Annotated in this window: 109 protein-coding genes and 2 pseudogenes (1 of these 111 cut by a window edge); 52 read left to right on the top strand and 59 right to left on the bottom strand. The window is 69.2% G+C overall.

What is annotated here, in order from left to right:
• On the bottom strand, positions 1-17 hold the beginning of the coding sequence (locus QSK18_RS18510; RefSeq protein ID WP_285621026.1) for a hypothetical protein. It extends 355 nt beyond the left edge of the window; the window shows 17 of its 372 coding nt (coding positions 1-17); the start codon lies at positions 15-17; the stop codon falls past the left edge of the window.
• 1 nt (position 18) lies between these two features.
• Positions 19-360 carry a hypothetical protein gene (locus tag QSK18_RS18505; protein WP_232809763.1) on the bottom strand — a complete coding sequence of 114 codons (342 nt, stop codon included), beginning with the start codon at positions 358-360 and terminating at the stop codon, positions 19-21.
• 110 nt (positions 361-470) lie between these two features.
• Here QSK18_RS18505 and QSK18_RS18500 point away from each other — a divergent pair, with 110 nt between their 5' ends.
• Genes QSK18_RS18500 through QSK18_RS18490 form a run of 3 tightly spaced genes read left to right on the top strand, consistent with a single transcriptional unit; the run spans position 471 to position 2,713 of the window.
• Positions 471-929, top strand: a complete 459-nt coding sequence (locus tag QSK18_RS18500) for a hypothetical protein (RefSeq protein ID WP_285621025.1) — start codon at positions 471-473, stop codon at positions 927-929.
• A 60-nt stretch (positions 930-989) separates the two neighbouring features.
• A complete protein-coding gene (locus QSK18_RS18495) occupies positions 990-2,165 on the top strand; it encodes a GDSL-type esterase/lipase family protein (protein ID WP_352396587.1) in 1,176 nt (391 codons plus the stop codon).
• Positions 2,147-2,713 (top strand): TetR/AcrR family transcriptional regulator, encoded by a 567-nt coding sequence (locus QSK18_RS18490; protein ID WP_285621023.1) that lies wholly within the window; start codon positions 2,147-2,149, stop codon positions 2,711-2,713. Before QSK18_RS18495 ends, QSK18_RS18490 begins: the two co-directional genes overlap by 19 nt.
• Positions 2,714-2,871: 158 nt before the next feature.
• Here the strand turns inward: QSK18_RS18490 and QSK18_RS18485 are convergent, their stop codons facing one another.
• From QSK18_RS18485 to arsM, 3 genes are all read right to left on the bottom strand, one after another.
• Positions 2,872-3,291, bottom strand: coding sequence for a nuclear transport factor 2-like protein (locus tag QSK18_RS18485; protein WP_285621022.1), 420 nt, complete (start codon positions 3,289-3,291; stop codon positions 2,872-2,874).
• Positions 3,292-3,573: 282 nt separating this feature from the next.
• Complete coding sequence (locus tag QSK18_RS18480; RefSeq protein ID WP_285621021.1) at positions 3,574-4,032, bottom strand: arsenate-mycothiol transferase ArsC; 459 nt, start codon at positions 4,030-4,032, stop codon at positions 3,574-3,576.
• Between the two features lie 76 nt (positions 4,033-4,108).
• On the bottom strand, positions 4,109-4,990 hold the full coding sequence (arsM, locus tag QSK18_RS18475; protein WP_285621020.1) for an arsenite methyltransferase: 882 nt from the start codon (positions 4,988-4,990) through the stop codon (positions 4,109-4,111).
• Positions 4,991-5,086: 96 nt separating this feature from the next.
• Between arsM and QSK18_RS18470 the strand changes: the two genes are divergently transcribed.
• Both QSK18_RS18470 and QSK18_RS18465 read left to right on the top strand, forming a co-directional pair.
• Positions 5,087-5,518, top strand: a complete 432-nt coding sequence (locus QSK18_RS18470) for an ArsR/SmtB family transcription factor (RefSeq protein WP_232809770.1) — start codon at positions 5,087-5,089, stop codon at positions 5,516-5,518.
• A gap of 8 nt (positions 5,519-5,526) precedes the next feature.
• Positions 5,527-5,997, top strand: a complete 471-nt coding sequence (locus QSK18_RS18465; protein ID WP_232809771.1) for a GNAT family N-acetyltransferase — start codon at positions 5,527-5,529, stop codon at positions 5,995-5,997.
• A gap of 259 nt (positions 5,998-6,256) precedes the next feature.
• Here QSK18_RS18465 and QSK18_RS18460 read toward each other — a convergent pair whose 3' ends face one another.
• A complete protein-coding gene (locus QSK18_RS18460; protein ID WP_232809772.1) occupies positions 6,257-7,147 on the bottom strand; it encodes an alpha/beta fold hydrolase in 891 nt (296 codons plus the stop codon).
• An 86-nt stretch (positions 7,148-7,233) separates the two neighbouring features.
• Here QSK18_RS18460 and QSK18_RS18455 point away from each other — a divergent pair, with 86 nt between their 5' ends.
• Positions 7,234-7,710 carry a MarR family winged helix-turn-helix transcriptional regulator gene (locus QSK18_RS18455; RefSeq protein WP_232809773.1) on the top strand — a complete coding sequence of 159 codons (477 nt, stop codon included), beginning with the start codon at positions 7,234-7,236 and terminating at the stop codon, positions 7,708-7,710.
• Between the two features lie 205 nt (positions 7,711-7,915).
• Here the strand turns inward: QSK18_RS18455 and ligA are convergent, their stop codons facing one another.
• Positions 7,916-10,054 (bottom strand): NAD-dependent DNA ligase LigA, encoded by a 2,139-nt coding sequence (ligA, locus tag QSK18_RS18450; protein WP_285621019.1) that lies wholly within the window; start codon positions 10,052-10,054, stop codon positions 7,916-7,918.
• 198 nt (positions 10,055-10,252) lie between these two features.
• Between ligA and QSK18_RS18445 the strand changes: the two genes are divergently transcribed.
• Both QSK18_RS18445 and QSK18_RS36280 read left to right on the top strand, forming a co-directional pair.
• Positions 10,253-10,849 (top strand): dihydrofolate reductase family protein, encoded by a 597-nt coding sequence (locus QSK18_RS18445; RefSeq protein WP_285621018.1) that lies wholly within the window; start codon positions 10,253-10,255, stop codon positions 10,847-10,849.
• Between the two features lie 351 nt (positions 10,850-11,200).
• A pseudogene (locus QSK18_RS36280) lies at positions 11,201-11,365 on the top strand (IS1380 family transposase); the annotation flags it as partial.
• Positions 11,366-11,514: 149 nt separating this feature from the next.
• Here QSK18_RS36280 and QSK18_RS18440 read toward each other — a convergent pair.
• From QSK18_RS18440 to QSK18_RS18420, 5 genes and pseudogenes are all read right to left on the bottom strand, one after another.
• Positions 11,515-12,078 carry a 2'-5' RNA ligase family protein gene (locus QSK18_RS18440; protein ID WP_232809776.1) on the bottom strand — a complete coding sequence of 188 codons (564 nt, stop codon included), beginning with the start codon at positions 12,076-12,078 and terminating at the stop codon, positions 11,515-11,517.
• 22 nt (positions 12,079-12,100) lie between these two features.
• Entirely contained in the window at positions 12,101-12,340 is a 240-nt protein-coding gene (locus QSK18_RS18435; RefSeq protein ID WP_232809777.1) for a hypothetical protein, read from the bottom strand.
• Positions 12,341-12,471: 131 nt separating this feature from the next.
• Positions 12,472-12,807: pseudogene (locus QSK18_RS18430) on the bottom strand (lipoyl domain-containing protein); the annotation flags it as partial.
• Between the two features lie 63 nt (positions 12,808-12,870).
• Positions 12,871-13,683, bottom strand: coding sequence for a mycofactocin-coupled SDR family oxidoreductase (locus QSK18_RS18425; RefSeq protein ID WP_232809779.1), 813 nt, complete (start codon positions 13,681-13,683; stop codon positions 12,871-12,873).
• A complete protein-coding gene (locus tag QSK18_RS18420) occupies positions 13,680-14,516 on the bottom strand; it encodes an SDR family NAD(P)-dependent oxidoreductase (protein WP_285621016.1) in 837 nt (278 codons plus the stop codon). The genes QSK18_RS18425 and QSK18_RS18420 overlap by 4 nt, the downstream gene beginning before the upstream one ends.
• 123 nt (positions 14,517-14,639) lie before the next feature.
• Here QSK18_RS18420 and QSK18_RS18415 point away from each other — a divergent pair, with 123 nt between their 5' ends.
• A complete protein-coding gene (locus QSK18_RS18415; RefSeq protein ID WP_285621015.1) occupies positions 14,640-15,239 on the top strand; it encodes a TetR family transcriptional regulator in 600 nt (199 codons plus the stop codon).
• Positions 15,240-15,262: 23 nt separating this feature from the next.
• A complete protein-coding gene (locus QSK18_RS18410) occupies positions 15,263-16,669 on the top strand; it encodes an amidase (RefSeq protein ID WP_285621014.1) in 1,407 nt (468 codons plus the stop codon).
• A gap of 36 nt (positions 16,670-16,705) precedes the next feature.
• On the opposite strand, the gene QSK18_RS18405 is transcribed toward QSK18_RS18410, so the two are convergent.
• The 3 genes from QSK18_RS18405 to QSK18_RS18395 all read right to left on the bottom strand — a co-directional run bounded on the left by QSK18_RS18405 (position 16,706) and on the right by QSK18_RS18395 (position 19,539).
• Positions 16,706-17,584: a calcium-binding protein gene (locus QSK18_RS18405; RefSeq protein ID WP_232809783.1), complete on the bottom strand. Its 879-nt coding sequence runs from the start codon at positions 17,582-17,584 to the stop codon at positions 16,706-16,708.
• A gap of 120 nt (positions 17,585-17,704) precedes the next feature.
• Positions 17,705-18,964 (bottom strand): MFS transporter, encoded by a 1,260-nt coding sequence (locus QSK18_RS18400; RefSeq protein WP_285621013.1) that lies wholly within the window; start codon positions 18,962-18,964, stop codon positions 17,705-17,707.
• On the bottom strand, positions 18,961-19,539 hold the full coding sequence (locus QSK18_RS18395) for a TetR/AcrR family transcriptional regulator (RefSeq protein WP_285621011.1): 579 nt from the start codon (positions 19,537-19,539) through the stop codon (positions 18,961-18,963). The genes QSK18_RS18400 and QSK18_RS18395 overlap by 4 nt, the downstream gene beginning before the upstream one ends.
• 102 nt (positions 19,540-19,641) lie before the next feature.
• Here QSK18_RS18395 and QSK18_RS18390 point away from each other — a divergent pair, with 102 nt between their 5' ends.
• The 5 genes from QSK18_RS18390 (at position 19,642) to QSK18_RS18370 (ending at position 22,326) form a co-directional block, all read left to right on the top strand.
• Positions 19,642-20,028: a nuclear transport factor 2 family protein gene (locus QSK18_RS18390; protein ID WP_285621009.1), complete on the top strand. Its 387-nt coding sequence runs from the start codon at positions 19,642-19,644 to the stop codon at positions 20,026-20,028.
• 38 nt (positions 20,029-20,066) lie between these two features.
• Complete coding sequence (locus QSK18_RS18385) at positions 20,067-20,852, top strand: helix-turn-helix domain-containing protein (RefSeq protein ID WP_232809787.1); 786 nt, start codon at positions 20,067-20,069, stop codon at positions 20,850-20,852.
• 59 nt (positions 20,853-20,911) lie between these two features.
• On the top strand, positions 20,912-21,424 hold the full coding sequence (locus QSK18_RS18380) for an NUDIX domain-containing protein (RefSeq protein ID WP_285621005.1): 513 nt from the start codon (positions 20,912-20,914) through the stop codon (positions 21,422-21,424).
• A gap of 112 nt (positions 21,425-21,536) precedes the next feature.
• Positions 21,537-21,998, top strand: a complete 462-nt coding sequence (locus QSK18_RS18375) for an NUDIX domain-containing protein (RefSeq protein ID WP_232809789.1) — start codon at positions 21,537-21,539, stop codon at positions 21,996-21,998.
• Between the two features lie 49 nt (positions 21,999-22,047).
• Positions 22,048-22,326 (top strand): hypothetical protein, encoded by a 279-nt coding sequence (locus QSK18_RS18370; protein ID WP_285621001.1) that lies wholly within the window; start codon positions 22,048-22,050, stop codon positions 22,324-22,326.
• Positions 22,327-22,337: 11 nt separating this feature from the next.
• Here QSK18_RS18370 and QSK18_RS18365 read toward each other — a convergent pair whose 3' ends face one another.
• Positions 22,338-22,571 carry a hypothetical protein gene (locus QSK18_RS18365; protein ID WP_285620998.1) on the bottom strand — a complete coding sequence of 78 codons (234 nt, stop codon included), beginning with the start codon at positions 22,569-22,571 and terminating at the stop codon, positions 22,338-22,340.
• Positions 22,572-23,076: 505 nt separating this feature from the next.
• Here QSK18_RS18365 and QSK18_RS18360 point away from each other — a divergent pair.
• Both QSK18_RS18360 and QSK18_RS18355 read left to right on the top strand, forming a co-directional pair.
• Positions 23,077-23,256, top strand: coding sequence for a hypothetical protein (locus QSK18_RS18360; RefSeq protein WP_285620995.1), 180 nt, complete (start codon positions 23,077-23,079; stop codon positions 23,254-23,256).
• A 52-nt stretch (positions 23,257-23,308) separates the two neighbouring features.
• Positions 23,309-23,602, top strand: coding sequence for a hypothetical protein (locus QSK18_RS18355; protein WP_232809793.1), 294 nt, complete (start codon positions 23,309-23,311; stop codon positions 23,600-23,602).
• 43 nt (positions 23,603-23,645) lie between these two features.
• On the opposite strand, the gene QSK18_RS18350 is transcribed toward QSK18_RS18355, so the two are convergent.
• Positions 23,646-24,041, bottom strand: a complete 396-nt coding sequence (locus QSK18_RS18350; protein ID WP_232809794.1) for a (R)-mandelonitrile lyase — start codon at positions 24,039-24,041, stop codon at positions 23,646-23,648.
• 107 nt (positions 24,042-24,148) lie between these two features.
• Between QSK18_RS18350 and QSK18_RS18345 the strand changes: the two genes are divergently transcribed.
• Entirely contained in the window at positions 24,149-24,808 is a 660-nt protein-coding gene (locus QSK18_RS18345; protein ID WP_232809795.1) for a TetR/AcrR family transcriptional regulator, read from the top strand.
• A 31-nt stretch (positions 24,809-24,839) separates the two neighbouring features.
• Here QSK18_RS18345 and QSK18_RS18340 read toward each other — a convergent pair whose 3' ends face one another.
• Positions 24,840-26,588 carry an RNA polymerase sigma factor gene (locus QSK18_RS18340; RefSeq protein ID WP_285620988.1) on the bottom strand — a complete coding sequence of 583 codons (1,749 nt, stop codon included), beginning with the start codon at positions 26,586-26,588 and terminating at the stop codon, positions 24,840-24,842.
• Positions 26,589-26,840: 252 nt separating this feature from the next.
• Here QSK18_RS18340 and QSK18_RS18335 point away from each other — a divergent pair, with 252 nt between their 5' ends.
• Complete coding sequence (locus QSK18_RS18335) at positions 26,841-28,184, top strand: alginate lyase family protein (RefSeq protein ID WP_285620982.1); 1,344 nt, start codon at positions 26,841-26,843, stop codon at positions 28,182-28,184.
• An 89-nt stretch (positions 28,185-28,273) separates the two neighbouring features.
• On the opposite strand, the gene QSK18_RS18330 is transcribed toward QSK18_RS18335, so the two are convergent.
• From QSK18_RS18330 to QSK18_RS18305, 6 genes are all read right to left on the bottom strand, one after another.
• Positions 28,274-28,942, bottom strand: coding sequence for a LacI family DNA-binding transcriptional regulator (locus tag QSK18_RS18330; protein ID WP_232809798.1), 669 nt, complete (start codon positions 28,940-28,942; stop codon positions 28,274-28,276).
• The gene (locus tag QSK18_RS18325; protein WP_232809799.1) at positions 28,939-31,002 is read right to left on the bottom strand and encodes a hypothetical protein; all 2,064 of its coding nucleotides are present in this window, start codon (positions 31,000-31,002) and stop codon (positions 28,939-28,941) included. The genes QSK18_RS18330 and QSK18_RS18325 overlap by 4 nt, the downstream gene beginning before the upstream one ends.
• Positions 30,995-32,026, bottom strand: coding sequence for a hydroxyacid dehydrogenase (locus QSK18_RS18320; RefSeq protein WP_232809800.1), 1,032 nt, complete (start codon positions 32,024-32,026; stop codon positions 30,995-30,997). The genes QSK18_RS18325 and QSK18_RS18320 overlap by 8 nt, the downstream gene beginning before the upstream one ends.
• The gene (locus tag QSK18_RS18315) at positions 32,023-32,880 is read right to left on the bottom strand and encodes a carbohydrate ABC transporter permease (RefSeq protein ID WP_232809801.1); all 858 of its coding nucleotides are present in this window, start codon (positions 32,878-32,880) and stop codon (positions 32,023-32,025) included. The genes QSK18_RS18320 and QSK18_RS18315 overlap by 4 nt, the downstream gene beginning before the upstream one ends.
• A complete protein-coding gene (locus QSK18_RS18310; protein ID WP_408622842.1) occupies positions 32,877-33,734 on the bottom strand; it encodes a carbohydrate ABC transporter permease in 858 nt (285 codons plus the stop codon). The genes QSK18_RS18315 and QSK18_RS18310 overlap by 4 nt, the downstream gene beginning before the upstream one ends.
• 136 nt (positions 33,735-33,870) lie before the next feature.
• Positions 33,871-35,208 (bottom strand): ABC transporter substrate-binding protein, encoded by a 1,338-nt coding sequence (locus QSK18_RS18305; protein ID WP_232809803.1) that lies wholly within the window; start codon positions 35,206-35,208, stop codon positions 33,871-33,873.
• Positions 35,209-35,432: 224 nt separating this feature from the next.
• Between QSK18_RS18305 and QSK18_RS18300 the strand changes: the two genes are divergently transcribed.
• Positions 35,433-36,509, top strand: coding sequence for a LacI family DNA-binding transcriptional regulator (locus QSK18_RS18300; RefSeq protein WP_232809804.1), 1,077 nt, complete (start codon positions 35,433-35,435; stop codon positions 36,507-36,509).
• A gap of 3 nt (positions 36,510-36,512) precedes the next feature.
• On the opposite strand, the gene QSK18_RS18295 is transcribed toward QSK18_RS18300, so the two are convergent.
• Both QSK18_RS18295 and QSK18_RS18290 read right to left on the bottom strand, forming a co-directional pair.
• Positions 36,513-38,129 (bottom strand): glycoside hydrolase family 43 protein, encoded by a 1,617-nt coding sequence (locus QSK18_RS18295; RefSeq protein ID WP_232809805.1) that lies wholly within the window; start codon positions 38,127-38,129, stop codon positions 36,513-36,515.
• A complete protein-coding gene (locus QSK18_RS18290) occupies positions 38,126-39,013 on the bottom strand; it encodes a sugar phosphate isomerase/epimerase family protein (protein ID WP_232809806.1) in 888 nt (295 codons plus the stop codon). Before QSK18_RS18290 ends, QSK18_RS18295 begins: the two co-directional genes overlap by 4 nt.
• A 137-nt stretch (positions 39,014-39,150) precedes the next feature.
• Between QSK18_RS18290 and QSK18_RS18285 the strand changes: the two genes are divergently transcribed.
• The gene (locus tag QSK18_RS18285) at positions 39,151-41,886 is read left to right on the top strand and encodes a putative Ig domain-containing protein (protein WP_232809807.1); all 2,736 of its coding nucleotides are present in this window, start codon (positions 39,151-39,153) and stop codon (positions 41,884-41,886) included.
• A gap of 73 nt (positions 41,887-41,959) precedes the next feature.
• Here the strand turns inward: QSK18_RS18285 and QSK18_RS18280 are convergent, their stop codons facing one another.
• From QSK18_RS18280 to QSK18_RS18255, 6 genes are all read right to left on the bottom strand, one after another.
• Complete coding sequence (locus tag QSK18_RS18280) at positions 41,960-42,352, bottom strand: PPOX class F420-dependent oxidoreductase (RefSeq protein WP_232809808.1); 393 nt, start codon at positions 42,350-42,352, stop codon at positions 41,960-41,962.
• Positions 42,352-42,993: a TetR/AcrR family transcriptional regulator gene (locus tag QSK18_RS18275; RefSeq protein WP_232809809.1), complete on the bottom strand. Its 642-nt coding sequence runs from the start codon at positions 42,991-42,993 to the stop codon at positions 42,352-42,354. Before QSK18_RS18275 ends, QSK18_RS18280 begins: the two co-directional genes overlap by 1 nt.
• A 5-nt stretch (positions 42,994-42,998) precedes the next feature.
• Positions 42,999-44,183: an epoxide hydrolase family protein gene (locus QSK18_RS18270; RefSeq protein ID WP_232809810.1), complete on the bottom strand. Its 1,185-nt coding sequence runs from the start codon at positions 44,181-44,183 to the stop codon at positions 42,999-43,001.
• Between the two features lie 154 nt (positions 44,184-44,337).
• Positions 44,338-45,777, bottom strand: a complete 1,440-nt coding sequence (locus QSK18_RS18265) for a PepSY-associated TM helix domain-containing protein (protein ID WP_285620965.1) — start codon at positions 45,775-45,777, stop codon at positions 44,338-44,340.
• A 156-nt stretch (positions 45,778-45,933) separates the two neighbouring features.
• Entirely contained in the window at positions 45,934-46,617 is a 684-nt protein-coding gene (locus QSK18_RS18260) for a hypothetical protein (protein WP_285620962.1), read from the bottom strand.
• A gap of 46 nt (positions 46,618-46,663) precedes the next feature.
• Positions 46,664-47,467 (bottom strand): alpha/beta fold hydrolase, encoded by an 804-nt coding sequence (locus QSK18_RS18255; RefSeq protein ID WP_285620960.1) that lies wholly within the window; start codon positions 47,465-47,467, stop codon positions 46,664-46,666.
• 162 nt (positions 47,468-47,629) lie between these two features.
• On the opposite strand from QSK18_RS18255, the gene QSK18_RS18250 reads away from it, so the two are divergent.
• Positions 47,630-48,379, top strand: coding sequence for a GAF and ANTAR domain-containing protein (locus QSK18_RS18250; protein ID WP_232809814.1), 750 nt, complete (start codon positions 47,630-47,632; stop codon positions 48,377-48,379).
• Between the two features lie 118 nt (positions 48,380-48,497).
• Entirely contained in the window at positions 48,498-49,433 is a 936-nt protein-coding gene (locus tag QSK18_RS18245; protein ID WP_285620956.1) for a GAF and ANTAR domain-containing protein, read from the top strand.
• 129 nt (positions 49,434-49,562) lie between these two features.
• Here QSK18_RS18245 and QSK18_RS18240 read toward each other — a convergent pair whose 3' ends face one another.
• Together QSK18_RS18240 and QSK18_RS18235 are read right to left on the bottom strand one after the other, a co-directional pair.
• Entirely contained in the window at positions 49,563-49,937 is a 375-nt protein-coding gene (locus QSK18_RS18240; protein WP_232809816.1) for a hypothetical protein, read from the bottom strand.
• A gap of 133 nt (positions 49,938-50,070) precedes the next feature.
• Positions 50,071-50,955, bottom strand: a complete 885-nt coding sequence (locus tag QSK18_RS18235) for a helix-turn-helix transcriptional regulator (protein ID WP_352396591.1) — start codon at positions 50,953-50,955, stop codon at positions 50,071-50,073.
• Positions 50,956-51,060: 105 nt separating this feature from the next.
• On the opposite strand from QSK18_RS18235, the gene QSK18_RS18230 reads away from it, so the two are divergent.
• Positions 51,061-51,810: an SDR family oxidoreductase gene (locus QSK18_RS18230; RefSeq protein ID WP_285620949.1), complete on the top strand. Its 750-nt coding sequence runs from the start codon at positions 51,061-51,063 to the stop codon at positions 51,808-51,810.
• Positions 51,811-51,967: 157 nt separating this feature from the next.
• Here QSK18_RS18230 and QSK18_RS18225 read toward each other — a convergent pair whose 3' ends face one another.
• Positions 51,968-52,381 (bottom strand): pentapeptide repeat-containing protein, encoded by a 414-nt coding sequence (locus QSK18_RS18225; RefSeq protein ID WP_285620946.1) that lies wholly within the window; start codon positions 52,379-52,381, stop codon positions 51,968-51,970.
• An 87-nt stretch (positions 52,382-52,468) separates the two neighbouring features.
• Between QSK18_RS18225 and QSK18_RS18220 the strand changes: the two genes are divergently transcribed.
• From QSK18_RS18220 to QSK18_RS18210, 3 genes are all read left to right on the top strand, one after another.
• On the top strand, positions 52,469-53,155 hold the full coding sequence (locus QSK18_RS18220; protein ID WP_285620943.1) for a TetR/AcrR family transcriptional regulator: 687 nt from the start codon (positions 52,469-52,471) through the stop codon (positions 53,153-53,155).
• A gap of 41 nt (positions 53,156-53,196) precedes the next feature.
• Entirely contained in the window at positions 53,197-55,668 is a 2,472-nt protein-coding gene (locus QSK18_RS18215; protein ID WP_285620941.1) for an MMPL family transporter, read from the top strand.
• Positions 55,669-55,774: 106 nt separating this feature from the next.
• Positions 55,775-56,566, top strand: coding sequence for a hypothetical protein (locus QSK18_RS18210; RefSeq protein ID WP_232809819.1), 792 nt, complete (start codon positions 55,775-55,777; stop codon positions 56,564-56,566).
• A gap of 171 nt (positions 56,567-56,737) precedes the next feature.
• On the opposite strand, the gene QSK18_RS18205 is transcribed toward QSK18_RS18210, so the two are convergent.
• Complete coding sequence (locus QSK18_RS18205; protein WP_285620936.1) at positions 56,738-57,088, bottom strand: hypothetical protein; 351 nt, start codon at positions 57,086-57,088, stop codon at positions 56,738-56,740.
• Between the two features lie 296 nt (positions 57,089-57,384).
• Between QSK18_RS18205 and QSK18_RS18200 the strand changes: the two genes are divergently transcribed.
• Positions 57,385-58,053, top strand: a complete 669-nt coding sequence (locus QSK18_RS18200; RefSeq protein WP_285620933.1) for an immunity protein CdiI family protein — start codon at positions 57,385-57,387, stop codon at positions 58,051-58,053.
• 66 nt (positions 58,054-58,119) lie between these two features.
• On the opposite strand, the gene QSK18_RS18195 is transcribed toward QSK18_RS18200, so the two are convergent.
• From QSK18_RS18195 to QSK18_RS18145, 11 genes are all read right to left on the bottom strand, one after another.
• Entirely contained in the window at positions 58,120-59,883 is a 1,764-nt protein-coding gene (locus QSK18_RS18195; protein WP_285620931.1) for a sensor histidine kinase, read from the bottom strand.
• Positions 59,880-60,563, bottom strand: a complete 684-nt coding sequence (locus tag QSK18_RS18190) for a response regulator transcription factor (RefSeq protein WP_232809823.1) — start codon at positions 60,561-60,563, stop codon at positions 59,880-59,882. Before QSK18_RS18190 ends, QSK18_RS18195 begins: the two co-directional genes overlap by 4 nt.
• Positions 60,556-61,755, bottom strand: coding sequence for an ABC transporter permease (locus QSK18_RS18185; RefSeq protein ID WP_232809824.1), 1,200 nt, complete (start codon positions 61,753-61,755; stop codon positions 60,556-60,558). Before QSK18_RS18185 ends, QSK18_RS18190 begins: the two co-directional genes overlap by 8 nt.
• Entirely contained in the window at positions 61,742-62,413 is a 672-nt protein-coding gene (locus QSK18_RS18180) for an ABC transporter ATP-binding protein (protein ID WP_232809825.1), read from the bottom strand. Before QSK18_RS18180 ends, QSK18_RS18185 begins: the two co-directional genes overlap by 14 nt.
• Positions 62,410-63,612 (bottom strand): efflux RND transporter periplasmic adaptor subunit, encoded by a 1,203-nt coding sequence (locus tag QSK18_RS18175; protein WP_232809826.1) that lies wholly within the window; start codon positions 63,610-63,612, stop codon positions 62,410-62,412. The genes QSK18_RS18180 and QSK18_RS18175 overlap by 4 nt, the downstream gene beginning before the upstream one ends.
• A gap of 6 nt (positions 63,613-63,618) precedes the next feature.
• Positions 63,619-64,188, bottom strand: coding sequence for a hypothetical protein (locus QSK18_RS18170; protein ID WP_285620925.1), 570 nt, complete (start codon positions 64,186-64,188; stop codon positions 63,619-63,621).
• Between the two features lie 71 nt (positions 64,189-64,259).
• Positions 64,260-64,826: a hypothetical protein gene (locus QSK18_RS18165; protein WP_285620922.1), complete on the bottom strand. Its 567-nt coding sequence runs from the start codon at positions 64,824-64,826 to the stop codon at positions 64,260-64,262.
• Positions 64,827-64,860: 34 nt separating this feature from the next.
• Positions 64,861-66,069 (bottom strand): ABC transporter permease, encoded by a 1,209-nt coding sequence (locus tag QSK18_RS18160; RefSeq protein ID WP_232809829.1) that lies wholly within the window; start codon positions 66,067-66,069, stop codon positions 64,861-64,863.
• Positions 66,066-66,836 (bottom strand): ABC transporter ATP-binding protein, encoded by a 771-nt coding sequence (locus QSK18_RS18155; RefSeq protein WP_285620919.1) that lies wholly within the window; start codon positions 66,834-66,836, stop codon positions 66,066-66,068. The genes QSK18_RS18160 and QSK18_RS18155 overlap by 4 nt, the downstream gene beginning before the upstream one ends.
• Positions 66,833-68,050, bottom strand: coding sequence for an efflux RND transporter periplasmic adaptor subunit (locus QSK18_RS18150; protein WP_232809831.1), 1,218 nt, complete (start codon positions 68,048-68,050; stop codon positions 66,833-66,835). Before QSK18_RS18150 ends, QSK18_RS18155 begins: the two co-directional genes overlap by 4 nt.
• Positions 68,037-68,690, bottom strand: a complete 654-nt coding sequence (locus QSK18_RS18145) for a hypothetical protein (protein WP_285620915.1) — start codon at positions 68,688-68,690, stop codon at positions 68,037-68,039. The genes QSK18_RS18150 and QSK18_RS18145 overlap by 14 nt, the downstream gene beginning before the upstream one ends.
• Before the next feature lie 100 nt (positions 68,691-68,790).
• Between QSK18_RS18145 and QSK18_RS18140 the strand changes: the two genes are divergently transcribed.
• Positions 68,791-69,489 carry a response regulator transcription factor gene (locus QSK18_RS18140; protein WP_285620912.1) on the top strand — a complete coding sequence of 233 codons (699 nt, stop codon included), beginning with the start codon at positions 68,791-68,793 and terminating at the stop codon, positions 69,487-69,489.
• Positions 69,479-71,254: a sensor histidine kinase gene (locus tag QSK18_RS18135; protein WP_232809834.1), complete on the top strand. Its 1,776-nt coding sequence runs from the start codon at positions 69,479-69,481 to the stop codon at positions 71,252-71,254. The genes QSK18_RS18140 and QSK18_RS18135 overlap by 11 nt, the downstream gene beginning before the upstream one ends.
• 226 nt (positions 71,255-71,480) lie before the next feature.
• On the opposite strand, the gene QSK18_RS18130 is transcribed toward QSK18_RS18135, so the two are convergent.
• On the bottom strand, positions 71,481-72,422 hold the full coding sequence (locus tag QSK18_RS18130) for an NAD(P)H-binding protein (RefSeq protein WP_285620908.1): 942 nt from the start codon (positions 72,420-72,422) through the stop codon (positions 71,481-71,483).
• Positions 72,423-72,492: 70 nt separating this feature from the next.
• On the opposite strand from QSK18_RS18130, the gene QSK18_RS18125 reads away from it, so the two are divergent.
• Complete coding sequence (locus QSK18_RS18125; RefSeq protein WP_232809836.1) at positions 72,493-72,927, top strand: MarR family winged helix-turn-helix transcriptional regulator; 435 nt, start codon at positions 72,493-72,495, stop codon at positions 72,925-72,927.
• Positions 72,928-72,996: 69 nt separating this feature from the next.
• Positions 72,997-73,860, top strand: coding sequence for an AraC family transcriptional regulator (locus QSK18_RS18120; protein ID WP_285620903.1), 864 nt, complete (start codon positions 72,997-72,999; stop codon positions 73,858-73,860).
• Here the strand turns inward: QSK18_RS18120 and QSK18_RS18115 are convergent.
• The 4 genes from QSK18_RS18115 to QSK18_RS18100 all read right to left on the bottom strand — a co-directional run bounded on the left by QSK18_RS18115 (position 73,838) and on the right by QSK18_RS18100 (position 77,401).
• Entirely contained in the window at positions 73,838-74,596 is a 759-nt protein-coding gene (locus QSK18_RS18115) for a class I SAM-dependent methyltransferase (protein WP_285620900.1), read from the bottom strand. The two genes, QSK18_RS18120 and QSK18_RS18115, sit on opposite strands and share 23 nt — an antisense overlap.
• A 205-nt stretch (positions 74,597-74,801) precedes the next feature.
• Positions 74,802-75,299, bottom strand: coding sequence for a WapI family immunity protein (locus QSK18_RS18110; RefSeq protein ID WP_285620894.1), 498 nt, complete (start codon positions 75,297-75,299; stop codon positions 74,802-74,804).
• Between the two features lie 66 nt (positions 75,300-75,365).
• Positions 75,366-76,349: an MsnO8 family LLM class oxidoreductase gene (locus QSK18_RS18105; RefSeq protein WP_232809840.1), complete on the bottom strand. Its 984-nt coding sequence runs from the start codon at positions 76,347-76,349 to the stop codon at positions 75,366-75,368.
• 110 nt (positions 76,350-76,459) lie between these two features.
• Complete coding sequence (locus QSK18_RS18100) at positions 76,460-77,401, bottom strand: AraC family transcriptional regulator (protein WP_285620888.1); 942 nt, start codon at positions 77,399-77,401, stop codon at positions 76,460-76,462.
• 127 nt (positions 77,402-77,528) lie between these two features.
• Between QSK18_RS18100 and QSK18_RS18095 the strand changes: the two genes are divergently transcribed.
• From QSK18_RS18095 to manD, 6 genes are all read left to right on the top strand, one after another.
• The gene (locus tag QSK18_RS18095) at positions 77,529-78,290 is read left to right on the top strand and encodes an SDR family NAD(P)-dependent oxidoreductase (RefSeq protein ID WP_285620886.1); all 762 of its coding nucleotides are present in this window, start codon (positions 77,529-77,531) and stop codon (positions 78,288-78,290) included.
• A gap of 202 nt (positions 78,291-78,492) precedes the next feature.
• Positions 78,493-79,230, top strand: coding sequence for a FadR/GntR family transcriptional regulator (locus QSK18_RS18090; protein ID WP_232809841.1), 738 nt, complete (start codon positions 78,493-78,495; stop codon positions 79,228-79,230).
• A 114-nt stretch (positions 79,231-79,344) separates the two neighbouring features.
• On the top strand, positions 79,345-80,631 hold the full coding sequence (locus tag QSK18_RS18085; protein ID WP_285620881.1) for an extracellular solute-binding protein: 1,287 nt from the start codon (positions 79,345-79,347) through the stop codon (positions 80,629-80,631).
• A complete protein-coding gene (locus tag QSK18_RS18080; RefSeq protein ID WP_232809843.1) occupies positions 80,631-81,518 on the top strand; it encodes a carbohydrate ABC transporter permease in 888 nt (295 codons plus the stop codon). Before QSK18_RS18085 ends, QSK18_RS18080 begins: the two co-directional genes overlap by 1 nt.
• Positions 81,515-82,327, top strand: coding sequence for a carbohydrate ABC transporter permease (locus QSK18_RS18075; RefSeq protein WP_232809844.1), 813 nt, complete (start codon positions 81,515-81,517; stop codon positions 82,325-82,327). Before QSK18_RS18080 ends, QSK18_RS18075 begins: the two co-directional genes overlap by 4 nt.
• A gap of 15 nt (positions 82,328-82,342) precedes the next feature.
• Complete coding sequence (gene manD, locus QSK18_RS18070) at positions 82,343-83,569, top strand: D-mannonate dehydratase ManD (protein WP_285620876.1); 1,227 nt, start codon at positions 82,343-82,345, stop codon at positions 83,567-83,569.
• 181 nt (positions 83,570-83,750) lie between these two features.
• Here manD and QSK18_RS18065 read toward each other — a convergent pair whose 3' ends face one another.
• Complete coding sequence (locus tag QSK18_RS18065; RefSeq protein WP_285620873.1) at positions 83,751-84,431, bottom strand: nitroreductase family protein; 681 nt, start codon at positions 84,429-84,431, stop codon at positions 83,751-83,753.
• Positions 84,432-84,478: 47 nt separating this feature from the next.
• Between QSK18_RS18065 and QSK18_RS18060 the strand changes: the two genes are divergently transcribed.
• From QSK18_RS18060 to QSK18_RS18050, 3 genes are read left to right on the top strand one after another with little or no spacing between them, the layout of a single operon-like run.
• Complete coding sequence (locus QSK18_RS18060; protein WP_232809847.1) at positions 84,479-85,321, top strand: LLM class flavin-dependent oxidoreductase; 843 nt, start codon at positions 84,479-84,481, stop codon at positions 85,319-85,321.
• Positions 85,322-85,325: 4 nt separating this feature from the next.
• Positions 85,326-86,618, top strand: a complete 1,293-nt coding sequence (locus tag QSK18_RS18055; protein ID WP_285620863.1) for an NtaA/DmoA family FMN-dependent monooxygenase — start codon at positions 85,326-85,328, stop codon at positions 86,616-86,618.
• 12 nt (positions 86,619-86,630) lie between these two features.
• Entirely contained in the window at positions 86,631-87,182 is a 552-nt protein-coding gene (locus tag QSK18_RS18050; RefSeq protein WP_285620860.1) for a hypothetical protein, read from the top strand.
• A gap of 25 nt (positions 87,183-87,207) precedes the next feature.
• Here the strand turns inward: QSK18_RS18050 and QSK18_RS18045 are convergent, their stop codons facing one another.
• On the bottom strand, positions 87,208-87,609 hold the full coding sequence (locus QSK18_RS18045; RefSeq protein WP_285620857.1) for a winged helix-turn-helix transcriptional regulator: 402 nt from the start codon (positions 87,607-87,609) through the stop codon (positions 87,208-87,210).
• A gap of 126 nt (positions 87,610-87,735) precedes the next feature.
• Between QSK18_RS18045 and QSK18_RS18040 the strand changes: the two genes are divergently transcribed.
• On the top strand, positions 87,736-88,590 hold the full coding sequence (locus QSK18_RS18040) for an SDR family oxidoreductase (protein WP_285620854.1): 855 nt from the start codon (positions 87,736-87,738) through the stop codon (positions 88,588-88,590).
• A 53-nt stretch (positions 88,591-88,643) separates the two neighbouring features.
• On the opposite strand, the gene QSK18_RS18035 is transcribed toward QSK18_RS18040, so the two are convergent.
• Positions 88,644-92,792: a bifunctional nitrate reductase/sulfite reductase flavoprotein subunit alpha gene (locus QSK18_RS18035; protein WP_285620851.1), complete on the bottom strand. Its 4,149-nt coding sequence runs from the start codon at positions 92,790-92,792 to the stop codon at positions 88,644-88,646.
• Between the two features lie 846 nt (positions 92,793-93,638).
• On the opposite strand from QSK18_RS18035, the gene QSK18_RS18030 reads away from it, so the two are divergent.
• Positions 93,639-93,950: a hypothetical protein gene (locus QSK18_RS18030; protein WP_285620848.1), complete on the top strand. Its 312-nt coding sequence runs from the start codon at positions 93,639-93,641 to the stop codon at positions 93,948-93,950.
• 33 nt (positions 93,951-93,983) lie between these two features.
• Here the strand turns inward: QSK18_RS18030 and QSK18_RS18025 are convergent, their stop codons facing one another.
• Complete coding sequence (locus tag QSK18_RS18025; protein ID WP_285620845.1) at positions 93,984-95,312, bottom strand: MFS transporter; 1,329 nt, start codon at positions 95,310-95,312, stop codon at positions 93,984-93,986.
• 668 nt (positions 95,313-95,980) lie between these two features.
• On the opposite strand from QSK18_RS18025, the gene QSK18_RS18020 reads away from it, so the two are divergent.
• From QSK18_RS18020 to QSK18_RS18005, 4 genes are all read left to right on the top strand, one after another.
• The gene (locus tag QSK18_RS18020; RefSeq protein WP_232809855.1) at positions 95,981-97,633 is read left to right on the top strand and encodes a family 43 glycosylhydrolase; all 1,653 of its coding nucleotides are present in this window, start codon (positions 95,981-95,983) and stop codon (positions 97,631-97,633) included.
• 288 nt (positions 97,634-97,921) lie between these two features.
• Positions 97,922-99,238 carry an ABC transporter substrate-binding protein gene (locus QSK18_RS18015; protein ID WP_232809856.1) on the top strand — a complete coding sequence of 439 codons (1,317 nt, stop codon included), beginning with the start codon at positions 97,922-97,924 and terminating at the stop codon, positions 99,236-99,238.
• Between the two features lie 3 nt (positions 99,239-99,241).
• The gene (locus QSK18_RS18010; protein ID WP_285620837.1) at positions 99,242-100,192 is read left to right on the top strand and encodes a carbohydrate ABC transporter permease; all 951 of its coding nucleotides are present in this window, start codon (positions 99,242-99,244) and stop codon (positions 100,190-100,192) included.
• Positions 100,189-101,055, top strand: coding sequence for a carbohydrate ABC transporter permease (locus QSK18_RS18005; protein WP_232809858.1), 867 nt, complete (start codon positions 100,189-100,191; stop codon positions 101,053-101,055). The genes QSK18_RS18010 and QSK18_RS18005 overlap by 4 nt, the downstream gene beginning before the upstream one ends.
• Here the strand turns inward: QSK18_RS18005 and QSK18_RS18000 are convergent.
• Positions 101,052-101,918, bottom strand: a complete 867-nt coding sequence (locus QSK18_RS18000) for an AraC family transcriptional regulator (protein WP_285620834.1) — start codon at positions 101,916-101,918, stop codon at positions 101,052-101,054. The genes QSK18_RS18005 and QSK18_RS18000 overlap by 4 nt on opposite strands.
• An 84-nt stretch (positions 101,919-102,002) precedes the next feature.
• Here QSK18_RS18000 and QSK18_RS17995 point away from each other — a divergent pair, with 84 nt between their 5' ends.
• The 5 genes from QSK18_RS17995 to QSK18_RS17975 are packed head-to-tail and all read left to right on the top strand — an operon-like array spanning position 102,003 to position 109,773.
• On the top strand, positions 102,003-105,245 hold the full coding sequence (locus QSK18_RS17995) for a DUF5107 domain-containing protein (protein WP_285620831.1): 3,243 nt from the start codon (positions 102,003-102,005) through the stop codon (positions 105,243-105,245).
• Complete coding sequence (locus QSK18_RS17990; RefSeq protein ID WP_232809861.1) at positions 105,242-106,471, top strand: cellulase-like family protein; 1,230 nt, start codon at positions 105,242-105,244, stop codon at positions 106,469-106,471. The genes QSK18_RS17995 and QSK18_RS17990 overlap by 4 nt, the downstream gene beginning before the upstream one ends.
• A complete protein-coding gene (locus QSK18_RS17985) occupies positions 106,464-108,707 on the top strand; it encodes a beta-galactosidase (protein WP_285620827.1) in 2,244 nt (747 codons plus the stop codon). The genes QSK18_RS17990 and QSK18_RS17985 overlap by 8 nt, the downstream gene beginning before the upstream one ends.
• A complete protein-coding gene (locus QSK18_RS17980; RefSeq protein ID WP_232809863.1) occupies positions 108,704-109,612 on the top strand; it encodes an aldose epimerase family protein in 909 nt (302 codons plus the stop codon). The genes QSK18_RS17985 and QSK18_RS17980 overlap by 4 nt, the downstream gene beginning before the upstream one ends.
• 5 nt (positions 109,613-109,617) lie before the next feature.
• Positions 109,618-109,773 (top strand): hypothetical protein, encoded by a 156-nt coding sequence (locus tag QSK18_RS17975; RefSeq protein ID WP_232809864.1) that lies wholly within the window; start codon positions 109,618-109,620, stop codon positions 109,771-109,773.
• A 43-nt stretch (positions 109,774-109,816) separates the two neighbouring features.
• Here QSK18_RS17975 and QSK18_RS17970 read toward each other — a convergent pair whose 3' ends face one another.
• Together QSK18_RS17970 and QSK18_RS17965 are read right to left on the bottom strand one after the other, a co-directional pair.
• On the bottom strand, positions 109,817-110,998 hold the full coding sequence (locus QSK18_RS17970; RefSeq protein ID WP_285620815.1) for a DUF4832 domain-containing protein: 1,182 nt from the start codon (positions 110,996-110,998) through the stop codon (positions 109,817-109,819).
• Positions 110,999-111,299: 301 nt separating this feature from the next.
• Complete coding sequence (locus QSK18_RS17965) at positions 111,300-111,878, bottom strand: pyridoxamine 5'-phosphate oxidase family protein (RefSeq protein WP_285620812.1); 579 nt, start codon at positions 111,876-111,878, stop codon at positions 111,300-111,302.
• Between the last annotated feature and the right edge of the window lie 152 nt (positions 111,879-112,030).

Genomic DNA, 112,030 nt, shown 5'->3' with positions numbered 1-112,030 from the left:
GTCTGGGTGGGCGGCATGTCAGAACCGTCCCGACAGGATGAGCCAGACGAACATGATCCCGACGGCCATGATGCCCACACCCAGCAGTCGGACGGCGATCAGGGGGAACACCACCGCCCCTTCCTGCTTCGACAGCTCGATCATCCGGGAGGCGTTACCCCGGAAGTCCAGGGCGTAGACCAGCCCGGCCAGGAACATCACGACGGTGAAAGGCAGCATGGACCACTGGATTCCGCCGTCAGTGGGCGTCGCAAAGCCGATGACGGAGATCACCCAGGTGGCCATGGCCAGCCAGAACAACGTCCTGATGGGTTGCGGCAGGCGAAGAACCATCCGGAAAGGGGCGAAAAACGTCTGCATGCCCGCAGACGCTAATCGGGCAATCCCCCCTCGCAACTCAAGATCGTCAACGTCCAGGTCGGTGAACTTCGGGTCGAGCTCATCACTTCAGTTGGGCGGAAGGTGATCCGATGTCACGAGGTGACCGTGACCTCGTCGATGCAGTGGTCGAGGAGTACTCCTTGGACGATCTTCCTGCAGGCGGCACGGTTCATAGTGACGAGGCAGTCCCCGCCCCCACGCGTCGTCGCTGGCTGATCCTGACGGGTGCCGGGGTGGTAGCGCTCGGAGCGCTGATGGCCGGCCCGGCCACTGCTGCCGAACTGGTCTCCTTCATCGACCGGGCCCCGCAGAACGCCCAGGAGGTCGAGCGGATGGAGGTCTTCTACCAAGGTCGCTCCTACACCTGGGCTCAGATCTACAAGCTGCAGAAACAGGGCAAGGCCGGATACACGGTGCACGAGCCGGTCACCTACAACAAGGGTCAGGCCCATGCCTTCGACTCCGCCGCAGGGGCCGATGCCTGGGCCTGCGCCAACATCGCCGGCCTGGCGGCGCGACCGGTGTGCCGGTCACAGCCACCGGGCTGAGCAGTCCTAAGACCGTCCGGCCCTGCCTCGGTCACTTCCTACGAGGTGTAGGATAGATCCATGAGTTCGATGGATACGTGGTCGCAGCTGGTCATCGGAGCTGCCGAAGTGGAGCGCACCGAGCGCGGTCTGCGGCTGCACCGCCTGCCCGCGTGGGTCCGGCGGCAGTTCGCAGACGGCCAGCTCATGGCCATGCAGGCTCAGCCCTCCGGCGTGCGTCTGGCCTTCACCACCACCGCCACCCGCATCGACCTGGTCACCCATCCGGTGCGCCTGGCCTACCGGGGGCTGGATCGCCCCCGCGGCAACATCGACGTCTGCATCGACGGCGAGCTCGTCCTGCGCGACCCTCTGACCGGCGGGGACATCAACGAGGTCGACCTGCAGAGCGGCCAGACCACCCATCAGCCCGGCCAGCCGCACCACACGCACCTGCACGGCCTGTCCGCCGGCGACAAGCGGGTGGAGATCTGGCTGCCGCACAACGAGAGCGTGGATCTCGTCGACCTGAGCGCCGATGCGCAGCTGCAACCGCTGACCACGCCGGCGCTGCGATGGGTGCACCACGGCAGCTCGATCAGTCAGGGCTCCAACGCCGCCGCCCCCACCCAGATCTGGCCCGTGGTCGCCGCCCAGCAGCTCGGCCTGAACCTGCGCAACCTGGGCTTCGGCGGCAGCGCGCTCGTGGACCCCTTCATGGCCCGCGTGATCCGCGACAGTCCCGCCGACCTGATCAGCGTCAAGCTCGGCATTAACGTCGTTAATCTCGACGGGATGCGCAGCCGCACCTTCGTCCCCGCCGTCCACGGCTTCCTCGACACGATCCGCGAAGGCCACCCTGACGTCCCCCTGCTCGTGATGTCACCGATCTACTGCGGCATCCACGAGAACACGCCCGGGCCGGGCGCTATCGATCCGGCGAGCCTGGGCACCGGCCAGGTGCGTTTCCTGGCGACCGGCCGGGAAGGCGACACTGAACTCGGGCGCCTGACACTGTCGGTGATCCGAAAACTGCTCGAGGACGTCGTCAAGTCTCGTTCGGATCGCAATCTGCACTACCTCGACGGGACGCAGTTGTACGGCGAGAAAGACGCAGTGCAGCTGCCTTTGCCCGACGCCCTGCACCCAGACGTCGCCACGCATCGCCTGATCGGCGAGCGTTTCGCCAAGCACGTGCGCTCTGAGCGTCCGGACGGTTCGCAGGAGGGGCAGCGGTCATGGCTCGCGCAGGCCTGAACCAGGAGATCGTCGAGGCGACCGCCGCCCAACTGGCCGACCAGGAAGGACTGGCCGGGCTGTCCCTGAGCGCGGTGGCCCGCCAGCTGAAGGTTCAGTCGGCGAGCCTCTACGTGCACGTGGCCAACCGGCCCGCTCTGCTGGCCGCTCTGCACCGCCGAGCCCTGGGCGACCTCGCCACCCGGATCAGCCACGAGATCGCCGGAAGGTCTGGGCTGGAAGCGCTTCAGGGACTGGCCGAGGCCCACCGCAGCCTGGCCCAGGAACACCCGGGGGCGTGGGCCGCACTGCAGCAGATCGCCGACGCCGACACCGCCACCTCGAAAGAGGCGGCCGAGGTGGTCCAGCTCAACATGGCCGTCCTTCGCCAGTACGACATCGCAGCAGACGAAACCGTTCACGCTACCCGGGTGATCGGTTCAGCCATCAACGGTTTCGTCTCCCTCGAACTGCAGCACGCTTTCGGCCACCGTGACGTCGATGCCGAAGCATCGTTCCAGCGGATGGTCAGTGCCCTGGACCGTGCGCTGCGCAGCTGGCCGTCGTGATGGCTTGCGGTACCACTTGAGGACGCTTGTGGGCCTGATCGTTTCGTTCTCACCAGTCCGTGGGAGGACTTCCGCAGCAGCTCGCGCACCGATTGCCCGTGATCGAGGGGGAGTGGCCCTCGCATGCGTGTCGGCTCACTCGCATCCGGACGTGTGAGTCACAAGGCGCGGACCGCCTCGACCAACGGCCGCATGCGCTCGGCGTCGAAAGCGCTGACCATGGCTACGATCCGCCCCTCCCGCACAGTGAGGCGATCGCGGCCGGGAATCTCGATCCGGTTGCCGTCCGCCAAGGTTCCGCGGATTACGAGGTCGACCACGATCTGCGCGCCCTCGAACGTCACCACGGCGGATTCGGAGTAGTCCGGCATCAGCCTGGTGAAGAGGGCAAGACGCTGAGACAACGCCTGCAGCAACACGTCTGCGGGATAGACCCCGTCCGCCGGTTCGGCCGGCTCGTGCCGCAGCTCCACCTCCTGCCCCAGCCACTGACGCATAGCCTCCTGAGTCGCCGCCGGCCCCTGCGCAAAGGCCTGCTCCAGCTCGCCCGCGACCTCGGCCGCCGTGGCTTCCTGCATTGCTGCTCCTCCGCCTCCCTAGAGGTCCAGCCTCGGGCCGGCGCCTGGGCCCGGGCAAGCTCCGGCGATCTGCTGAGCGCAGATGCAAGGTCGAACACTGAGACGGCCGCCCGAGCGCCGGCTTGAACGCTCGCAGCCCCGACTGCTCGGCATCAGCAAGGCTGCTACTGGGACGCCGATGGCGATCGGGTGGGTCGCGACGCTGTGGCGGGTCATGGGCGGGGCGAACCAGCTCCTGGTGCGCAGGCGCTGTACGAGGTGGTCCTGAGCGCGGCCGCAGACTCAGACCCGAGGGTCGGCGCTGACGCTCGCGGGCCCGGCTACCGGGCTGCTTCCAGCCCCGGAGTCCAACTGTGCTGCCAGGGTTTTCACGCGGGTGGTGATGTCGTCGCGGATCAGGCGCATGCGTTCCATGCCTTCGATGCCGCGCTGCGAGGGCTCGTCGGTCTCCCAGGTGATCACCGGCGTGCCGCCCACGGGTTCGACGCGGGCCTCGCTGCCCAGGACCACCACCAGGTCGGCGGCGGCGACCAGGTCCGAGGTCAGGGCCTTGGGTGCCTGGCCGCTCATGTCGACGCCGACCTCGGCCAGCGACTGCACGGACTGGGCATTGAGTTTGGTGCCGGCATCGGTTCCGGCGGAGTCCACCTCGATGCCGGCACCGGCGTGCTGGCGCATCAGGGCGGCGGCCATCTGGGACTTGCCGCCGTTGCGGACGCAGACGAACAGGACTTTGCTCACGGCTGGAACTGCCTTCCGAGGAGGTGAGGGGCCGACGTCGCCTGGACGGGGGTGATGGCCATGGGTGGGGTGAGGCTCAGCAGCAACCGGCTGGTCCGCAGGCGGCCGACTCGTCTTGGCCGCTGCGATCGTTCTGGCTGATAAGCGTCAGCAGCTGGAGCGCGTCGCTGGGCTTGGTCGCGCGGATGATGGCGCCGTGCATGCCCGGGACCGCCTCGTGCGTGAATTCCACCGCGGCGTCGGTGAAACCGGCCGCAGCCAGTCCGTCGAGGTATTCGCTGCGGGACAGGGCGCCGGCGATGCAGCCGACGTAGCTGCCGCGTTCGGCCCGCTCGGCCGGGCTGAGGTGGTCCTCGGCCACGACGTCGCTGATCCCGATCCGCCCGCCCGGGACCAGGACCCGGAACATCTCGGCCAGCACCGCGCTCTTGTCGGTGGACAGGTTCACCACGCAGTTGCTGATCACCACGTCGATCGAGGCGGCCGGCAGCGGGATGGCCTCGATCTGGCCCTTGAGAAACTCCACGTTCGTGGCGTCGGCCTTCGCGGCGTTGGCGCGGGCCAGGGCCAGCATCTCCTCGGTCATGTCCAGCCCGAACGCCCGGCCGGTCGGGCCGACCCGCTTCGCCGACAGCAGCACGTCGATCCCACCGCCCGAGCCTAGGTCGAGCACCCGGTCGCCCGGCTGCAGGGAAGCCACCGCCATTGGGTTCCCGCAGCCCAGCGACGCGGCCAGTGCCTCAGCCGGCAGACCCTCCACGTCCTCACCCGCGTACAGGCCCGCCCCGAAGGAGCCGTCCAGGGCCATGGAGCCGGCCGCAACGTCCGGGCCACAACACGAGGCAGACGCCCCCTGCGCACCCGTGCTGGACACGGCGATCGCGGCTGCGGCGTACCCGGCCCGGACCTGCTCGCGCAGGTCCCCGGCACCATCGGCCTGGTTGATCGGTGTCGTCATGATCCCCACTCCTCGAAACGAGAGATAGACGCTTGTCGATGTCTGATCGTGGCTCAGGGATCGACAATCGTCAATGTCTTGACGCAGACTGGCTGCATGACGTCCGCGCAGACCGCCCGACCGCGCATCAACCTCCAGCCCTCGGCGGCCGCGGCCACGACCAAGGTCCAGGACGCGTCGTGCTGCACCCCCACCGGAACCGGGCCGATCCCCGGCGTCGAGGAAGCACAGAAGCTCGCGACCCTGCTCAAGGCCCTGGCCGAGCCCACCCGCCTGCAACTGCTGTCCTTGGTCGCGGCCCATGAAGGCGGCGAGGCGTGCGTGTGCGACCTGACCGCACCGGTCGGGCTGTCCCAGCCCACGGTCTCCCACCACCTGAAGATCCTGGTCGACGCAGGCCTGCTCACCCGCGAAAAGCGCGGCGTCTGGGCGTACTACACCCTCGTGCCCGAACGCCTGACTCAGATCACCGCGGCCCTGGGTGACTTCACCACGCCCCAGGCGCCGACGCCGCAGGCCGCCCAGTGATCGCTCCCATGACGTCCCAGCACGCCGGGCCGGTGCTGGCGATCTACCAAGCCGGGATCGACGAGGGCAACGCCACCTTCGAGACCACCGCGCCGGACTGGCCCGCCTTCGACGAGGCCAGACTGCCCGAGCACCGATTCGTCGCCCTCGAAGACGACACCGTCCTGGGCTGGGTCGCCGCCAGCAAGGTCTCCGACCGCTGCGTCTACGGCGGCGTGGTCGAGCACTCCGTCTACGTGGCCCCCGACGCCCGCGGCCGCGGCGTAGCCACCAGCCTCCTGGCAGCCCTGATCGACTCCACCGAAGCCGCCGGCATCTGGACCATCCAATCCGGCATCTTCCCCGAGAACACCGCCAGCCTGACCCTGCACCGGCGCCTCGGCTTCCGCACCATCGGCACCAGAGAACGCATCGGACGCCACCACGGCACCTGGCGCGACGTCATCCTCCTGGAACGCCGCAGCCCGCACATCACCTGAACCCGAAGTCGGCAAGGCGCTCGGCGAACTGTTCCGGCGTCTCGATCGTGATGCCCAATGCCTCGGCCCTTCGCGAAGGACTGTGCCGGTTCGGTCGCGACCTGTGCCGGCGTAGCCGTCGTCATGCTTGTCCTTCGCATCGCCAAAGGTCCAGCCCCAGGCTGCTGGCCGGGGCCGGGCAAGCTCGGCGCACGACACGGAGCCCCACCTACCCGCCCGAGGACCAGCGCGCCGGAGGTGGCGGTGCAAAGACGATCGTTCAGCGGCCGCCGTCGACGCGGTCGATGAAGTCGCCGACAGTGCTGGCAAAGGCAGCGGGCGCCTCCTGCGCGACGAAGTGCCCGACGTCGGGGATCGTGACCGCGGTGACGTCCTCGGCGACCTGGCGCATCGTCTGCTCGGTGAAGGGGGCGTTGATGCCGTCGACCGCGAGCACCGGAACGGTCAGTGGACGTGACCCGGCCAGGGTCCGCATCTGGTCCCCGCCGGTCAGGGAGGAGCGGTACAGCTCCTGGGTGCCGAGCCATCCGCCCGGCCGGGCATAGGTACGGGCGAACTCGTCGAGGTCGGCCTCGGTGACTGCGCCCGGCACCGTCGTCATCGCCGAGACGGCCCAGTCGAGCATCGTTCGCTCGTGGCCGGACAGGAACAGCTCCGCAACTCCCGGGGCGGCCAGGAAGCCCACGTGCCAGGAGCCGCCGTTCCTCACGTCTGCCAGCATCTCCCAGCCGTAGCCGGGCAGTGTGGTCTCGACGCCGGTGAGACTAAGAACGTCGTCGGGGTGCGTGGCCGCGAATGCGAAGACCGGCCCGCCGCTGATGTCCTGGCAGGTCACGTGCACGGGCCCGACGCCGAGGTGGGCGATCAGCTGGTGCAGGTCCTCCGCCATGGTGGTCAGGTCGTGCGCGCCGTCGGCGACGGCGGAGTCGCCGAAGCCGCGCAGGTCGACGGCGAAGACCCGGTGGGTGGTGGCGAGCAGCGGGATGACGTCGTGAAAGGCCCACCAGGACTCCGGCCAGCCGTGCACCAGCAGGATCGGGGAGCCGGTGTCGCCGGCCGAGACGTAGTGCAGCGTGGTGCCGTTGACGTCGGCGCTGTGGTGCGTGACGCCCGCCACCGAGGGGGAGGCGGTCGTGAAAGAGCTGGACATGCGGTGACTCCCATAATGGACAACCAGGTTGACTTCAGTGTTGGTCAACCAGGTTGTCCATGTCAAGGGAGATCTAGACTGCGGTCATGTCCTCAGGATCCGGCGCCGATCTCGCCCTGCTGCTCCTGGGCAGCTATCGCAATCTGGTGGACGAAGTGGTCCGGGAACTGGCGACCCGGGGATACCCCGACGCCCGGCCCTCGCACGAGTACGCGATCCGGGCCATCCGGGCCGGCGCCAACAGTGCCTCGGACCTGGCTCGCAGGCTGGCCGTCACCAAGCAGGCCGCGGCGAAGACGATCGCCGCGCTGGTCGAACGCGGATACGTCACCACCGAGACCGACCCCGCCGACGTCCGCCGCAAGAACATCCGGATCACCGATCACGGGATGGGGCTGATCGCCGAGGGCACCGCGATCTTCGACGAGGTGCGGGCCCGCTGGGAAGCGCGTCTGGGCGCCGACGAACTGGCCCGGCTGGAGTCGCAACTCGCACAGTTCGTCGGTGACTCGCCGATCAACCTCGACGCCCCGGGCTGGGCGGCGGGACAGGAACTGCGCTAAAAAGCGTTCTGCCAGCCGCTGGCGTCGCGAGGCGATGTCGGACGGCCATAACGAGCGCTCAGGTGTGCCCCCGGCATAGGCGATTAAACCGGCGGTCGCCTCGGATGCTGAGCTGACATCGCTGCCTGCGCGTCCTTTGCCGTGCACGGCCGGACCGATCCTGCGGTCGATCCGGCCGGTCCACAACGTTGCTCCGAGCTGCTCGCTATTCGTCCAGTGCCAGGAAGTCGGCCACGCGCTCGGCGAACTCGTCCGGGGTCTCGATCGTGATACCCAGTGCCTCGGCCTTGGTGTACTTGCTGGAGCCGCTCTCGGAGGCGACCAGCAGGCCGGTGGTCTTGGACACCGAGCCGCTGGACTTGCCCCCGGCCCGCTCGATCAGCTCGTTCATCTCGTTGCGGGACAACTCGGCCAGCGGGCCGGTCATCTTGCCGGTGACCACCACCGTCATCGGTTTGCCGTTCTCACCGGTCAGCGGCAGCAGGGCGGCTGCCTCAGCGCTGCTCTCGGCCGCCCGGGCCGCCGCCTCACGGCCGGACAGGCCCGGCTCGGTCATGTTCACCCCGGCCTCGCGCAGCTTCTGCACGACCGGCGCCAGCTCGGCCAGTTCCTCGACGATGACCGGGGCCTTCTCCGGCCCGATCCCGTCGACCTCCTCGAACTCGGCGGCGGTGGCGGCCTGGATGGCTTCCATGGTGCCGAACCAGCGGGCGATGCGGCGGCTCATCGAGCGGCCGGTGCCGCGCACGCCGAGGGCGGTCAGCGTGCGGGCCAGCGGCTTGGCCTTGGCCCCCTCGATCTCGCTCAGGACCTTGGTGGCCGAGGCCTCACCGATCCGGTCGAGTTCGAGCAGCTGCTCCTGGGTGAGGGTGAACAGGTCGGCGACGTCGGTGACCAGGCCGGTGTCGACGAGCTGGCGCACGAGCTTCTCGCCGACGGACTCGATGTCCCAGCAGTCGCGGGCCACGGCGTAGCGCACGGCCTGGGGCAGGGCGCAGATGCGGCCCTGCTTGCAGCGCCAGCGTTCCTGGGAGCGGTCGATCTCGCCGCCGCAGTTCGGGCAGACCTGCGGCACCTCGATCTCGGTCTCGTTGCCGGTGCGGGCGGCCGCGACGAAGCCCTCGATGCGGGGAATGACCTCGCCCGCGCGCAGGACCATCACGGTGTCGCCGATCATCAGGCCCTGGCGGGCCAGATCGTTGGGGTTGTGCAGGGTGGCGTAGCTGACCGTGACCCCGCCGACGAACACCGGTGCGACCCGCCCGCGGGGTGTGATGACCCCGGTGCGGCCGACCTGCCAGATGACCTCTTCGAGGGTGGTCAGGCGCGAGTCGGACGGGTACTTGTAGGCCGTGCCCCAGCGCGGCGCCCGCGAGGACGAGCCCGCGGCCTCACGGTCGGCGTACGCGTCGGCCTTGATTACCGCACCGTCGATACCGAAGCCCAGATCCGCCCGGGCCGCCAGCAGAGCGTCGATGTACTCCTGAGCCTGCGGCAGGGTGTCGACCACCGCGATGCCCGCCCTCGTGGTGGCGGCGGTGTGCACACCCAGCTCGCCCAGCAGCTCGATCGCCGCCGAATAAGCAATGTCTGCATCGGGTTTGGGGCCGGAGTAGGTGTCGGGCAGGGGAAGCACCTGGTAGGCGAAGAACGTCATGGGGATGATGTAGGTGCGGTCGCGTGAGCCGCGCAGAGCACCGGCGACCCCGTTACGCGGGTTGACGAAAGCCTTGTCACCGTTGGCCAGCCGCAGCTCGTTCGCCGCCTCGAACTGGGTGTCGGTGAGCATGACCTCCCCACGCACCTCCAGCGTCAGAGGCCGGGCCAGCGTGGCCGGCAGCCCGACGATGGCCGCGACAGCGAAGGTCACGTCTTCACCGTGCAGACCATCACCGCGGGTGATGATCTGCACCAGGGAACCGTTCTCGTACCGCGCCGCCAGCGCCAGACCGTCCAGCTTGGGCTCGACCACGTACCGCGGCTCGTGCCCCAGCCGCTTGGCCAGACCTGCGTGCCACTCCAGCAGATCGGCAGCCGAGAACACGTTGTCCAGCGACAGCATGGGCACGGTGTGCTCGACGTCGCCCGCCGCCCCGGCCACCACCTGTGTGGGGGAGTTCTCGACCTGCCACTGCGGGTGCGCGGCCTCGGTCGCGGCGATGTCGCGCACCAGCTGGTCGTAGGTGGCATCGTCCAGCACGGTGACGCCCGCGCCGCTCGGTGCGTCTGCTGCGACCTCGGTGGTGGCGTAGTACACGCCCGCCGCCGCACGAACCGTCTCAACCGCCTGCAGGTACTCGTCCCGCCCGAGCACCGTGCCCGCACCGATCGCCGTATCGCTCATCGCGACTCACCGCCCAGCAGCACAGCCGGGTGGTGAGGTGCCCGGGCGTCAGCACGAGCACAAGGACCAGCGGGGAGAGGCACGCGGAAGTTCATGACCCAGAACATAGAGGCACCCACCGACAAGATCGGCCAGGCCGCCCGCCGAGGTGCGTAGCCCCACCGATGAGATCCGTGGGGCCGGCCGGTCCAACCCACCATGACCCGGATCATCGCTGACATCTCCGTCTCCCTCGACGGCTTCGTCACCGGACCCGACGCCGGCCCGGACAACGGCCTCGGCACCGGAGGCCGACCCATCCACGCCTGGGCGTTCTCCGACGACCCGGACGACGCCCGCATCATGCGCGAGAGCACCGAACGCTCCGGCGCCGTCATCCTCGGCCGCAACCTGTTCGACGTCGTCGACGGCCCACAGGGCTGGAACGACGAGGTCGGCTACGGCGCCCGCGAAGCCGGCCGACCAGCCTTCTTCGTCGTCACCAGCACCCCACCCGCGTCCGTCCGGCTCACCGATCTGGACTGGACCTTCGTCACCACCGGCCTCCCCGACGCCATCGCCGCCGCCCGCCCCCACGCCGAGAAGGCGGGCGGCGACGTCGTCCTCATGGGCGGCGGCCGGCTCATCGGCTCCGCGCTCGCCGCCGGGCTGCTCGACACACTGGTCCTGCACCTCTCGCCGGTCGTCCTCGGATCAGGCACCTCGCTGTTCCTCAGCGGGCCGACCCGTCAGCTCACCCAGCGCAGTACCGTCGTCACCTCGACAGCCACCCACCTCACCTACGACGTCGGCTGAGGTGCCCACGAACGTCCAAAAACACCTACGCTCTAACACCTGAGAGAAGGATGAACTCTGGCCAGATCGGCATGGCTGGGCCGCATTCCGCGAACCTTCATGACCCTCAGCTCGGTCAGATTGGGCAGGTCGAGCAGTGGCGTGTAGTCGCGGTCCTGGGCCGCCAGCGTGTGTATCCACAGGTACTGCAGTCGCGGCAGGTCGCGCAAGAAGGCGAGGGAGTCGATCTGCGCTCTCCAGTCGCAAACCCTCCACCGCCCAGCGTCAAGTCTCCGGAGACCCTTCATCCGCCCGAGCGCTCCGGCTCCTTCGCCGCCAACGCCGCCTGGATGCTCCCCCACCACCACTGCAGCCCGAGCCCGCGACACGACCCTACGCCGTCAGATCGTCCACATCCCCGCCCGACTAACCCGCCCCCAACGACGCCCTGTCCTGCACCTACCCACCCACTGGCCCACCGCCACACCCTGGAACCGACTCTGGAGAACGTCTTCCAGACCTGACCCACACTCCACGGCCCGCCAGCACCCGACCCTGCCCCGGGAACCCCAAGACCGTCACGAGCAGACCACCGGAAAAGCTGGACAGACCAGCGACTCAGCTGTGCCCAGCCAACTACTCCTATCCCAAGATCAGCCCTCAGGGCCGATCCCGCGGATCGAGGCTTAGGGGCCAGACCCCTGAGGTTGCCAGGAGGCCCGGGGGCGGCCGGTGAGCGGAAACCGTGCCAGCACCCGTCGGGTACTGGCATCGGTCTCCGTCCACAGCAGTTCCCGCACCGTGAAAGACATGTCCAGAGCGGCGCCGCGTAGTCGTGCCCAACAGGCAGCCCCGGCGGCTGATGTCCGGGGGTGCACAACGGTGGAGTGAAACGGATACCCACTGCACCGCTGGGGCGGCAGAAGCAACTGGGCCCGAAGCGTCTCCAATTGGCCTTCTGTGTCGTCGATCATGACGATGACGCCTGCGCGACCTTCGTCCAAGCCGGAGAAGGCGCCGAGTCGGATCGGGAAAGGTGCTGTTAATGAGGTTGTCTGGGCGGCTCGATCGAGCAGAAGATCTGTGTCGAACGTCTCCTCGGGATAGGTGACGCTCACGTGGGCGGGCGCGATCCGGTACATCACCGGATCCCAGATCGAACGATGCTCGTCGACGGCACGCTGGGCCGGGCCGTCGAGGTGTACCGAAAGATGTCGCCGGGGAACGTCAGCCCCACGCTTGGCACCCATCGGGCAATTCTACGTGTTGTGGTCAGTCCCTGAGCCGAAGGGGCCCGCCAAATCCCATCCGCCTGACGAAGGCTTCCCGGGTGAGGTCCGAGAAGGCCATGACGTGCTCGACACCCGCGCCGGTGAAGTCGACCCCGGTGCGGAAGGGCTTCTGCCCACGGGGCTTGGCGATCACTGCGGCAAGCTCATCGGCCACCACTTGGGGATTCTGCTCCACCCCGGGTTGCGTGAGGCTGGGGTTGGCCTCCTCGTTGCTGGCCACGAGCGGGTCCAGGAACAAGTAGACCGCAGCAACCTCGGTGTCGGAGGCGTGAGAGGCTCGAGGGAAATGCTGTGCAGCTCTCGCAGAGTCGTCACGCGAAGTCCTTCGGGTCTGGGCGCTCACCGTGATCGGACGACCGCCAGAGCGGCACCGACCTTCACCGTCTCGTTCTCGCGCACCAGGATTTCCCGGACGATCCCGGTGACCGGCGACGGGATCTCAGTGTCGACCTTGTCGGTCGAGACTTCCAGCAGCGGCTCGCCCGCCCGCACCGAATCACCCGTCTGCTTCAGCCAGCGAGCCACCGTGCACTCGGTGATGCTCTCGCCCAGAGTCGGCATCCGGACGGTGGTGCCCTCGCCGCCGCCGGTCAGGGGCTGCTCGGCGGCGGCAGGGGGCACATCGGTCCGGCGGGTGGCCGGGGCCGGATCAGCGGAGCGACGCCGGAAGAATCCGAACAGAGCCATGGCAGCAGTCTGTCGTGCTGGCGACGCAATTGTCCCTACTCGAGGGGAGTCATGATGTGTGCGCTAGATCTTCGTGGCTCCGTGATCCAGGGTGAGCTGCGCACCCGTCATGGTCCGGGAGTCGTCGCTGGCCAGGAACAGCACACCGGCCGCGATGTCCTCGGGCTCGGAGATCGGCGGGTCGAAGAGGACCTGGCCCATGGCGTTCGCGTAGGAGGGGTTGTCGGCGAACACCTTCTGGGCCTCGGCGCCCATCTCGCCCATGGGAGTGCGCACACCCCAGGGGTGCACGGAGTTCACCCTGATGCGGTAGGGCGCTAGCTCGAGAGCAGCGGACTTCACCAGTCCTACGACACCGGCCTTGGCCGCGCTGTAGTGCGACTGGCCGGGCAGGGACTTGATGCCGGCGACGGAGCTGGTCGCGATGATGGAGCCGCCGTTGTTGGCCTCGATCATCGCCGGTACCGCGGCGCGCATGGTGTTGAAGACGCCGGTGAGGTTGATGTCGATCATGTCTTGCCAGCGCTGCGGGGACATTTCCCAGAACCGGCCCCAGGTGACGATGCCCGCGTTGGCGACCACGACGTCCAGGCGGCCCAGTTGGCTGACGCCGTCGCTCACCAGGGCTTCGAGAGCGGACAGATCCCGGACATCCGCGATGGCGTGGACGACTCGCCGGTCAAGCTTCTCCACCAGGGCGACGGTCTCGGCCAGGTCGTCCGGCGTGGGGGCGGGGTAGTCGGTGGCGGTGGGGGAGGCGCACAGGTCGGTGAGGATCAGGTCGGCTCCTTCCCGGGCGAAAGCCAGCGCCTCAGCGCGGCCCTGGCCTCGTGCGGCGCCGGTGACGAAGGCGACCTTGCCCTGCAGCTTGCTCATGACGTGACTCCAGTCCCCAGGCCGCTACCGCCCAGGTCTTCGGGGAAAATGATCGCGACGCGGGAGAGGGTGGCGCCGTCGGTGGCCGGCAGGCAGACGCCGGACATGTAGCCCGACTCGTCGCTGGCCAGGAAGAGAGCGACGTTGGCGTTGTCGCGCAGAACGGGTGGGCGCATGGCGGCGTTGGCCTTGTCCCAGGGCTGCAATTCTTCGTAGGACTTGCCCAGCACCGGCGCGTCGGGGGCCATGGCCAGGTTGGCGGACATGCCGTGGGTGGGACAGAGCGCGTTGACCCGGATCCCGAACCGGCCGAGCTCGAACGCGAGCACCTTCACCAGCCCGTTCACGCCGTGCTTGGAGGCGGTGTAGCTGATGAAGTGCGGGTAGGCCGCGTAGGACGAGGCCGAGCTGGTGACCACGATGTTCCCGCTGCCCTGGGCCTTCATCACCGGGGCGGCGGCCTTCGCGGCCAGGAACACTCCGGTCAGGTTGGTGGCCTGTACGGCGTTCCAATTCTCCAGCGTCAGATCCTCGAAGGCCACGGTGCCGAAACCGATCTCGGCGATCCCGGCGTTCGCGAACATGACGTCCAGCCGTCCCCAGGTGTCGGTGGCCAGCGCGACCGCCGCCTGCATGTCGGCCTCGACGCGTACGTCTGCCTGTCGCCAGACAGCCTGGCCGCCGGCCTCGCTCACCTCGCCGGCCACCTTCTCCGCGCGGTCGGCGATCAGGTCGGTGACGACCACCCGCGCGCCTTCGGCGGCGAACAGCAGCGCCGACTCCCGGCCCAGGCCCGAGCCCGCGCCGGTGATCACCACCACCTTGTCCTGCATGCGCCTGCCGACCTCCTTGTCGTTGCGTGCGGGGCCTTCGGCCTCGCTTGACCAGGGACCATACACCTCAATGTCAGATACGGACAGCGTGGCAGAATCTGACATGTAGATACGATCGGTGCTGTGAATGTGAGTCGCGAGAAGCTGTCCCTGGCCGAGCGCCGGCGCCAGGCCACCCTGCTGGAGCTCTCCGACATCGCTGCGGACCTGTTCGTGAACAGGGGAGTGGCGGCCACGACGGTGCAGGACATCGCCGACACCGCCGGCGTCTCCGCCCGCACCTTCCACCGGTACTTCCCGTCCAAGGCCGATGCTCTGGGCCCGTTCATCGAGCAAGGGCTGCTGCAGTACGTGTCCCGGGTCGAGGCGCTGCCGGTGGGCACTGCCCTGGTGGAGGGCCTGTGCGATGCCCTGGCGGGCTCACTGGCCAGCCCGAGAAGCCCTCTGGATCTCGAAGTGACCCGCCTCGTGGTCTCCACGCCGGAACTGAAACCTGCCTGGCTGCGCGCTCATGAGGAATGCGCGCTGGCCCTGGGGCCGATCCTGGCCCCGCACCTCGACCCGGGCACCGATGCCATCGCCCTGCGGTATGCCAGTGCGAGCGTGGTCACCGCGAACCGGCTGGCCGTGGAAAGCTGGATCGATCAGGGCGGCGAGCCCCGGGCCTTCCTGGAGCGGTGCCTGCGCCTGCTGACCCAAGGGGTACTTCTGCCCACGCGCTGAACGCGATGAGGTCTGATAGTGCCATGGACGACACCGACATCATCTGGGCCGATGCCGCCGAGTTGACCGCCGGCGCCCGCGACGGGCGGCTCACGGTCGCCCAGATCGCCGAGGCCATGATCGGGCGGATCCGGGCCGTGAACCCCGCGATCAACGCTCTGGTCCATTTCGACGAGGACCGCATCCACCGCGATGCCGCAGCCCTTGATGCCAAACGTGCGTCCGGACGTCCTCTGGGTGCCTTTTTCGGTGTTCCCTACACCCACAAAGAACTGACGCCCGTGGCCGGAGTGCCCCACACGCTCGGCTTCGCATTCCTGAAAGACTGCTTAGCGCAACACGACGCAATCGTGGTCGAACGTATGCGCGCCGCCGACGGACTGTACCTGGGGCAGACCAACAGCAGCGAAGGTGGCTACAGCGCCATCAGTCACAACCGGTTGTTCGGCGCGACTCGCAACCCCTGGAACCTTGAGCTGAGCCCCGGTGGTTCAAGCGGCGGCGCCGCCGCGGCGGTTGCGGCGGGCATCGGGCCTATTGCTGAAGGTACGGACGCCGGTGGGTCTGTTCGCGTGCCAGCGGCTTTCAGCGGGGTGGTCGGCTTCAAACCCACCACGGGCACGATCCCGCACACGCTGCTGCCGCAGCGATTCGTCAGCAATCTCAGTCACGGGGTGCTGGCGCGATCGGTGGCCGACGTGGTCACAACAATGGACGTCTGTGCTGGCTACGACGCTCGCGATCCTTTGTCTCGCAACGGTTTGGGTGAACCTGCCGGAGCGGGCCCAGAGGGGTGGAAGATTGCCTATTCGCCGGATCTGGGGTTTGCGGAGGTGGACGAGGAGGTCGCGGCGATCTGTCGTTCGGCTGTTGATGCTTTCACCGAACTGGGCGCGGAAGTCGTCGAGGCGACGCCGGACTGGGAGCGTCTGCAGGAGGCAATCTGGATGGGCGTGTGTGTGCCGGGTTTCGCGGGGATGCGGGGTGCGCTCGAATGGCCGTCGATGCGGGGTCAGCTGGCCGACGAGCTGATCGACCTGGTGCTGTACGGCGACGACGTGACTCTGGCCGAGGTCGCCCGGGGCGAAGCTCTACGCGGCAAGGTCTGGGACGCATTCGCCTCGTTCATGACCGGGCACCGGCTGCTGATCAGCCCGACCACCACCGTAGCCGCCTTCGGCGCCGAGGCCTTCGCCCCAGACCGCTACAGCGGCAGTTCGTTACGCGACCGGCTGTTCGGCTGGACCCTGACCCACCCGTTCAACATGACCACCAGCCCGGCCATCTCGGTGCCGTGCGGCTTCACCCGCGACGGCCGTCCGGTGGGTCTGCAGATCGCCGGGCGGATGAACGCCGACCACGACGTGCTGGCCGCGGCGGCCGCGTTCGAGCGGGTGCGGCCCTGGCGCGACAGGCGTCCGCCGATCTGAGTGGGCCTGGCCGGGGTGCCGGCCAGGCCCATCGGGTCAGTTGACGACGGTGTTGGTCCCGGCTCCGCCGGAGAGGGTGTCCTCGCCCGGCCCACCGGAGATGTAGTCGTCTCCGCTGTTGCCGAAGATCGTGTCGTCGCCGCTGTTGCCGTACAGCGTGTCGTTCTCGCGGCCGCCGTACAGCGAGTCGTTGCCCTGGTCGCCGGTGATGTAGTCGTCTCCGTCGTTGCCGTAGATGACGTCCGCGCCCTCACCTCCGCGCAGGTTGTCCGGACCGGCGCTGCCCTGGATCTCGTCGTTGCCGGCGTCGCCCCACACGTCGCCCTTCCAGCCCATGAGGGTGATGATGTCGTCGCCGAAGCCGCCCTTCACCATGGCCCCGGAACCGGCAGTGATCGTGTCCTGCCCGAAGTCGCCGCGGATGTCCGCGTCGATCTGATCGGCCCGCCCGGCGGTGTAGGTGTCGTCGCCGTCACCGAGGCGGATGTCGGTGATGTCGGCGCTGGTGTTGTTGGTGAAGGTCACCTTGTCGTCGCCGTCGTAGAGGTAGAAATCGGCGAGCGAGGCGTTCTCGACACGGGCCACCTCGCACCGGACCTTGGTCAGATCGGCGGCGTCCGGATAGGTGCAGCCCTCCTGGATCTCAATCTCCCGGGTGTCGTCGACGGTGTAGATCAGCTGGGTGCCGTCGGCCGACTCGTTCACCAGGATGTTCAGGGGGGTGTTCCAGGAGCCGATGCTGGCGTAGGTCAGGTAGTCGCGGACACCTTCCTCGTGGGTCTCCATGACGGCGATGACGGTGTTGCCGTCCGGTGCGGCCTGTGCGGCGGTGGCCGGCAGAACAGCGAAGCCGAGGCCCAGTAGGGGAGTGCTGAGGGCCAGGGCGGTCAGGCGACGGTTGTGGTGCGGGGACATGTGGGGGCCTCCAGGGAGTGGGGCGGTGTGCCCAGGTGGCAGAAAGATGCCAGAAAGACCCGATTTGGGCCGGGTAAACACAGGGAGACCAGGGTCACTTCCGGTTGATGGCGTTGCCCCTCACGAATCTGTCTGAGGTCCTGCCTCGTACGTCCAGAAAGACCGCACGGTCGCTCCGATCCCGGCCACCACCACGACGCAGGCAATGCCACCGGCCACCCATGAGACGGTCGGGGAGGTCAACGACGCCATGCCGCCCGCCCGCGCATCACCCAACCGCGGGCCGCCGGCCACCACCGTGACGAAAACTCCCTGCATGCGTCCCCTCATGTCGTCGGGTGCGAACGTCTGCAGGATGGTCTGCCGCAGTACGGCACTGACCAGGTCCGCCGCCCCCGCCAGGGCCAGCAGTGCGAACACCAGCCAGAGGTTCTGCCCCAGCCCGGCCAGCGCCACGCAGGCTCCCCAGCCGATCACCGCCAGGACCAGCGCCCGTCCCTGCCTGCGTACCCGGCCGATCCATCCGCCCAGCAGTCCGGCCACGACCGATCCCACCGCGATCGCCGCGTACAGCGGGCCCACGTTGCCGTCGAAGCGCTCTTCGGCGATCGCCGGGAACAGGGCCGTGGGCATGGCCAGCACCATGGCGCAGATGTCGACCAGGAACGACATCCACAGCATCGGACTACGGGCGATGAAAGCCAGCCCGTCGATGACCGACTGCAGCCCGAGCGTATTGCCCACTCCCGTGGGCGGAATCGACGGAAGCTCGAGCCCGGCCCACAGCGCGGCCGTGAACAGCACGGCGTCGGTGCCGTAGGCGAACAGGTAGCCGTGGGGCATCACCACCAGGGCGCCGGCCACCAGCGGGCCGATCACCTGGCCGATGTTGCCCATCGTGTAGTTCAGTGCGTTCGCGGCCGGCACCAGGTGCGGTTCGACCAAACGGGGGACGATTGCCCCTCTCGTTGAGGAGGAGACGGCGAACCCCGCGGCCTGGACGAAGATCAGCGCCAGGATCAGCCAGGGACTGCGGACGTCGAACAGCGTCTGCAGCAACAGGGCCAGCGTGATGGTCCAGGTGACGGTGGCCGAAAGCAGATACAGCGAGCGGCGATCCACGGCGTCGGCCACGGCGCCGCCGTACAGGCCGAACATGACGACGGGTACGAGACCGGCCAGGCCGACCATGCCGACGTAGAACGAGGAGTGCGTGATGTCCCACATCTGCACCGAGACGGCGACGGCGGTGAGCATGGAGCCGACGAAGGCCGCGCTCTGACCGATCAGCAGACGGCGGAACGCGGGGACGGCCAGAGGGCGGGTGTCGATCCCGATCCGGCGCAGTAGTGAGGTTTTCGGGTTCGTGGTGGTGGTCATTGCCATCCTGTGAGAAGAATTTCGGCGTGCCGCTGCAGCGCGTGGTCCGAAGCCGGCGTGCCGGTCGTCATCACGTGGGCCAGCAGCGGCCCGGTCAGTTGCGCGCGGGCCAGCCCGGTCTCGGGCATCCCCGCAGCGTGTCCGCGCACCCGCTCCAGCACGGCGATCGACGGCGGTGCGAGCAGGTCGGCCTCGCGGACCAGTTCGGCCACGCGCGGATCGTGCTGCGCCTCGCCGATCAGGGCCCGGTAGGCCAGGCCCGGTGGCTCGGTGGCCAGGAACCGGTTCAGCAGTTTCAGATAGCTGAGCAGTTCGGCCAGGGGGTCGTGGCAGGGCCCGTCGTTCTCGACGACCAGGTCCTCGACCGCGTCCTCGGCGCAGGCCTCGATCAGGATCTCGGCCTTGCTGGACCACCAGCGGTACACCGTCGGGCGCCCGACCCCGGCCCGCTCGGCGATGTTCTTCATCGTCATCGCCGCGTAGCCGATCTCGACGAGCAGGTCGTCGGCGGCCTCGAGCACCGCCTGCCGGGCCTGCTGGCTGCGCGGGCGGCCGGGGGAGGGGGTGGCGTTCACGAGACCATAATAACGTGTCAGCATGTAACGAAATCCGCCGGCGGCAAAGTGGTACATCCTGGCCCCGCCGGAGCCTGGGGGCCCGCGCCTAGCGTGGTCGGCATGAGCAATCCACTGGTACAGCGCCTGATCAGCGCTCTGAACAGCCACGACCTCGACAGCGTCACCGCCTGCTTCGCCCCCGACTTCCACGCCGAGTGGCCGGCCCACCCCAGCCGGGACATCCAGGGGCCCGAGCAGGTGCGCCGCAACTGGGAAATGATCTTCAAGATGTCACCCGACATCACGATCGAGATGACGAACTCGGTCGAGGTCGGCGAGGAGACCTGGGGCGAGTGGCACTACACGAAGGCGGCCGGGCAGGAGCTGCGCGGCGTCATCGTCGTGACCGTCCGGGACGGCCTGATCCGGCGCTCGCGGTTCTACATGGAGCCGGTCGACGGCCCGGACGCCGCGACCCCGGGCGGACCGCGCCTGGCCCGCGACTGACAGCAGGACCGATTTTGCACGCCTGACACAATGGAGCCGTGCGGCGGGACGACGACTTCGGGACCGCGCTGCGGACCCTGCGGCAACGGATCACTCCCAGTGAGGCCGGAGCGCCGCCGTCGCTACCCGCCGCCCGGCGCGTGCCGGGCCTGCGCCGCGACGAACTGGCCGCCGTCGTCGGCATCTCCGAGGAACACGTCAAGCGCCTGGAACAAGGCCGCCGCCGCCCCTCGCCCAGCGTGGTCGACGCCCTGGCCCGGGCCCTGCGGCTGACCTCGCTAGAGCACGACCGCCTGCGTGCCCTGGCCGGCTTCGCTGCCGCGCCGGAACCCGACGGCCTCGTGCCGCGTGAGGTCACCGAGCCGGCCCGCCGCATGCTCGACCGCCTCACCGAGGTCGCCGTCTGCATCTGCGACGCCACCTGGACGGTCCTCGACGCCAACAAGCTCTGGCACACCGACGTGTGCACGGTGCCGGACACCCCCGGCCGCGCCCGCAACGTGGTCTGGCGGGCCTTCACCGAGACCGGCCCCTCACCCTTCCTCGAGCCCGAGCAGCTCAGCGGCTTCCGCGCCACCGTTGTGGCCGAACTGCGCCAGGCCGCCCGCCGCTACCCCGCCGACACCGAGCTGACCTCGATGATCAGCGACCTGCTCACCCGCAGCCCCCAGTTCGCCCAGCTCTGGGACGCCCCACCGACCCAGGACGGCCCCGCCGACCGACTGCGGGTGCCGAGCCCCGTGCACGGCCACCTGTACCTGGACCTGGACGTGATGGTGATCAACCCCGGGGATCTGCGCGTAGTGGTCTACACCGCTGCCTGAGGCCTACCCCCAGCCAAAGGCGCTCGCTCCCGGCGTGGGCTCGGCTAGCGTCCTCGCCCATGAGCCCTGCGCAGCTTCCGCCGGCGGAGTACTACGCAAGCTTGCCCAAGCACATCGCCGCGGCAGGGGCTGTCATCCACGACGGCGCCGGACGGATCCTGCTCGTCCAGCCGGCCTACCGCGACGACACCTGGGAGATCCCCGGCGGCGGCCTCGACGCGGGGGAGGACCCATTGCAGGCCGTCGAACGCGAAGTCAGGGAGGAACTCGGCCGCGACCACACCCCCGGCAGGCTCCTCGTTGTCGACTGGGTCCCTGAACAGAGCGACGGGTGTCCACCCTTGGTGAACTACGTCTTCGACGGCGGTCTGATCACTGCCGAGCAGACCGGCACACAACTGACGCTGAACGCCGACGAGCTCATCGCATGGCACCTGGCCGCTCCCGACGAATGGGACACCCTCCTCGCCCCGCACATGGCCCGCCGTCTGCGGGCTTGTTCGCGGGCCCTCGCCGAAGGCACCACGCTCTACCTCCAGCACGGTTTCGCACCCGCTGCGCACCACATCTGAGGTCCCACTGCGTGTGGCCCAGGTACGGCACCGACCAGCCAGTGGCCACGGCCCTGATCCCTGTCGATTGCCGCTCCTGGCGGTCGCCTGATCCGAAAGGAATTCGCTGGCAATGCCTTTCCAGTCCACCGTCGACGTCCACATGATTCTGCGCCGCCCCGACGGGTGGGTCCTGCTGGCCGAACGAGCAGGCGGGTACGCCTCCGGCCTGCTGAACGTGCCCGGCGGGAAACTCGAAGCAGGCGAGGACGTCGTCACCGCGGCGGTCCGGGAAGCACGCGAAGAGCTCGCCGTCGACATCGACCCCGCCGACGTGCAGATGGTCTCGGTCATCCACCAGCGCAACCCCGACGGCGAGACCCGCGTCGGCTTCTTCTTCGCCACGGACACCTGGTCCGGTCAGCCGGTCAACGCCGAACCGGACAAGTGTGGCGGCCTGGTCTGGGCCGACCCCACCGACCTACCCGCCCACACCATCGCCTACAGCGCTGAAGGGCTGCTCGCCGCAGCGGCGGGGGAGTCCTTCCGCGTGTACGGCTGGGCCGACGGCCAAGACCACATCACGTTCGGCTGACCAAGGAGTCGGAGCCCAAGATCAGGCCTGGGCAGTGGTTTCATGACGCATGGAGATTCACGCCATCGATCCGCGTGACATCGAATGGGAAATCGCGGACCCCGTCTTCCGTGTGCACGTGCTGTCCCGCCAGCAGCAGTACGCGGGCCGTGGGGAGGGCGCAATCTGGTCCCAGGAGTGGGAATTCACCGACGCAGATGTGGAGGCGGTCATGCACTGGGTCGCCGAGAACTGCGCCGCAAACGACGGATACGTCGTCTACCTGGTGGTCCGCGACTCCTTGAACAGGCTGGGCCAGCACGAGCTCACCTACCGCGCGCCCGCCTGATGCCTGCCGCATCAGAGATATCCGTCCACCTGAGCCGTGCCGCCCGGGTTCTGCCGGACGACTGGTGCGTTGTTGGTGGCATCGGTGCGGTTTCGTCCCGATCCGGAGTCGCCCGTGTCCTTGCCGGACAGGTAGTCGGAAGCCTTCTGCTGGAATTCCGAGTTGATGACGCCCTGGGCGTGGAGGGCCCGAAGGTCTTTGGTGGTCAGGCCTCCCAGGGAGCGTTCTCCAACATGGCTCTCCACCGGGCCGAGGCCAGGTCAGTAGCAACGCCGGGAAACAATTCTCCGTGGGCGGGCGGCCACTTGAACTCCATCCCGGTGGCGGCAGTGATCATGTCGATGTCCGACTGCCTCAGCGGAGGGTAGGGCAGAGGGACCCTTGTGGGTTCGTTCCGCGACGGCGGTGCTGCCGAGATCGACACGTTGATGTTCATCTCGCCGTGCCTTTCCAGGTGGGGAGACCTTCGGGGCCGAATCGCGCACCGCCCGCGGCCTCCTCGACCAGGCGCTGTCAGCTGTGCTGGGGGAAGTGGATGGTCGGCGCAACCAGCGCCTGGAGCACCTGTCGTCAGGGGGAGTGTGTCCTTGAGTTCTCAGCCCTACGTCCTACCCAAAGAGATGCCCGCCTGGGGTCACCGGAGGGTGGGTGCCGCAGCGCCCTGGCCAGGCTCCGGCCGGGGAGGTGTAAGGCAGAGGTGTACCTGTGCCGTCTACGGTTGCGGGCTACCGGCTGACTCGAGGGGACCTGGTGAACGGTGCAACGGATGGGCTGTCGTGGCAGACGCGCTGGCCCGGCATGCTGAAAGACGTCGAGATCATCCAGGGCACCGTGCTCTGCCGGGCCGGAGCGTACGCCGGAGGGCATCGCTGGGGGCAGGAGGATCTCGCGGCAGCGCACACCGCCTACCCCGACCAACAGGTCGCTTAGTTCTGACCGGCACGCGCTGTGCATTGGGGGCCGCCGAAACGGTGGCGGCCGAGTGTCAGCCCCGGCGCCGAAGGGCCCCGAACCGAGGTGGCGCGAGCCGGACGGGCATCTGTTCACCGGTTGGCTGCTGCAGTGGCCCGGCATCGTCGACCGCGTCGAGATCTGGGACGGGACCCTCGTGTACGAGCTACGAGGGTTCAGCGAGAAGACGGAGTGGACCGACGCTGACGTGGAGCACGCCCGGCGGGTCTACCCGGGACAGCCCGTTGCGGTGTCCGACGGGCAGGGCCTCTTGTTCATCGGACCAGCCGCCGAGCAACTGGCTGCGGGCAGGCCGATTTCGTGACGGCGTCCTGTTCTGACGGAATGCCCCCGAGCTCGAGAAACCGTTAGCGCACGCCGTACTCGGCGTCGGTCACGTGCTGGAGCCAGGTCACGACCTGCCCGCTGTCGTCGGCCTCCTGGATGGCGATGTGCGCCATGAACCGCTCCGGGGTGGCGCCGTGCCAGTGCTCCTCGCCGGGTTCGATGTAGACGACGTCGCCCGGGCGGATCTCCTGCACGCCGTCGCGGGTGGCCACCAGGCCCACGCCGTCGGTGACGTAGAGGGTCTGGCCCTTGGGGTGGTGGTGCCAGGCGGTGCGGGCGCCCGGGGTGAAGCGGACGTGCGCGCATGCCACCGAAGACTGCTCGTCGGGGTTGCGGACGCCGTCGATGTAGACGGTGCCGGTGAACCAGTCTGCCGGTCCCGTCGCCGTCTGACCGCTGCTCTTCGTGAACTTCATGGTGTCTCCAGGGGGATCTTGAAATAGCGGATATGGCGTATCCGCTTGAGGGCAAGCGTAACACCTAAGCGGATGGATCGAATCCGCTTAGGTGTTAGCCTGGCGGCATGCCCAGCCCTGGCCAGCGGTCTCTTCGCAAGGACGCCGCCGAGAACCGCGAGCGTCTGCTGGCCTCCGCGGCGCAGCTGTTCGCCGAGCGCGGCCTGACGGTCACGCTGAACGACATCGCGCACCACGCTGGGGTCGGTGTGGGCACGGCCTACCGGCGCTTCGCCAACAAGGAAGAGGTCATCGACGCCCTCTTCGAGCAGCAGCTGACGGCGATGGCCGAGGTGGCCCATGAGGCCCTGAGCGACCCCGACGCGTGGAACGGCCTGCTGATGTATCTGGAGCGGGCCCTGCACATGCAGCACGGTGACCGGGGTCTGGCCGAGATCATGAACAACCCGGTGCTCGGCGATGCGCGGGTGCAGGATGCCCGCGACCGGATCGCCCCGATCATCGCCGAGCTGGTGGCGAAGGCCAAGGTGCAGGGGGTCGTACGCCCCGACTTCGAGCAGTCCGACCTGGTTTTCATGCAGGTCGCGCTGTCGGCCGTCATGGACAGCGCCCGGGACATCGAGCCCGAGCTGTACCGCCGCTACCTGACCATCTTCCTCGACGGAATCCGCACCGAGCGCGGGCAGTTCACGCCGTTCCCGGTGGACGCGCTGACGGCGGAGCAGACCCATCGCGCGATGACGAGGAAACGACGCCCGACTGCCTGACCGCACCCTTGAGCAGGGGCGCGGCCACGGCTTAGCCGGCCAGTCGGCTCAGTTGCGGCACGGTCGTCGGGTCGGCCGGGTTCTTGCGGGTGGCGTACTGCGGTACGGGCGTGGTGTCCTCGCCGTTGTCCCGGGTCAGCCCGTACCGAAGAGGGCCGTCGGCGGCGGGCGGGGTGAAGAGGTCGTCGCGGATCTGCTTCCTGGACACCAGGTGGATGTACAGGTTGTAGTCCGCGCCTCGCTCGTTCTGGTTCAGGGTCACCGTGCCGTCGAGGTAGTAGTACTCGAAGTGCCACATCTGTTGCGCCTTGGGCGGGAGCACGTCGAAGCCGTCCGCGTCGTTCCCCATGTGCGTAGCGCCGGCCTCTGCGCCGGGAACGGCGTCGTCCATGCGCATTCCACCGCCGGAGGCCACGTGAAAGAGCTTCCCCCGCAGTCCGGTCCAGCTGGGCGGGGCGACGGGCCCGGAACGCTCGTGGTAGGGCAGCTGGTACTCGACCCGAATGTAGCCCTGCCCCTGGTACGTGACGTTCTGGCCGCGGTAGATCAGGCTGACCACCTCGGCGCGCGGGTCGTTGTCCTGGCTGGCGGTGATGTTCACGCCGGTCTGAGGCCGGTCCGGAAGCGGCGCCGGCCGGCGGGCCTTCTTCGGGGCCTTGTCAGCGGCGTCGACGACGCTGCCGTACAAGCCGCGTGGCTGCGCAGCGGCGGTCTTACTCGGGGTGGCGCGTCGGGTCGGGGTGATGCGGGGCCGGGGGCTGGCAGTGGGCGTCCGGGGTGAGGTGGGTGTAGGGGAGGCTACGACGGCCGGGGGAGCCGGGGCAGGCTCACGCTGTTGTAGGAAGAGGGTGCTGCCCACCCCGGCCGTCAGCACGGTCAGGCCGGCGGTGGCCAGCGCCAGGGGCTTGGTCAAGAAGCCGTGGCTCACCAGGGCGCCGGTACCGATGGTGTGCGCGCTGACGGTGGCCGCGGAGCCTGCGCTCGTGGCCTTCAGCAGCCAGATCGCCCCCAGGCCCACCGGCACCGGCGTGAGGAACAGCGAACGCATCAGCTTCTCGACCGGTATTAGTCCGCCCGGCTGAGTGCCGCAGATCGGGCAGTCGCGGCCGAGATGACGAGCGACCCGCTTGCGCCACAACGGACTCGGTGAGCCGTCCCAATCGTCCACAATTTGACCCAAACTGGCGCAGTGCGAACGGTGACGCACCGCGGCCACCACGGCCCGGGACGTCTCCAGTTGGGCTCGTAGGCGGTGCAGGCGCACGGCGACGTGCGACGGCGAAAGCTGCAACGCGGTGAGCAGGTCGTCGCGCGTCAGTTCGCCCATCAGTTCAAGACACCACAGCGACAACAGGTCCCGGTCGTCCGGATCCAGCCAGCGGACGGCCTCGGCCAGGTCCTGCCGCTGACCGTCCAGCCCCAGCCGCAGAATGGTGACGTCGGCGAAGTCCGGCTCGGGAACGGCCTCGGCCGGGGCCAGGGGCCGGGTGCGTGCGCGTAGCGTCTGCCGCTCCTGGATGCGGTTGCGGATCTGCCGCACGGCGATCGCGGCCAGCCAGGACCGGAAACGCTCGGGCTCGCGCAGAGCCGGCAGGTTCCCGACCGCCCTCAGCAGGGTCTCCTGCACCACGTCGTCCACGTCCGCGGGCTGGTCCAGCGCCCGTCCGACGATGTTGTACAGCAGCGGCAGGTACGCCGCGACCAGCTCCTCCAGCGCACCGGTGTCCCCGGCCTGCGCGGCCTCGACGACGGCGGCCGGGACCACCGGGACGGTTCGCATCGACATACACCTGCATCTGTACCGGTCGGAGAGGGCACGGGCGGAACATCCTGCCTCAGGTCAGGCGGCGAAAAAACCTCACGGTTTTGTGTTGTGACCGTCGTCCTGACCGGTCTCCAAACGGGAACTCTCGTTCCCGAGCCCTCTCGGGCGTCCTCAAATTTTGTGTAATCCCGAGTCGGCGGTGCGGTCCCCGAGTCACGGGTGTCGTTCGAGCGCACCCCATCCCTGCAACCGCGAAAGGCACGTCCAATGCGACCATCAGCCACCGTCAGCCGCCGTCACCTGCTCCTGGGAGCAGGATCGGTCGGGGCCCTCGGCGTCGTCGGCGCCGTCGTGGGAACGGCATCGGCGGCCCAGCCCACCGTCACCACGGCGGCTGCGGTTCCGAAGCCGTTCGCACACCCGGGTCTGCTGCACACCACCGCGGACTTCGACCGCATCAAGGACAAGATCAAGGCCAGCGATCCGCTGGTCACGTCGGGATGGCAGCGATTGACCGCCAACGGCCGGGCCCGCGCATCCTGGTCCCCGCGCCCACTGAAGACAGTGGTCCGAGGAGGCGTGGGGCAGAACTACGCGCAGCTGTACCCCGACGTGCATGCCGCGTACCAGAACGCGCTGCGCTGGCGGATCAGTGGTGACACCGCCCATGCCGATACGGCCGCGAACATCCTGAACGCCTGGTCCTCCACGCTCACCCAGGTCACCGGCAACGCCGATCGCTTCCTCGCGGCCGGCCTGTACGGCTATCAGCTGGCCAATGCGGCGGAACTCCTTCGCGGCTACAGCGGTTTCGACCTGGCCGGGCTGCAAGACCTGCTGAAGAACGTGTTCTACCCGCTGAACGACCAGTTCCTGACCCATCACAACGGTGCCAGCATCACCAACTACTGGGCCAACTGGGACCTCTGCTCGGTCGCTTCCACCATGGCCATCGGCATCCTGTGCGACGACCGCAGTCTCTTCGACCGGGCCGTGACCTACATGCACAGCGGGCCCGGCAACGGCTCGATCCCGCACGCCATCCCGTTCATTCACGGAAACCTCGGGCAGTGGCAGGAAAGCGGCCGCGACCAGGGGCACACCGTGATGGGCGTGGGCCTGATGGGCACCATCTGCGAAATGGCCTGGAACCAGAAGGTCGACCTGTACGGCCACGATGACAACCGCTTCCTCAAAGGCGCGGAGTACGTGGCGAAATACAACCTCGGACAGGACGTCCCGTTCACCACCTACCAGTGGGGCACCGGGGTCAGCGGCGCGCTGCGCACACAGCCGGTCATCTCCTCGGCCTCGCGGGGCCAGATCCGGCCGGTCTGGGAACTGGTCCTCAACCACTACACGCAGCGGCGCGGGCTCAAGGCCCCGCACGTGGCGGCGATGGCCCAGAAGGTCAGGGCCGAGGGTGGCGGTGGCGACTACGGCCCGGCCAGTGGAGGTTTCGACCAGCTCGGGTTCGGCACGCTGATGTTCACCCGGGACAAGAGCACGGACATCCCGGGAGCCGCTGCGCCGATTCCGACGGCCACGCCCGGCAAACCGCGTCGTCGGCGCCCGAGGTGGCGGGCTCGCCCCACTGCCAGCCCGTCCTGACGTCGGTTCGAAAGCGGGCCTCGCGGCGTTTCCGGTTCGCGAGGCCCGTTTTTGGACGTCTGTGGGCACCAATCTGCTTGCGGCACCTATTATCTGTGGTCAGGTCCCGAAACAGATATGTCAAGGCGGATCCGGCGAGGTGCCTCGGCGCGGGGCATGAGGGCCAGGCTCAGAGCCTGACAGCCGCTTTCGCGGTGAAGCCCGTGTGGGCGGGACGGGGCGTCTTCGAGCAGAACCGTGTCGATGGGGAGCGGTTCGCCGTGCACGGCGACGGCCCGGCCGCCGGTCTCCTCGAAAGCTGCGAGCTCCTGGCCGTACCGTTCGCTCGTTCTGCCCACGGCCACGATGGCTAGGACGCGCTGACGGCGCAGCTTCGGCATCACGTCTGCCGGGGCGTGGGAATCGGTTGCGGTGCCGACCATGGTGACGAGCAGGCCATAGTCGCTCGCGGCGTCCAGAACTCCCGCGGCGACTGCAGAAGTGAAGGGGGCAGCGAGATCCGCGACGAGCAGCGCCACGCAGTCGCTGCGCCCGCGGGCCAGGGTCTGAGCGTGAAGGTTGGGGATGTAGCCCAGTTCCCGGGCGGCGGCGAAGACGCGTTCGCGAAGCAGGGGGCTCGGGGCCCGGCGGGTTCCTGGGTGCAGGGCGCGAGAGGCGGTGGCGGGGGAGACGCCGGCCCGGGCGGCCACATCGTGCAGGGTGGGGGCCCGGCCTGGCCCCGCCGGCATGGCGGCGGGGTGGCCGGGCGGCACGGTCATGGCTGGAAGAGGCAGGTCGCCGATCGCGCGGCCAGGCGTCCGGGCTCGGCCGGGACCTGCGCGATCTGCTCGGTGAAGACGACGGCGCCGAGGTCGACCGGGGCGGAACGGTGGTTGACCACGACGACGGCGTTGCCGAAGCGCGCCACCTCCACCCCGCGCGTCGGTGGCACAGGTGAGGGGCCGGTACCGATCAGCGACTGGACGGGTGTGACGTCCAGCAGGACCAGTGGGTGCATCTCGCGCCGGCCGTATCTCGGCGGAACGATCGGCATGGTGCTGGTGCTGTAGGCGTATCCGTACTCGAAGCCGAACGAGATCACCTGCCCGTGGCCGACGCGGCTGCGGGCCAGGGCGGTGCGCCCGGATCCGATGTAGGTGGCCAGCGGTTCGTTCTGGTGTGTGAAGGCCACGGTGGACCAGCCGTGCGGGATGACGTCCTCGTCCCAGGCGATCGCGTCGAACTCCACCGCCTCCTCCTGCACGCCGAAGACCCGCTGGGCCACCGGGCAGTCGGGGCCGTGCAGCAGCGTGCCTCCGGCCTCGACCCAGGCGGCGAGGGCCTCGTCGAATCCGGGGTGGGGCAGAAGCGGCTCCAGGGGATCGGCGGGGACGGCGAGCACCCGGTAGGGCGTCAGCGCCCCTTCGGCGATCTGGTCGGGGTGGACGACGTCGGCGTGCCAGCCCAGGTCGACCAGTTGCCGGTGCCAGCCGAGCAGGTCGGTGCGGGTCCGCCCGTCCGGGTCCAGGCTCACCGGTTCGAGCAGGCTGGTGGCGGCGGGGAAGAGGACGGCCGTCTCCTGGGCCCGGAAGCCCTGCAGGCGGGGGATGACCTGGCGGGCCCAGTGGTTGGCGGTGCGCAGCGAGTCCTTGAACACCGTGTCGGTGCGGTAGAGCACGCCGCCGTCGTCCAGGCCGCTGTAACCGTAGACGTGCAGGGCGTCGGCGCCGTTGGCCACGTGCGTGGCCACGGCCTCGGCCGGGGAGACCACCTCGTAGACATCGGCGTTCACATGACGTCCGAGGTAGAGCCCACCGGTGAAGGGACGGTGGCCGTTGGCGCCGCGGGCGATCGAGGCCTCTACGGCCAGAGCGGCTGCGTTGGGCCGGTTCTCCGCGTCCAGCGGTGCGGCCAGGAAGAGCACCGAGTCCAACTGCTGGGCGCAGCGGAAGACGTCGAGGGCTCGGCCGCCGGTCTGCCATTCCGGGTGCCCGGGTGGGTTGAAGAAGTATCCCCACTGGTGCAGGACAGGTTCGACGAAAAGTGGTGTTTTCAGTTGGTTCCAGTGCTGGCGCATGGTGGCCAGGTACTCCTGGAGCACGTCGGCCAGGTACAGCTGGTTGTCCACCCACAGGCGCCAGCCGGGGGTGTTCTCCTGCCGGTCCTGCAGGGTGGGCAGGGCGCGCCCTACCCAGCTGAGTTCTTCCGGGCGCAGCCAGCGTTCGTGCGGTCGGAGATTGTCGAAGGAGTCGGCCTGCAGACCGTAGGCGAGCCCGAGGGCGGCCGGGTCGTTGTCGTAGCGGCGGGCCAGCCAGGACAGGTGGTGCCGGGTGCCGCGTTCGTCGAAGCTGGGCCGGGGCAGCGGCTCGAACATGGTCTGCATGACCACCCGGCCGTCGTCGCGGCGATGCATCCGCTTCCCGTACAGCTGAAGCAGCCCCTCTACGTGTTCCACCATCGTCTGCTGGGCCTGTGGAGCCAGGTAGTCGTAGGTGCCCATGAGTGAGCCGTCGGGCAGCACCGCCTCGCGGCCGCGCACGGGCGGAGTGTCGCGGATGGCGGGGTAGAGGTTGTCGCCGCACAGGTACAGGGCCAGGTGCGTGTGGTCGAGGCCGTGGCGCTCGGCCTCGTCCATGATCAGTTCCTGTCCGGCCACATACGGGCTGGCGGGTTCCCCGCGGTAGCGGGCGAAGAAGTCCTCCCAGGGCTTGGAGTCCAGATTGACACTGGTGAAACCCAGATCGGCGATCTCGGCGACGCCGCGGCGCAGAGCCTGCTGATCGCTCAGGAACGGCTCGAAGAAGTTGCCGAACCAGAGACCGAGGAACGGCTCAGACATCGTTGCCTCCGAGGACGGCCGCGATCCCGTGGGTCCGGGGCGCGGGACGAGTCAGGTTGTAGCGGGCCAGTTCTTCCAGGACGCTGCGGCCCAGGCGGGTCAGTTCGCTGCCGGTGGATCCGGCGACGTGCGGGGTGAGGGTCACGTTGGGCAGGTTCCACAGCGGGTGGTCGGCGGGCAGCGGTTCCGGTTCGGTGACGTCGAGGACGGCGCTGATCCGCCCGCTGCGCAGTTCCTCCAGCAGGGCGTCCTGGTCGACGACGGCGCCCCGGGCCGTGTTGATCAGGGTGGCTCCTGTGCGCAGGGCGGCCAGGCAGTGCCGGTCGATCATGCCGATGGTCTCGCCGGTGACCGGCACGTGCAGGGACACGACGTCGCTGTGGCGCATCAGCTCGAGCAGCCCGCACGAACGCATCCCGAGGGCGGCGGCTTCCTCGGCGCTCAGGTAGGGGTCGTGCACGAGCACCCTCAGTTCGGTGCCGCGCAGCAGTTCGGCGACCCGCCGGCCGGTGCGCGAGGCACCGATTAGGCCGACGGTGCGCCGGTAGTTGCCGGTGTCGAGCAGGTCCACCTCGCGGTCGATGAGGTCGCGCCGGGTGCGATAGATCCGCTCGGCGGCCCGCACCCGCTTGTTCGCCAGGATGATCTCGGCGAACGCGTACTCGGCGACGGGAACGGCGTTGGCCTCGGCCGCGCTGGTGACCAGAAGCCCGTTGCTCAGGGCGGACTCGTGGCTGATGATGCCCTCGGTTGCCCCACCGGTGTGCAGTACGGCCCGCAGGCGGGGCGTTCTGTCCAGCACGTCCTGGCTCAGTGGGGGGCAACCCCAGCCGGTGATCAGCACCTCCACCTCAGCCAGGCCGGCGGACGCCTCGGGTGTGTCGAAGTCCTCCAGCACGGGCAGTTTCAGCTCGGCCAGGTCGGTCAGGTCGTCCCAGACGCCGTCGAAGAGGTTGCCGGCCAGCCGGGCCGGTCGCATGGCCAGCGCGGCCACGGGGCGCCGGTGCGACGGGAGATGGTTCATTTGAGGGCTCCAAGGGTTACGCCGGTGCGCCAGAACCGCTGCAGGGAAATCATCACGGCCGCCAGCGGAATCACCGACAGCAGCGAACCGGTGATGACGATGCTGGTGAAGTCGACCGTGCCGGCGTTGCTGACCTGGCTCTGGCGCAGCCAGTTGTACAGGCCCAGTGAGAGGGTCCAGGTGTCGGAGTCCTGGAGCATGGTCACGGGCAGGAAGAAGCCGTTCCAGGAGGCGACGAAGGCCAGCAGGAAGACGGTGGCCCCGGCGGTGGTGAGCATGCGCAGCACGATGCTGAAGAAGATGCGCACTTCGCCGGCGCCGTCGATCCGGGCCGCCTCGATCAGCTCGGTGGGTACGGCGGCCTCGATGTAGACCTTCGACAGGTAGACGCTGAAGGGGTTGATGAAGGTGGGGATCAGGACGGCCCACATCGAGCCGACCAGGCCGATCTTGGAGAACAGGAGGTACAGGGGCAGGGTGAGCATCGAGTAGGGGATGAGGAACGAGCCGACCACCAGGGCCATCGACAGGGAGCGGCCCCGGTAGGAGAACCGGGCCAGGCCGTACCCGGCGGCCAGGGCGAGCAGGGTGCCCACGGCCGAGCCGAGCCCGGCGTACAGCAGCGAGTTCCCGGCCCAGCGCAGGAAGATGCCGCCGTCGTAGTCGAGGATCTGGCGTAGGTTGCCCCACAGTTCGAAGTCCCCGAACCACAGGCCGTTGGTCAGCAGCAGGTCGTTGGAGTTCTTGGTGGCGTTGACCAGCAGCCACCAGACCGGGGCGATCGAGTACAGCAGGTACAGGGTCAGGCCGATGCCGACCAGGCGCCGGGTGGCCGGCGAGACTTCGTTGATCACAGGGACTCCCGGGCCGAGAAGCGGTAGAAGAGCGCGGAGACCGTTCCGACGACCAGGGCCAGCAGCACCGAAAGGGCTGCGGCGTAGTGGTAGTTGCCCTGGGTGAAGGCCAGGTTGTAGATCATCATGATCGGGGTGAAGTCGGCGGTGACGGTCTCGGGCGAGGTGACCCGGAAGACCAGGGGCTCGGCGAAGATCTGCAGCATGTGGATGATCGCCAGCATCCCGGTCAGGACCAGGGCGCTGCGTACGTAGGGGATCTTGATGGACCAGGCGATGCGCAGCTCGCCGGCGCCGTCCAGGCGGGCGGCCTCGAACAGTTCCCGCGGCACCGAGCGCAGCGAGCCGTAGATGATCAGCATGTTGTAGCCGATCCCGACCCAGGTGAGCAGGTTGCCGATGCTGATCCACAACAGGCTGCCGGAGAACATGTTCACGTCGGCGCCGAACCACTCACCGGCCTGCGTGATCGGCCCCAGGCGGGGTGAGTACAGGTAGAGCCAGACCAGCGTGGCCACGATCGCGGGGATCATGTAGGGGATGAGCAGGCCCAGCCGGAAGAGCCGGGCGCTGCGGGCGCCGGCCAGGTCCAGGAGCAGGGCGGCCAGGAGGCTGAGCCCGAGCATGAGCGGGATCTGCACCAGGGCGAAGACGAACACGCGCAGGATGCTGAACCAGTAGTCGCCGTCCGACAGGGCCCGGGTGAAGTTGTCCAGACCGACGAAAACCGTTCGGGAGCCGCCGAGACCGTCGGTGGCCAGCTGCTCGGCGAACAGGCTCTGGTACAGGGCGTAGACGAACGGGGCGAGGAAGACGAGGGTGAACCCGGCGAAGAACGGCGCGGTGAAGGCCATTCCCTTGAGCCCGGTGATGCGGTTGCCGCCCGGGCGGGAGCGGGTGGGCCGTCGGGCCGGGGGAGGCGGCGGTACCGCATCCCCCGGCCGCGATCCGGCCGGCGCCCGGGTCGACTGGGTGCCGAAAGTCATGCGCTCAGCCCTCCGCCACCGAGACGCCCTGCTGCTTCAGGTCTTCCACGATCCAGGCCTGCAGGGACGGGGCGATCTCGGTGGCCTTGATCTGCCCGGCCACCGCCTTGCCCCACAGGTCCTGCAGCTGGGAGAAGGCGCCGGCCCAGTTCGGCCCGTAGGTCCAGTCGCCCAGCTGCTGTTCGGCGGCGGTGTCGACCACTGTGCTCCACCGGCCGGCGTGCTCGCCCAGCAGCTTGGTCGGCTCGGTGAGTGAGGTGTAGGCGGTGCCGTCCTTCACTGCGGGGTAATAGGCCAGGCCGGTGTCCGGGTCGGCCAGGGCCTTGAGCGACTCCGGGCCGGTGGACAGCCAGTGGGCGGCGAAGACGGCCGCGTCGGTGTTCTTGGTCTTGGCGTTGACGGCCAGGGCGCGGGTGAAGGAGGCGTTGCTGTCGGGGCCGCCCTGCCACTTCAGGTTGGGGGCCGGTTCCCAGGCGCCCAGGGACTGTTTGAGGTTGCTCTGCATGCCCTTGACCTGCCAGGTCGACAGCTGCCGGGAGGCGATGTCGCCCTTGTCGTAGCTCTGCATCATGGCGGCGTACTCGGCGTAGGAGATCTTGCTGAAAATGCCCTCTTCGAGGCCGCTCTGGAGGATCTCGGCGGCTTTGCGGGTCTGTGGGCCGTCCACGTTCACGTGCCAGGTGCCGTCCTTGAGGCTGTACCACTGGGCCCCGGCCTGCCAGGCCATGTAGATCAGGGTGGTGGGGTCCTCGCCGGCCAGGTTGTAGATGGAGACGCCCTGCTTCTTGAGTTTCGTTCCGGCGTCGAGGAATTCCTCGAAGGTGGTGGGGTAGTCCAGGCCGTTGCGCTCGAAGACCTCGGAGTTGTAGAGCATAAAGGTGGGGATGCTGGACAGCGGCACCGCCCACTGCCGGTCGCCGGTGGTCACGGCCGCGTTGGCGGTGTCGCTGTAGTCGCCCGCGATGCTGTCGTAGTAGCCGCTCAGGTCCGCGGCGATGCCCTCGGAGACGAACGAGGCCAGGTCGGCGGTCTGGGTGACGAACAGGTCGGGCCCGGATCCGGCCTGGAAAGCGTTGCGGATGTTGGTGTTCAGGTCCGTCTTCTCGACGAACTCGATCTGGATTCCCTGGTCGGCGAACTTCTGGTTGAACTGGTTCACCGCGGGTTCGACGGCGGCGTTGTCGTGCCACAACTGCACGGTCGTGGTGCCCCCGGACCAGGACTGCGGCACGTCCTTGGCCGTCGAGGGGGATCCGGACCCGGGCGACTCGCCGCCGCAACCGGTCAGCAGGAGCAGGGCTGTGGCGGTGGCTGCGGCCCACCGCGCTGTGGATGTCTGCACCGTTGATCTCCTCATCGAGACAGTAAGCGTTTACTGCCCCGTACAGTAAGGCTTTACCATGGGAGTGGTCCAGAGGGCTGGAGAGCCCGGACGGACAGGACGGCGAACGGGCCGTCGGCCCGGACCGGCGACCAGGACGACCGAGGCGACACAGCAGGCAGAGCGGACGGCCCAGGCAGCCCAGGCCGCGCAGACAGGCACAGCGACAGAGCAGGAGATCGGGCGTGGAGGGCACCACCAGGCGACGACGCCGGGCCACCGAGAGCGTGACCATCCGCGACGTGGCCCGGGAGGCGGGCGTCTCGACCGCGACCGTGTCCCGGGTGCTGGCCGAGAACTACCCGGTCGCCGCCGCCACCCGGACCCGGGTGCTGGAGGCGGTCGAGCGGCTCGACTACACCGCCAACCCCCACGCGCGAGCCCTGTCCGGCGCCGCCCCCGGCCCGATCGCCGTGCTGCTGGGCGACATCACCGGCCCGTCGTTCGCGGCGATCGCCCAGGGCGCCGAGCGGGAGGGCCGCGACGCCGGGCGGTTGTGCCTGGTGGGCACCACCGACGGTGACCCGGAACGGGAACTGGCCCTGGTCGAGATGATGCGCGAGCAGAAGGCCGCCGCCGTGATCCTGCCCGGCGGGGTGTGGGGCACCGAGGAGTTCCACCAGCAGATGGCCCGCTACTCCAGTTCTCTGCGGGCCTCGGGCGGGCGGCTGGTGCTGTGCGGGCGCCCGGCCCTGGCCGACGACACCGACGCGATCAGCATCCAGTACGACAACGAGGCCGGGGCTGCGGCCGTGGCCCGCTACACCGCCCAGGCCGGGCACCGGCGCTTCCTGCTGCTGCCCGGCGCCGAGGGCTTCTCCACGGCCGAGGAACGGCTGATCGGCTACCGGTCGGCCCTGGCCAAGGCGGGGGTCGGGCCGGACGGGATCGTGGTCAGGCACGTCCCGTACAACCGTGACCAGGCCCGTCGCGCCGTCCTGGACGTGCTCGACGCCACGCCCGCGTCCGATCGCCCCACGGCGGTGCTGTGCGGGGCCGACGTGATGGCCGCCGGTGTCCTGGAGGGGCTGCGCAGCCGTGGCCTGCGCTGCCCGCAGGACGTGTCGGTGACCGGGTTCGACGACGTGCCCGGGGCGCGGGACATGAACCCGGCGCTGACCACGGTCCGGGTGCCGTACGAGGAGATGGGGGCCCGGGCGGTGCGGATGGCCCTGTACGAGGAGTCGCCGGCCCGGCCGGTGCACCTGAAGACCGAACTGATCGTGCGCGACTCGGTCGGCCCGGTGCCCGGCCGGGCCTGAGGGTCAGCCGGGCACCGGGTAACTCACGTCCACCCGGTCGAAGGCGGCGCTGAAGGTGGTGCCGTTGTGGTCGTCCGCGCGCAGCGCGGCCATCGCCCCGGTGAAGCGCAGCAGCCCGGCGCAGTCGTCGGAGACCGGGCGCGAGGGCAGCCGGGCCACCTCGGCCCAGGTCAGTGCGTCGTCACTGAACTGCAGGCTCACCCACCGCCGGTTCAGCTCGGAGCGCAGATGCACCGGGCCGGAGGGCGCGGGGTGCTGGATCCCGGCTGTCACCAGCCCGCTGGGCGAGCTGCTCTCGGCCGTCACCACGCGCCGTCCCTCGTCGTCCAGGCTCAGATGGATGTAGTGGTAGCCCAGCGCGTCGTACCAGATCGCCAGCCCGGCCCGCTGGCCGACGTCCGTGGGCTCGGCCTCGACGACCGTGGTGACCACGGCCCGGGACTCCTGCAGGCGGGTGGCCACCACCGACTGGTCGAACCGGGAGGCGGGGAACTGCCCGCCCACCAGGTGCAGCCGGCTCGAGCGCAGGTCGAGCCAGTCCGCACCGGCCGGCCGGCGCAGCGTGGACCACACGGTGGTGTCGAGCTCCGGCTGGTCGAACTCCTCCACCAGCCCGGCCGCGACCGACGGACCCGAGGGCTGGGATGGCTGGGAGGGCTGGGCCAGCGTCGAGGTCACGTACTCGCGGGGCAGGACCGAGCCGGTCGGCTCGCCCCGGTCATCGGCCAGGCGCAGCCACCCGTCCTCGGTCCAGGTGACACGCTGCAGGCAGGTCTCACGGCCGGTGACGCACAGCCGTCCCTGCTCGTCGGTCACCGGACGGGAGGCGAGATGCACGAGGTACCAGGCGCCGTCGTCCGTGCCGATCAGTTCGCCGTGCCCGGCCTTCTGCAGGCTCGCCCCCGGATCGTCGCGGCTGGTCAGCAGGCTCGGCCACGGGTCCCACTCGTAGGGGCCCAGGACGTGACGGGACCGGGCCATCGTGATGCCGTGGTTCCAGCCGGTACCGCCCTGGGCCAGCATCAGGTAGACCCATCCGCCGCGCCGGTAGAGGTTCGGGCCCTCGATCAACTCCGACGAACGCAGCACCACCCGCGCCGGACCGATCAGCTGCTGCTGCTCACAGTCGTACTCCTGCACGCTGATCCCGCCGAAGCGGGCCCGCCCGGGCCGGGGATCCCACTGCACGCAGGCCAGCCAGTGCCGTCCGTCCTCGTCGTGGAAGATCGAGGCGTCGAAACCGCGCGAGCCCAGGGAAATCGGCTCCGACCACGGACCTTCCGGTGACTCGGCGGTGACCAGGTAGTTGTCGAGGTCCTTGGCGGCTGCGCCGCTGGTGCGCACCACCGTGTACACCACCCACAGACGGCCGTGGGCGACGCTGATCGACGGAGCCCAGATGCCGCCGGAGTCCGGCACACCCCGCAGGTCGAGCTGCTCGGGCCGGGTCAGGACGTGCCCGGCCACCTGCCAGTGCACCAGGTCGGGGCTGGAGTGCAGACGCACGCCCGGGAACCATTCGAAGGTACTGGTGGCCAGCAGGAACTGGTTGTCCCAGCGGACGATGCTGGGGTCGGGCTCGAAACCCCTGAGGACGGGGTTGTGGACGTTGTGGTTCATCGCACCTCTTCGGGGAAGGGGAGTTCGCGGACAGCAGCAACGGCAGCGGCCAGGGCCTGCGACAGCGGCGCGACGTGCGGGTACCAGGTGCGTTCCCACTCCAGGGACAGCGGGCCGCGGTAGCCGCCGGCGCCCAGCAGGTGGGCGGCCTCGGTGAGCGGCACGGCGCCGGTGCCCTGGAGGACGGGTGTCAGGTCACGCGGCGAGGCCACGTCCTTGATCTGCACGTATCCGTGCCCCGCGCGCAGCACGGGCCCCAGAGCCTGCCAGGTCTCGGGCGGGGTCTCGCCGACGCGCCATGGGTGCAGCAGGTCCCAGATCACCCCGCCGCCCTGGGCGAACAGGGCCGGATCGACCAGGTCGATGATGCGGCGCAGGTCAGTGCCGCGGGGATGGGAGTCGTGGGTCTCCAGGACGACCCGCACACCGAGGTCGCCGGCCACGCGGGCGGCCCGGGCCAGGCACTCGGCCGCCGTCGCCTCGTCGCGACGGCGATCGCCCGCCGGCGCCGGCACGCGGTCGAAGGGGGCCGGGGCCGCGGGCAGGCCGGGAAAGATCCGCACGTGGTGCGCGCCCAGGTCGCCGGCCAGTTCCAGATGGCCGATCAGTTCGTCCATCACCGGCCCGGTGCTGTGTGCCTCGCCCAGGCGCACCCCGGTCGCCAGGGACAGCAGGCTGATGCCCCGATCGCGCAGGTCCTGACGCAGTCGGTCGCGATCGGTACGGGGCATCGCCGGCGTGTAGGGGCCCTCGGGCGGGCACCGCAGTTCCAGCCAGGACACCTTCAGCCCGGCCAGCAGGCCGAGCACGTCGTCCAGGGGTTCCTGCGGTGCCCCGAGGGTCGATGCACCTATGGCCCAACGGGTTTCAGTAGCACTCGTCACTGACTGCTCCTCGTTCTGTCCGGCGGGCCGACCGCTCGGCTCGCAGCCCGGCCGCCCGATCCGAATAGTAAACGATTACTGCTACGGTGACCGCGTCGGATCACGTTCCCCGCAAATCACGGACGAAGAGGTTCTTGATGCCACGACGTCACTCCACATTCCCCACGCTCCCGCGCCCCGCACGCCGGCTGCTCCTGTCCGCGTTCGTCGCCCTGGGCCTGCTCGCCGGCCTGGTCACGCCCGCGCTTCCCGCATCCGCCGCCGAGCCGACGCTGCCGGCCATCCGGAGCACCACCAGCCAGGCCGGTTTCCTGCACCCGGGCATCGGCCTGAGCGCCGCCGACGTGAACAACGCCCGCACCCAGGCAGCAGCCGGGGTCGAGCCGTGGGCCGGCTACTACCGGGCCATGTCCCAGTCTCGCTACGCAGCAACGAACTACGTCGCCGACAACGCCGGGCCCACCGATCGTCAGCCCAAGTCGGACGCCTACAACGCGGTGTCCATGCGACAGCGTTCCAACCGCGACTCCATCGGCGCCATGACCCAGACCTTCATGTACCTCTTCACCGGGCATGAGGTGTACCGCCGGAACGCCCTGTACACCCTGCGCACCTGGAGCAGCCTGGACCCGGCGAAGTACGCGAAGTTCCCCGACTCGCACATTCACACCCCGGTTCCCATGTACCAGTTCGCGGTCGCGGCCGAGTTCCTGCGGGCCACCGACCCGGAAAACGCTGACTACGAGGGCTATCCCCTGGCCTGGACGGCCGAGGACAACCAGCGCTTCACCGGCAACTTCCTCACGCCGAACCTGAACACCTTCCTGACCTCACCCGACCACTACCTCAACCAGCACAACTACGGGGTGATCGGGGCCCTGGCGGCCGCCCTGTTCATGGACGACGCCGACCTGTACCAGCAGCGCGTGGAGTGGTTCACGGTCAACTCCGGCTTCGACGGCGTGGGTGACTCCAACGGGTCACTGAAGGCGCTCTTCCGCAAGATCCCGGCCAAGGATCCGCTCAACCCCTACGGCAAGGCGTTCGTCCAGCACCAAGAGATGGGCCGCGACCAGGCCCACGCCTGGGGTGACGTGATCAACTTCGCCCAGCTGGCGCGGATCCTGCACACCCAGGGCACCCGGGTCGACCCCCAGCGCGGAACGGTCAGCCGGGCCAAGAACGCGGTCACCCCCTACGCCTTCATCGACCGGCGCATCCTCGAAGGCAGCGAAGTCTTCTACCGTTTCATGAGCGGCCAGGACGTGCCCTGGATCGACACCACCGGTGGGGCAGGCTCCCTCTCGCCCGCCTACCGGGGCCGGCTCTTCGACGCCATGCAGGAGATCTATCTGCAGTACCGCTACGTGGCCAAGGTCGACGTGGCAGCCCAGGCCCCTGCTGTGGCCCAGGCCTGGGAGCAGCGCGACGGACCACTGCACTGGCGCGGAACCGTGCAGGAGAACTTCAACAACGGCAGCTACTACCAGGGACAGGAGTACTGGCTGGCCTTCCCGCCCCAGCTGGCCAAGCAGGACCTCACCGTGCCCGGGCCGGGGGAGTCCAACCGGGTGACCGCGGCCGACCGGGCCCACCTCCTGGGCAAGGGGGCCAGAACCCGAAAGGACTCCGGTGGCAGCTACCTTGAGCTGAACGCCCGATCCGGACGGGCAGGGGCGGCCATCCGTAACATCTTCTGGTACAACACCAAAGCCTCCTCTCTCGTCGGCCTGCTCGTACGTTCGGACGGGCCGGTGAACCTTCGGGCTGCGGCCACCATGGACGGGAAACCCTATGCCAGCGTGCCGGTTCCCGACACCAAGGGAGCGTGGCGGTACGTGTGGTGGGACATCGGGACCAACGAACTGGCGCAGTCCGCAGTAGGAGAGAACATCCTCTTCCTCGACGCGACCGGCACCGGCACGCTCGACGTGCGCACCCTCGTCCCCTCCGCCAACGGCGTCATCACGCCGCCCACCTTCCAGACGGGGCGTTCGCTGTCTCTGACCTACGTCGCCGGTGAACAGCTGACATTCGAAACCGGTTTGGAGGACGACGGTTCCGTCAGCGCCACGCTCGAAGGCTCCCCGGCCGGGGTCGAGGTCTCCGCCGACGGCAAGCTCACCTGGACGCCCCCGGTCAAGGCCGCGGGCAAACACACCTTCCGGGTGGTCGCCGACGACGGCACCACGGTCACCGCCCTTCCGGTCACCGTGACCGTGGCCAAGGACCGGGCCGCCGCCGTGACCCAGATCGCCGCCGGTGCTGACTCGGACACCGTGTGGACCGCCGGATCACAGCAGGCCTTCGATGCAGCCCTGGCCGGCGCCCAGGGAGCCGTCAACGGTAGTGCCGGCGAATTCTCGGTCGCCTTGGAAGCGCTACGCCGGTCGGTGCTGGCTCTCGAACCGCTGAACCCCCGCCTGAGTGACGGAACTGTCGACTTCACCAAGGTGACCACCTCTGCGCAACTGGCCCCGCACGTCCTCAAATCACTGGTGGACGGCAGCAACCATTCCCACTGGGGCGACCTGCGCATCCCCGCCGTGACGTTCGACGCCGGAGCCGGGTACCGCCTGCGCCTGGACCGGGTCGGCCTGCAGGCCCGCAACACGTTCCCCAACCGCAGTCAGGGGACGAACGCCTACGGATCCGACGACGGGCTCACCTGGACCCGGCTCACCACGTCGGAGAACACCGGGAACGACGCATCGGTCGAGTATCTGGACGTGGATCCGCAGTTGCGTCAGAAAGGTTTCCGGTACGTGCGACTGCAGGTGGACCACCCCGGAGTGCCCACCGACCCGGCCTATCCGGGCATCTGGTCGATGGCCGAGGTCCGGTTCGACGGCGAACGTCTCCAGACGCGATGAGATGAAAGACGTCCTGACTCGGAACCTTGCCGCTTCGAGTCAGGACGGCCGCGCCCAGGCATCACGGCGCACGTCAGCGGCTGGGGCGGTGCAGGTGGTCCACCGTGATGGTCAGGACGACACGCTGCTGGGCCCCGCCCCCGAATCCCGGATAGTCGCGGCCCAGGTACTTGTTCGACAGGGCGTTGATGTGTTCGCCCGTGGCGTCGGGCTCGACCGAGATCACCTGGCCCCGCACCGCCCAGGAACGCAGCGGCTGGTCCGGGTGGGCGAGCCCGACGGCCACCCGGGCATCGGCCTGGATGTTACGAGTCTTCTGGTGTGTGGCAACAGTGTTGATGACGATGTGCTCGCCGTCGGTGCCGACCCAGGTCTGGGTGACCTGGGGAGAACCGTCAGGCATCAGGGTGGTCAGGAAGCAGATCGCTCGGGAGTCGAGAACGGTGCGCAGGTCGTCGGGCAGCATCAGGGTGTCCTGTCAGGCTTGTCAGTCTTGTAGAGCAGGTCGATGATGTCCTCTTCCGGGCCGGGAGAGGACAGGTCGGCGTGGCGCAGGCCGGCCAGGGCGATGGTCAGGGCCCGGCGCCACAGGTCCGGCGCCGTGTCGTGCGTGGTGTCCAGGAGGCTGCCGACCATCAGGTAGACGGCGGCGAAGTCGGCGGCCGTCACCTCGGGGCGAAGCTGCCCGGCGGCGACGGCCCGGGCGATCATCCCGGACACCAGGTGGGTCATCTGCTCGCGGCCGCGGCGCACCAGGTCGTACGGCTGCCGGCGTCCGCGCAGCAGTTCGGCCAGGCCGCGATGCCCGGCCTCCATCTGCAGTTGCCGCTCCAGGAAGTCGCTGAGCCCCTTCCAGGCGTCGGGGTCGGCCGCACATTCCTGCGCCAGAGCCGTCACCGCGTCGATGTGCTCGGCGAACAGGGCATCGATGAGGTCGTCCCGCTCGGGAAAACGGCGGTAGATCGTGCCCATGCCCATCCCGGCGGCCCGGGAGATCTCCTTGTACGAGACGTCCAGCCCGCCGGTGGCCATCAGGTCGTAGGCGGTGTGGAGCAGATGACGCCGGTTGCGTTCAGCGTCTCCGCGCAGAGGCGGCGCATCGGTCATGGGGTTCAGGGTAGGGATGCCGCCACCTGGGTCTGCGCTCGCAGCGGGGCGAACGTGGCACGGATCTCCTGGATCAGGTCGTGCGGCCTCTCCAAGGCTGCGAAGTGCCCGCCGTGCGGCAACTGGGCGTAGTGCACGACATTCTCGTAGCGCCGTTCGATCCAGCGCCGCGAAGCCTGAACCGCCTCCCCGGGAAAGATACTGAAGCCGGCCGGTACCGGGTTGGGCTCGGGGGCAGCGAAACTCGCCGTGGCACCGCGCTGGGCCTCCCAGTACAGGCGCGCCGAGGACGGGCCGGTGTTGGTCAGCCAGTACATCATCACGTCGTCGAGGATCTCGTCGCGGGAGATGACGTCCTCCGGGTTGCCCCGGCTGTCGGACACGTCCTGGAACAGTGTGTAGATCCAGGCGGCCAGCCCCACCGGGGAGTCGGCCAGCGAGTAGCCGATGGTCTGCGGCCGGGTGGCCTGTTCCTTGCTGTAGCCGTCCAGTTCGCTGCGGTACCGCTCGCCCATGGCCACCATGCGCTGCTCCTCGGCCGTGGCCTCGGCGATCTCCTCGGGGGTGGGAAACACCATGGGCAGGTTGAAGTGCAGCCCTCGCACGCGTTCGGGGGCCTGACGGCTGATCTGCTCGATCACCGCGGCGCCCCAGTCGCCGCCCTGGGCGAACCAGGACGGGTACCCCAGGCGCAGCATCAGGGTGATCCAGGCGTCGGCGATGCGGGCCACGTCCCATCCGGTGGTGCGGGGCCGTTCGGAGAAGCCGAAGCCGGGCATGGAGGGGATGACCAGGTGGAAGGCCTGGCGGGAGTCGCCGCCGTGCGCGGCCGGATCGCTGAGAGGGCCCAGGAGGTGCCGGAACTCGAGGATCGAGCCGGGCCAGCCGTGGCACAGCAGCAGCGGCACGGCATCGGGTTCGGGGGACAGGACGTGCAGGAAGTGCACGTCCAGGCCGTCGATCTGGGTCTTGAACGAGCCTGCCGCATTGATGTCCTGCTCGGCGCGCCGCCAGTCGTAGCCGGTGGCCCAGTGCTGGCAGAGGTCACGGATGCGGCTCAGCTGGGGACCCTGGCTGCCGTCGGGCACGGTCTCCTGGTCCGGCCAGCGGGTGGTCAGCAGCCGCTGGTGCAGCGCCTGCAGGTCTGCCTCGGCAACGCTGATGGGGAACGGCTCGACGAGCGGATCCATGGGTTTCTCCAAGGGCGGGGCGGGTGGTGGACCCATCATGACATGAAGTTGAACCACCGTTCCAGTTGGAATAATGGTTCAACTTCACTGCCGGGTTCGCAGCTTCCTAACGGGAGAAGGAGCCGGCGCTCATCTGGGCCATCGATGTGCCCTCTCAGTTGGTGACGGCGAAAGTGCTGCGCAGCCGAGGAATCCGCCGCAGCAGAAGCTGATCCACCAGTAGCACCAGGACCAGCGAGGCGCCGAACACGGGCAGGAAGACACCCAGAGCAGCCAGCAGCAGCGCCACCCACCAGGTGCTGCGGATGGGCAGCTTGCCGCGCGGTGCGCCCAGGCCGGAACCTGCAGGGCGGCGGCGCCACCACATGGTCGGGCCGGTGACGCACAGAACCAGCACGCCCACGCAGAAGGCGAAGCTGACCCAGAAGTTCAGCAGGCCGAAGCGGCGTCCCTCGTGCAGGGCGATTCCCTGGGAGACGGCCTGGGCCAGCTTCGGGTAGTCCTGGTACCCGTACGTGGACACTACCTGTCCGCCGAACTGGTCGACGTGCACGGTTTTTTCGTGACCCGGGTCGTGAAAGGCGTAACCGATGACCGAGAAGACGTCACCATCGTCCTCTGGTATTGCCACTGTCATCGGATGCCGGAGCCCCTCGCGGGCTCCCACCAGCAGAGCGGTGTCGATGTTGGCGACGCTCTGACCGTCGGCCACGCTCGTCGGATCCGAGGTAGGAACCTCGTCCTTGCCCAGACCCCAGGGCACGTCGACTTTGTGGCTGTGCGGCAGGGATTCGTCCAGGGTGGACGTCGGGCTGGACTGTGCTCCCGGGTCGTTGCTCCACAAGCCGCTGCCGTGCTCAGCCGTCCAGTTCTGCACCTGGGTTCCCCAGATGCCGGTCCAGGGAAGGCCGGTCACGACCAGCAGGAGCAGGCCCACACCGGTAACAGCGCCGATCCAGCCGTGCCGGTTGCGCAAGGCCGATCCCTTGGCGCGGGCTGCGAGCCGCCGGAGCCGGGCCTTGCGGCCCTTGAGGAAGATCAGGTAGCCGGTGACGGCCATGACGATGGCCCAGCAGGAACCCAGCTCCATCACGAATTCGCCCACTGAGCCGGCCATCAGGTCGCCGTGCAGGCGGATTGCACCGCCGCTGAGGGTGGTGTCGGGGTTCAGGTCGCCGAGTACCTGCCCGGTCCAGGGGTTGACGAACACGTCGCGGCTGGAGCCGTCGGGCATGACCCCGGAGAAACGGGACGCCAGATCCGGGGACGTGGGTTCGGTCGCCGAGGCGATGCTCAGGTCGGGGTAGGCCTTCTGCACCGCGGTGAGCTGGGCGGCGTAGGGGGTCTGTTCCTGGCCCGCCTGTGGTTGCACAGTCATGACGTCGGCGTGCAGGGCCGGCTCGATCTGGAAGCGCAGCAGGTAGATGAGACCGGTGACGGCCAGGACGGCCAGCACGGGGATGACCAGAAAGCTGGCGTAGAAGTGCCAGCGCCAGAACGCCCGGAACCAGCCCTGCTGGCCCTTCGCGCGGGTGCGCGCCGGATCGGATGGACGGGGCTGGTGTGGGTTGTGTTGTGCGGTTGCGGAAGACACGGGTGGCTCCAAAGAGCATGCGTAAGGACGCGACCGGTCGGGTCGCGAAGGCAAGGAGACGCGGCGTCGGGGCGGGCTGGGCGAGAAAAGAACAGAGGACGGCCCGGGGCGGCGCGCGAGGGAAGCCGCTGGGGGATCCAGCGGTACAGGAAAGGGTTAGACGGTGCAGGCGGGCGGGCCGCGGCGGCCGAGCGTCGCGACGAGCACGCGCTCACGCAGGCGTTGCTGGGGGAGCTCCACCCAGGACCGGGGGACCTCGTCCGCCTCAGGGCGTACGCCGGTGGCCAGCAGGGCCAGAAGCCGGTGGATGCGCCGTCCCAGGTGCAGCGCGGGCGGGCACACGTGGGCCAGCAGGCCCAGCAGGACGAACAGCGCCCGTTCGCCGTCGGACAGGATCGCGCCGACAACCAGGGCGGCCGCGATGTGGGCCAGCAGCATCAGGGGGCTGGGCAGCAGCGGCATGACGTGGCCGGTGCCGGCCTCCGCCATGTCGGCCATATTGGCCATGCCTGGCGCGGATGTGTGCTGGTGGCCTTGGGGCGAGGGGACGCCAGCCGGGCCGGATGTGTACCAGGAGGTCATGACCAGCGCTGTGTGCATCATGGCTTGGCCCGCAGTCATCAAGGTGACCAACTGCAGTCCACCGGCACGACGGCCCAGGGTCAGCGACAGCGGCCACGCCGTGACCGCGATCAGCGCGGCGACCAGCGGCCAGGAGGGCAGGTCGCCGCCGGCCAGAACGTGACCGGCGCTGGCTGCGCCCCAGGCCAGCGATGCCACCAGCACGCCACGCCCCCAGCGAAGACCAGCCGTCATCGGCGGTCGCGGGGGTGCGGGCATGCGCTGATCGTAGCGAGATCAGTGCCCGTCCCGGTGCCGGCCGGCTTCAGTTGGTGAAGAACGTTCTGAGAACCGGGCCGAGCACGCCCGGATCGGCCACGTGGCCCTCGACCGGAAGAGTCAGCCGCCGGGCGTCAGGCAGAGCGCCCGCAGCGGCGTCCGCTGCCGCACCGAAGAAGTCGACCGGCAGCCCGGCCATCTGCGGGTCGACCGTGACACCGGTGGTCAGGAGCACGGGCTGCCGCACCAGGGCAAGGCGCTTCGCCGGGAGCCGGCCATCGCCCAGGCAGGCCGCGTCGTGGCGGAGCGTCGGTGCCAGCGCACGTAGCGCGGCCCACACCGGGGCGGACTGGGCGCCGGCGATGTCCTGCTCGGAGGAACCGGCCAGCCGCATGAACAGCCTGAGCGCCTGATCGAGGTCACCGGCCTCGAGCGCGGCGTCGAGGTCGAGCCGGTACGCCTGCCAGGCCGAGACCATCGCCTCGTCCACCTGGTACGGCACGTCGTGGACGGCGATCCGCTCGACCGGAAGCCCGGCCGCGGCCGCCTCTAGCGCGAGGGCCCCTCCGCTCGAGGCCCCGAACAGGTGCGCTCGCTCTCCGGTGGCGTCGATCACCGCAGCCAGGTCGTCGATTTCGCGCTCGAGGGCGTAGGGCCGGCGGTCGTCGCTGTCACCGCGACCGCGACGCCGGTAGTTCACCACGGCGAAGCTGTCGGCCAGGTGTTCGCCCAGCGGCTGGTTCTCTGAGCTGTCGTCCAGGCCGCCCCCGACGAGCACCAGGGCAGGTCCCTCGTCGCTGAGCCGGTCGTAGCCGATCGACGTGCCGTCGGCCGAGTGGACGTGCGGCATATGAACTCCCTGGGGGTCGGGACTCCCAAGCTAGACGAAACCGGCGCTCGGCAGGGCCTGCTGTCCGGCCGGGAGTCGGGCATGCGTTCTGTCCGGTAACGTCGGCCGGAAGGACTTTGCGGATTGACCAGATGCCACGCCTTCGTACCAAGGAGCCCCCTTGTGGACGCACACTCCGGACACGGAACGGACGTCGAGGCCCCGCGCGAGCATCACGGTGAACAGGCCGGGGGATTCCTGCGGGAGCTGTCCACCCTGGTCCTCGGCAGTCAGCCACTGAACCTGATCCTGACCCGGATCGCGGTCCTGGCCGCCGAGCACGTGCCCGGCACGCGGGAGGTGTCGGTGACCTTGATCGAAGGCGAGAAGCCGCGCACCATGGCCTTTTCCGGCCAGCTCGCGGCCGGGCTCGATGAGCGGCAGTACCAGGACTTCCGGGGCCCGTGCCTGCATGCTGCTGCCAGTGGGACGGTTGTGGCGATCGAGGACACCGGCACTGACACGACCTATCCGGAGTTCTGCCGGCAGGCGGTCCGGGCGGGGGTCGGGCACGTGTACTGCGTGCCCCTGTGGTCCGCGGTGGCCGGCCACCTGGGGGCCCTGAACTTCTACGGCAGCGGTGAGCCGATGGATGCCCCGGCCCGGGTGCTGGCCGACCAGGTCGGGGCCTACGCAGCGGTGGCGCTGACCAACGCCAGCCTCTACACCGGAGCCGTCGCCGAGGCCGAGCACCTGCGCGCGGCCATGGCTGCCCGGGCAGTGATCGAGCAGGCCAAGGGCATCATCATGGCCGGGCGCGGCTGCACCGCGGAGGAGGCGTTCGAGGTGCTGCGCACCGAGTCCACCCACACCAACCGCAAGCTGCGCGACATCGCCCAGGACCTGGTCACCTCGGTGCTCAGACCGCGCTGACCTTTCGACCGCGGGTGCCGGCCATGCCGGGGATCACATCCTGGGCCGGTTGGCCGCCCCCGGTGATCATTGACTAATATTGTTCGGCACCTCATGCAGCGGGGCGTATCAACGCTGAATGGGAGGTTTCGTGCAGGAGCAGTCGGTACCGGAAGCGGCCCGGCATGAGACGCCACCGGGTCCACGTCCGGGAGGCCTGGAGGTCAGTTCGGTCGACGGCGCAGCAGGCCCGATCGTCCTGAAAGATTTTTCAGAAGATGGTGTCTCGAGCCCCGAGCACCAGGCTGAGATCGCGATCGCGGAGCTGGATGCGTTCGGGGCCGACGGGCTGCGGCCGGCGCTGACCCGGCTGAGCGAACTGGCGTGCCAGCTTCTTCATCAGGTGGACGCGGTCTCGATCGTCCTGGGTTCTCCCGACGAGCCGTACCTGACGGCCACCTCCTCGCCCCTGGCCCAGAAGGCCGACGGTGCCCAGCTCATGACGGCCTCGGGGCCCAGCCTGGAGGCCATGAAACAGCTGTCGGCCGTCACCGTGGATGATCTGAGCGCCGACCCGCGCTGGCCGCGTCTGCATCATCGGTTCTTCTCCGCCGACATGCCGGTGCGCAGTTGCCTGGCCCTGCCCATCCGGTCCCGAAAAAGCCCTGTGGGCCATGCTTCAGCTGAACCCGCCGGAGTCCTGACTCTGTACGCGTGCTCCGCTGCAGCTTTCAGCTCGAGCGAGGTCGGCCTGCACGCGGAACGGCTGGCTGTGCGTGCTCTCGGCCTGGTCCGGACGCACGAGGAGGTCCACCGGCTGCGGCACGACGCAGAAAAGCTGCGCGAGGCGCTCACCTCGCGATCGGTGATCGATCAGGCCAAGGGCCTGATCATGGGGGAGCGGCGCTGCTCGGCAGAGGGGGCCTTCGCCGAACTGGTCCGCATCAGTAACGACACCAACCAGAAGGTCCGGCACATCGCCCAGGCGATCGTCGACGAGGCGCTCACGCCGCGGCACGAGAAGCCGCAGCTTCTGCATGGATTCGGCATCCTGCCCCGGCCGGAATCGCTCTAACTGGGGCTGGTTCGCGAATCGGGCGCTGTGTGGGCTCGTAGATTGCAGGGCCGAGGGCTGGCCCCGTGGCCCGGCCCTCGCCCCTGCAATCGTCACTGCATACTCTGGCTGCGATCTACGGAACAGGCCTCAGCAGAGGTAGTTCGAGCCCCCGCCCGGTAGCAGGCTGTCGCTCACCCAGCCGTAGGTGCCGTCGGTGCGGTTGTAAAGGTACGTCCAGGTGGAGAAGTCGGCGTTGCGGGTGTAGCAGTAGTAGTCCAGCGTGTCACGGTTGTCGGCCCAGCCCCGCACGCCGCAACCGCTGTTGGAGCCGCTGCGCATGTTCGCGCTGACCCCAGCGGTCTGCCGGTAGACGGTGCTGTCGCGGTTCGGCCCGCTGGAACCACAGGCCGCGGTGGCCGAGGCGGGTGTGGCGGTCAGGACCAGACCCACCGGCACCGCCAGCGAGGCCACGGCCACCGGCACCATGCCCAGCTGCAGCAGCTTGCTCTTGAGCTTCGACATCATTGTCTTTCCCCCTTGCAGACGGTCATCCATGACGAGGGTCGGGGGTGAGCAATACGAACAGCGCGACAGAGCGATCTGCCGTCGTGCCCCCACGAGTCGGACGCCTGACCCCCCAGGCCCGAGAACGTCATTAACGTAACAGAACGGACACGGGTTCGCTATGCCCCCGCCCACCGACCTCACTGCCGATGTCTGCGAACGCTCCCAGTAGCTCCAGCTTCGCCGCATCCGCACTGCGCGGTGCGACGGTGAGCACCACGAGAGTCTGGGACTGGTCCTCGGTGAACAGCGCCTGACAGTCGAAAGTGATGGCGCCCAGTTCCGGGTGGATGAGCGTCTCGTGGTCCTCGAAACGCCGGGCTACCTCCTGCAGGGCCCAGATCCGGGCGAACTCCGGGCTGCTGCGCTGGAGCGAGCGAATCAGCCCAGCGGCTTCCGACCGGGGCCCACGACGTCCCCGGGCGATGCGTAACTGGGCGACCAGGGCGCGACTCTGCCGGGCGCGGTCGCCCTCGGGGTAGACGACCTGTTCGGTCTCGGGGTGGGTGAACCAGCGGTGGGCGGCGTAGCGGTCGCGACCGGTGCGGGTGGTTGGGTCGCCGAAGAGTGACTCGGCGCAGGTGTTCTGCGACAGGGTCTCGCCGAGGTCGGACAGGATGAAAGCGGGGGTGTCGTTGATCCGGTCCAGCACCCGCTGCAGTCCGGGGACCACGTGCGTCGTGCCGCTGAGGCGGTCGGGCGGGGCATGGCCGGCCAGGCGGTAGAGGTGATCGCGCTCATCCAGAGTCAGGCGCAGCACCCGGGCGATGACGGTGAGCATCGAAGGGCTGGGCTGTGGCCCACGCCCCTGCTCCAGACGGGCGTAGTAGTCCACCGACATGGCCGCGAGCTGGGCGACCTCCTCGCGCCGAAGCCCCAGGGCGCGCCGTCGTGGGCCTGGGGTCAGGCCCACGTCCTCGGGGCGCAGCGCCTCCCGGCGCGCGCGAAGGAAACTGCCGAACTCGGTCCTGTCCACCACCGCACCATCCTCACCCCCGGCGGCGCGGCTGAACCAGGACCTGGCAGGTCCTGGTTCAGCCGGTCTCTGGTCGGGCCGGTCGGCCAACCCGAGGGTGATGCCATGAACATCACCGGCAACACCGTCTTCATCCCTGGCGCGACCAGCGGCATCGGCCTGGCCCTGGCGCTGGCTCTGCGGGACCGGGGCAACACCGTCATCGTCGGCGGCCGCCGCAAGCAGCTCCTGGACCAGATCGCGGCCGAGCACCCGGGCATCGGCACCGTGTACATCGACACGGCGGACCCGCAGAGCGTGGTCACCGCAGCGCAGCAGGTCATCAACGCCTACCCGGAGGTCAACGTCCTGGTGACGATGGCCGGGTCCATGCGGGCCGAGGACTGGACCGCGAGCACCCTGCTGGCCGACGCCGAGGCGCTGGTCACGACCAACCTGCTGGGGCCGATCCGCCTCATCGCCGCCTTCGTGGAGCACCTGCAGACCCGCCCCCACGCGACGATCATGACCGTCTCCTCGGGGCTGGCGTTCGCCCCGCTGGCCATGACCCCGACCTACAACGCCACGAAGGCGGGGATCCACCTGCTGTCCGAGTCGATCCGGATGCAGCTGGCCGGGACCAGCGTCGAGGTGCTCGAGCTGGTGCCGCCCGGTGTTCAGACCGAGCTCATGCCCGGCAACTCGCACAACCCGCTGGCCCAGCCGCTGGAGGAATTCATCGCCGAGGTCATGAGCCTGATCGAGGCCCAGCCGGACGCCACCGAGATCCTGGTCGAGCGCGCGAAGTTCCTGCGGTACGGCGAGGCCCGGGGCGACTACGCGCAGGTCGTCGCCGCTCTCAACAGCACCGACTGACCTGCGCCGGTGCCGTTCGGGCGGCCGGCCGCAGTGACGCGCTGAGCGACCCTCCGGTCGCACAGTGCCTGATCTTGCGGCCGGCCGCCGGGCTGCTCTGGAGTCTCGCCAAAGTTCGCCTGTGCGAACGGTTCAGGCCGGTGGTCCCTGATTCTGTCTAACCTTGATGGTCTTCGAAGTATGTGGTCAGGTCGACGCCGCGGTCGCTGCGCACACCGGTCACGAGTGTGCGGCCGTCTGCGTTGCCGGTGTTCACGCTGCCGAAGCGCAGATGCCTGAGGTCGGCGCCGCGCAGATCGGCCCCCCGTAGGTCGCACCCCGAGAAGGCGGTGCCGCGCAAGGACGCACCTCTCAGGTCGGCGTCCCGAAGGTCGCACAGGATGAGCCGGGCGCCCTCCAGGGTGGCGTGGCGCAGGTCGGCGCCCACGAAGGAGCACCGCTTCAGCCAGAGAAGATCGGGCAGTCGTAACGACAGCAACTGCAGGCCGTCGAAGGTGAGCCGCTCCAGGGAATGGCCGTAGGTGGCGCTCGCCAGCATCTCGCGCGTTCCGGCCGATGACGAACGACTCATGCGCGCATTCTCCCTGCCGGACGATCAGGGAACGGCCGGCGGACCCGTCTAATTGCATCCCGTGCAAGTTCTGTTACGTTCGTCGCCGTGACCCAGGAGCGGACCGACGGGCGGAGCGTCCTGCGCGAGCAGCGCCACGTCGCGATCCTGGCCGCAGCCCGACGGCTGGCCGCCGGATCCGGCGCCGAGGGTTTCACCGTCGACCAGGTCGCCGCCGAGGCCGGAGTGTCCCGGCGCACCGTGTTCAACCACTTCGCCACGTTCGAGGCCCTGCTGGTGGCCGTGTGCGAGGAGATCCTCGAGGACGTGGCGGGCCAGGTGGTCGACCATCTCGAGGAGCACCTGCAGAAGCTGCCGCAGGAGGCCGAACCGGCCCGGGTGCTCGACTGCCTGTGCGTCGCGGTCCAGGAGGCCGACCTGCCCCGCGCCATCGCCGAGATCCACGGCAGCCTCGGGGGTGTGGAGGAGGAGAGGCGACGGACTCAGAGCATCTTCCAGGCCGCCCTGGACCGCGTGGGGGAGCGGCTGACCGCGAAGATCGCCGGGCACGCCCCCGAGCTGGACCCGGTCGGGCTGCGCCTGAGCGTCGCATTCCTGATGAACGGCGTCGGCGTCATCGCCGTTCTGTGGCTGAAGGAGAACGCCGTCCCGGTCACCGCCGGGTCCCGGCGCGCGTGGAACACCTACATGACTCGTCTGCTCGACCAGCTCGCCCACGGGTACGGGCATCTCGGTCGGGTCTCGGGGGCAGGTCAGGGCCGACCTGCCCGCTGAACGGGGCACTCGTCCGCTAGGAAGGACTCTGGACTCGCACCATGGCTGAAATTCTTTATCGCGTAGGACGGTTCGCGGCGCACCGGCGCTGGGCCGTCATGGGGGGCTGGCTGGTGGCCCTCGTGATCGGGCTGATCACGTTCGTCCTGTTCTCGGGGGCGATCTCGTCGGCCATCTCGATCCCGGACACGCCCACCAGCAAGGTCACCGATCAGCTGGCCTCCGAGTTCGAGTCCACCAGCGGTGGCTCCGGCAGCGTCGTGTTCGAGACCACCAACGGCTCGGCGTTCACCGACCCGCAGAAGGCCGCTGTCGCCGACCTGCTCAAGAGCATCGGCCAGGTCGAGGGCGTCACCGGCGTCACCGACCCGTTCGCCACGCAGGCCCAGCTGGAGAAGAGCGCCGCCGAGCTGAGCGAGGGCCGCAAGCAGCTCGAGCAGGGCCAGAGCGCCCTGGAGGACGGCGAGAAGCAGCTGGACCAGGCGCAGCAACAGCTGGACCAGCAGCGCGAGCAGGCCGGCGACGCGGGCGCGGAGCAGCTGGAGGCGGCTCAGGAGGAGATCGACCGCGGCCGGGCCGAGCTCCAGGCCCAGCGCACCCAGGTCGAACAGCAGACGGCGGCCCTCGAAGCCGGCACCCAGGTGGGCCAACTGTCATCGGGCTTCCGGTTCGTCTCCGACGACGCCTCCGCGGCCGTCGGCACCGTCTCCTTCAGCCTGCCCAACGCCGAGGTCCCGGACGAGACCAAGACCGAGATCGCCGACGTCATCGACGACAACGCGATCGACGGCGTCAACTCGCTGCTGTCGCAGGAGATCTCGCAGACCGCCCCGTCAATCCTCGGCCCGGGCGAGATCGTCGGTGTCGTGATCGCCGCGATCGTCCTGGTGGTCATGCTCGGCACGCTCGTGGGTGCCGCGCTGCCGCTGGTCAGCGCCCTGCTGGGGGTCGGTGTCGCCACCCTGGCGGCAATGTCGTTCTCGGGTCTGGTGGACTTCCAGTCGGTGACCCCGGTCCTGGGGGTCATGCTCGGCCTGGCGGTCGGCATCGACTACTCCCTGTTCATCCTCAACCGCCACCGCAACCAGCTCAAGCAGGGCATGGACCTGCACGAGTCGATCGGCCTGGCCAACGGGACCTCGGGCAACGCGGTCGTGTTCGCGGGGGCGACGGTCATCGTGGCGCTGCTGGCCCTGAACGTCACCGGCATCCCGTTCCTGGGGCTGATGGGAACCGTCGCCGCCGGGGCCGTCCTGGTCGCGATTCTGGTTGCCACGACCTTCACCCCGGCGCTGCTGTCGCTGGTCGGAGTGCGCATCCTGCGTAAGAAGGAACGCGCCGACGCGAACGCTTCCACCCCGGTGATGGGGACCGACAGCACCATGTCGACACGCACGTCCGTACTCACCCTGATCGCCGGCATCGCCGTGCTGGCCGTGATCGCCCTGCCCGCGCTGAACATGCGGCTGGGGCTTCCGGACGGCGCCAGCCAGCCCGAGGACTCCCCGGGCTACCAGGCCTACCAGGTCCAGGAAGAGAAGTTCGGCGAGGGCTTCAACGGCCCGCTGCTGGTGGTGGCCAATCTGCCCAAGCCGGTCGAGGAGGCCGCACTGACGGCCGAGCAGGCCGCCATCGGTCAGGCCGTCTTCGACGAGGGCGACGTCAGCGCGGTCGTTCCGATCAGCGCCTCGAAAGACCGTTCTGCCATCGCTTTCCAGGTGCTCCCCGAAGGGGGACCCAACAGCGAGTCGACCGCCGACCTCGTCCATAATTTGCGTGAACTGACACCCCGGACCTCGGACGGCGGCACCGCCACCCTCGGCGTCGCCGGTAACGCCAGCGCGAACATCGACGTCTCGCAGAAGCTCTCGGACGCCCTGCCGATCTACCTCGTGCTGGTGGTGGGTCTGTCGCTGCTGATCCTGATCCTGGTGTTCCGTTCCATCCTGGTGCCGCTGACCGCGACCCTCGGGTTCGTGCTCTCGCTGCTGGCGGCCTTCGGCGGGATCACCGCGATCTTCCAGGAGGGCTGGCTGTCGGGCCTGTTCGGCGTGCACGACCCGGCGCCGATCCTGAGCTTCCTGCCGATCATCCAGACCGGCATCCTGTTCGGCCTGGCGATGGACTACCAGCTGTTCCTGGTCTCGGGCATGCGCGAGGCCTACGCTCACGGCGCCCCCGCCCGGGTGGCCGTGCTCCGCGGTTTCCGGGCCGGCCGCAGCGTGGTGACCGCGGCCGCGATCATCATGATCTCGGTCTTCGCGGGCTTCATCTTCTCCCACGACACCACCATCAAGCCGATCGGTTTCGGCCTGGCCTTCGGCGTCCTGCTGGACGCGTTCGTGGTGCGCATGCTGCTGATCCCGGCGGCCATGCACCTGCTGGGCGACAAGGCCTGGTGGCTGCCGAAGTGGATGGACCGCATCATCCCCGACATCGACGTCGAGGGAGCCAAGCTGGAACGGGCGCACTCCGCGCCCCCGCAGGAGACCGAAACCCAGGTCACGCACTAACACCTCAGCGAGCCCGCCCGGACGTTCCGGGCGGGCTCGCTGACGTTTGGGCTGGGCTCGTGGCCCCGCCGTCAGGGCCATCGCATTGCCCCGTATGTTCGTGTTCATGACAACCCGCGAGGGACGCGACTGGTCCGGCCGTCCGGCGCTGCTGAAGCTGGCCGTACCGCTGGTCCTGCTGCTGTCGGCCTGCGCAGGCACGCCCGAGGCCGCTGACCCGGTCGTCGTCCAAGGAACGGCCGGTCCCGCGGGCCTTGCCTCGTCCGCAGGCGGGCCGGGGTGCCCGGCCGGTGGAGGGGCGGTGCCCAGCGAGTCCAACCGGGTCGCCACGGACGACCTGGACGGTGACGGATCTGCGGACGAGTTGTGGCTGGCTCACGATGAGGGGCTGCGGCTGCTCGGGGTCACCACGGCCAGTGGGGCCCGCTTCTCCGTCGTGCTGAATCAGTGGGACGAGGGTGCCCAGGAACAGCGCGTCGGGGACCGGGTCAGCGCTGTGGCCGGGCGACTGGGAGACGGATCGGCCGTGATCCTGGTGAACCTGGGTCGCTCGGCGGCTCTGTACAGCGTGGTCAACTGCTACATCGTGGCCACCACGAACGCCGAGAACCGACCCTACCTCTTCGATCTGGGCTACGACGGGACCGGGGACGGGGTCGGTTGCGTCTCGGAGGGGTCGTCGCGTGAACTGGTCGGCTACCGGGCCGAGTACGACGCGACGAAGCAGACGTACAAGGTCTCCCGCAGGACGGTCAGCATCGACGAGACCGGCAGGCAGGCGAGCAACGGCCCGAGCGAGGTGCTGGGGACCGATCTCGCCGAAGGCTCGGCCGAGGTCACTCGCGCTCAGTCCGTGACCTGTGGTGACAACGGCGAGATCGCCGAACCGGTCTACTGACACCGGCTGGGCTCCACATGGCGGTGTCCGCGGCGCCCGTTCCTCGAAAGATCTGGGCGCCGCGAACGTTACGTCAGTGCTGGTGTCAGCAGCTGCGCGAGACGATCGTCGCGGTCTGGTCGTCGGCCACCTTGACCCACAGCGACCTGCTGCTGCCGCGGCTGTCGACGGTCACGTAGTTCCAGTTCTGGATGGGCAGGTAGTCGTAAGCTTCATGGTGACCTGGCACCCCACCTCGACCCGGAAGGTGTCCCAGTCCTGGGCGAACGGTGTGTCCTGGCCGGATGACAGGAACTTGACCTGGTCCTCCGAGCCGCAGGGCGGGGTGTTGATCAGCCGCCGGGTGCCGCTGCCGCACCAGTTCCGGGCGACCATGACGTAGTTGCCGGAAGAGAGCCGGTTCTCGGTCTCGGAGCGGAACGGATAGGCACACGTGGTGCCGGCCTGCGCGCCGGTCGCCGGTGCGGCGACCCCTACCAGGAGCAGTCCCAGCACCAATAGAAGGCGCAGTTCCTTGCGCATGTTGTCCTCCCCATGCCGTCCCGGTGGCTCCCCAGGCGGGAGCTGCAACGCCCAGAGCGGCCAGCGCAGACAACTGTGGAACGCCGCGAAAGGGCAGAGCCGAGAATTGAGGACAAATCCGGACAACGGACTGGCGAGACTCGTTCTGACCTGCGGTGATGGTGCATGGGTTCCGATGTCCGGTGCGGGCCGGGCGCCGAACACCGGACATCTTTGCGGACAGCAGGCGTGCGACCTCCCAGATCGGGCGTGCACCAGACGCTTCTGGTCACGAGATCTGCTGGCAGGATCGCGGGGTGGACGAGGACATGCTGCGGCAGGCAGCAGAAGAAGGAAAACACCGGGCCGAGGCCCTGGATGCTCTGCGAGCGTGGCTGCTTCTGGAGGACTCCTACGAAAGAGGTGGTGTCCCGGACGAGGTCATGCACTTCATCCAGGACCACATCAGCGGCCTGCTTGGACCTCGCGCGCAGGCGGTGGCCGGCGAGCACCTGCGTGGGCAGCTCGAGGCTGGCAGGACTCTTTCTGACCTGGCGCGTGACCGCTCGTTCCTGATCGACCTGCTGGCTCTGGTCGAGGGCAAGCGGCGGCCAGGCTTTGAGCTGCAGTGGAGAGCAGATCGCCTCGTGCTCCAGCAGGAGGGACAGGCGTACCGGCCGCAGGCGCTGCTGGTGATGGCCGAGTACAGCGTGGAGGACCCGGTGTGGGACCGGCCGGTGGGAACGGGCGAACCGGTGTCGTTGGCCGAGCTGGGCGTCTCTGACGCTCTCGTGCAGCGGCTGCGGGCCTGGAACGAGCAGTTCGAGCAGCTCGCACTGACCGACTTCGAGTGGGAGAGTCCCGAGATCGAGGCTGCGTGGGTCCGGCAGGGTCTGGACCTGGCGTACGAGCTGCAGCGAGAACTGCCGGACCTGGACGTGCGTTACTTCCACGCCGACGACGACCGTCCTCTGCACAGCGTCTGATCGGGTGGTGCAGGCTGCCGCGTGCCTGCGGGGAAACGATCGGTCGTCGTTGGCCCGCGCATCGGTTCAGGCTGCCGGGACGGTGACGGTGAACGTCGTCCCTTTCCCGAGGCTGCTGGCCACTGTGATCGTTCCGGCCTGGGCCTCGAGGAGCTGACGGGCGATGGCCAGGCCGAGGCCGCTGCCGCCCGTGGCCCGGGCCCGGGAGTGGTCGGCGCGCCAGAACCGGTCGAACACGTGCGGCAGATGCTCGGGTGCGATCCCGACCCCGGTGTCCTCGACCGTGATGACGGCCCGGTCCCCGGCGCGCGAACCGCTGACGCGCACCGTCCCGCCGGCCGGGGTGTAGCGGATGCCGTTGGAGACCAGGTTCCCCAGCGCCTGGCGTAACCGCACGGGGTCGGCGAGCACCGGGACGCCGTCGTCCACCGCGTCCGTCAACCGCACTCCGGCTCCCTCCGCCCCGCCCCGATGCGCGTCCACCACGAACTCCACGACCTCGTGCAGGTCCAGGCGCACCGGCCGGACCCGCAGACGTCCTGCGTCCGCTGCTGCGAGGTCGGACATGTCCCGCAGGATGTGCTCGAGGACGACGGTCTCCTCGTGCAGCAGTTCGATCAGGTTCGTGTCGGGCTCGGCCAGGCCGTCCTGGGTCGCCTCCAGCCAGCTGCGGATGTTCGTCAGGGGACTGCGCAGCTCGTGCGCCACGTCGCTGACCAGTGCGCGGCGCTGTTCCTCGGCGGTGTCCCGGCGCTGCATCGCCTCGTTCAGGGCGAGGGCCACCGCACCGATCTCGTCCTTCGACAGGACCGGTACCGGCTGCTGGCGGGCCGCGCCCTCGGCCAGCACCCGCAGCGGGCGCACGAGCCGGCGGCCCACCAGCACGGTCAGCGCGGCGGCGGCCAGCACCACCGCGCCGGCCACCAGGACGATGCGCACCACGTTGTCCCGGGACAGCTCGAACGTGGTCGCGGCCCGGCCGGTGTCGGGGTCGGTCAGGTACAGCTGGGCCGCCGGTGCTGTCCACGGGCGCAGCTGCTCGCGACGGGAGCGGTCCAGGCAGGACTGCAGCCGGTCGTTGCTGCTGGGGCGGGCCGTCCTGTCGACCACCGCGAAGGTGGGGGGCATCCGGGTCGGGTTCATCGCCACGACGATCTCGACGGCGTCGCGGGCCTTGCCCAGGCACTGCGCCACGTCCTGCCTGAGCGCCTTCAGGGCGCGTCGCTCGGTGGGCAGGTACTGGCTGGAGAACACCGAGGTGCACGCGGGTGCCTCGCCGCTGGGGTCAGCAATGATCTCGACGATCCAGCGGCCGCTGGGGGACTGCTCCAGCTGTCCGCGCGCGCTGATCTTGCGAAGACAGCTCATGACGTCTGTGGTCAGTTTCCGGCTCATCGTCACCTCGTCGGCGGTGAGCCGGAAGGGGCCGACCGCGCGGGCGTCGAACGTGCCCGGCTCGCCCGGCGGGCCCGTGTCGGTGCGCAGTGGATCGATCGTCGCCACCGGCTGGGCGCCCGGCAGCGCGAGACCGGGGGCGGAGTCGGCCAGCACCTGCTGCTCGGGGGTGGTCAGGGTGACGCGCCGCTCCAGGACGGCCGCCTGCTCGGTCACCAGGTCGTCCACTCCCGACCAGTTCGGGTGGGTGGCGGCGTACTTCGTCAACGTGTCGTACAGAGCCCTTTCGTCGGACAGGGTGCGCCCCTGGGCCTGCTGCAGGGCCTGGGTGGCGGTGCGGGTGGCCAGCCAGGCGGTGGCGGTGACGGCCATCACCACGATGAGCAGCGAGGTGGCCAGCAGCCGGGTGAGCAGCCGGTGCCGTAGGCGGATCATGCGCCCAGCCGGTAGCCGACGCCGTAGACGGTGGTGAGGTACTGCGGACGACGGGGGTCGGGCTCGATCTTGCGGCGCAGGTTCAGCACGTGCATGTCGATGCCGCGTTCGGTCGCGCCGCGCTCCAGCCCGGCGGTGTGCTGCAGCAGCTGGCCCCGGCTGAGGACCGAGCCGGGCCGGGACGCGAGCGCCGCGAGGACCGCGAACTCGCCCGGGGTGCAGTCGATCTCGGTGCCGTCGAGGAAGGCCTGGTGTCGTTGCGGCAGGACGACGAGGGGGCCCACGCGCAGTACCGGTTCGGCGTCGCGGTGGCGTGCGGCCCGGCGCAGCAGCGTACGGACGCGTGCGGTCAGTTCGCGGGGGCTGAAGGGCTTGGTCATGTAGTCGTCGGCCCCGACGTCCAGCCCGGTGAGCAGGTCGTCCTCCTGGGACAGGGCCGTGAGCATGAGGATGGGCACGTCGGAGATCTCGCGCAGTCTCCGGCAGACGCTCAGCCCGTCCAGGCCGGGCATCAGGACGTCGAGGACGACCAGGTCGGGTCGCCGGGTGCGGGCCAGGTTCAGGGCGGTGGCCCCGTCGTGCGTCACCTGGACGTCGTACCCGGCGTCGGTGAGGTAGCGGCGCACCACCTCGGCCTGGCGGGGGTCGTCCTCGGCGAGGAGGACGCTCGCTTCAGACACTGGACAACGACTCCGTGGGATCCGTGCGGGCAGCCCGGACCGCCGGGTACAGGCCCGCGAGGGCGCCGATCACCACGGCTCCCCCGAGTCCGCCGAGTGTCGCGCCCGGCGGGATCGTCACCGGCCAGCCCTGGAAGGCACAGTAGCCCAGCACCGCGAGTACCCCGGCGGACACCCCGGCGGCCGCGCCCAGCAGGGAGAGCACGACCGACTCGGTCACGAACTGTGTGCGGATCTGGCCGCGGTGGGCGCCCAGGGCCCGGCGCAGGCCGATCTCACGCCGGCGTTCCAGCACCGAGATGTACATGGTGTTGGCCACCCCGATGCCGCCGACGAGCAGGGCGACGCCGGCCAGGGCGAGAAAGAGCGCGCCAAAGGTCTGGGCCACCGCGCGTTTGGCGCTCAGGGCGTCGGCCGGGCGGGTCACCAGCACGTCGCTGGGGTGCTGCGGGAAAACCGTGGCCGCCAGGACCTGTTCCACGGCCTCGACCTGCTCGTCGCTCGTGCGCACGTAGATCCGGGTGGGCCGGCCGTCGAAGCGCAGCAGGTCCGCCGCGACCGGCCAGCCCACCATGACCGCGCGGTCGAGCTCGGCCGAGAGCGGCACCGGGTCGAGGATGCCGATCACGGTGAACCATCGGCCACCGACGAACACCCGTGCGGGCTCGTCCACTCCGACCTGGCTGAAACCGAGTCTGTCGGCGGCGACCTTTCCCAGGACCGCGGTGGGGTAGGCGGCCGTGGCCGGGTCCAGGAACTTCCCCTCGCGTACGGTGCCCTCGACGGCCTGCAGCAGGTCGGTCCGGGCTGCGAGCACGGCCAGGGCGTTGAAGTCTCCCGGCCCGGTGCGGTCGGTGCGGGTGACGCGCAGCCCCCAGTCGCCGACTGCGCTGGCGTGGGTCACCGGCCCTATGCGGGCCACCATGTCGGCGGCCTCGGCGGGCAGCTGCACCGGTGGGTCCTGGTCGGGGGCCGGGGCGGCCTGCAGCCGGTCGGTGCCCAGGGCCGAGAGCTCCTCGTCCAGGGCCTGGCGGCTGGAGGCGGGCACGGCCGTGACCAGGACCAGGGTGGCGACGCCGATGGCGATGCCCAGAGCCGACAGCGCGGCGCGGGCCTTGCGGGTCCGGATGCCCAGCAGTCCCAGCCCGAGCAGGTCCAGCGGGTCCAGCCGGGGGGACTCAGAGCCGCGCATCGCAGACCACCCGCCCGTCGAGAAGCCGCACCTGGCGCGGTAGCTGGGCGGCGATGTCCTGGTCGTGGGTGATGAGCACGATGGTGGTTCCCTGCCTGTTGAGGTCCTGCAGCAACTGCAGTACGGACGCGCCGTTGGTCCTGTCGAGGGCACCGGTCGGCTCGTCGGCCAGCACCAGGGCCGGGTCGTTGACCAGGGCCCGGGCGATCGCCACGCGCTGGCGTTCACCGCCCGAGAGCTGTTGCGGGGTGTGGGCCGTGCGGTGGGCCAGGCCGACGCGCTCCAGGGCCGCGTGGGCCCGGCCCGTGCGCAGGCGGCGGGGGACGCCGGCGTACAGCAGCCCGGTCGCCACGTTCGCGGCGGCGCTCAGCCCGTCGGTGAGGTGAAAGTGCTGGAAGACGAAGCCCAGCCGGCGGGCCCGCAGTCCCGACAGGCGGCGGTCGGACATCCCGGCGACGTCGATGCCGTCGATCAGCACCGTGCCCTCGCTCGGGCGGGTCAGGGTGCCCATGATGTTGAGCAGCGTGGACTTTCCCGATCCGGAGGGCCCCAGGACCGCCACGAACTCACCCGCCCCCACGCTCAGCGAAACCTCGTGCAGGGCCGTGACCGCGCCCGGGAAGCGGACGCTCGCGTTGCGTACCTCCAGAACGCTCATGACGTCGTCTCCACCACAGTGCCCTCGGCGATGCCGTCACCGGTGATCTCGACCTTGCCGTCGGCGTACAGCCCGGTCTCGACGGCGACCACGGCGCCTGCGGAGATCTGCACGCCGTACCCGCCCCCGCTGAGGGCCAGGAGTGCGCCGACCGGCACCGCGAGCACGGCCCGGTGCGTGGTCCCGGTGAACTGCACGTCGACCGGGGTCGAACTGATGCGGGCGAGCAGGGACGGCTTGTCCAGCCCGAGCGTGACGGTGACCTTCGGGCCCGAGGCCGGGTCCTCCTCCTGGCCCGCGACGATGTTCGTGCTGACCGTGTGGACCTTCGCACGGGCCGCCCTTCCGTCGGGGAGCACCACGCGCACCCTCTGCCCGGCCCTGACCTGGTCGGCGCGCTCCATGGGCAGCTCGACCGTGACGGCCTTGGCCTGAGCACTGACCGCCATCAGGTCGCCGCCGGCGTCGTCACCCAGCCGGGCCGAGAGCGCCCCGACCCGCACGGCGCCCGGCAGGACCAGCACATCGCCCCGTCTCACCGTGCCGTCCACGGGCTGGCTGCCGATGTTCTGCTGCCACCTTCGCACCGCAGCGCGCAGGGCCGCGGTGAACACAGCGTCGTGCTCGGTCAGCCTGACCTGGTACCCCGAAGCCTTCCCCTGCGCGCCGGGACCGGGCTCCTCGCGTTCGCTGTCGTCCTTCGCCGGTCTGGCAGTCTCGGAAGAATCGTCGGGCGCAACGTCCGGCACCCTCACCACCGTGCCCACGGCGGGCTGGGAGCCGATCTCGTATCCCATGGCCTGGAGGTTCACGGCGATCACCCGCACGTCCCGGCCGACCTGCCCGACGGTGTCCAGATCCCGGAAAGCCGGTGTGCGGCCGTAGAACAGCGTGACCGGGCGATCGTCCACCCGCAGCAGCGCGTCACCGCGCCGCTTGAGCGCCCCGGACTTCGGCAGCCAGGTCACCACCCCCGGGGAAGCGCCTCGGATGGTGCGCTGTTTCTGGTAGCCCACCGTCCCCGCCTCGGTCCAGCTGTCCGACAGGTCGGTCCTCTCCACCGCCACGGTCGCCACCTGAACGTCCGAGAGTGGCATCGCCACGTCCTGCCGGTCTAGGCCGTGATGCACGAGATACCCGCCCCCGAGCACCAGAGCCACCGACAGCCCGGCCAGCCCGATCATCCGCTGAGCACGCACCTGATCTCAGCCCTTGTCGCCGAAAGCCTGCGCCTCACAGGCATTCAGGTCGGCCGTGCCCTGCGGGCTCTCAGCCTTGGCCAGGTTGGCCTTGGTGGCCGGGGCGACCCACAGTCCCTGCGATCCCTCGCGGATCTCCATGGCGTAGCCCTTGCCGGTCATGCAGGCCAGTTGTGTGCGCAGCTGGTCCCAGTAGCCGGGGTTGGTCTGCGGGTCGGTCTCCGGAGGATAGAGCGGCTCGCTGTCCGAGCACGCATCCACCGCCTTCTGCCAGCGCTCGGGATCCATCTTGTAGGTCAGAAGCCGCCCGCCGCTCTCGCCGTTCGGCATCTTCGTGTCGGGTACGCCCTCCTGGGCCCAGCAGGCGTAGTACGCGTCGAGCAGGCGCTGCTCCTCCTGCGGGGTGAAGCCGAGTTTCAACTGCCGGTCCAGTTTCGCAGTGACCGCCTTGGACGTGCTGCTGGAGGTCGTGCCCTCGGCCCCCGCCGGGGCGGCCACCGAGGCGACCGGCGTCCCAGCCGGTTCGTCACCGCCTGCGCAGGCGCTGGTCAGGAGCGCGGTGGCCAGGAGACTCATGCCTGCGAGGGTCTGTGCTGTCTTCGTGAGGACCATGCGGCTGAGCCTGGCGGCTCATTGTCATGAACCGGTCAGGCTGTGCCGGAGGGGTACCGCAACCATGGAGCGGCCCTGGGCGGATCCTCCTGGAATCGCTCTCGCAACCTGGCAATTGCGTCGAGCTCTCTCACCTCGTTCGCCTCCGGCACGTACTGGCCGAGCCAGGTGTAGAAGGTCTGCGTGGCATCCAGGACACCGGGAACGAAGTCTGCCGGATCGACGGCCCGCCGCTCCTGCCCGACCGAGAACATCGCCACCGCCCCCTCTTGGTACATCCTGAGGGGCAGCGGCTGGTCGGGAAACAGCGCTTCTCCCGCGCCGGACGTCACGAAGCCGCCGACGGTGTGCAGCACCAAGTCCATGAGATCCCCCACATCGTCCCAGTGCTCCGGCCGGATCAGGTCATGGCCGTGGTAGCTGAGCCGCAACCATCCATCGCGATTCCCCTTGCGCCACAACTGCGCTGCTGCCTGCGGTTCGGCGTAGACGTTGAGTAGGGAGGTGGCCGGTTCAGCGGCTACGCCATCGAAACTTCGCAGCATCCTGTCCGGCCGGAAGAAGTATGGGGTGATCTGCACCGCCCGGGGGGCTTCACTCACGGAACGAACCTATCGGGGACGAACTTCGTCATGGTCACGCCGCCACGGAGAGGGCCTCAGTCGGGGTGAGACGAGAGGCCCGGATCGACGGGTAGACGCCGGCGGCCACTCCCACCACCACGGCACCCGCGCATCCGCCCAGCACGGAACCGGCCGGGATCACCGGGGGCCAGTTCTGCCAGGTGGCGTAGCCGAGGGTGGCAACGACACCGAGCAGAGTGCCGGCCAGACCACCGAGCCCGGAGAGGATGACCGACTCCGTCAGGAACTGGGCCCGGATCTGGGCCCGACTGGCTCCCAGTGCGCGTCGCAGGCCGATCTCCCGGCGTCGCTCCAGCACCGAGATGATCATGGTGTTCGCCACCCCGATGCCACCCACCAGCAAGGAGACCCCGGCCAGTCCGAGGAACAGCGAGGAGAAGGACTTTTCGGTGGCCCGTTTGGCGGCCAGGGCGTCCGAGGGACGACTGACGGAGACCTGCCCCGGCCGTTCGGGGAAGACCGTGGCGGGCAGTACCGCTGCGACATCCTCCAGGACCTGCTCGCGGGCCCGCACGTAGAGCACGGTGGGGTGGCCGTCGAAGTGCAGCAGTGTCTCGGCCGAGGACCAGCCGATCAGTACCGACTGGTCGAGATCGCCGGCCAGGGGGACCGGCTCCAGCACACCGATCACGCTGAACCAGCGTCGGTCGATGTAGATCTGGGCCGGCCGGTCGCTCTCGGAGATCGCCCCCAGCCCGAGCCGGGTGGCCGCCGCGAATCCCAGCACGGCGGTGGGGAAGTGCTCGTCCACGGGGGTGAAGAAGCGCCCGGAGGAGAGGGAGGCACCCATCACGCCCATCAGGTCCGAACGCGCGGCCAGGACGCTCAGGCCGGAGAAGTCGCCGGCGGCGATCCGGTCGGAGCGTCGCACCGTGGCATGGGTGTTGGCCACGGCGCTGACCGCGGTGACCGGACCGATCCGCTTCACCATGGCGATCGACTCCTGGGGTAGTAGCACCGGTGGGTCCTGGTCCGGGATCGGCTGCGCGGTGAGCAGATTGGGCCCCAGTTCGGACAGTTCCCGCAGCAGCGCCTGGTGGCTGGAGGCAGGGATGGCGGTGACCACGATCATGGTGGCGATGCCGATGGAGATCCCGAGAGCGGACAGGGCGGCCCGCAGCTTGCGGGTGCGCAGGCCCAGCATGCCGAGTGCGAGCAGATCGCGTGGTGGCAGCCGGGCCGCGCGATAGGTCGCGGTCACTGCCCGCCTTCCGGGGGAGCGTCGAGCCTTGCTCGGCCATGGAGGTGACGGCGCCCAGAAATGTCTGCGCCGGAGCGGATCTGAGCCATGGATGGGTCGGCGCTGTCGGAGATCATGCGTCCGTCGCGGATCTCCACCCGGCGGGGCAGGTGCGCGGCGATGTCCCGGTCGTGGGTGATGACGGCGATGGTGGTGCCTTCCTCGTTCAGTCGCTGCAGCAGGGCCAGGACAGCCACGCCGTTGGCTGTGTCCAGGGCGCCGGTGGGTTCGTCGGCCAGCACCAGGGCAGGATCGTTGACCAGGGCCCGGGCGATGGCCACCCGCTGGCGTTCGCCGCCCGAGAGCTGCTGGGGCCGGTGCTCGATCCGGTGGCCCAGGCCGACGCGGCCCAGCACCTCGACAGCCCGGGCTCGACGGTGACGGCGGGCCACCCCGGCGTACAGAAGGCCGGTCGTGACGTTCTCGACGGCGCTCAGGCCCTCGCTGAGATGGAACTGCTGGAAGACGAAGCCCAGCGACTGCGCTCGCAGGGCGGACAGCTGACAGTCGGTGAGTGCGGCGACGTCCTGCCCCCGGATCAGCACGCTGCCACTGGTCGGGCGATCAAGGGTGCCCATGATGTTCAGCAGGGTGGACTTGCCGGATCCGGAAGGCCCGACGATGGCCAGCATCTCGCCCTCGGCGATACTGAGGCTGACGTCGTCCAGCGCTCGCACCCCACCCGGATAGGCCATGGTCGCGTTGCGGACCGTCAGGACCTCGCTCACGCGGTGGTCTCCACGAGCGTGCCCTCGGCAATGCCAGGGCCGCTGATCTCCACCAGCCCCATGGCGAACAGCCCGGTCTCGACCGGGACCAGTTCACCGCCGGAGACCTGCACCCCGTAGCCACCTTCGCGCAGGGCCAGCAGAGCGCCGACCGGAACGGCCAGGACCTTCGGACGGGCCTTGGCGATGAACTTGACCTGTACCTTCACCGTGTCCACGCCACGGGGCAGGCGTTTCTGCCCGATCTTCACGGTCACTCTGAGCTGGGACGGGGCCCCGTTGCCCTCGGGATCGTCCTGGTCGTCCGGGACGATGCTGCTGATCGCGGTGACGGTTCCGGGGACCGAGGACTGGTCGGGCATGATCACCGTGACCCGTTGCTTCTGCCTGATCGAGCTGAGGTCCTGGGAGTCCACGACCACGGTCACCCTCCTGGTCGTGCCGGTGACCTTCAGCAGGTCCTCCGAAGCCGGACCTGCGACACGGCCCGCCAGACTCTGGACCCGGACCGGTCCCGAGGTGACCACCACGTCCCTCGCCTCCAGGACGCCGGTGGGGTCGAAACCGGCCGTGGGCTGCCAGCGTTTGATGGCCGCCACCAGTTCGGCGGTCAGGAGGCCGTCGCCGCTCTGGACCTTCAGCGGGGGAGGAGCTGACGGGTGCGGCTGCTGGCTCGGTTGCTTCGCGCTGGCTTTCGTCCCGCTGACGTCCTGCGCCGGGTCCGCGCGGACGGCCGCGTTCTCGGCCGGTGGGACCTGCTGTGTGATCGAAGTGCCGGGCCCGGGTTGCACGCCGATGTCGTAGCCCAGGGCCGTCAGGTTCTCGGCGACGACCCGTACGTCACGCCCGACCAGGCCCACGGTGTCCAGCGGCCGGTACAGCGGGGTGTCGCCGTAGAAGACCACCGAGGGCCGGTCGTCGACCCGGAACAGGGAACCCGACCGTTTGATCGTCCGTCCTGCCGCCGGGAGCCAGGTGACGATGCCCTCACCGCCACCCTGGATCGTCCGGACTGCTCCGAACCCGAGGGTGCCGTCCAGTTCACGGGTGTCCGACAGGCTGGTGCGCGTCACCTCCACGCTGTGCACGGACGGTTTGGCCGGCGCCGGTTCTCCGTCGGAGGAACGCTTTCGGGCCCAGAGCAGTCCGGCTCCCACGCCGAGCGTCAGCAGCAGGACGAGCGCCGCGCTCAGAGCCTTCCTACTCCTTGCCACCGAAAGCCTTCATCTGGCAGTCTTCCTCGATCTTGTGGGCCTCCTCGTCGGGCTGGTATCCGTCGCGGTAGGTGAAGCCGCTGCCGTCCGGCAGCCCGGTCACCTTGACCCCGTTGGCCTCCAGGCACTCGATCTGGGCCCGGAAGTCCTTCATGAAGTCGGGATTGGTCTTCGGGTCCAGTTCGCGCGGCATCAACGGCCTGATGGGGTCGCACTCCTTCTCCGCAGCGGGGTAGTCGGCCGTGTCCACACTGGGGTAGTAGAGCCATGAAGGATCCGACATAGGAACCTTCCCGCCGGTGCCGACGCGCTGGATAGGAACCTCGTTGTCCTTCAGGCACTGCAGGTAGGGCTGGAACATCCCCAGCGTCTCTTCCTCGGTGCTGTCGAGCCGCCGCTGGGGAGCCTTGCCGGCGGATTTGCTCGGGTCAGCGTTCTTGCCGGCGTCCTCGCGGCCGGAGGGCTGGGCGACGGACGCCACCTGGCCGGAGTCGGCCGCCCCCTCGCTGTCAGAGGCGGACGAGCAGGCGGTGAGCAGGTTGGTGAGCAGGGTGGTGATGAACACCGCGCCCAGTCCGGCCCGCAACAGCGGGTGCAGGGAACGACCAGAAACCGACGCGTGGAGAGCAGATCTCGTCATGCAGGACACTGTGCCGTGTGGATGTTAGGAGGTTGTGAGCGAGTCTTCGAGCATCACCGTCGGGCCCTGAGCCAAGTGCCTGTGGCTCTATGGTTGCCGCATGGGCGCTCATGTTCTGGTGGCCGAGGACGACGAGAAACAGGCCGCCCTGGTTCGTCGCTATCTGGAGCACGACGGTCACACCGTGGCCGTCGTCCACGACGGACGCTCGGCCATCGAGCGCGTACTGCAGCGACCGCCGGACCTTCTCGTGCTGGACTGGATGCTGCCGGTGGTGCAGGGACCCGAGGTCTGCCGCCGTGTCCGGGACGCCGGAGACCTGCCGGTGCTGATGCTGACCTCGCGTTCCGCCGAGGAGGACCTGCTGCGGGGACTGGATCTCGGTGCGGACGACTACATAACCAAGCCCTACAGTCCTCGCGAGCTGGTCGCCCGGGTCCGCAGCCTGCTGCGGCGGGCTGGGGCCCAGGCCGGGTCGGGCCTGCCGATCTGGCGTGTGGGGCCACTGACCGTCGATGTTCAGCAACACCAGGTGATCTGCCGGGGTGAGCCGGTGTCCTGCACCCCGGGGGAGTTCCGCATCCTGGAGACGATGGCGGCCGAACCGGGGCGGGCCTTCAGCCGTCGTCAGTTGCTCGACTGCACCGAGGGTTACGACCGGGCGGCCACCGAGCGCGCCATCGACGTGCACATCGTCAACCTGCGCAAGAAGATCGAGGTGGTTCCGCGGTCCCCGCAGCTCCTGCAGACGGTTTTCGGTGTGGGGTACCGGCTGGCCGGCGGACCCCGTGAGACCTAGGAACCGCCTGCGGCACAGCCTGCTGGCCCGGATGCTGACCGCCTCCCTGGCGATCACCCTGGTGTCCGTGCTGGCCACGGCCTGGCTGGTCACGCGCAGCACCACCTTGTCGATCGCGCAGGAACGCGGCCAGGTACTGGCTGACGACACCCGCATCCAGGACGTCCTGACCGGGTACGCGGCCCGTAACCCGGACTGGTCCACGGTGGGCCCGGTCGTGCACGACCTGGCCGAGGACACGGGCCGGGTCATCACCCTGACCACCCCGGACCGTGAGCTCATCACCAGCTCTGGGCAGGGCCGGCCCCGGCTGGCCACCCGGGCGGCCGCCGTGATCGATCCCCTGCACCCGGACCAGGAGGCAGCGGGCCCGGGGCGGAGCGCCGTGGTGATCGACCCCCGGGTCGTGGGTCCGTTCGCGCTCCCGGTCGCGGAACAGGACCGGCTGCGGGTGATGGCGACCAGGCGCGTCACCTGTCTGGAACGTCTGGGCTACGACGCCCAGAGCCTGGTCAGGTCCAGCGGGCGCTCGGACGTGCAGATCTTCTGGCCGGCGAGTCCGGTGGCCAGCAACTTGTGCCACGGGGATGACCTTCGGCAGCCGACGAGGACCGAAGCCGTGGCCCTGGCGGACCTCCGCCGGCTGGTGGTCGACTGCGCCGAGCGCCGGGCCGTGCCCCGGGCCAGGAAACTTCAGCTCACCCTCGAACGCCAGATCCGGTACACCGGGACGCCTGGGCAGATCGAGACCGTCAACGACTGCTCGGCCCAGGCCCAGCGGACCCAGATGGCCCGTTACGTGGCCCCACCGGCACTGCTGTTCATCAACGCCAGGTCCGCGGTCATCATCGCCGGGCCCGACCTGTCCCAGGCCGGCGCCACCCGGATCGCCGCCGTCACCGGTCTGGTCCTGGCCCTGACCTTCCTGATCACCGCCCTGGTCGCCTTCCGGCTGGCCCGCCCGCTGCGGGCCCTGGTCAGTGCTGCACAGGACACCGGCAACCTCAACGTGCGGTTCGCGGTGGACACGACGTACGAGATCGGGTCTCTGGCGCAGGCTCTGAACGATCTCTCGCGCCGCCGGGAACAGGCCGAAGAACAGCGCAAGGAGATGGTCAGCGACATCGCGCACGAACTGCGGACCCCGCTGACCAATATCCGGGGCTGGCTGGAGGCGGCGCAGGACGGGATCGCCTCGCCCGATGCGGCCCTGTTGTCCTCCCTGCAGGAGGAGGCCATGCTGCTGCAGCACATCATCGACGACCTGCAGACCCTCTCCAGCGCCGAAGCCGGCACGCTGTCGCTGAGCCGGCAGCAGGTCCGGGCGAGCGAGGTTCTCGGCCAGGTCGCCGCCGCCCACCGCGCGACTGCCGAGGCGGCCGGGGTCACCGTGCTCACGCAGGTCGTCGGCGAGCCGATCGTGGACGCCGACCCGCTGCGACTGCGGCAGGTGCTGGGCAACCTGATGTCGAACGCGATCCGGCACACCCCGCCCGGTGGCACCGTCACCCTGAGCGCGTCCCCGGACGCATCACACACGACGATCAGCGTGACGGACACAGGCCAGGGCATCCAGCCAGACGACCTGGCGCACGTCTTCGATCGTTTCTGGCGCGCGGACAAGTCCCGTAGCCGCCGCAGCGGGGGCAGCGGGCTCGGACTGTGCATCGTCAAGCAACTCGTGGAAGCCCACCAGGGGGAGGTGGAAGCCTTCAGCCGGCCGGGTGTCGAGACGGTCTTCACTCTCCGGCTGCCCACCGGTTGATCCTCGCGAGCAGCGCGACCGTGACCCAGACGGGTTGCCCCACCCGCGTCCGAGGGGACAGCTGCAGCCGGAGCCAGTCGTAGCTGTCCCCTCGAGAGGGCGGGACCCGATCCTGAGCCAGAACATTCAGCCGGCCCGGGGGAGGTGGTGAAGCGGCCCAGGGGCAGCACCTTCCGGTCGCCAGCGATGCTCATGAAGAAGACAGGTCGCATCCCGGCCCTGCCGGTCAGGCGCGGCCGAGCTCGGAGCGATTCTTCAGCGCAAAGTCAGCCACGGTGATGGCCGGGCGCCCCAGCAGGTCCGGGATGTCGCTGCTGCACAGCCGTCCGCCGTCCTGCCCGCGGCGCACCACATCGACGAACTGGTGAACCAGGCCGCGTGCCTGCCACGCAGGAACCCCGGAGGCTCGCAGCCCGGCGTAGAAGGCGGGGGCGGGCAGGTGGACGTAGCGCACCCGGTGTCCGAGGGTGGCGGTCAGGATGCCGGCGATCTCGGGGTAGGAGAGCGGGCGATCGCCGGTCAGGAGGTACGCCCGGCCGTTCTCGCCGGTCTGTCCCTGGACGTCCGCGTCGGTCAGGACGCGCGCGGCCACCGCTGCGACGTCGCTCGTGTCGACCCAGGCGGTGGCGCCGTTGCCGCTGGTCTGGGGCAGCCACCCCCGGCGGATGGCGGCGGCCTCGGTCAGCAGGTTGCTGATGAAGGCACTGGCTTTCAGGACGGTCCAGGCCAGGCCGCTGCGCTCCAGGTACTGATCGGCCAGGGCGTGGTCGCGGGCCCACGGGATGGCCGAGTGCGGGTTGGCGTCGGAGGCCGACACCTTCACCACATGCCGCACTCCGACCTCGACGGCGGCGTCGATGGCCAGACGGTTCTGCTCGTACTGCTCAGGGCCCACCGGAGTGTTCAGGAACAGTTGCGGGCAGTCCTGCAGCGCCTCCCGCAGAGCTTCGCCGTTCTCGAAGCTGGCCTGGACGGCGTCGACACCGCGTTCGGTGAAGGCACGCACCTGCTCAGGGCGCCGGCACATCACCCGCACCGCGGCACCGCTCGCGAGCAGCTCCTGGACCAGGGCACTACCGATGGCACCGGTGGCGCCGATGACCAGGGCGCGCTCCTGCACGCCGGCCCGGGCGAAGGATGAGGGTCGAGGGGTCAACGTCGTGGACACATCCACCTCACTAGTAGCAGGAACCTGTTACTGGGATAGTGGGGTCTCGACGAGGAGGTGGCAAGTCGGCATGGAACTGGCTCCGCAGGACATCGACGGCCTGGTCAAGTGGTCCCTGATCCGGGCCGCCCGGCAGGCCGAGCGCGAGTTCACCGAGGTGTTCGCCGCGCACGGGCTCTCACCGGTGCAGTTCGGCGTGCTGTGCCACCTGTCCACCGGGGCCACGTTCACCCAGGCCCAGCTGGCGCGGGAGGTGCTGGTGCGCCCGCAGTCGATCAGCGGCGTCCTGGACGGACTGGTCGAGCGCGGCCTGGTCCGCCGGGAGGGCGGGCGGGCCAAGGGGCGCCGCAACCCGCTGACGCTGACCGATGCGGGACACGCGCTGATGGAGGAGGTCTGGCCCGAGGTGCAGGCCCAGAACCAGCTGGAGCAGGCGGGGCTGAGCCGCGCCGAGACGCAGGACTTCAACGCGGTGCTGCTGAGGATGGTTTACGGCCAGCCCTGATCCGGTAGCCCGGACGTGGGGCGGGCCGGGCGGACCGGGCCTGTGAAGCGGCCGAAGTACGCTCACGGGGTGGACGTTCTCGATCAGGCCCTGGCCGGGCTGAGGATCGGTCGCGCACAGGCCTGCACGGTTCGTCTGTCCGGCACCTGGGGTTATCGCTACCCGGCCTTCGACGGCAGCGGCTTCCACCTGTTGCTGTCCGGCTCCGCCTGGCTGCTGACCTCGACCGACGCCCCGCGCCTGCTCACGGCCGGCGACGTGGTCCTCACACCCCACGGCGCCGAGCACGGCCTCAGCCACGCACCGGCCGCCCTGGCCGCCCTGCCCCGCGCGGTGCCGGAGGTGGACCTGCCCCAGCCGGCCCGGCCCGACGTGGAACTGCTGTGCGGCGCCTACTGGCTCGAGCACGGCCAGGTTCACGACTCACTACGGGCCCTGCCGGACGTCGTGACCGTCTCACCCGACCTTGAAGGCAATCCTGAACTGGGTCCCCTGTTCCAGCTGATGCGAGCGAAGCTGGCTGAGAGCGGGCCGGGATCCGGCACCACCCGTCCCGCCCTGCTGGACCTGATGCTCACGAACCTGCTGCAGCAGTGGATCTTCGACCACCACGACCCGGCGATCGCCCGGGTGCTGGAGCAGATCCACGCCGCTCCCGAGCGGCCGTGGACCGTCCCGGACCTGAGCGCGCTGGCCGGCCTGTCCAGGACCACCTTCAGCGAGCGCTTCACCGACGCCGTGGGCCGCCCGCCCAAGCGCTACCTGACCAGCTGGCGCCTGGCCCGCGCCGCTGGCTTCCTGCGTGACACGGACCTGCCGCTGGCCGCCATCGCCCGCAGGGTCGGCTACGCCAGCGAGTTCGCCCTCAGCAGCGCCTTCCGCCGCGAATACGGCGTCGCCCCAGGGCGCTTCAGGACCTACCGCGCGCCGTGACGAGACGCGCGCGGGCCGGGAGGCGGTAGCTGCCGGTACGGGTGCGGTGCTGCGCCAGGTCGTCGGTCATCATCTGCCGGGCCCGGGCCAGCTGCTGCTCGGTGAGGGCACCGAACAGCGCCGTGAGCGGTCCGAAGCCGGTGTCGAAGCGCCACCAGGTCTCGAAGTCCGGGTACTCGGCCTCCCAGGCGAACCAGCGGGCCTCGACGTCGCGCAGTCCTGCTGCCGAGAGGTGCGACTCGATCGGTACCGGCTGGGCGAAAACGGCCTCGAAGTCCGGGACCGCCCCTGCCGGCAGCACTGCGCGCAGCACGGCCAGCCCGATCCGGGTGTACGGGCTGTCCGCGGTGTCGGTCCAGGCAGCCAGGCTCAAGACCCCTTGGGGCCGCAGGATGCGGGCAGCCTCCCGCGCTGACTGGGCGAAGTCGGGTGTTCCGGGGCTGAGCAGACCCACCCGGGAGATCACCGCATCAGCGCTGTGCTCTTCCAGCCTCAGGGCCGTCATGTCCATCACCTGGAAGTCGACGGCCGTTCCGGCTGCTTTCGCCTCGGCGATCACGGCCGGATCAATGTCGATGGCGGTGATCCGCAGATCCGGCCTACGTTCGGCCAGCGCAAGACTCAATGTTCCTGTTCCGCAGGCCAGATGGACGATGTGGGCAGCTTCGGGCAGCTCGTCCAGCCGGGACAGGATCGGGCCGATCAGCCCGTCGAGCAGGCGCATGGTGTCGGGCACGAACGTTCCTTCGAGTACGAGAAGTGGGGACGTCGTCATTCCACCAAGCCGGGCTCAACGGCGGCCATACGGCTGCGACCGGAGCACATACGCGCATGGACGCATCTCCCCATGAGGGCTGAAGGACAGCTCGGCCGTGTCGAGCAGGCCTCGGACCCCGCTCCGGACACGTGGTCAGGCCGCCGGCCAGATCCAGGTCTCCTGGCTACGACCGCCTCGGGAACGCCGCCGACTGCGCGTTCCACTCCTGTGCGGCGCGCAGCACCGTCTCCCGGGGGCAGGTCAGGTCGACGATGATGTCCTCGGCCCAGTCCGGGGCGGACTCGTACGCCATGTGCACCCGCAGGGAGACCGTCTCGCTGGTGTACCCAGCCACGCTGAAGGCCAGGTTGGGCTCGACGAAGATGGCCGCCGCATCCGGGCTCTCGTCATCATCGGGCAGGACAGCCGCCTGTTCCGGAGCAACCACCTCGACCTGTCCGTGGGCCGCCCCGGCCAGCCACTCGCCGAGTTCGCCGGCCTCCCAGGTCAGCAGGGCAGGATCGGTGAACGCCCAGGCGCGGCCGTCCGCCAGAACGACTTCGCCCTCGATGATCAGCCAGTTCGCGTCGTAGTCGGCGTGGGCGCGGCTGACCGCGTCAGGGAACTGGTAACCCACCGGCTGCAGGCGCACCGAGGTGCCGTCAGCGGAATGCAGATCCATGTCACCCAGGGTGCCGCACGCACCGCCGCCGCGGGGACGGGGTGCCGCTGGGGCAACGCCCCGGGACTATCCGGCCGTTGCAGTCCTGGGCAGCAGCAGAGACGCGAGTTCGGCGTCCGAGGCGTGCAGGGCGTCCCTGTCGTATGTGGCTCCGGACGCCAGGATTTCGTCGGCTCCGGTCCGCTCGGCCAGCTGCTCGAGCCGCTCAGCCACGGACCGGCGGGTTCCCCAGACCATCCCGGCCAGGTGCGCCTCCACTTGGTTCGCCATCCGGGCGGTCATCGGCTGGGACCTGATCGAGGAGAGGGGTTCCAGTGCGGGGAACAGACCGGTCTGCCGCGATCGGGCCATCGCCCAGGCTTCCGGCAGCGCCAGCTCGCGGGCCTGCTCCTGGGTGTCGGCGATCAGGACCTCGGTGGAGACGATGATCGACGGGCTGGTGTTGCCCCGGAACTGGGTGCGGTAGGACGCGAGCAGGTCAGGCAGGTCGGGGCTGCTCAGGATCGGCCCACCGATCACGACGGGCAGTCCGAGAGACGCGGCGATGCCGATCCCGGCGCCGGTGGCCAGGACGAGAACGGGGATGGGCTCGTGGGCGACCGGGTGGGCGGTGATGTCGGCGCTGCCGCGTAGGTAGGCCAGGGTCTCGGTGATGTCGGCCGCGAAGGTGTCGGTGCCGGCTTCCTGACGCAGCGCGCGGCGTACGGGGGCCGTGAATCCGAGCGAGCGTCCCAGGCCTAGGTCGACCCGTCCGGGGTAGAGCGCCGCCAGCATCAGGAACTGCTCGGCGACGACCAGTGGCTGGTGGTTGGGCAGCATGACGCCGCCCGAGCCGAGGCGGATGGTTCGGGTCTGGGCCCCGATCGCGGCCAGGAGCACGCCCGGTGCTCCCGAGGCGATCCCGGGCACCGCGTGGTGCTCGGCGACCCAGAAGCGCTCGTACCCAGATTGTTCGGCTGTACGGGCCCGTTCGATCGAATGGACGAGTGCGTCGCCTTCGGGATGTCCGGCGCGGGTGCGCGACCGGTCGAGCAGGGAGAGGCGGAGCATTGGCCTTGCGTTCCTCCCTGCTGGCGGTGGTCCTGGGTGGCCGGGTGCCACGAAGAGACTCAACCCGGCGGTCCTGGAAGCCATTCCCGCCCTGGCGCTGCTGGTGCCACCTACTCCGGTTGGGGTAGGACGAGGTCGGCTCGCATGCGCGCCCGGTAGAGCCCGGGCGAGCATCCCCGGTCGCGGGCGAAGGCACGGGTGAAGGAGGGCACGGACCGGTAGCCCACGCGGGCGGCGATGTCCTCGACGGTGTCCCGGGTGTCGCGCAGGCTGACGGCGGCGAGGTCCATGCGCCACTGGGCCAGGTACGTCGAGGGGCTGCGGCCCATGCTGGCCTGGAAGCGGCGGGCCAGGGTGGCCCGGGAGACGGAGATCTTGGCGGCCAGGGTCTCGATGGTCCATTCGGCCGCCGGGTCGGCGTGGATCAGGTCGATGGCCTCGCGGACGACGTCGTCCTCGACCCAGCCGAGCCAGGTACCTCGCTGCTGCAGGGGGTTGAGGGCGGACCAGGCCCGCACCAGCTGGATCAGGACGATCTCGATCAGGTGCTCGACGATCGTGGGGGTGCCGATCTGAACCTGTGCCAGCTCCCGTTCGATGAGCTCGGCGACGTGAATCAGGGACGTTCCGGCGCCGGGGACATGGACCGGGCCGGGGATGTCGCCGAGCACCTGGGTCCGGGTCGAATGATCGCAGTCGTAGAAGAGCGTCATCAGTCGGTTGCGGGCCGGGCCGGAGCCGAGCCGTAGGGGTTCGTGCGCATTCCCACCGGCCGGCGGCCGCGTTCGCAGCCCGCCCGCCTCGCCCACGCCGTCCGGCGCATCACTGAGGAGGTGCGGCATGTGCTGAGGCAGTACGACCACGTCTCCGGCCCTCAACTCCAGCGGTTCCCCGCCGACCGGACGCAGCCAGACGGTGCCGGCCAGCACGGCGTGAACGGCCATCCCGGGGTACTCGGAAATCTCTGTGGTCCAGTCGCTTCCGGCGGCGATCCGGAGGCCGAGGGCCCCGCGGAAGCGCGAGAGGCGGATCACTTCGGTGACCAGATCCATGGCGGGACCATACCTCGGCGCCTCCATGCAACGAACGGAGAAGAAACCCGCCTCATCCGGACATGGTCCGGTGCGAACGGCCTCTTTACCTTGAGTGGGGCCGGTATTGAACATCAAGGAGAAGACCATGAAGCTGCAGGGAGCAACGGTTCTGGTGACGGGTGTGGGGGTCGGCAACCTCGGGCACTTCTTCGCCCAGCAGCTGGTCCTACGAGGCGCGTCCAAGGTTTACGCGACAGCCCGGCGCCCCGAGCTCATCGACGTGCCCGGCGTCGAGGTGCTGCACCTGGACCTGACCGACAGCGTCACCGTCGCCGAGGCGGCAGCCGTTGCCGCCGACGTCGACGTCCTGATCAACAACGCGGCGCACTTCGAAGCCGGAAGTGACCTGCTGCACGGTGACATCGAGGCGATGCGGCGGGTGTTCGACACGAACGTGTTCGGCACCTTGCGGGTCATCCGGGAGTTTGCCCCGGTGCTCGCTCGTGCGGATTCCGGAGGGGCGATCCTGAACGTGCTCTCGGCGCTGTCCTGGTCGAACTTTCAGGGCCTCAACGTGTATGCCGCCTCAAAAGCTGCACTTTGGAGCATGACCAACGCCCTGCGCGAGGAACTCGCCGGGCAGGGCACCCAGGTCACCAGCCTGGTGTTCGGCATGGCTGGCACCCGCTCCATGAACGCCTTCGCCGACCAGGTGGCCGGCAAAGGCGTTCTGGAACCGGTGATCACCGCTCCGGAACTGATCGTCAAGGCGGCCCTCGACGGGCTGGAGACCGGTGCGCCGGAGGTGCTGGGCGATCAGCTGGCGCTCGACGCCAAGACCGCGCTTTCTGATGCGCCGCGATCTGTCTACAACGAACTGGCGGCCAAGATGCTGGGTGCCCGCTAGTAGGGGGCCCTGACGGGGATGGGGTGGGCTTGCCACCGTCGGGCGAAGTCCGTGGTTGCGCGCGGAGTGCGTCGAGCCACGTCGTACGAGAGTTCACCTGCGCTCGGGCCGGTAGCCGGTTGGTCAGGTTGATCTCGACGGGATGGACGCCGGCGGCCACCGCGGAACCCCTCAGTGAATTCTGAGTCTCTATCCTTCAGGCATGTCCTCCGACGATTCCTTCCGCCCGGCCGTGCGCGGTCTGCTGACCGAGCGCATCGCCCGGCAGTTGGAGCACGAGATCCGCGAGGGCGAGCTGGCCGTCGGTACCAAGCTGGCGAGTGAGCGGGAGCTGGCGCAGCGCTTCGGGGCCAGCCGCAACGTGGTGCGTGAGGTGTTGCGCCGGCTGGAGGCGCAGCATCTGATCGACGTGCAGCCGGGGCGCGGGTCGTACGTGACGGCGCAGGGGGACCGCTCGCCGTTCGCCGGTGCGCGGCCGACGGTGCGGCAGCTGATCGAGGCCCGTCTGCCGGTCGAGGTGGAGATCGCCGGTCTGGCGGCGGAGCGCGCGGGCCAGGCGGAGATCGAGGTTCTCAACCGGGCCCACGAGCGGGTGCTGCAGGCTCCGGACGCGGCCGAGAAGGCTCGGGCCGACCTGGCGTTCCATGACGCGATCGCGGCGGCCAGCGGAAACCCGGTGCTACAGGTGATGCTGTCCTCGATCGGGGGCCCGATGTTCGAGATGATGCTGCGCTCGAACTCGGATCCGGCGATCGGTGAGCCGGGAGTGCCGCACCACGCCGAGATCCTGGACGCGATCATCGAGCACGACGTGGCCCGGGCCCGTTCGCACATGCACGAGCACCTGGCCCTGGGGCTGCGCACGTACGGCGCGGACCTGGACACCAGCCTGGACGTGATGGCCACCCGTCATCTCGACCGCCTCCTGCGTCAGGCCTGAGAGGGCTGCGCCGACCGTCTTGTGCCCTCGTCGCTGCGTTGCTACCGTCCAACTGGTCCAACTGGTACTACCAGTTGGACCAGAGCTTCGAGTGAGTCGACGGCAAGGACGACGATGTCTGGCACAGACCTGAACAGGCGCGCTTTCGGGCGACTGCTGGCCGCAGGGGTGGGCGCTGCGGCGCTGTCCGCCTGCGGGGGCCGCAGCACGCCCGGCGCCAACACCCCCTTACGCATCTCCGCGATCAACCACGTCTGGTCGCAGGCGGTCCAGGAGCGGCTGCCCGAGTTCGAGGAACGCATCGGCCGACGGGTCAGCATGCAGATGCTCACCGCCGACCAGCTCTCCAACAGCTACAACGTCAAGCTGAACGCATCGGCCAAGGACATCGACGTGATGATGGTCCGGCCGCTGCAGGACCAGCTGCTCTTCGCCCGTAACGGCTGGCTGGCCGACCTCAGCGACCTGGTCGGGGACACGGCGTTCGGATGGGCGGACTTCCAGGAAGCACCCCGGGAACGCTCGATCACCCGCGACAAGGTGCTCAGCGTGCCGGTGGTCACCGAGCGCCCGGCCCTGTACTACCGCAAGGACCTGGTCGAGGGCCCACCGGCCACCCTCGAGGCGCTGCGCGAGGAGGCGTTCCGGCTCACCAGCGACGAGCTGTTCGGCTACGTCGGGCGGGGTCAGCGCAGCGGCGCCGTCACCCAGTGGTCCAGCTTCCTGTACTCCTTCGGCGGGGACTTCACCACCGCCGAAGGAGGCTCGGGCATCGGATCGCCGGAGGCGGTGGCCGCCTACCGCTTCTACGGCGAGCTCCTGGACCGGGCCGGGCCGCCCGGTGCGACCAACATGAGCCTGGAACAGGCCATGCCGATCTTCGCCCAGGGCAAGGCCGCCTTCTACATCGACGCCGACGCGATCTACTCCAACTTCCTGGACCCGGCCATCTCGACGGTCCAGGAGCAGGTGGGGTTCGCGCCGTTCCCGGCCGGGCCGGCCGGGTCCCGGCCGCACAACATCCCGTCCTGGAGCGTGGGCATCAACCAGTTCTCGATGCTGCGCGAGGACGCCTGGCAGTTCATCGAGTGGATCTCCGGTGCGCAGATGGTCACCGAACTGCAGGCGGCCGGCATCCCCGGCGCCCGCACATCGGCCTGGGACGACCCCGACACGCTCACCGCCTTCCCGGCCGACCTGGCCGAGGCGATGCGGATCAACGCCGAGAACGGCATCGGGCACGACCGTCCCGAGGTCATCCAGGTGGGACGGGCCCGCGACATCGTGGGACGCCCGCTGGTGGCGGGAATCATCGGTGAGGACGTGGCCCCGGTCGCGGCCGACGCCCATGCCGAGTTCGCCGATTTCCTGGTCCGCGACAACCGTCAGCAGGAGTTCTGATGTCCGGCTTCGACAGGTCCAACCGGCGCCTGCGCTGGCTGATGCTGGCCCCGGCCCTGGGTTTCGTCGGCGCGATGATCATCTTCCCGTTGCTGTTCACCCTCAACCTCTCCCTGACCGATGCCTTCGGCGCCGTCAACGCGGGCAAGGGCTACAACGGCGGGCAGAACTACCTGGACGCCCTCGGCGACGGGCGGCGTTTCTGGCCCGCGGTGTGGCGCACCCTGTACTTCACGGTCGGCGCCGTCCTGATCGAGACCATCCTCGGCCTGGCCATCGCCATGCTGCTGCGCAAGCCTTTTCGCGGCATGCGGGTGGTCCGCTCGATCCTGATGGTTCCGCTGCTGGCCACCCCGGTGGCGATCGGCATCCTGTGGCTGCTGATCCTCGACCCCACCAACGGCATCGCCAACCACCTGCTCGGTTCCGTCGGGATCGCCCCGCAGGAGTTCCTGGGGTCGGTCAGCCAGTCGCTGCCGGTGCTGATGCTCATCGACGTGTGGCAGTGGACGCCGATGATGGCCCTGCTGCTGCTGGCCGGGCTGAGCACCCTGCCGCAGGATCCCGAGGAAGCAGCCCAGGTGGACGGCGCGAACGCCTGGCAGCGCTTCCGGTACGTAATCCTGCCGGGCCTGATGACCACGCTGATGACGGCGCTGGTGCTGCGCGCGGTCGACGCCCTGAAGACCTTCGACATCCTCTACGCGACCAAGGGCCCGGGCGGAGGCTCGGACTTCGAGGTCGAGACGCTCAACGTGTACGCGTACGGGCTCACCTTCGACTACCAGGAGTACGGCCTGGCCGCCGCCGTGCTGGTGCTCTTCACCCTGTTCATCGTCGGGGTCGTCGTGCTGCTGCGACGCCGCTCCCGGGAGGCCTCCGCATGAAACGCTCGTACTGGACGGCGCTTCGGGCGCTGGCCATCACCGTGGTCTGCCTGATCATCGCGATGCCCGTGGTCTGGATGATCGCCGCCGCGTTCAAGACGAACGTCCAGGTCACCGATCCCAGCGTGGGCCTGGTCTTCAGCCCCACGCTGGAGAACTTCCGCAACGTGCTCGCCGACGGCGAGATCGTGCGCTCGCTGGGCAACTCGGCGCTGGTCGGCGTGGTCTCGACCGTGCTCTCGGCGCTGATCGCGGTGCCGGCCGCATGGGCGGTCGGGCGGTTCCGGATGCACTCGACCGGTTCGCTGGTGCTGGTCGCGCGGATCGTGCCGGCCATCTCGCTGCTGGTGCCCTGGTACTACCTGTTCGCCCAGATCGGGCTGGTCGGCTCGTACACGGTGCTGGTGCTCAGCCACATGTTCGTCTCGGTCCCCCTGATCCTGTGGATCATGATCGGCTTCTTCGAGGGACTGCCGATCGAACTGGAGGAGGCCGGCCGGGTCGACGGGCTGAGCGCGTTCGGCGCGTTCCGGCGCATCGCCCTGCCGCTGGCCGCGCCGGGCACCGCCACCGCCTGCGTGCTGGCGTTCATCTTCAGCTGGAACAACTTCATGTTCGCGCTGATCCTCTCGGACGAGAACACCAAGACGATGCCGGTGACGTTGTTCAACTTCATCTCCTACGCCTCCACCGACTGGGGCGGGCTGATGGCCGCGGCCACGCTGATGACGGTGCCGGTGCTGATCGCCGCCGTCCTGGGCCAGAAATACCTCGTGGCCGGCCTGACCGCCGGCGCCACCAAGGGCTGAAAGGGGCCTGCCTTTATGAAGATCGTCGACGCCAGGGTCATCGTGACCAGCCCGGGACGCAACTTCGTCACCCTGAAGATCACCACCGACGAGGGGGTCACCGGTCTGGGCGACGCCACCCTCAACGGCCGCGAGCTGGCGGTCGTGTCGTACCTGCGCGACCACGTCGTCCCGCTGCTGATCGGCCTGGATCCGCACCGCATCGAGGACACCTGGCAGACGCTGTACCGGGGTGCGTACTGGCGGCGCGGGCCGGTGACCATGGCGGCCATCGCCGCGGTGGACGTCGCCCTGTGGGACATCAAGGCCAAGGTGTGCGGGCAGCCGCTGTACCAGCTGCTGGGCGGGGCCTCCCGGGAGCGGGTGCGTACCTACGGGCACGCCAACGGCCGTGACATCCCCGAACTGCTCGACTCGGTGCGGGCGCGGCTGGCCGAGGGGTACAAGAGCGTGCGGGTGCAGACCGGGGTTCCCGGCCTGGAGACCGTCTACGGCGTGCACTCGGGCACCGCGATCGCCGAGACGGTGGACGGGCAGCGGGTGGACGCGCGGGTCCGGCCGGTGGTGGAGGACTGGGACACCGGCGCCTACATGCGCCACCTGCCCACGGTGCTGGAGGCCGTCCGCCACGAGTTCGGCCCGAACCTGCCGCTGCTGCACGACTCCCACCACCGCCTGACCCCGCAGCAGGCCGCCCGCCTGGGCCAGAGCATCGAACCGTACGACCTGTTCTGGCTGGAGGACTGCACACCGGCCGAGGACCAGCAGGGCCTGCGGATGGTGCGCCAGCACACCACCGTGCCGCTGGCCATCGGCGAGGTGTTCAACACCGTCTACGACTACCAGACGCTCATCGACGAACGCCTCATCGACTACGTCCGCTCGGCGGTCACGCACTTCGGTGGCGTCACCCCGATGCACAAGCTGTTCTCCTACGCCGCGACCCGGCAGATCAAGAGCGCGATCCACGGGCCGGAGGACATCTCGCCGGTGGGCATGGCCGCCGCCATCCACCTCGACATCGCGGTGCACAACTTCGGTATCCAGGAGTACTCCGGGCACACCCCGCTGACCAACGAGGTCTTCCGGCACAGCTACGTCTTCGAGGACGGCCACCTGCTGCCGGGCGCGGAGCCGGGACTCGGGGTGGAACTGGACGAGGAACTGGCCGCCGCGCACCCGTACCAGCCGGCCTATCTGCCCATCAACCGCCTGCAGGACGGCACCATTCACGACTGGTGAGCCCAGCCGCACCGCACCACATCGCACTGCGCCGTCCGGCCGTCACCACTGGCCGGACGGCGCGGGAGCCTGGACCGGACGACAAAGTCTAGTCATTTTGTAGAGTATTGGTTACGATCGTGACCGGTTGTCCGCAGCGGCGGTTCGCTCATCACCGGATCACGAAGGAGCACAGCGTGTCTCAGGTGCGTGGGCGGGACTCGCCCCAGCGGTTGAAGTGCACGACCTGCTCCACCGGCAGACGCCGCGGCTGGGCCCAGCGCCCGCGGGCGGGGTAGCCCAGCGGGATCAGGGCCATGGTCAGGGCGTCCTCGGGAAGGCCCAGCAGTGAGCCGATCTCACTCTCGTAGGCGACGTGGAACGTGGTCAGGGTGCTGCCGATGCCGTAGGCGCGGGCGGCCAGCTGCAGTTGCTGCACCGCGCCGTAGATCGAGGAGCCCAGTCGCGGGTTGGTGGAGCCGGCGGCCTGCCGCAGCACCGGGATCACCCACACGGGAGCCTCGTGCAGGTGGTGGGCCAGGTGCTCGGCGGCCCGGTAGGTGGCCGGGCTCATCCCCGCATCGGTGGGTGGCGCGTTCAGCACCTCCTCGCGTCGGGAGCCGTAGGCCCGGTCCCAGCCGTCCCGGTACCGGGCGGCCACCTGCTCCTTGATCGTGGCGTCGGTGACCACCACCCAGCCCCAGGACTGGCGATTGCCGCCCGAGGGGCCGCGGGTGGCCGCATCGAGTACGGCCCACAGCACGTCGTCCGGGATCGGGCGGTCGGAGAGGTAACGCCGTGACGGCGTCGAGTGCAGGGCGTCGAGAACCGAGAGGCTGTGGGGATCGCCTGTGGGGGAGCCGGATTCGCTGGAAGCGGTCATGCCGTTCGACGATAGGGCAAAGCGGCGTGCAGGGGGGGAGGACTGAGATGGTCGATCGGAAAATGCTTCTCGGCGTCACCGTCGCACCGTCCGATCCGGATCTGCTGATCGAGCAGGTCCGCTTCGCCGAGCAGGCCGGCCTGGACTTCGTGCTGTTCGAGGACGCCGGCGCACCGCTCAGCCCGATCGAGGCGGCGGCCTTCGCCGCCGCCCACACCCGCTCGATCGCCCTGGTGGCCGGCGCCGCGGCGACCCATGCCGAGCCGTTCCACCTGGCCAACCAGTTCGCCAGCCTGGACTGGGGAACGCACGGGCGGGCCGGCTGGTTCGTGAGCACGGACCGCACTTCCCAGCGCAGCCAGGCCTATTCAACGAGCGTGCCCGATCCGGACACCGCCCAGCGGGAGAGCGAGGCCGTCGTGCAGACGGCGCGGCGGTTGTGGGACTCGTGGGAGGACGAGGCCCTGATCGCCGACCTGGACACGGGACGCTTCCTGGACGCCGGGAAGATCCACTACGTCGACGTCGAGAACGAGTTCTTCCGGATCCGGGGTCCGGCGCTGATGCCCCGGCCGGTGCAGGGGCAGGTCGTCGTGCTGGCCCGGCACAAGGACCAGATCCCAGACGTGGACGTTGTTCTGGTCGAGACGCTCGAACAGGCAGATCGGACGACGTCTCGAGTCTTTGCGGAAACCAGTGACGTGAACGACATCCGAACCCTGGACGGTCACGTCGACGGCGTGCTGGTGCGAGCCGACGATCCCCGCAACGTGTTCGGCGAGAACGTCCTACGGGAACTGGGACGCCCCGGTGTTCCTGTGGCCGCGGAAACTCTGCGCCAGAAGCTCGGACTACCGCGCCCGGCCAGCCAGAACCGAAAGGAGAGGTGACCCGATGGGCGAGTACGCACGTCCTCAAGCACGTATCCATCTCAACGCGTTCTTCCCGTTCGGCCCGATCTACCGGTGGAACGAAGTGGACCGGCCCGAGCGCTACTACGAGTTCGAAGGGTTCGCCCAGCTGGCGCAGACCGCCGAACGCGGGCTGTTCACCGCCGTGTTCCTCGGCGACAGCCAGCGGCTGCGCGAGCATCTGGGCCGGATCACCGACACGGCGGTCACCGGACGCCCCGACCAGCTGGTCCTGTTCGCTCACCTGGCCGCCCTGACCAGCCGGATCGGGCTGGTCGCCACGGTCAACGCCACCTACACCGACCCGGTCGAACTGGCCCGCCGCATCGCCACCCTCGAGACCCTCAGCCACGGGCGGTCGGGCTGGAACCTGGTGACCACCCACAATGCTTGGACCGGCGAGAACTTCCGCCGCGGAGGCTATCTCGGCCACGCCGACCGTTACCGGCACGCCCTGGAGTACCTGCAGATCGTGCAGCGGCTGTGGGCGGGGGAGCGGGTCGAGCACGAGGGCCCCTTCTACCGGATCACGGCCGGGCCCTTCGCTGAACGGCACCCGCAGCAGCAGCCGGTGCTGTTCCAGGCCGGCGAGTCCGACGAGGGCCGCGACTTCGCGGCCCAGCACGCCGAGGCCATCTTCTCCCGCTACCTCGACTTCGACTCCGCCCTGGCCTTCGCCCAGGACCTCACCCGCAGGGTCCAGGCCCAGGGCCGGACCCGTGAACACCTTCGCATCTTCCCAGGCGCACGGATCACCCTCGGCGAGACCGCGCAGGAGGCCCAGGAACGCAGCGACGAGTTCGAGCGAGCCACCTGGAGCGACCGGCGCATCCTCGCCGTGCTGGAAAGTGTCTGGGGCACAGACCTGTCCGCCTACGACGTGGACGGCCCGCTACCGGCGAGCGATCCGGTGACACCGGAACAGACGGTGACGCACGGGGTGGTCAACAGCAGCGACCGGCCGGTGGCCACCGCCCGGGCCTGGCGGGACCTGGCCGAGGGCAAGGGCTGGTCGATCCGTCAGCTGGTGCTGCACCTGAACCGGGGCGGTGGTTTCGTCGGCACGCCCGGAGAGGTGGCCGACCGCCTGGCGCACTACGTGCGCTCCGGGGCGATCGACGGTCTGAACCTGGTCGCGAACGGTGTGCCGCACGGTTTCGACGACGTGGTGGAGCTCCTGGTCCCCGCACTGCAGGAACGTGGCGTGTATCCGGCGGAGTATGCCGGGAACACGCTGCGCGCGAACCTGGACATGCGACATTACGCCACGCCCTAGAAGATCTTGAGCATGCGCACATGGCTCGTCGGAGCACCCCGCTGGAAGCTCGGCCTGTTTCAGGGGACCCTCTTCGGGACCTTCATGGCCGTCTTCGCCGCCTTCTTCTCCAGCGGTTCCGGGGAGGGCGCGGGCCGTTTCGTCGGTGCCGTGGTCGGGGGTGTGGTCGGCGGCGTGTTCTTCGGCTTCTTCATGAGCCACTTCATCGCGAACAAGAACGCGGCCCTGATCGGTGCAGCCGGGCTGGACGATCCCGCGGAGCTGCGCCAGGCCGTCCGCGCCGCCCGCCGGGGACCCGTTCCGGCCGATCCCCGTATCCGTCAGGCCGCCCTTCGGGTGGGCCGGCAACAGCTCAGTGAGCTCGAGGGCCAACGCACCGGCTCGCTGGCCGTTTTCGCCCTGTTCATTCTCGTCTACGTCGCCATGGCGTTCCTGAGCTCGCCCTGGTGGCTGGTCGCAGCGGTCTTCTTCACGGCCATGCTGATCGTCACCGTGATGCAGCCCAGCCGCCTGGCCAACCGCATCGTCGACCTGGACACCGCGGACAGCGAGGCCACCCTCTGAGAAAACTCCTCATATAAGAGGCAGTTCAACGTTTTCTGGTGCGGTCGTCGTACGCCTCGCGGGCGTCGACCACGTCCTCGATGTGCTGCACCGACCACTCGGTGAGGGCTTTCAGAGGACCTCGAAGGGTCTGGCCCAGCGGTTTCAGCTCGTACTCCACGCGGATCGGCGCCTCCGGGTACACGGTACGCACGAGGAGTCCGTCGCGCTCGAGCGTGCGCAGCGTCTGCGTGAGCATCTTCTCGCTGATGCCCTCGAGCTCCTGGCGTAGCTGCGTGAACCGGCACGCCCCGCGCCGGCCGAGCTCGCCCAGCACGAGGACGGCCCACTTGCTGCCGATCTGGTCGAGCAGGTCGCGCGAGGGGCAGCCGCGGGCGTAGGGATCCCAGGACGATGTGCGCTCGCTCACGTTCTCGGTACTTGTCACGCGCCTCACCTCGATCCTTTCGCCCGGGTGGCCACCTTACCTCGAAGTTCGTTCTTACCATAAGAGAGCGACCAGGTCATCGTGGGTTTGCGCCGGGGAACGTCCGCGGCGGGAAGGACAATCATCATGTCGATCGTGGTCACTGCCGCTTCGGGCAACTTGGGCCGGCTCACCGTCGAGGCGCTGCTGAGCCGTGGGGTGCCGGCTGCCGACATCGTCGCGACCAGTCGCGACATCACCCGGATCAAGGACTTCGCCGACCGCGGGGTCCAGGTCCGCCGGGCCGACTTCGCCGAGCCCGACAGTCTGCCCGCGGCCTTCGAGGGTGCGGACAAGCTCCTGCTGATCTCCACCACGACCCCGAGCGAGCGCGTCGCCAACCACCGGCGCGCCATCGACGCCGCGGTCGCGGCGGGCGTGTCCATGGTCGCGTTCACCAGCATGTTGCACGCGGACACGTCCAGCAGCGTTCTCGCTCCCACCCACTGGGCGACGGAACAGTACCTGCACGAGCGCATTCCCTATGTGATGCTGCGCAACGGTTGGTATCTGGAGAACTACACCGTCCAGTTGTCCCAGGTGCTCTCCGGTGGAGTGCTTTTCGGGGCCGCCGGCCAGGGCCGGATCAGCGCCGCCACCCGAGCCGACTACGCCGAGGCCGCCGCCACCGTGCTGAGCACCGACGGCCACGTCGGCCAGACGTACGAGCTGGGCGGGGACGAGGCCTTCACCCTGACGGAGCTGGCTGCGGCGATCTCGGCCGCTGCCGGGAAGCAGATCGAGTACATGGATCTCCCGGTCGAGGCGTTCGCCCGGGCACTGACCGAGGCGGGCGTGCCCGCCGATCTGGCCGGCGTCCTGTCCGACGCCGACCGCGCCATGAGCCACGACGAGTTGTACACCGAATCCGGAGATCTGAGAAGGCTGATCGGACGGGCGACCGTGACTCCTGCCGAGGCGATCGCGGCCGCGCTCAGCTGACCGGCTCACGCGCTGCCCCCTCCTGAGCGCGTCGAGTGCTGTTCGGCCCGCTCTCAGTAGACGTCCCGGGCGTACCGACGTTCCGTGATCATCTTCTTGCGGTACTCCTGCGCCTCGTCCTCGCTCAGACCGCCGTGCCCACGGATGATCTCGAGCAGGCTCTGGTCGACATCACGGGCCATCCGGGTGGCGTCACCGCAGACGTAGAAGTGGGCGCCGTCCTCGAGCCACTTCCACAGCTGGGCACCGTGTTCCTGCATGCGCTGCTGAACGTAGATGCGCTGGCGCTGGTCCCGGGAGAAGGCCAGGTCGAGGCGGGTGAGAAAGCCGTCGCTGAACATCTGCTGGAGCTCGTCGCGGTAGTAGAAGTCGCTGTCGCGGTGCTGGTCGCCGAAGAACAGCCAGTTGCGGCCGGTGTGGCCGAGCTCGCGGCGTTCGTGCAGGAAGGCGCGGAAGGGGGCGATACCCGTCCCTGGCCCGACCATGATCATCGGCGTGGACGAGGCCGTGGGCGGGCGGAAGCCGGGTGCGGCCTGCACGTACACGGGGACGGGCTCGTCGCCCGCCCGGTCGGCCAGGTAGGTCGAGCAGACCCCGCCGCGCGCCTCGTCCGCCTCGTTGGTGTACCGGACGACGGAGAGGGTCAGCTCGACGCGGTGGGGGTCGTGCAGCGGGGTCGAGGAGATCGAGTACTGCCGGGGCTGAAGGCGCCGCAGGACGCCGAGCCAGTCTGTCATGGGCCGCTGAACCGGGAAGTGCCGCAACAGGTCCACGGCGTGCCGGCCCCACAGCCAGCGTTCCAGCTGTTCCTTGTTGTCCCTGCGTAGCAGGTGGGCCAGGGCTGGGTCGCTGTTGTGCCCGGCGACGAACTGCAGCAGTTCCCGGTTGATCCGGCTGATGTCGAACGAGGTCTGCAGGGCCTCGAACAGTCGCACATGCTGGCCGTCGACCTCGATGGTGTGGTTGCCGTCGAGGCCGGTGGCCTGCAGCCAGTCGTGGACGTGCTCGGCGTGGTTGGTCGGGAGCACGCCGAGGGCGTCCCCGGCCCGGTAGGTCACGCTCTCGTCGGTCAGGGCGAGGCCGATCCGGCGCACCTCCTTACCGGAGCCGGGCCCGGACAGGACGTCGTTGGTCACGAGGTGGGCGATGACGGGATTGGCCCGGGTTCCCAGTGCCCCGGGCGAGCGGGTGGGCGACGGCGCGATGCGCGGTTCGGTCCGCGCTGGGCTGGTGTTCGGCCGGGCGGCGAGAAGGTCGATGACGCGATCCAGCCAGGCTTCTGCCTGTTCCTCGTCGTCGGGTTCGCAGTCCACGCGCTCGGCGATCCGGACCGCGCCGAGCTCGCTCAGGCGCGCGTCGAGGGCCTTGGCGTGGCCGCAGAAGTTGTCGTAGGCCGAGTCGCCCATCCCGAGCACCGAGTAGCGGACGCCGTCGAGGCGAGGGGCGTCCGCGGCGGCCAGGGCGCTCCACAGGCCGGCGCCGTTGTCGGGCGGGCCGCCGTCGCCGAAGGTGCTGGTCACCAGCAGCAGCGTCCCGCTCGACGAAAGAGTCGCGACGTCAACGGCATCCATCTCGATCACACGGGTGGAAAGGGTGCGGGTGGCGAACTGCTCGGCTGCCCGCGCGGCGAAGTCCTCCGCGTTCCCGGTCTGCGAGGCCCAGAGAATCGTGGCCGCAGCCGGATTGGCCTCAACAGTGGTTTTGAGGACGCTTGTGGGCACGCTTTCGGGGACGGCTTCGGTGTGGGCCGGGCGTGGGTCGGGCAGTCGGGAGTAGGTGCCCGCGAGCAGGCCGTCGACCCACAGGCGCACCGGCTGGCTCAGGGGCGCGCCGTCGGGCAGAACGGGAACCCGCTCGGCGACCGCAGCTGGCGTCAGGGCAGTCAGGAAGCCGCTCAGGTAGAGCTGCTCCCGGTCGCTCAGTTGCGGCGGGGTCAGTGTGGTGAGTCCCAGTGCGGCAGCCAGGGGATGGGTTTCGGGCTCCACGGTTGGTGCGGGCGCGGGGGTGGTGGGGATCCGGGTGAGGGCGACGGCGCAGGCCTTGAACTCCGGTTGCAGGGAGTCGGGGTCGACGGCGTCGTTGGTGACGGCGTTGATCGCCAGGTACTCGCCGTGCTCGTCGTTCCAGTGGAACGGCACGAAACAGCAGCCGGGGCGGATCCGATCGTCGACCACCGCGGGCAGGACCGCGCGGCCCCGCCGGGAGGCGACCTCCACCTGATCACCGTCGGCGATGCCGAGCCGGGAGGCGTCGTCGGGGTGGATCTCCACGAACGGGCCGGGGTTGAGCTTGTTGAGCTTGGCCACCTTCCCGGTCTTGGTCATCGTGTGCCACTGGTGCTGAAGGCGTCCCGTGGTCAGCACCAGCGGGAAGTCGTCGTCCGGCATCTCCTTGGCGGGCATGTGGGGCCGGGCGTGGAACACGGCCCGGCGCGAGGGGGTCGCGAACGCCAGGCGCGGGGCGACGCCGTCCGGGCCGACGTGCAGGGTCTGGCTGACGCCGTCATTGAGGTAGCGGATCGGGTTGCGGGCCGGACCTTCCGGCGGGCAGGGCCACTGCACCGGAGACTCCCGCAGCCGTTCGTACGTCACCCCGCGCAGGTCGTAGCCGGTGTTCGGGTTCGAGAACCGGCGGATCTCGTCGAAAATCTCCTCGCTCGAGGCGTAGCTGAACTGCTCACCGAAGCCGAGCGCGCTCGCCACCTGGGCGATCAGCTGCCAGTCGGGACGGGACGCGCCGGCCGGCGGAACCGACGACGACAGAAGGGTCAGGTTGCGCTCGGAGTTGACCATGACGGCGTCGGACTCGGCCCACAGCGTGGCCGGCAGCACGATGTCGGCGTAGTCGTTGGTCGCCGTCGCCCGGTAGGTGTCCTGGGTGATGACCAGCTCGGCGGCCTCGAGCCCGGTGATCACGGTGCTGCGGTTGGCCATGCTCGCGACCGGGTTGGTGCAGATGATCCAGCAGGCCTTGATCGTTCCCTCGCCCAGCTGCCGGAACAACTCGACCGTGCCCGGCCCGACCTCGGTGCGAATCGTCCCGGCCGCCAGCCCCCACTGCTCCTCGACGAACGCCCGGTCGGCCGCCGACAGCACCGAGCGCTGCCCGGGCAGGCCCGGGCCCATGTAACCCATCTCGCGGCCGCCCATCGCGTTGGGCTGGCCGGTCAGCGACATCGGCCCGCTGCCGGTCCGGCCGATCGCCCCGGTGGCCAGGTGCAGGTTGCAGATCGCGTTGGTGTTCCAGGTGCCGTGGGTGCTCTGGTTCAGGCCCATCGTCCAGCAGGTCATCCACTCACCGGCCTCACCGATCCACGCGGCCGCGGTGCGCAGGTCGGCCTCGGGGATCCCGGTGATCTCACTGACCCGCTGCGGCGGGTAGTCGGCCAGGAACTGCGGCATCCCCTCCCAGCCCTGGGTGTGCTCGGCGATGAACGCCTCGTCGATCTGGCCCTCCAGGACCAGCAGGTGCAGCAGGCCGTTCAGCAGGGCCAGGTCTGTGCCCGGGGTGATCTGCAGGAACAGGTCGGCGCGCTCGGCGGTGGCGGTGCGGCGCGGGTCGACCACGATCAGGCGCCCTCCCGCCTTCAACCGGTCAGCCATCCGCAGGAACAGGATCGGATGACAGTCGGCCATGTTCGAGCCGATGACCAGGAACAAGTCGGCGTGGTCGAAGTCGTCGTACGAGCCGGGCGGGCCGTCCGCACCCAGGCTCTGCTTGTACCCGGTGCCCGCGCTGGCCATGCACAGGCGGGAGTTGGACTCGATGTGCACGGTCCGCAGGAAGCCCTTGGCCAGCTTGTTCGCCAGGTACTGGGCCTCGATCGACATCTGCCCCGACACGTACAGGGCCATCGCGTCCGGCCCGTGCTCGTTCACGATCCGCCGCAGGCCATCGGCCGCCGCCTGCACGGCCTCGTCGACGTCCACCGGCTCCAGCGGCGCCTGCCGTGACGTGCGGCGGTACGCGGTGACCGCCCGGTCGTCGTCGGCCGTCATCAGGTCCGCATGCGTGGCCCCCTTGGTGCACAGCCGCCCCGCGTTCGCCGGGTGCGCCTTGTCCCCGCTGACCTTGGTGATCACCGGCCGCCCGTCCGGTCGTACCCCGGTCTGCGCGACGACCCCGCAGCCCACCCCGCAGTACGAGCACTGCGTGCGGCTCGGTGGCCGGCCGGTGGGGGCAGGAGCGTTCGGATCAGGCACCGGCTGATCGTTGCAACCGTGTGTTGCGAGCCGTGTTGCTGTGGTGAACAGGACGTCAAGGACATCTCACGGCGGGGTTGGGGCTCGGAGAGGTTGGCGGACGCGGTCCCACGTATGAGTACGCACCATGCCCCCACCGTTGCGTCGTGTGGTTGGCTCATGTGGACCATAGACCCATGGATTGGTTGAAGCGGGAGACCCGGCCGCGAGACAATCAGGTGAGTTGTAGCGGGGCTGACATTCCGAGTGATTTCCCGGACCAAAGGCCTGCGGGATCCGACAACATGTGGAGCCGCGTCGATCCTTAGCATGGGGTCCCGATATTTAAAACCCTCCCGGCGCCAGTCGTGCCACGGCTGTGCGAAAACTAATGCGCCCGGAAGACAGTTACACGGTGTGCGCTGACGGTCTGCGCGCCGCCCATTCGACTGTCTAGATCTTGGGCTCAGTCATCAAGGAGAATTTATGCCCGGTCAACGGAAAAACATTCCTGCTGCTACCGAGGCGGCGCTATGGGTGCTTAGTAACGGTACGTGCTATGCGCCCGGTTGCAGTGCGCCCGTCATGACTGAGGTGCGGGAATCTGTGTACCGGAAGAATGCTCAAGTCTCGCACATCTATGGGGTCAGGCCAACGGCTCCTCGTTTCCGGAAAGACTTGTCGGACAGTCAGCGTGATTCGTTCGCCAACCTACTCCTGCTCTGTTTGCCACATCATGGTGAGGTCGATGATCGTAAGACCGGGGAACAGCTTTATCCCCCAGCCATGCTTTTCTCTTGGAAGAAAGCTCATGAAGGATCTAACGCGAAACCTCTGGCGGCCTTGGGAACTCTAAGAGAAGACGACTTGGACGAGCTGCTGGCAAGCGTCTTCACCCCTCCTTTGGAGAGGCTGGAGGCTATTGCGGAACGTCTCGAGAAGACTGGAACAGTCACTGAGGGCACCGCTCAAGAACTGAAACAAATCGTGGATGTGCTGCGGGAAACGCCTTCATTGGATGGAAGCACTGCATCGCGGCTGATGGAGGCCGCTGAGATCTTCAGTTCAACAAACTTGAGTGAGACCGCTCGCCAACTGTCGAACGCCGCCGAAGTCTTGGATGCTCGGCGCCTCGAGGCGGCCGCCGATAAACTTATGAGGGCAAGCGAATACCTCTGATCGGCCGTCTACGCCTCGTCCCAGGGGCAGCGGCTACCGGTGATCTACTACGCCCACTCCCTCACGGCCTGGTCGGGGCTGCTCGTCGAGGCCGGTCTCGTTCTGGAGCGGGTGCGGCACGTCCGCGAGCCCTCCGGGCACACCGTGCTGCTTCTGCGTGCTCGCCGTCAGGACCAGCAGGGCCCCGGCTGCTGCAGCGACCACCAGGCCCGCCGTCGTGAACGCGGCACCGACTGAGGCTGAGACCAGCAGCGGTAGGGCCGCCATGCTCACCATGCACCCGATGTCCAGGCCCGCTGTGTAGACCGTCATCGCCCTCAGGCGGTCCGGGCCCGGAAGCTGCCCGAGCTGCGTGCCCAGCGTGACGTCGCCCAGCGGCATCAGGGCCGAAGCCACGGCCGACAGGATCAGCAGCTCGGCCAGTGATCCGGCGAACGCGAAACCGACCAGGACGATGCCGCGGGCGATCCAGGCTGCGCAGAGAACCGTCAGCCAGCGCCCTGGTGCTGGGGCGGGAGTGTTGCCGACAGCGAGGTTTCCCAGGACGGCGCCGAGGCCGGAGGCCATCAGGACCACCCCGAACGCCTGTACGCCCAGGCCGAGTTGCACCGTCAGCAGGACAGGCACCCCGACCGAGATCACGCCGTAGAACGCCTGGCCCAGGCTGTCGACGGCCACCGCCCACGCCAGTACCGGGTACCGGCGTGCGACAGTGCGGGCGGTCGGGGCCGCCTCAGCGGCACGGCCCTCGGTGCTTGCCTCGGGGGTATCCGGTTTCACGACGGTCTCGGGTGCGCGCCGGGCCAGCCAGAGCAGCACCAGCGCGGACACGGCAAAGGTCGCAGCGTCGATCAGGAACAACGCATCGGTCGAGACCACGGCCAGCAGCGCCGCGGCTGCACCAGGGCCGAGAATCCACGTCAATCGGCCGGTCACGTCCATTAGCCCGGTGACGGCCCGCAACTGCTCGGCGGGCACCAGTTCGGGAACCAGCGAGGCCCGGGCCGGGTCGCTCAGTGAATCCGCGGTCCCGATGATCACGATGACGACGATGATCCCGGCGAGGCCCAGGCTGTCCCACAGCCAGGGGATCGCGGCGATCACCGGGATCTGCGCGGCCTCGATCCCGGCCAGGGCGCGGAACGAGGCCACCCGTGCGACCAGCTTGCGGCCGAACAGTCCGATCAGGATGTGCGGGACCGCCTCGGCGATGACCACGATGCCCAGGGCGAGCGCACCGGATTTCTCCCAGGCCGTCCAGGCCAGGGCCAGGGTGAAGAACCGGTCTCCGAAGACGCTGATGAGCTCGCCGAGCCAGAGCGCCAGGACGCTCCGGTTACGCAGGAGCTGTAGGTATCGCATTCGACTACCCCCGGGAGTCAGGCAACGACCGGGCAGACCCTAGAGCAGAACGCGGCTCAGCAGAACCGAACCGGCTTGCTCCGGAAGTGCACATATGCACTTCGGGAGGTGGGAAGCGAGCTCCAGCGAGCTGAATTACGTGCAGGGGAGGCCTTCGCTACCTCGTGACCTTGCGTCGTCTTCCTGGCTGTCTGCTGAGGGATACGCCCGTTGCGTGCGCCGAAACGGAAGAAGGGGGTTCCGGGTGTTCCGGGACCCACTTCTCAGGTTGGCTGTCCGCGAGTGGAACTCAGGACGTTTGCCAGCAGCAAACATCCATTGGTTGCAGTTAGGTTCGGGTCACTTGTAACTGAGAACCGTCCCACAGGTGCGCTGTTGGCGGTAGAGTCGGCGGCCACTACCAGGCACATAGTGCACAAAGGCTTGCACGCGGCCCGTGTGCCCAGATCCCACACCGCGTTCATCAGTGCGGCATCAGCAGGCGCTGCCACCGGATCTGGCAGCTCGCGCAGAGCGGCGTAGAAGCGGACTACCCGCACAGGCGAACGCGCCGGGAGCAGCGGATTGTCCAGATAGTCCATTGCTGAGTCCATTCGGCCGCAGAAACATGAGTCCTAGGGTCCTGCGTGAACACTGGATGACGGAGTCCGGTGGCTAGGAGGATCTGCATGTTCGGCGTCACCTCTGTCCTGCGGCGCGGAGCCCTCGCGGCCGTCGCCGCGGGCCTTCTCGTGGGGCTCGCGGGGATCAGCCCATCGGTGGCCGCCCCGGCTGACCTGGCTCACCCGGCCGGCCCGGTGAAGGCTGCGGGGAAGTCCCAGGAGATCACGAATGACTCGTTCTGGAAGGACACCTCCGGCAACCTGATCGCCTCGCAGGGCGGGGGAGTGTTCAGGTTCGGCGACACCTACTACTGGTACGGCGTTCACTACCAGGAGGCCGAACCGTACGCTGCGTCTCCCTCAAAGGCTTATTCCACGGCAACCTTTGAATCGATCGACGTCTACTCCTCCAAGGATGCGGTCAACTGGACGTTCCGCAACCGCGTGGCGACCCGGGCCACGGCCCTGGACATACCGACGTCCAAAGATGTCATCGGTGATGCCTTCTCCCGGATGACGTCACTGGCCGACGCCAGCTGGGTCGGACGGATGGGGGTGGTGCGTAACGAGCAGACCGGGAAGTACGTGCTGGTCACCCAGATGGAGACCGGCTTCGACAAGAACGTCAAGACCAACCACAGCGTCCTGTTCCTGGAGAGCGACACTCCCGCCGGCGACTTCACCTACGCCAACGTGCAGACGCAGATCCCGGGCGTCCTCTATCAGGGCACCGGCGACCAGACGGTCTTCACCGACGACGACGGCCAGGACTACCTGGTCTTCAGCAACCAGAGCGGCCGGGCCAACACCTATGTCGCCCGGATCGACCCCTCCGACTCGCCGATCGTGGAACCGGCGGTCCGGGTCGCGGTCAACCCCGCCGGGCGCGAGGGCAACGCGATGTTCAAGGCCAACGGCCGCTACTACATCGCCAGTTCGGACCTGCATGGCTGGAACACCTCGGTCACCCACGTCATCAAGTCCGACAGCGCCGACATTCAGGGCTCCTACGGCCAGGAGTTCGTGATGAAGGGCACCGAGAAGGACTACAGCCACGTCACCCAGACCGGGTTCTTCTTCACGGTGCATGGAAAGAAGCAGAGCACGGTCGTTTTCGCGGGAGACCGCTGGGCCGACTTCGCCTGGAACGGCATCGGGTACAACCAGTGGATGCCGCTGAGCTTCGACGGTGGCGACCCGGTGTTCCACTCCCTCAGCTCGTGGAAACTGGATGCCAAGAGCGGGAAGTGGAGCGTGGGTAAGGGCAACAACTACATCCTGAACCCTGAGTTCGCGGCCGACCGGGTCGCGGTCAAACAGGTGACGGGCTGGACGACGACGGTCGCGGAGGGGTCCCCGTCCACCGACTTCGTCTCCAACCCCACCCCGGGGGCCAACAGCAGCCGTTTCGCTGCCGCTCTGGGGAACCCGGCGGGCTTCGCCGGCTCGATCTCACAGCAGAACGAGGTGCCTGCCGGCACGTACACGCTCTCCCTGCTGGCCAGGACGACGCCGGGGCTGCAGTCGGCCAAGATCACGATGAAGGACGCCCGTGGTCGGGTGACGTCGCTGGATCTCGGCGGCGTGGGGTCGGCCTGGTCTGCGGTGAGCAAGACCAAGGTCAAGCTGCCCGCCGGCGTGGTCACGGTGTCGGTGGAAGGCAGTTCGTCCGCAGGAGGGACGCTCGCCGTCGATGGGCTCTCGCTGACCCGCTCCTGACGGGCTCCTGGCTGGCGAAGGTATGAACCGGACCGCCCGGGGCTTCACGCCCCGGGCGGTCCTGCTGTTCGTGGCCGGGACAGCCGTAGTTTTGTCCTTAATCAGGACCCACATCGAGCTCGCCGGGACAACCGACCGGCCTGGGCCTGTGCGATGGCCCTTCCCGAGATCATCAGATCCTCCATGTCGGCCCGGCAATTTCCTATAAACCGAAGGCTGGTCCGGCCACTAGCGTCGGCTCCAGGCAGGGAGGCGGGGGCCCTACAACGACGTAAGGGAGACAGATCCGTGAACGGTCTGAAGTCACTACGCACCGTGGCCGCAGCCGGTGTTGTGATGATCGCGCTGGCCGCCTGTGGCGGCGGTGACAGTGGTGACAGCGGTGACAGTGGGACGCCCTCGGGTCCGGTGGACCTGGGCTACATGGGCTGGGTGCCCAAGGCCGAGGAGGCGGTCGCCCTCTGGAACGAGGCCAACCCGGACGAGAAGGTGACCTACACGCCGGTCGCCAACGGCCAGGAGGCCTACCCGAAGATCCGCTCGTCGGTGCAGGCGGGCAACGCCGGCTGCCTGGCGCAGCTGACCTACGACCAGGTGCCCAGCTTCGTGGCCGACGGCATGCTGATGGACGTCACCGCGTACACCGGTGACATCAAGGACTCCTACCTGGACTGGACCTGGTCCCAGGTCAGCCCGGGCGGCAAGACCTACGCGATCCCGCAGGACACCGGCCCGATGGGCCTGTTCTACCGCAAGGACCTGTTCGAGAAGTACGACATCGAGGTCCCCACCACCTGGGACGAGTTCGCCGCCGCGGCCAAGAAGGTCCGCGAGGCCGACCCGGACGCCTACCTGACCTACCTGGCCACCGACGACTCCAGCACCGTGGCCGCCTACGCCTGGCAGCGCGGCGCCTCCTGGTTCTCGATCCAGGACGGCGGCTGGAAGGTCGGGATCGACGACGAGGCCAGCCAGGCGTCCGCCGCCTACTGGCAGGGCCTGCTGGACTCCGGCGACATCAGCCCGACCAAGCGCTGGGACCCGGGCTTCTACAGCCAGCTGGCCGACGGCAAGTACCTGTCGATGATCGGCGCCGCCTGGAACTCGGCCCTGATCGAGCAGAACGTCGGTGACACCTCCGGCAAGTGGGCCGTCGCCCCGATGCCCACGGTGGCCGGCTCGGACACCACCGCCAACTCCGGTGGTTCGGCCGTGGCCGTGCTCAAGGGCTGCAAGTTCCCCGAGCAGGCGGTCAAGTTCGCCAACTGGCTGAACAGCAGCGAGGACAGCATGAACGTCCTGGCGGCCTCCGACGGGGGCGGCCTGTTCCCGGCCGCCGAGGCGGCGCTGCAGTACGACGTGGTCAACCAGGAGCCCGAGTTCTTCGGCGGCCAGAACATCTCCACCGTCTTCGCCGACGCCGCGCAGAAGGTGAACACCCAGTGGGCCTGGGGCCCGACGTACTCCTCCACCGACACCGAGCTCATCGACGGTCTGGCCTCGGTCGCGACCAAGAAGAGCACGCTGCCCGAGGTGATGACCTCACTGCAGGAGTCCACGGTGGCCACGATGAGCGAACGCGGCATCACGGTCGCGGGCAACTGATCCATGACCGCAACCACTGCTCGCCCGAGGGCGGTGCGCGGGGGCCAGAGCCCGCGCACCGCCCGACGGCGGGGGCCACGTCAGTTCCGGGGCGCCATCCTGGCGCTGACGCTGCCCTTCGTCCTTCTGTTCCTGTTCGTCTACGTGGCGCCGGTGATCTACGCGACCGGGCAGAGTTTCTTCTCCCTGAAGACGAGCGCGCTCGGCTTCGAGGCACCCGAGACGGTCTTCGTCGGCTTCGACAACTACAGCAAAGCCCTGAACAGCGGCGAGTTCTGGGGTGCGCTGGGCCGGATCCTGCTGTTCGGCGTGGTTCAGGTCCCGCTGATGCTGGGCGTTGCGCTGGGGCTGGCCCTGCTGCTGGACTCGCTGGCCAACCGCTGGGTCAGCGTGTACCGGGTGATCTACTTCCTGCCCTACGCCATCCCCGGTGTGATCGCGGCGGTGCTGTGGTCCTACCTGTACTCGCCCTCGCTGAGTCCCTTGGTGGACGCCGGCAACTGGCTCGGTGTGAACCTCGACTTCCTGGCGCCCAGCGTGGTGCTGTGGTCGATGGCCAACATCACCACCTGGGTGTTCACCGGCTACAACATGCTGATCCTGCTCTCGGCCCTGCAGGCGATCCCGCGTGACCAGCTGGAGGCGGCCCGGATCGACGGCGCCTCCGAGGTGCGTATCGCCCGCTCGGTCAAGACCCCGCAGATCCGCCCCGCCCTGGTGCTGACCGGCGTCAACTCGATCATCGGCACCATCCAGCTGTTCAACGAGCCGCAGGTGATGCGCGTGATCGCCGACTCGGTCAACAGCAGCTACACCCCGACCATGCTGGCCATGGGCTCGGCCTTCGTGAAGAACGACTACGGCTACGCGGCGGCCGTCTCGGTGCTGCTGGCGCTGGTCGCCGGCCTGCTGTCTCTCGTCTACTACCGCGTCGCCATGAGGAGGGCGGAATGACCGCCGCCACCGACCGTCACCAAGAGCTCCAGGTCAGCCGGAAGAACGCCTGGCTGACGATGGGCGTGCTCACCCTGGCCGCGGTCTACTTCCTGATCCCGGTCTGGTGGCTGCTGGTCTCGGCCACCAAGGACAACACCTCGCTGTTCAGCTCCAACGGTTTCTGGTTCTCCGGCCAGAGCCTGAGCGACAACGTCAGCGACGTGCTGACCCGCCAGGACGGCCTGTTCGTGCGCTGGCTGGGCAACTCCCTGCTGTACGCCGGGATCGGCGGGGCCCTGGCGACGCTGCTCGGGGTGGCCTGCGGTTACGCCATCGCCAAGTACGACTTTCGCGGGCGCGGCGTGCTGTTCGGCGGGATCCTGGCCGGGGTGCTGATCCCCAGTGCGCTGCTGACGGTGCCGCTGTACCTGCTGTTCTCCCGTCTGGGACTGGTCAACAGCATCTGGGCCGTGATGATCCCGGCCGTGGTGAACCCGTTCGCGGTGTATCTGGGACGCGTCTACGCCGCTGCGGCGGTGCCGGACGAGCTGATCGAGGCGGCCCGGATCGACGGTGCGGGGGAGATCCGGATCTTCTTCAGCATCGCCCTGCGGCTGATGTCGCCCGCGCTGGTGACGGTGTTCCTGTTCACCTTCGTGTCGATCTGGAACAACTTCTTCCTGCCGTTGATCATGCTGAGCGACCAGAACCTGTACCCGGTCACCCTGGGCATCTACAACTGGTACACCCAGACCCGCGAGGCCAACTACAACATCGTCATCACCGGTTCGCTGCTGTCGGTGATCCCGCTGGTGGTGGCCTTCCTCTCGCTGCAGCGGTTCTGGCGGGCGGGGCTGACCGCGGGAAGCGTGAAGTCCTAGCCCTTGTGCAGGGCCCGGTAACTGGTCGGGGTCTCGCCGTGCAGCTTGTGGAACTGCCGGGAGAAGTACAGGGGATCGTGGTAGCCCACGGCCCGGGCCACCTCGCCGATCGGCATGGTCGTGGTGTCCAGCAGGGCCCGGGCCCGGGCCATCCGCAGGCTCAGGTGGTAGGCGGTGACCCCGCCGCCGGTCGCCTGCCGGAACAGGGCGCTCAGGTGGGAGGAGGAAAGACCCACCAGAGCGGCCAGTTCCGGCACGGCGATCGTGGAGTCGGTGCGCTCCTCGAGATAACGGATCGCCCGCTGCAGAGGTGTGCCGTTCTCGGGCAGGGCCCGGTCAACGATGAGCTGCGTCAGCAGGTGCCAGGCCACACCGCTGGCCGCGGTCAGGTGGCTGGGCGTCTGGCCGCGCTCCAGGATGGAGACGATCTCGTCCAGCAGGGCGGTGGCGCGGTCCAGGGAGCGCAGCACGATCTTCGCCACCGCCCCCTGGGCATCCAGTAACTCGGGGACCTCGCGCACCTCCGACCCACGCAAGTGGCACCACCAAATCGTCCATGGATGGCGTTCTGACGAGCCGTACTCGTGGGCCATGTGGGTGGGGATGACAACGCAGGTGGACGGGGTGACGTCGATCCGCTGATCGCCGGCGCTCACCCAGCCCGCACCTTGGATACACAACATCAGGATCATCTCGGGCGTCCCGTCGGGACGATTCCGCAGGTGATCCTTCGCTTTTGGGAAGTACCCGGCGTCGGTGACCACCAGGCGCCGGGTGAGCGGGCTGCGCAGGGCGGCCTCCACCAAGGGGCGCGGTACCACGCACAGGCGCTGATTCTCGAAACCGTCGCGCCGCGCCACCATGTGCCCAACCTCGCCGTCGTATCGTCCATGTAGACCGTTGCTGGAACCATATCCGGCAGGGGCGCAAGTGCCTAGCGTGTCGGTATGACCGGCCGACCTTCTCGCATCACCCTTCCCGCGGCCCCACCGGCGCAGCAGGACACGCTCGCCGCCGGTGGGGTGGCCTGCTGGCAGCAGGACGTGGAGATCCAGACCTACGAGCCGGGCGAGCCGGACGCGTTCCCGATGTTCTTCGACCGCCGGGTGTACCAGGGCTCGGACGGCGGTGTGTACCCGCTGCCCTTCACCAGCCGCATCGACCCGCAGCCGCATCCCCGGGCGTGGCGGGCGGTGCACCTGGAGAACCGCTGGGTGCGGCTGATGCTGCTGCCCGAGCTGGGCGGGCGCATCCACATCGGCTACGACAAGACCCGAGACTACGACTTCTTCTACCGCAACAACGTGATCAAGCCTGCTCTGGTCGGCCTGGCCGGCCCCTGGATCTCCGGGGGTGTGGAGTTCAACTGGCCGCAGCACCATCGTCCCGGCACCTACCTGCCGGTCGAGACCAGCGTCGAGCACCAGGACGACGGCAGCGTCATCGTCTGGCACAGCGACCTGGACCCCCTGCAGCGGATGCGCGCGACCCACGGGATCCGCCTGCGCCCGGACGCTTCCACCATCGAGGTGGTGGTGCGCCTGCTGAACCGCACCGACCAGCCGCAGACCTTCCTGTGGTGGGCGAACGTGGCCGCGGCCGTGCACGAGGACTACCAGTCGTTCTTCCCCACCGACGTCCGCTTCGTCGCCGACCACGCCCGCCGGGCGATCACCGCCTTCCCCCGCGCCGATCGTCCCTACTACGGGGTCGACTACCCCGAACTGGCCCGCCAGAACGAGGGCGCGGACGAGATCGACCGCTACAGCAACATTCCCGTGCCCACCTCGTACATGATCACCGACACCCAGGACGCGTTCTTCGGGGGCTACGACCATCGCGCCGGCGCCGGTTTCGTGCACTGGGCCGACCGGGACATCTCGCCGGGCAAGAAGCAGTGGACGTGGGGCAACGGCCCGATCGGGCACGCCTGGGACCGTCAGCTGACCGACGGCGACGGCCCCTACGTGGAGCTCATGGCGGGCGTCTTCACCGACAACCAGCCCGACTTCAGCTATCTCGCGCCGGGCGAGACCCGCCAGTTCAGCCAGTTCTGGTACCCGATCCAGGACGTCGGCGTGGTCCATCAGGCCACCGCCGAGGCGGCGATCAGTGTCGAGGTCGATGAAGGACGGGTGCGGCTGGGGATTGCGGCGGCCCACCGGATCGAGGGGCGCGTGGAGGTCTCGCACGCGGGGCAGGTGCTCGAGCACCTGGACGTGGTCCTGGAGCCGGGTTCGCCCTACGTGGGTCAGCTGAGTGTCTCCGACTGCCGCCACCGGGACGAGCTCGTCGTGCGTCTGCTGAGCGGAGAGCGGCAGGTCGTGGCCTGGCAGGCCCACCCCGAGGCCCCGCAACCGTGGTCGGCCACCGCTCCGGCGCCGGCCGCGCAGCTGGACTCGATCGACGAACTGCTGCTGACCGCCCAGCACCTGGTGCAGTACCGGCACCCCACACGGGCCGCGCGTCCTTACCTGAACCGTGCGCTGGAACTGGACCCGGAGGACTCGCGCGCCCACCTCGCCCTGGCCGAGATGGACTACCGGCAGGGCCGGTACGCCCAGGCGCTGATCCACGTCGATGCCGCCGCCGGGCGGATCCTGCGGCGCAATCTGAACCCGGCCACCGGGCAACTGCCCTACCTTCGCGGGCTCGTCCTGGAACGCCTCGGACGCCATGACGAGGCCGCCCAGGCCTTCGCCAAATCGGCCTGGGACGGCGCCTACACCCTGCCCGGGCACCTCGGCGCCGCCCGCGTGATGCTCCGCTCGGGCAACGTCGAGGCTGCGGCGGCCCATGCCGACGCGGCGCGAGACAGCGACCCGCGCAACCCCATGGCCCAGGCCCTGACGGTGCTGTGCCGGCACCGCGCCGGTGCTCCCGGGCAGGCCGACGAGCTACTGGCCGAGGCCAGGCGCGCCGACCCGCTGGACCCGTTCCTGGCTGCTCTGGACGCAACACTGGACGTGGCCGATCCGCGCACCTACCTGACCGTGGCGCAGGACCTGGCCCGGCTGGGGGAGGACGAGCGGGCCCTGCACTGGGCCACCCGCGCCGCCGCGAGCGGCCCGGGGCCCTTCGGCAACCCGGTGCCGGTGGCCCACTATCTGCGGGCCATCCTGTTCGAGCGGCTGGCCCAGCCGGAGCAGGCAGCCGGAGCCCGCCGGGCGGCCGCCCAGGCCGACCGGTCCCTGGCCTTCCCGGCCGGCCTGGACGACCTGGACGTCCTGCAGGCGAGCGTTCCCGGCGACGCGGTCGCCCTGGGACTTCTGGGCACGTGGCTCCTGGGGGCCCGCCGCGGCGAGGACGCCGTGCCCGTACTGGAGCAGGCCGTCCAGCACGGGTCCACCGACGTGGTGGTCCTGCGCAACGCCGCCGTGGCCGTGGCCAACGTCCACGGCGACCTGGAGCAGGCCGAGCACTACCTGGCCCGGGCGCTGGCCGAGGCCGGCCCGCTCCCGCAGCTGGTCTACGAGCGCGACCAGCTGGCCCGTCTGCGCCAGGTCCCCAGCGGTCGGCGCCTGCAGGTGCTGCAGGAAAGCGGCGCGGACCTGTTCGCCCGCGACGACCTGGCCATTGCCTACATCGGTCTGCTCCTGGAGGAGAACCGGGTGCAGGAGGCCTGGCAGATCCTCACCACCCGCACCTTCCAGCCTTTCGAGGGCGGCGAGGGACAGGTGATCGCGGCGTACGACCGGGCCTGCCTAGCGCTGGCGGCCACGCTGGACCCGGCCGATGCAGCCGCCCTGCTCGACCAGGAGCTGCCCGAGAACCTGGGGGAGGGACGCCACCCGGCCCATCCACTGGCCCAGCGTCTGGTGGTGGCCGGAGACGCGCACCAGGCGGCCGGACACGACGCCCTGGCGCGAGAGCGCTGGCAGGCCGCCGCCGAGGCCGGGGGAGCACTGGCGGTGGCCCCGCGCCCGGCCCGGGAGGACGACTACTGGATCGGCGTGGCGCACTGCCGGCTGGGTCGCGCCGACCTGGCCGGGCAGGTCTGGTCGGCGCTGGAGGCCACGGCCGCCGACCTGGAGGCAGCCGCGGCCGAGCCGGACTACTTCGCCACGTCGCTGCCGGAGCTGCTGCTGTTCGACGTGGACGACGTGCCCGGGCGCCAGCGCCAGGTGAGCGCGTTGCGGGAGGCGGCGAGCCGGGGCAGGACCCTCACCCAGGAGGCGGTCAGCCCGTGATCCCCGAGCACCTGCCGCCGAAACTGACGATCTGCCTGTGGGACTTCTCCTGGTACACCCTGGCCGGTCCCGGCGAGCCGTACGAGGACCTGGACGTGGCCCTGGAGCAGACGGTGGCCCGGGGGTACAACACGGTGCGGATCTGCGCTGCCCCCATGCTCCTGTTCGGCGAGCTCGGACTGGACGACCTGGCCGAGAGCCTGCCCATCGAGGGGATGGGTGGCCACTACGGGCAGCGCACTCGCTGGTACGCCGTTCCCGGCGGCTACCAGACGCCGCTGAGGGCCCGGTTCTTCGAGCTTCTGGAGAAGTGCCGGCGCCGGGGGGTGAGCGTGATCCTTTCCAGCTGGGAGTACCAGCAGTCACCCGCCTTCGCCGGCGACCCCCGCTGGCACCGGGCGCTGCAGGCGATCCCGCACCGCCAGCGCCTGGACGAGCTGGCCGCGGCCCTGGGCCGGATGCTGAACGCGATCCGTGAGGCAGGTCTGGAGCAGGTCGTCGCCCTGGTGGAACTGCACAACGAGGTCGACTTCTCCCACGTGCCGAACGAGCGGGACAGCATCACCCGCGCGGTGGCGCACCTGCAGCAGGAGCATCCGGCGCAGCTGGTCACCGTCAGCTGGGGCAAGCCGCCGCACCTGGCGATGCACACCGTGCCGGACGGGCTGGGCGCCGGGCAGTTCCACGTCTACTCCTACGGTGTGCTGGATGCGCTGCAGGAGCAGATCGACATCCGGGCCACCGGCACCGACGCGTACCCGAACGCGGCTCTGCGCGCGCTGCAGCGGCCCGCCAGCCCGAGTTTCCAGCAGTACGGCCGCCCGGCCGCCTGGAAGCTGGAGGCGACGGTGGTCACCGACCAGATGCTCTACGGCTACGACACCATCGACGCGGTGCGCTGGGACGCCTGGCTCTATCAGAACTACGGCCGCTTCCACGAGGTGATGCGCCGCGAGATCGCCTCCCGGGTGACGGCGATCGCCGCCTGGGGGCGCTGGAAGGATGTCCCGGTGCTGGTCGGGGAGGGGTGGATCGGCTACACCCCGCTGGAGGGCACCTTCGAGGAGGGCCCGATCGGCAAGGCACTGGCCGAGCACGGTGTGCGCACCGCGGCCGAGCAGGGGCTGTGGGGCGTGCTCGCCTGCTCGAACGCGGCCCCGCACCATCCGATGTGGCAGGACGCCGCATGGCAGATCGAGATCAACGAGGAGTTCCGCAGTGCCTGAACTGAGCATCCGCTTCCGCGACTGGGAGGAGCCGGCCGGACGGCTGCCGATGGGGGACGCGGGTGCGCACCACCGGGTGGGCCTGACCTCCCGGCACCTGCTCAGGGACGGACGCCCGTGGATCCCGGTCTCGGGGGAGATCCACTACTCGCGGGTGCCCCGCGAACGCTGGCGTGAGCGTCTTCTGCTGATGCGCTCGGGCGGGATCGACGTCGTCTCCACGTACCTGATCTGGATCCACCACGAGCCGGTGCAGGGCCAGGCCCGTTTCGACGGCGACCTGGACGTGGCCGAGTTCGTGCGGTTGTGCGCGGAACTGGACCTGCACGTGGTGCTGCGGCTCGGGCCCTGGGTGCACGGTGAGACGCGCAACGGCGGCTTCCCCGACTGGGTGCAGCAGGCGCCGGTCCGCCACCGCACGGACGACCCGGGGTACCTGGAGCTGGTGAGCGCCTGGTTCCAGCGGCTGGGCAAGGAGCTCGCCGGGCTGTGCGGGCCCGACAGCCCGGTCATCGGCCTGCAGCTGGAGAACGAGCTGTACACCGAACCCGGTCACCTGCTCACCCTCAAGCGCCTGGCCCGCGAGGCGGGGCTGAGCGCCCCGATCTGGACGGCGACCGCCTGGGGCGGCGCGGATCTGCCCGCGCACGAGGTGTTCCCGTTGTGGGCCGGGTACGGCGACGGGTTCTGGGTGGACGCGGCCGACGGCTGGGCGCCGAACTTCCGCGCCCACTTCTTTTTCTCGCACGAGTGGGACGACCCGGGCGTCGGGGCGGACGTGCGTGACCTGCAGGCGCTGGAGCAGACGTCCACCGCCTCCGAACCGGGCGTCTCCGGTTTCCCGCCCGCTACGTGCGAACTGGGCGGCGGGATGGCCAGCACCTACCACCGGCGGATCGTTCCGGCAGCGGAGGACATCGCGGCCGTCGCCAACGCCAAGCTCGGCAGCGGGTCGATGTGGCAGGGCTACTACATGTACGCCGGTGGCCTGAATCCGGCCGGGATCGGCCCGGTTCAGGAGTCGCACGCCACCGGCTACCCGAACGACCTGCCCGTCAGCGACTACGACTTCCACGCCGCGATCGGCGCGGCCGGCCTGCCTTCTCGCGCGCATGCGGCGCTACGCCGCCAGCACGCTTTCCTGCAGGCCTTCGGCAGCGACCTGGCCGACATGCCCTCGGTGCTGCCCGAGCAGCAACCGCACGGGCTGGGTGACGTTCAGACCCTGCGCTGGGCGCTGCGCTCGGACGGCCGTTCGGGCTTCGTCTTCATCAACTGGCACCAGCCGCACGTCCCTCTCCCGACCCGCCGCAACGTCCACCTGAGCGCCGAACTGGCGGAAAACGTCATCAATCTGGGGCCCTTCGACGTACCGCCCGCAACGATCGCCCGCTGGCCCATCGGTCTGTCGCTCAACGGAATCCAGCTGCGCTCGGCGACCGCATCGGCGCTGACCGCCCTGACCGACGGCACGCTGGTCCTGGTGGCAGAGGCCGGGATCGACGTGGTCGTCGACGCCGACGCCGAGCAGAGCGCCGAGGGGGACGTCCTGCGCCTGACGGCCCAAGACCGTTCTGCCACGGTCATCGTCATCGCGGCCGCGGACGCCGACCGCGTCTGGGTCCTCGACGATCGTCTCGTCGTGCTCAGCGAGCACCCCGTATGGTGCGACGGCGGGCGCATTTTCGTCGAGGCGGACCGCGCACCACGGCTGGAGATTTTGAGGGCCGACGGCCGTCGGGTGCCCGCTCTGAGCGCCCTGGCTGAGGCAGAACGCGCCCGTGCGGTCCAGGTGAGCCAGACCCGGGAGTTCGGGCCGCCGCTGGCTTCCTACGGTTCGTTCGGCGGCCGCGCCTCCGCACCGTCCCCTGAGTCCATTGCGCAGCAAGCGGGCGTTTTCGAGCTTGAAGACGTCGGTGAGCCCGTAGCGGGAACGCGGCGCCTTCTGGAGATTGAGTGGGCGGGCGACGTGGCCCAGTTGTGCGTCGACGACGAAGTGGTGGCCGACCGCTTCTGGGATGGCACCCCCTGGACCGTGGACCTGGACACGGTTCCCGGAGCCTCGGGCGCGCAAGTCTCGCTGCGTATCCTGGCCCTGCACCCGGAGGCCGACGTCTGGCTCGATGTCGCGGCGCTGGATCGCCGCCGGGCTGAGATCGAGCCGCTGGCCGCGCTGGACGCGGTGACCTTGTCCCGGCTCACGACCTGGTCGGCATCCCTCAGTGAGCTGGGGTGAGCATCGGGCTCGCTTCGGCGGACGGACGCGTCCGGGCTGCCGTCGACCTCGTCGGCGGCGGCCTGCAGGCGCTTTCGGTGGACGGGTGCGACATCGTGGAGGGCTACGACCAGGGTCCTCCGCCCCATGCAGCGGGTGCGGTCCTGTTCCCCTGGCCGAACCGGGTCCGCGACGGCCGGTGGACCCACCGGGGCGTCGAACGGCAGTTGGAGGTGTCCGAGCCGGGGCTGAACAACGCCAACCATGGGCTGGTCTGCGAGAACGTGTTCCGGGTCGCCGGCCAGGAACCGCAGGGCGTGTGCCTGAGCACGGACGTCGTTGCCAGCCAGGGCTATCCGTTCGACCTCACCCTCACGCTGACGTACGAGGTGCTGGCGGACGGGGTGCTGGTGCAGGCCTGCGTCGAGAATCACAGCCTGGAAACGGCTCCCTTGGGCCTGGGCTTCCACCCCTACCTGCGCATCGGTGACGTCCCGACGGCGGAGCTGATGCTGGACGTCCGGGCCGGCTTCGTCCTCGATCTGGACGAACAACTGATCCCCGTGGGTCAGCATCCGGTGTCCGGCACGCCAGAGAGCCCGGCGGGCATGCCGCTGGCCGGGGCACGGCTCAATCACTGCTACGGCGGGCTCACCCCCGGCGCCAGCCATCGCCTGAAAGCTCCTGACGGCCGGCAGGTGGAACTACGCACCGACTCCCGGTTCGGCTGGGTCCAGATCTACACGTGCCCCAACTTCCCGCGCGGCATGGACACCGTGACGGCGGTGGCCGTCGAGCCCATGACCGCACCGCCCGACGCACTTCGCTCGGGCCGCGACCTGGCGTGGGTCGAGCCCGGGCACAGCTGGTCGGCGGGCTGGTCCCTGCACTTGAATCACTGGCTGGGGCGGCCGGAGTCGGACTGACGAAGGTGAACATCTGCACCGATCTGGACGGCCCCGCCGAGCAGGGCCACTCCGGCGAGTGGGCCAGCACCACCGATGTCTTTGCAGACATGGAGCACGAGGGCGTCGGCGTGATGGCGTTCAACGAAGTCCCACGCCTGATGGATGGCCGCAACCAATGAGCCACGGCGGGGCGCCGGCCAGTGCCGACACCCCGCCGGGGGCTCAGTTCACCGTGAGTGAGCCCAGGGTCAGCCATCCGTTCTTGGCCGTGTCCTGGCCCGCGTTGGCGAAGCGGATGGGCGCCCCGTTGCTGAGGGCGTTGGGGACCTGCAGGACGACGCGGTAGGAGCCCTTGGCGACTCCCGTCAGGCTGAGCGAGCTGGTGAAGTCTTTGCTGGCGCCGCTGGCGACATCGCTGATCTTCCAGCCCACGGCGGTGTTGGCCTTGAGGTTCCCGCTGCTGTCGACCAGGGCCACGCGGGCCGCCCAGGGGTAGTAGAAGGGCGCGATGCCGATGTTCTGCACGCTGGCGCCGACGGTGATGGAGCTACCGGCGGTGGCCGAGGTGGGCAGGTAGGCGCGGGTGGCCCGGAACGAGTAGCCCAGGGACTTCGCCCCGGCCAGGGCCCTGGCCCGGTCGGCGGTGGAGTAGCCGGTCTGGAACGCGTAGTGGTTCATCATCCAGCTGATGTGGGTCTGCTGGACGCTGCCGGGGAAGTCGTTGTCGCCGTCCGGTTCGATGACCGGGCAGCCGGCGGGACTGAAGATGCAGGACTGGAGTTCGGGCCGCAGTTCGCCGCCGATGGACTGGGTCTTCCACTTGTTCTGCAGGCCGTTGTCGTTGATCTTGTTCATGAAGTGCCAGCCGGCCGCGACGGGTTTGGTCTCCAGGGCGAAGGAGTCGTCGTGGTAGCCGATCGGGAGGTCGGCGTTGACCGGGTCGGGGTTGCGCACTTCCAGTTCGGTGGTCTTGAAGGCCGAGACGAAGGCGTTGAGCACGCGCCGCTGGTTGGCCGTCGTGGGCATGTAGTTCTGCGGTTTCGTCGTGCCGTCGTAGGGGTAGGTGTGCCACTCGCCCCAGAAGCCGGTCAGGCCAGCCTGGACGAAGCCGATCTGTGCCTTGCCGTCGTACCGGGCGCCCAGGGCGGCGATGAAGCGGTCTATGGCCGAGAGCAGGTTGGCGTCGTTGTAGTCGGGGATGACGCTCGTGGAGTTGTCGAATTCGGTGTAGGGGTAGGTCTTCAGGCCGCCCTGGAGCAGGAACTGGGGGATGCCGGTGGCCCGGCCGGGGTAGTCCAGGTAGAAGCGCATGGCCGTCTGGTGTCCGCGCGCCGCGGCCTGGTTCACCGCATTGTCGACGGTGCTCCAGTCGAAGGTGTTCGATCCGGTCATCACCGCGCTCACGGGGAAGTAGGACCATTCCATCGTGTGCGGGAAGCGGCTGAAGGAGCTGTCGTAGGCCTCGTTGAAGGGGATGAAGCCCTCCAGCGGGTTGGACTCGGGTTCGGCGCCGGCCAGCAGGGTGCGCCACTGTCCCCGCGCGGACGGGGCTGCCGAGGCGGATGTGGTGTAACTGGTGACGAGTGCGAGTGCGGCTGCCGTCGCGAGTGGCCGAGGTAGGTCACTAACCCGGAATGGTCACCAAGGAGCGAGACGAGTCAGGTCAGGCGCTTCAACCAACCGTCGATCCGGCACGGATTGCCGCTCAGACCGCTTGCTCGCTACCGCTTTCGTCACTCGATGATCCCGTAACGTCCGAGCTTGAGGGTCCGGTTCGTTGTTCCAGCAGGCTGGCCCGGTCGGCGGCATAGCCCACCATCCACTGCGGGCGCAGGCGGTACATCCGGATGTCCGGGCCCCAGGTCAGCGGCGACGAGCCGTAGTGCGCCGTCCAGTGCTCGATGGTCTCGGACCAGGCATCGTGGTGAGGCTCCAGCTGCTCGGCCTGGCCGTGGCTGAACACGGCCAGCCTCTCTCCGTCGACGTGGGCCACGCTGACCGCTGGGCGCTTGCTCAGGTGTACGGCCTTGGCGGCGGTGCCGGCCGTGCCGAACGTCCAGGTGCCGTGCAGGAAGTGCCCGTCCAGGGCGCTGATCCGGGGTTCGGCGCGGGCGGTGACCGTGGCCACGCTCAGCACCTTCATGCCGGTGAGCAGAGCGACCAGGTCCGACGCGGACAGGGTGTGATCGTCGTTCACGATCTCTTTCAGGTGGCTGCTCGAGGATGTGTGTGACGCATCCAGGAGAGCCTGCAGGGCGGCGACTTCTTCCGGGGTCTCCAGCATGACCGCCACCGTACGGGCGCCCACTGACAATGATGATGTAAGGGCGTCTCCGGGGCTCTGACCCCGCCACTGACTGTCGCCCTGTTGGGCTGGCTTGCGATTGTTCTGTCGGGTTCCGGATGGCGCGCGTACCAGGCTCACGGCCGGGGCGG

It is taken from the genome of Kineosporia sp. NBRC 101677 (assembly GCF_030269265.1).
GTDB lineage: Bacteria > Actinomycetota > Actinomycetes > Actinomycetales > Kineosporiaceae > Kineosporia > Kineosporia rhizophila.
This window is presented reverse-complemented; position numbering and strand designations above follow the sequence as displayed.

Bases quoted from the DNA above. Each gene is read 5' to 3' on its own strand.
- QSK18_RS18215 (WP_285620941.1), top strand. From the start codon at position 53,197: ATGGCTGAAATTCTTTATCGCGTAGGACGGTTCGCGGCGCACCGGCGC.
- QSK18_RS18335 (WP_285620982.1), top strand. From the start codon at position 26,841: ATGCGACCATCAGCCACCGTCAGCCGCCGTCACCTGCTCCTGGGAGCA.
- QSK18_RS18210 (WP_232809819.1), top strand. From the start codon at position 55,775: ATGACAACCCGCGAGGGACGCGACTGGTCCGGCCGTCCGGCGCTGCTG.
- QSK18_RS18075 (WP_232809844.1), top strand. From the start codon at position 81,515: ATGAAACGCTCGTACTGGACGGCGCTTCGGGCGCTGGCCATCACCGTG.
- QSK18_RS18170 (WP_285620925.1), bottom strand. From the start codon at position 64,188: ATGAGTCTCCTGGCCACCGCGCTCCTGACCAGCGCCTGCGCAGGCGGT.
- QSK18_RS18105 (WP_232809840.1), bottom strand. From the start codon at position 76,349: ATGCTCCGCCTCTCCCTGCTCGACCGGTCGCGCACCCGCGCCGGACAT.
- QSK18_RS18100 (WP_285620888.1), bottom strand. From the start codon at position 77,401: ATGGATCTGGTCACCGAAGTGATCCGCCTCTCGCGCTTCCGCGGGGCC.
- QSK18_RS18255 (WP_285620960.1), bottom strand. From the start codon at position 47,467: ATGCCGCACGTCCACTCGGCCGACGGCACGTCGATCGGCTACGACCGG.
- QSK18_RS18370 (WP_285621001.1), top strand. From the start codon at position 22,048: ATGGAGATTCACGCCATCGATCCGCGTGACATCGAATGGGAAATCGCG.
- QSK18_RS18445 (WP_285621018.1), top strand. From the start codon at position 10,253: ATGACCCGGATCATCGCTGACATCTCCGTCTCCCTCGACGGCTTCGTC.
- QSK18_RS18495 (WP_352396587.1), top strand. From the start codon at position 990: ATGAGTTCGATGGATACGTGGTCGCAGCTGGTCATCGGAGCTGCCGAA.
- QSK18_RS18295 (WP_232809805.1), bottom strand. From the start codon at position 38,129: ATGAACCACAACGTCCACAACCCCGTCCTCAGGGGTTTCGAGCCCGAC.
- ligA (WP_285621019.1), bottom strand. From the start codon at position 10,054: ATGAGCGATACGGCGATCGGTGCGGGCACGGTGCTCGGGCGGGACGAG.
- QSK18_RS18225 (WP_285620946.1), bottom strand. From the start codon at position 52,381: ATGAGTCGTTCGTCATCGGCCGGAACGCGCGAGATGCTGGCGAGCGCC.
- QSK18_RS18380 (WP_285621005.1), top strand. From the start codon at position 20,912: ATGAGCCCTGCGCAGCTTCCGCCGGCGGAGTACTACGCAAGCTTGCCC.
- QSK18_RS18010 (WP_285620837.1), top strand. From the start codon at position 99,242: ATGACCGCAACCACTGCTCGCCCGAGGGCGGTGCGCGGGGGCCAGAGC.
- QSK18_RS18275 (WP_232809809.1), bottom strand. From the start codon at position 42,993: ATGACCGATGCGCCGCCTCTGCGCGGAGACGCTGAACGCAACCGGCGT.
- manD (WP_285620876.1), top strand. From the start codon at position 82,343: ATGAAGATCGTCGACGCCAGGGTCATCGTGACCAGCCCGGGACGCAAC.
- QSK18_RS18050 (WP_285620860.1), top strand. From the start codon at position 86,631: ATGCGCACATGGCTCGTCGGAGCACCCCGCTGGAAGCTCGGCCTGTTT.
- QSK18_RS18065 (WP_285620873.1), bottom strand. From the start codon at position 84,431: ATGACCGCTTCCAGCGAATCCGGCTCCCCCACAGGCGATCCCCACAGC.
- QSK18_RS18400 (WP_285621013.1), bottom strand. From the start codon at position 18,964: ATGACCACCACCACGAACCCGAAAACCTCACTACTGCGCCGGATCGGG.
- QSK18_RS18285 (WP_232809807.1), top strand. From the start codon at position 39,151: ATGCCACGACGTCACTCCACATTCCCCACGCTCCCGCGCCCCGCACGC.
- QSK18_RS18440 (WP_232809776.1), bottom strand. From the start codon at position 12,078: ATGGGTGCCAAGCGTGGGGCTGACGTTCCCCGGCGACATCTTTCGGTA.
- arsM (WP_285621020.1), bottom strand. From the start codon at position 4,990: ATGACGACACCGATCAACCAGGCCGATGGTGCCGGGGACCTGCGCGAG.
- QSK18_RS18390 (WP_285621009.1), top strand. From the start codon at position 19,642: ATGAGCAATCCACTGGTACAGCGCCTGATCAGCGCTCTGAACAGCCAC.
- QSK18_RS18005 (WP_232809858.1), top strand. From the start codon at position 100,189: ATGACCGCCGCCACCGACCGTCACCAAGAGCTCCAGGTCAGCCGGAAG.
- QSK18_RS18145 (WP_285620915.1), bottom strand. From the start codon at position 68,690: ATGACGAGATCTGCTCTCCACGCGTCGGTTTCTGGTCGTTCCCTGCAC.
- QSK18_RS18230 (WP_285620949.1), top strand. From the start codon at position 51,061: ATGAACATCACCGGCAACACCGTCTTCATCCCTGGCGCGACCAGCGGC.
- QSK18_RS18260 (WP_285620962.1), bottom strand. From the start codon at position 46,617: ATGCCCGCACCCCCGCGACCGCCGATGACGGCTGGTCTTCGCTGGGGG.
- QSK18_RS18240 (WP_232809816.1), bottom strand. From the start codon at position 49,937: ATGTCGAAGCTCAAGAGCAAGCTGCTGCAGCTGGGCATGGTGCCGGTG.
- QSK18_RS18420 (WP_285621016.1), bottom strand. From the start codon at position 14,516: ATGCAGGACAAGGTGGTGGTGATCACCGGCGCGGGCTCGGGCCTGGGC.
- QSK18_RS18340 (WP_285620988.1), bottom strand. From the start codon at position 26,588: ATGCGAACCGTCCCGGTGGTCCCGGCCGCCGTCGTCGAGGCCGCGCAG.
- QSK18_RS18085 (WP_285620881.1), top strand. From the start codon at position 79,345: ATGTCTGGCACAGACCTGAACAGGCGCGCTTTCGGGCGACTGCTGGCC.
- QSK18_RS18245 (WP_285620956.1), top strand. From the start codon at position 48,498: ATGGGAGGTTTCGTGCAGGAGCAGTCGGTACCGGAAGCGGCCCGGCAT.
- QSK18_RS18090 (WP_232809841.1), top strand. From the start codon at position 78,493: ATGTCCTCCGACGATTCCTTCCGCCCGGCCGTGCGCGGTCTGCTGACC.
- QSK18_RS17965 (WP_285620812.1), bottom strand. From the start codon at position 111,878: ATGCTGGAGACCCCGGAAGAAGTCGCCGCCCTGCAGGCTCTCCTGGAT.
- QSK18_RS18485 (WP_285621022.1), bottom strand. From the start codon at position 3,291: ATGCAGGAAGCCACGGCGGCCGAGGTCGCGGGCGAGCTGGAGCAGGCC.
- QSK18_RS17995 (WP_285620831.1), top strand. From the start codon at position 102,003: ATGACCGGCCGACCTTCTCGCATCACCCTTCCCGCGGCCCCACCGGCG.
- QSK18_RS18040 (WP_285620854.1), top strand. From the start codon at position 87,736: ATGTCGATCGTGGTCACTGCCGCTTCGGGCAACTTGGGCCGGCTCACC.
- QSK18_RS18375 (WP_232809789.1), top strand. From the start codon at position 21,537: ATGCCTTTCCAGTCCACCGTCGACGTCCACATGATTCTGCGCCGCCCC.
- QSK18_RS18320 (WP_232809800.1), bottom strand. From the start codon at position 32,026: ATGAACCATCTCCCGTCGCACCGGCGCCCCGTGGCCGCGCTGGCCATG.
- QSK18_RS18470 (WP_232809770.1), top strand. From the start codon at position 5,087: ATGACGTCCGCGCAGACCGCCCGACCGCGCATCAACCTCCAGCCCTCG.
- QSK18_RS18310 (WP_408622842.1), bottom strand. From the start codon at position 33,734: ATGGCCTTCACCGCGCCGTTCTTCGCCGGGTTCACCCTCGTCTTCCTC.
- QSK18_RS18410 (WP_285621014.1), top strand. From the start codon at position 15,263: ATGGACGACACCGACATCATCTGGGCCGATGCCGCCGAGTTGACCGCC.
- QSK18_RS18505 (WP_232809763.1), bottom strand. From the start codon at position 360: ATGCAGACGTTTTTCGCCCCTTTCCGGATGGTTCTTCGCCTGCCGCAA.
- QSK18_RS18140 (WP_285620912.1), top strand. From the start codon at position 68,791: ATGGGCGCTCATGTTCTGGTGGCCGAGGACGACGAGAAACAGGCCGCC.
- QSK18_RS18205 (WP_285620936.1), bottom strand. From the start codon at position 57,088: ATGCGCAAGGAACTGCGCCTTCTATTGGTGCTGGGACTGCTCCTGGTA.
- QSK18_RS18185 (WP_232809824.1), bottom strand. From the start codon at position 61,755: ATGCGCGGCTCTGAGTCCCCCCGGCTGGACCCGCTGGACCTGCTCGGG.
- QSK18_RS18330 (WP_232809798.1), bottom strand. From the start codon at position 28,942: ATGACCGTGCCGCCCGGCCACCCCGCCGCCATGCCGGCGGGGCCAGGC.
- QSK18_RS18425 (WP_232809779.1), bottom strand. From the start codon at position 13,683: ATGAGCAAGCTGCAGGGCAAGGTCGCCTTCGTCACCGGCGCCGCACGA.
- QSK18_RS18460 (WP_232809772.1), bottom strand. From the start codon at position 7,147: ATGTCCAGCTCTTTCACGACCGCCTCCCCCTCGGTGGCGGGCGTCACG.
- QSK18_RS18020 (WP_232809855.1), top strand. From the start codon at position 95,981: ATGTTCGGCGTCACCTCTGTCCTGCGGCGCGGAGCCCTCGCGGCCGTC.
- QSK18_RS18405 (WP_232809783.1), bottom strand. From the start codon at position 17,584: ATGTCCCCGCACCACAACCGTCGCCTGACCGCCCTGGCCCTCAGCACT.
- QSK18_RS18325 (WP_232809799.1), bottom strand. From the start codon at position 31,002: ATGTCTGAGCCGTTCCTCGGTCTCTGGTTCGGCAACTTCTTCGAGCCG.
- QSK18_RS18270 (WP_232809810.1), bottom strand. From the start codon at position 44,183: ATGGATCCGCTCGTCGAGCCGTTCCCCATCAGCGTTGCCGAGGCAGAC.
- QSK18_RS18500 (WP_285621025.1), top strand. From the start codon at position 471: ATGTCACGAGGTGACCGTGACCTCGTCGATGCAGTGGTCGAGGAGTAC.
- QSK18_RS18180 (WP_232809825.1), bottom strand. From the start codon at position 62,413: ATGAGCGTTCTGGAGGTACGCAACGCGAGCGTCCGCTTCCCGGGCGCG.
- QSK18_RS18350 (WP_232809794.1), bottom strand. From the start codon at position 24,041: ATGAAGTTCACGAAGAGCAGCGGTCAGACGGCGACGGGACCGGCAGAC.
- QSK18_RS18025 (WP_285620845.1), bottom strand. From the start codon at position 95,312: ATGCGATACCTACAGCTCCTGCGTAACCGGAGCGTCCTGGCGCTCTGG.
- QSK18_RS18095 (WP_285620886.1), top strand. From the start codon at position 77,529: ATGAAGCTGCAGGGAGCAACGGTTCTGGTGACGGGTGTGGGGGTCGGC.
- QSK18_RS18125 (WP_232809836.1), top strand. From the start codon at position 72,493: ATGGAACTGGCTCCGCAGGACATCGACGGCCTGGTCAAGTGGTCCCTG.
- QSK18_RS18000 (WP_285620834.1), bottom strand. From the start codon at position 101,918: ATGGTGGCGCGGCGCGACGGTTTCGAGAATCAGCGCCTGTGCGTGGTA.
- QSK18_RS18490 (WP_285621023.1), top strand. From the start codon at position 2,147: ATGGCTCGCGCAGGCCTGAACCAGGAGATCGTCGAGGCGACCGCCGCC.
- QSK18_RS18055 (WP_285620863.1), top strand. From the start codon at position 85,326: ATGGGCGAGTACGCACGTCCTCAAGCACGTATCCATCTCAACGCGTTC.
- QSK18_RS18195 (WP_285620931.1), bottom strand. From the start codon at position 59,883: ATGATCCGCCTACGGCACCGGCTGCTCACCCGGCTGCTGGCCACCTCG.
- QSK18_RS18060 (WP_232809847.1), top strand. From the start codon at position 84,479: ATGGTCGATCGGAAAATGCTTCTCGGCGTCACCGTCGCACCGTCCGAT.
- QSK18_RS18455 (WP_232809773.1), top strand. From the start codon at position 7,234: ATGTCCTCAGGATCCGGCGCCGATCTCGCCCTGCTGCTCCTGGGCAGC.
- QSK18_RS18080 (WP_232809843.1), top strand. From the start codon at position 80,631: ATGTCCGGCTTCGACAGGTCCAACCGGCGCCTGCGCTGGCTGATGCTG.
- QSK18_RS18465 (WP_232809771.1), top strand. From the start codon at position 5,527: ATGACGTCCCAGCACGCCGGGCCGGTGCTGGCGATCTACCAAGCCGGG.
- QSK18_RS18280 (WP_232809808.1), bottom strand. From the start codon at position 42,352: ATGCTGCCCGACGACCTGCGCACCGTTCTCGACTCCCGAGCGATCTGC.
- QSK18_RS18345 (WP_232809795.1), top strand. From the start codon at position 24,149: ATGCCCAGCCCTGGCCAGCGGTCTCTTCGCAAGGACGCCGCCGAGAAC.
- QSK18_RS18110 (WP_285620894.1), bottom strand. From the start codon at position 75,299: ATGGATCTGCATTCCGCTGACGGCACCTCGGTGCGCCTGCAGCCGGTG.